Annotated in this window: 114 protein-coding genes and 1 tRNA gene (1 of these 115 only partly in view); 70 read left to right on the top strand and 45 right to left on the bottom strand. The window is 64.1% G+C overall.

Annotated elements, in window-relative coordinates:
* From HZB49_RS29175 to HZB49_RS29100, 16 genes are all read left to right on the top strand, one after another.
* Window positions 1-326 carry the 3' portion of a carbon monoxide dehydrogenase subunit G gene (locus tag HZB49_RS29175; RefSeq protein WP_291617607.1) on the top strand. The gene continues 121 nt to the left of window position 1, outside the view, so 326 of the gene's 447 nt are visible here — the last part of the coding sequence; its start codon lies beyond the left edge, outside the window; it ends in the stop codon at window positions 324-326.
* Window positions 327-480: 154 nt separating this feature from the next.
* Entirely contained in the window at window positions 481-966 is a 486-nt protein-coding gene (locus tag HZB49_RS29170; RefSeq protein WP_291617606.1) for a (2Fe-2S)-binding protein, read from the top strand.
* A gap of 33 nt (window positions 967-999) precedes the next feature.
* Window positions 1,000-1,806 (top strand): xanthine dehydrogenase family protein subunit M, encoded by an 807-nt coding sequence (locus tag HZB49_RS29165; protein WP_291617605.1) that lies wholly within the window; start codon window positions 1,000-1,002, stop codon window positions 1,804-1,806.
* Between the two features lie 33 nt (window positions 1,807-1,839).
* A complete protein-coding gene (locus tag HZB49_RS29160; RefSeq protein WP_291617604.1) occupies window positions 1,840-2,748 on the top strand; it encodes a MoxR family ATPase in 909 nt (302 codons plus the stop codon).
* Window positions 2,749-2,859: 111 nt separating this feature from the next.
* A complete protein-coding gene (locus tag HZB49_RS29155; protein ID WP_291617603.1) occupies window positions 2,860-4,062 on the top strand; it encodes a VWA domain-containing protein in 1,203 nt (400 codons plus the stop codon).
* Window positions 4,063-4,075: 13 nt separating this feature from the next.
* Complete coding sequence (locus HZB49_RS29150; RefSeq protein WP_291617602.1) at window positions 4,076-4,399, top strand: XdhC family protein; 324 nt, start codon at window positions 4,076-4,078, stop codon at window positions 4,397-4,399.
* A 2-nt stretch (window positions 4,400-4,401) separates the two neighbouring features.
* The gene (locus HZB49_RS29145; protein ID WP_291617601.1) at window positions 4,402-5,103 is read left to right on the top strand and encodes an XdhC family protein; all 702 of its coding nucleotides are present in this window, start codon (window positions 4,402-4,404) and stop codon (window positions 5,101-5,103) included.
* Window positions 5,100-6,704, top strand: coding sequence for a molybdopterin-binding/glycosyltransferase family 2 protein (locus tag HZB49_RS29140; RefSeq protein ID WP_291617600.1), 1,605 nt, complete (start codon window positions 5,100-5,102; stop codon window positions 6,702-6,704). Before HZB49_RS29145 ends, HZB49_RS29140 begins: the two co-directional genes overlap by 4 nt.
* A 92-nt stretch (window positions 6,705-6,796) precedes the next feature.
* Window positions 6,797-7,189: a DUF4189 domain-containing protein gene (locus tag HZB49_RS29135; RefSeq protein WP_291617599.1), complete on the top strand. Its 393-nt coding sequence runs from the start codon at window positions 6,797-6,799 to the stop codon at window positions 7,187-7,189.
* A gap of 98 nt (window positions 7,190-7,287) precedes the next feature.
* A complete protein-coding gene (locus HZB49_RS29130) occupies window positions 7,288-7,698 on the top strand; it encodes a DUF2000 family protein (protein WP_291617598.1) in 411 nt (136 codons plus the stop codon).
* A gap of 135 nt (window positions 7,699-7,833) precedes the next feature.
* Window positions 7,834-8,556 carry a TetR/AcrR family transcriptional regulator gene (locus HZB49_RS29125; protein ID WP_291617597.1) on the top strand — a complete coding sequence of 241 codons (723 nt, stop codon included), beginning with the start codon at window positions 7,834-7,836 and terminating at the stop codon, window positions 8,554-8,556.
* Window positions 8,553-9,341 (top strand): efflux RND transporter periplasmic adaptor subunit, encoded by a 789-nt coding sequence (locus HZB49_RS29120; RefSeq protein ID WP_291617596.1) that lies wholly within the window; start codon window positions 8,553-8,555, stop codon window positions 9,339-9,341. The genes HZB49_RS29125 and HZB49_RS29120 overlap by 4 nt, the downstream gene beginning before the upstream one ends.
* Complete coding sequence (locus HZB49_RS29115; protein WP_291617595.1) at window positions 9,338-10,279, top strand: ABC transporter ATP-binding protein; 942 nt, start codon at window positions 9,338-9,340, stop codon at window positions 10,277-10,279. The genes HZB49_RS29120 and HZB49_RS29115 overlap by 4 nt, the downstream gene beginning before the upstream one ends.
* Complete coding sequence (locus tag HZB49_RS29110) at window positions 10,276-11,439, top strand: ABC transporter permease (protein ID WP_291617594.1); 1,164 nt, start codon at window positions 10,276-10,278, stop codon at window positions 11,437-11,439. Before HZB49_RS29115 ends, HZB49_RS29110 begins: the two co-directional genes overlap by 4 nt.
* 60 nt (window positions 11,440-11,499) lie before the next feature.
* Window positions 11,500-12,798: an adenylate/guanylate cyclase domain-containing protein gene (locus tag HZB49_RS29105; protein WP_291617593.1), complete on the top strand. Its 1,299-nt coding sequence runs from the start codon at window positions 11,500-11,502 to the stop codon at window positions 12,796-12,798.
* 12 nt (window positions 12,799-12,810) lie between these two features.
* The gene (locus HZB49_RS29100; protein ID WP_291617592.1) at window positions 12,811-13,713 is read left to right on the top strand and encodes a PhzF family phenazine biosynthesis protein; all 903 of its coding nucleotides are present in this window, start codon (window positions 12,811-12,813) and stop codon (window positions 13,711-13,713) included.
* A 155-nt stretch (window positions 13,714-13,868) separates the two neighbouring features.
* Here HZB49_RS29100 and HZB49_RS29095 read toward each other — a convergent pair whose 3' ends face one another.
* Window positions 13,869-14,330, bottom strand: coding sequence for a DUF488 domain-containing protein (locus HZB49_RS29095; protein ID WP_291617591.1), 462 nt, complete (start codon window positions 14,328-14,330; stop codon window positions 13,869-13,871).
* A 175-nt stretch (window positions 14,331-14,505) separates the two neighbouring features.
* On the opposite strand from HZB49_RS29095, the gene HZB49_RS29090 reads away from it, so the two are divergent.
* Window positions 14,506-15,471: a tripartite tricarboxylate transporter substrate binding protein gene (locus HZB49_RS29090; RefSeq protein WP_291617590.1), complete on the top strand. Its 966-nt coding sequence runs from the start codon at window positions 14,506-14,508 to the stop codon at window positions 15,469-15,471.
* An 86-nt stretch (window positions 15,472-15,557) separates the two neighbouring features.
* Window positions 15,558-16,535, top strand: a complete 978-nt coding sequence (locus HZB49_RS29085) for a tripartite tricarboxylate transporter substrate binding protein (RefSeq protein ID WP_291617680.1) — start codon at window positions 15,558-15,560, stop codon at window positions 16,533-16,535.
* 189 nt (window positions 16,536-16,724) lie between these two features.
* On the opposite strand, the gene HZB49_RS29080 is transcribed toward HZB49_RS29085, so the two are convergent.
* The 4 genes from HZB49_RS29080 to HZB49_RS29065 all read right to left on the bottom strand — a co-directional run bounded on the left by HZB49_RS29080 (window position 16,725) and on the right by HZB49_RS29065 (window position 20,781).
* On the bottom strand, window positions 16,725-17,630 hold the full coding sequence (locus HZB49_RS29080; protein ID WP_291617589.1) for a zinc ribbon domain-containing protein: 906 nt from the start codon (window positions 17,628-17,630) through the stop codon (window positions 16,725-16,727).
* Window positions 17,631-17,860: 230 nt separating this feature from the next.
* Window positions 17,861-18,682, bottom strand: a complete 822-nt coding sequence (locus HZB49_RS29075; protein WP_291617588.1) for a DUF72 domain-containing protein — start codon at window positions 18,680-18,682, stop codon at window positions 17,861-17,863.
* A gap of 266 nt (window positions 18,683-18,948) precedes the next feature.
* Window positions 18,949-19,611 (bottom strand): hypothetical protein, encoded by a 663-nt coding sequence (locus HZB49_RS29070; protein ID WP_291617587.1) that lies wholly within the window; start codon window positions 19,609-19,611, stop codon window positions 18,949-18,951.
* Between the two features lie 576 nt (window positions 19,612-20,187).
* Window positions 20,188-20,781, bottom strand: coding sequence for a phasin family protein (locus tag HZB49_RS29065; RefSeq protein ID WP_291617586.1), 594 nt, complete (start codon window positions 20,779-20,781; stop codon window positions 20,188-20,190).
* Between the two features lie 233 nt (window positions 20,782-21,014).
* On the opposite strand from HZB49_RS29065, the gene HZB49_RS29060 reads away from it, so the two are divergent.
* The 3 genes from HZB49_RS29060 (at window position 21,015) to HZB49_RS29050 (ending at window position 25,050) form a co-directional block, all read left to right on the top strand.
* On the top strand, window positions 21,015-22,148 hold the full coding sequence (locus HZB49_RS29060) for a glycosyltransferase family 2 protein (RefSeq protein ID WP_291617585.1): 1,134 nt from the start codon (window positions 21,015-21,017) through the stop codon (window positions 22,146-22,148).
* A gap of 49 nt (window positions 22,149-22,197) precedes the next feature.
* Window positions 22,198-23,718, top strand: coding sequence for a glycosyltransferase family 39 protein (locus tag HZB49_RS29055; protein ID WP_291617584.1), 1,521 nt, complete (start codon window positions 22,198-22,200; stop codon window positions 23,716-23,718).
* Window positions 23,719-24,063: 345 nt separating this feature from the next.
* Window positions 24,064-25,050, top strand: coding sequence for a DUF2778 domain-containing protein (locus tag HZB49_RS29050; RefSeq protein ID WP_291617583.1), 987 nt, complete (start codon window positions 24,064-24,066; stop codon window positions 25,048-25,050).
* Between the two features lie 21 nt (window positions 25,051-25,071).
* On the opposite strand, the gene HZB49_RS29045 is transcribed toward HZB49_RS29050, so the two are convergent.
* On the bottom strand, window positions 25,072-26,415 hold the full coding sequence (locus HZB49_RS29045) for a caspase family protein (protein WP_291617582.1): 1,344 nt from the start codon (window positions 26,413-26,415) through the stop codon (window positions 25,072-25,074).
* A 189-nt stretch (window positions 26,416-26,604) separates the two neighbouring features.
* Between HZB49_RS29045 and HZB49_RS29040 the strand changes: the two genes are divergently transcribed.
* Window positions 26,605-27,156, top strand: coding sequence for a GNAT family N-acetyltransferase (locus HZB49_RS29040; protein WP_291617581.1), 552 nt, complete (start codon window positions 26,605-26,607; stop codon window positions 27,154-27,156).
* A gap of 203 nt (window positions 27,157-27,359) precedes the next feature.
* The gene (locus tag HZB49_RS29035; RefSeq protein ID WP_291617580.1) at window positions 27,360-28,169 is read left to right on the top strand and encodes an outer membrane beta-barrel protein; all 810 of its coding nucleotides are present in this window, start codon (window positions 27,360-27,362) and stop codon (window positions 28,167-28,169) included.
* 204 nt (window positions 28,170-28,373) lie between these two features.
* Here the strand turns inward: HZB49_RS29035 and groL are convergent, their stop codons facing one another.
* Entirely contained in the window at window positions 28,374-30,014 is a 1,641-nt protein-coding gene (gene groL, locus HZB49_RS29030; protein WP_291617579.1) for a chaperonin GroEL, read from the bottom strand.
* 141 nt (window positions 30,015-30,155) lie between these two features.
* Window positions 30,156-30,473, bottom strand: a complete 318-nt coding sequence (gene groES, locus HZB49_RS29025) for a co-chaperone GroES (protein WP_291617578.1) — start codon at window positions 30,471-30,473, stop codon at window positions 30,156-30,158.
* Window positions 30,474-30,851: 378 nt separating this feature from the next.
* Here groES and HZB49_RS29020 point away from each other — a divergent pair, with 378 nt between their 5' ends.
* Entirely contained in the window at window positions 30,852-31,139 is a 288-nt protein-coding gene (locus tag HZB49_RS29020; protein ID WP_291617577.1) for an usg protein, read from the top strand.
* Window positions 31,140-31,292: 153 nt separating this feature from the next.
* Entirely contained in the window at window positions 31,293-31,829 is a 537-nt protein-coding gene (locus HZB49_RS29015) for a cupin domain-containing protein (protein WP_291617576.1), read from the top strand.
* Between the two features lie 111 nt (window positions 31,830-31,940).
* Here HZB49_RS29015 and HZB49_RS29010 read toward each other — a convergent pair whose 3' ends face one another.
* Window positions 31,941-33,191 carry a nucleoside transporter C-terminal domain-containing protein gene (locus HZB49_RS29010; protein ID WP_291617575.1) on the bottom strand — a complete coding sequence of 417 codons (1,251 nt, stop codon included), beginning with the start codon at window positions 33,189-33,191 and terminating at the stop codon, window positions 31,941-31,943.
* A gap of 108 nt (window positions 33,192-33,299) precedes the next feature.
* Between HZB49_RS29010 and HZB49_RS29005 the strand changes: the two genes are divergently transcribed.
* A complete protein-coding gene (locus HZB49_RS29005; RefSeq protein WP_291617574.1) occupies window positions 33,300-34,523 on the top strand; it encodes an MFS transporter in 1,224 nt (407 codons plus the stop codon).
* A 58-nt stretch (window positions 34,524-34,581) separates the two neighbouring features.
* Here HZB49_RS29005 and HZB49_RS29000 read toward each other — a convergent pair whose 3' ends face one another.
* Both HZB49_RS29000 and HZB49_RS28995 read right to left on the bottom strand, forming a co-directional pair.
* Window positions 34,582-35,346 (bottom strand): SDR family oxidoreductase, encoded by a 765-nt coding sequence (locus HZB49_RS29000; protein WP_291617573.1) that lies wholly within the window; start codon window positions 35,344-35,346, stop codon window positions 34,582-34,584.
* 13 nt (window positions 35,347-35,359) lie between these two features.
* Entirely contained in the window at window positions 35,360-36,118 is a 759-nt protein-coding gene (locus HZB49_RS28995; protein ID WP_291617572.1) for a peptidase, read from the bottom strand.
* A gap of 170 nt (window positions 36,119-36,288) precedes the next feature.
* On the opposite strand from HZB49_RS28995, the gene HZB49_RS28990 reads away from it, so the two are divergent.
* The 3 genes from HZB49_RS28990 to HZB49_RS28980 all read left to right on the top strand — a co-directional run bounded on the left by HZB49_RS28990 (window position 36,289) and on the right by HZB49_RS28980 (window position 39,141).
* Entirely contained in the window at window positions 36,289-36,675 is a 387-nt protein-coding gene (locus HZB49_RS28990) for a hypothetical protein (protein ID WP_291617571.1), read from the top strand.
* 62 nt (window positions 36,676-36,737) lie between these two features.
* Complete coding sequence (locus HZB49_RS28985; protein ID WP_291617570.1) at window positions 36,738-38,351, top strand: ABC transporter substrate-binding protein; 1,614 nt, start codon at window positions 36,738-36,740, stop codon at window positions 38,349-38,351.
* Window positions 38,352-38,619: 268 nt separating this feature from the next.
* Window positions 38,620-39,141: a hypothetical protein gene (locus tag HZB49_RS28980; protein WP_291617569.1), complete on the top strand. Its 522-nt coding sequence runs from the start codon at window positions 38,620-38,622 to the stop codon at window positions 39,139-39,141.
* 28 nt (window positions 39,142-39,169) lie between these two features.
* Here the strand turns inward: HZB49_RS28980 and HZB49_RS28975 are convergent, their stop codons facing one another.
* The 3 genes from HZB49_RS28975 to HZB49_RS28965 all read right to left on the bottom strand — a co-directional run bounded on the left by HZB49_RS28975 (window position 39,170) and on the right by HZB49_RS28965 (window position 42,483).
* Complete coding sequence (locus HZB49_RS28975; RefSeq protein WP_291617568.1) at window positions 39,170-40,006, bottom strand: transglutaminase family protein; 837 nt, start codon at window positions 40,004-40,006, stop codon at window positions 39,170-39,172.
* A 111-nt stretch (window positions 40,007-40,117) separates the two neighbouring features.
* A complete protein-coding gene (locus tag HZB49_RS28970) occupies window positions 40,118-41,062 on the bottom strand; it encodes an alpha-E domain-containing protein (RefSeq protein WP_291617567.1) in 945 nt (314 codons plus the stop codon).
* A gap of 2 nt (window positions 41,063-41,064) precedes the next feature.
* Window positions 41,065-42,483, bottom strand: a complete 1,419-nt coding sequence (locus tag HZB49_RS28965) for a circularly permuted type 2 ATP-grasp protein (protein ID WP_291617566.1) — start codon at window positions 42,481-42,483, stop codon at window positions 41,065-41,067.
* 237 nt (window positions 42,484-42,720) lie between these two features.
* Between HZB49_RS28965 and HZB49_RS28960 the strand changes: the two genes are divergently transcribed.
* The 5 genes from HZB49_RS28960 (at window position 42,721) to HZB49_RS28940 (ending at window position 46,381) form a co-directional block, all read left to right on the top strand.
* The gene (locus HZB49_RS28960) at window positions 42,721-43,467 is read left to right on the top strand and encodes a molybdopterin-binding protein (protein WP_291617565.1); all 747 of its coding nucleotides are present in this window, start codon (window positions 42,721-42,723) and stop codon (window positions 43,465-43,467) included.
* 13 nt (window positions 43,468-43,480) lie between these two features.
* Window positions 43,481-43,984, top strand: a complete 504-nt coding sequence (gene gpt, locus HZB49_RS28955) for a xanthine phosphoribosyltransferase (protein WP_291617564.1) — start codon at window positions 43,481-43,483, stop codon at window positions 43,982-43,984.
* A 161-nt stretch (window positions 43,985-44,145) separates the two neighbouring features.
* Window positions 44,146-44,760, top strand: coding sequence for a hypothetical protein (locus tag HZB49_RS28950; RefSeq protein ID WP_291617563.1), 615 nt, complete (start codon window positions 44,146-44,148; stop codon window positions 44,758-44,760).
* 64 nt (window positions 44,761-44,824) lie between these two features.
* Complete coding sequence (locus tag HZB49_RS28945) at window positions 44,825-45,439, top strand: TetR/AcrR family transcriptional regulator (protein WP_291617562.1); 615 nt, start codon at window positions 44,825-44,827, stop codon at window positions 45,437-45,439.
* Between the two features lie 81 nt (window positions 45,440-45,520).
* Complete coding sequence (locus tag HZB49_RS28940; RefSeq protein WP_291617561.1) at window positions 45,521-46,381, top strand: EamA family transporter; 861 nt, start codon at window positions 45,521-45,523, stop codon at window positions 46,379-46,381.
* A 9-nt stretch (window positions 46,382-46,390) separates the two neighbouring features.
* On the opposite strand, the gene HZB49_RS28935 is transcribed toward HZB49_RS28940, so the two are convergent.
* On the bottom strand, window positions 46,391-46,624 hold the full coding sequence (locus HZB49_RS28935) for a hypothetical protein (protein ID WP_291617560.1): 234 nt from the start codon (window positions 46,622-46,624) through the stop codon (window positions 46,391-46,393).
* On the bottom strand, window positions 46,624-47,646 hold the full coding sequence (locus HZB49_RS28930; RefSeq protein WP_291617559.1) for a methionine synthase: 1,023 nt from the start codon (window positions 47,644-47,646) through the stop codon (window positions 46,624-46,626). Before HZB49_RS28930 ends, HZB49_RS28935 begins: the two co-directional genes overlap by 1 nt.
* A gap of 107 nt (window positions 47,647-47,753) precedes the next feature.
* Between HZB49_RS28930 and HZB49_RS28925 the strand changes: the two genes are divergently transcribed.
* The 3 genes from HZB49_RS28925 to HZB49_RS28915 all read left to right on the top strand — a co-directional run bounded on the left by HZB49_RS28925 (window position 47,754) and on the right by HZB49_RS28915 (window position 50,182).
* Complete coding sequence (locus tag HZB49_RS28925; protein WP_291617558.1) at window positions 47,754-48,458, top strand: glutathione binding-like protein; 705 nt, start codon at window positions 47,754-47,756, stop codon at window positions 48,456-48,458.
* Between the two features lie 135 nt (window positions 48,459-48,593).
* Entirely contained in the window at window positions 48,594-49,205 is a 612-nt protein-coding gene (locus tag HZB49_RS28920; RefSeq protein ID WP_291617557.1) for a 2-hydroxychromene-2-carboxylate isomerase, read from the top strand.
* A complete protein-coding gene (locus tag HZB49_RS28915) occupies window positions 49,205-50,182 on the top strand; it encodes an NADPH:quinone oxidoreductase family protein (protein WP_291617556.1) in 978 nt (325 codons plus the stop codon). The genes HZB49_RS28920 and HZB49_RS28915 overlap by 1 nt, the downstream gene beginning before the upstream one ends.
* Window positions 50,183-50,300: 118 nt before the next feature.
* Here the strand turns inward: HZB49_RS28915 and HZB49_RS28910 are convergent, their stop codons facing one another.
* The 6 genes from HZB49_RS28910 to HZB49_RS28885 form a co-directional block, all read right to left on the bottom strand.
* Entirely contained in the window at window positions 50,301-51,191 is an 891-nt protein-coding gene (locus HZB49_RS28910) for a crotonase/enoyl-CoA hydratase family protein (RefSeq protein WP_291617555.1), read from the bottom strand.
* A gap of 161 nt (window positions 51,192-51,352) precedes the next feature.
* Entirely contained in the window at window positions 51,353-52,771 is a 1,419-nt protein-coding gene (locus tag HZB49_RS28905; RefSeq protein WP_291617554.1) for an amidase, read from the bottom strand.
* The gene (locus HZB49_RS28900) at window positions 52,764-53,936 is read right to left on the bottom strand and encodes a M20 aminoacylase family protein (protein WP_291617553.1); all 1,173 of its coding nucleotides are present in this window, start codon (window positions 53,934-53,936) and stop codon (window positions 52,764-52,766) included. Before HZB49_RS28900 ends, HZB49_RS28905 begins: the two co-directional genes overlap by 8 nt.
* Before the next feature lie 6 nt (window positions 53,937-53,942).
* On the bottom strand, window positions 53,943-55,466 hold the full coding sequence (locus tag HZB49_RS28895; RefSeq protein ID WP_291617552.1) for a M81 family metallopeptidase: 1,524 nt from the start codon (window positions 55,464-55,466) through the stop codon (window positions 53,943-53,945).
* 121 nt (window positions 55,467-55,587) lie between these two features.
* Window positions 55,588-56,274 carry a DNA-3-methyladenine glycosylase I gene (locus HZB49_RS28890; protein WP_291617551.1) on the bottom strand — a complete coding sequence of 229 codons (687 nt, stop codon included), beginning with the start codon at window positions 56,272-56,274 and terminating at the stop codon, window positions 55,588-55,590.
* Between the two features lie 9 nt (window positions 56,275-56,283).
* Window positions 56,284-57,414: a M20/M25/M40 family metallo-hydrolase gene (locus HZB49_RS28885; protein ID WP_291617550.1), complete on the bottom strand. Its 1,131-nt coding sequence runs from the start codon at window positions 57,412-57,414 to the stop codon at window positions 56,284-56,286.
* Between the two features lie 418 nt (window positions 57,415-57,832).
* Here HZB49_RS28885 and HZB49_RS28880 point away from each other — a divergent pair, with 418 nt between their 5' ends.
* The 4 genes from HZB49_RS28880 to HZB49_RS28865 all read left to right on the top strand — a co-directional run bounded on the left by HZB49_RS28880 (window position 57,833) and on the right by HZB49_RS28865 (window position 63,064).
* The gene (locus tag HZB49_RS28880; protein WP_291617549.1) at window positions 57,833-59,413 is read left to right on the top strand and encodes an ABC transporter substrate-binding protein; all 1,581 of its coding nucleotides are present in this window, start codon (window positions 57,833-57,835) and stop codon (window positions 59,411-59,413) included.
* A gap of 165 nt (window positions 59,414-59,578) precedes the next feature.
* Window positions 59,579-60,520, top strand: a complete 942-nt coding sequence (locus HZB49_RS28875; RefSeq protein WP_291617548.1) for an ABC transporter permease — start codon at window positions 59,579-59,581, stop codon at window positions 60,518-60,520.
* The gene (locus HZB49_RS28870; RefSeq protein ID WP_291617547.1) at window positions 60,520-61,443 is read left to right on the top strand and encodes an ABC transporter permease; all 924 of its coding nucleotides are present in this window, start codon (window positions 60,520-60,522) and stop codon (window positions 61,441-61,443) included. Before HZB49_RS28875 ends, HZB49_RS28870 begins: the two co-directional genes overlap by 1 nt.
* Window position 61,444: 1 nt before the next feature.
* Window positions 61,445-63,064 (top strand): ABC transporter ATP-binding protein, encoded by a 1,620-nt coding sequence (locus HZB49_RS28865; protein ID WP_291617546.1) that lies wholly within the window; start codon window positions 61,445-61,447, stop codon window positions 63,062-63,064.
* A gap of 43 nt (window positions 63,065-63,107) precedes the next feature.
* Here HZB49_RS28865 and HZB49_RS28860 read toward each other — a convergent pair whose 3' ends face one another.
* Window positions 63,108-63,965 (bottom strand): aspartate dehydrogenase, encoded by an 858-nt coding sequence (locus tag HZB49_RS28860; protein ID WP_291617545.1) that lies wholly within the window; start codon window positions 63,963-63,965, stop codon window positions 63,108-63,110.
* 178 nt (window positions 63,966-64,143) lie between these two features.
* On the opposite strand from HZB49_RS28860, the gene HZB49_RS28855 reads away from it, so the two are divergent.
* Entirely contained in the window at window positions 64,144-64,665 is a 522-nt protein-coding gene (locus HZB49_RS28855) for a DUF1993 domain-containing protein (RefSeq protein WP_291617544.1), read from the top strand.
* A gap of 15 nt (window positions 64,666-64,680) precedes the next feature.
* Here HZB49_RS28855 and HZB49_RS28850 read toward each other — a convergent pair whose 3' ends face one another.
* The 3 genes from HZB49_RS28850 to HZB49_RS28840 all read right to left on the bottom strand — a co-directional run bounded on the left by HZB49_RS28850 (window position 64,681) and on the right by HZB49_RS28840 (window position 65,668).
* On the bottom strand, window positions 64,681-65,268 hold the full coding sequence (locus tag HZB49_RS28850) for a Fic family protein (RefSeq protein WP_291617543.1): 588 nt from the start codon (window positions 65,266-65,268) through the stop codon (window positions 64,681-64,683).
* A gap of 8 nt (window positions 65,269-65,276) precedes the next feature.
* Window positions 65,277-65,477 carry a hypothetical protein gene (locus HZB49_RS28845; RefSeq protein WP_291617542.1) on the bottom strand — a complete coding sequence of 67 codons (201 nt, stop codon included), beginning with the start codon at window positions 65,475-65,477 and terminating at the stop codon, window positions 65,277-65,279.
* 104 nt (window positions 65,478-65,581) lie between these two features.
* Window positions 65,582-65,668 (bottom strand) — tRNA-Leu (locus tag HZB49_RS28840).
* 214 nt (window positions 65,669-65,882) lie between these two features.
* Here HZB49_RS28840 and HZB49_RS28835 point away from each other — a divergent pair.
* Window positions 65,883-66,308: a twin-arginine translocation pathway signal gene (locus HZB49_RS28835; RefSeq protein WP_291617541.1), complete on the top strand. Its 426-nt coding sequence runs from the start codon at window positions 65,883-65,885 to the stop codon at window positions 66,306-66,308.
* 25 nt (window positions 66,309-66,333) lie between these two features.
* On the opposite strand, the gene HZB49_RS28830 is transcribed toward HZB49_RS28835, so the two are convergent.
* Window positions 66,334-67,536: an FAD-dependent monooxygenase gene (locus HZB49_RS28830; RefSeq protein WP_291617540.1), complete on the bottom strand. Its 1,203-nt coding sequence runs from the start codon at window positions 67,534-67,536 to the stop codon at window positions 66,334-66,336.
* Window positions 67,537-67,543: 7 nt separating this feature from the next.
* Complete coding sequence (locus HZB49_RS28825) at window positions 67,544-67,789, bottom strand: zinc-finger domain-containing protein (RefSeq protein ID WP_291617539.1); 246 nt, start codon at window positions 67,787-67,789, stop codon at window positions 67,544-67,546.
* Between the two features lie 241 nt (window positions 67,790-68,030).
* Between HZB49_RS28825 and HZB49_RS28820 the strand changes: the two genes are divergently transcribed.
* Window positions 68,031-69,167, top strand: a complete 1,137-nt coding sequence (locus tag HZB49_RS28820; RefSeq protein WP_291617538.1) for a hypothetical protein — start codon at window positions 68,031-68,033, stop codon at window positions 69,165-69,167.
* Window positions 69,168-69,221: 54 nt separating this feature from the next.
* Window positions 69,222-69,974, top strand: a complete 753-nt coding sequence (locus HZB49_RS28815) for an alpha/beta fold hydrolase (RefSeq protein ID WP_291617537.1) — start codon at window positions 69,222-69,224, stop codon at window positions 69,972-69,974.
* Here the strand turns inward: HZB49_RS28815 and HZB49_RS28810 are convergent.
* Window positions 69,960-71,297 (bottom strand): hypothetical protein, encoded by a 1,338-nt coding sequence (locus tag HZB49_RS28810; protein WP_291617536.1) that lies wholly within the window; start codon window positions 71,295-71,297, stop codon window positions 69,960-69,962. The genes HZB49_RS28815 and HZB49_RS28810 overlap by 15 nt on opposite strands.
* Window positions 71,298-71,559: 262 nt before the next feature.
* On the opposite strand from HZB49_RS28810, the gene cysE reads away from it, so the two are divergent.
* Together cysE and HZB49_RS28800 are read left to right on the top strand one after the other, a co-directional pair.
* Window positions 71,560-72,387, top strand: coding sequence for a serine O-acetyltransferase (gene cysE, locus HZB49_RS28805; RefSeq protein WP_291617535.1), 828 nt, complete (start codon window positions 71,560-71,562; stop codon window positions 72,385-72,387).
* 134 nt (window positions 72,388-72,521) lie between these two features.
* Window positions 72,522-72,734, top strand: a complete 213-nt coding sequence (locus HZB49_RS28800) for a DUF3126 family protein (RefSeq protein ID WP_291617534.1) — start codon at window positions 72,522-72,524, stop codon at window positions 72,732-72,734.
* A 141-nt stretch (window positions 72,735-72,875) separates the two neighbouring features.
* On the opposite strand, the gene HZB49_RS28795 is transcribed toward HZB49_RS28800, so the two are convergent.
* The gene (locus HZB49_RS28795; RefSeq protein ID WP_291617533.1) at window positions 72,876-73,586 is read right to left on the bottom strand and encodes a hypothetical protein; all 711 of its coding nucleotides are present in this window, start codon (window positions 73,584-73,586) and stop codon (window positions 72,876-72,878) included.
* 209 nt (window positions 73,587-73,795) lie between these two features.
* Between HZB49_RS28795 and HZB49_RS28790 the strand changes: the two genes are divergently transcribed.
* Both HZB49_RS28790 and HZB49_RS28785 read left to right on the top strand, forming a co-directional pair.
* The gene (locus HZB49_RS28790) at window positions 73,796-74,125 is read left to right on the top strand and encodes a hypothetical protein (protein ID WP_291617532.1); all 330 of its coding nucleotides are present in this window, start codon (window positions 73,796-73,798) and stop codon (window positions 74,123-74,125) included.
* A 126-nt stretch (window positions 74,126-74,251) separates the two neighbouring features.
* Complete coding sequence (locus tag HZB49_RS28785) at window positions 74,252-74,782, top strand: gamma carbonic anhydrase family protein (RefSeq protein WP_291617531.1); 531 nt, start codon at window positions 74,252-74,254, stop codon at window positions 74,780-74,782.
* Between the two features lie 10 nt (window positions 74,783-74,792).
* Here HZB49_RS28785 and HZB49_RS28780 read toward each other — a convergent pair whose 3' ends face one another.
* Window positions 74,793-75,020, bottom strand: a complete 228-nt coding sequence (locus tag HZB49_RS28780; protein WP_291617530.1) for a hypothetical protein — start codon at window positions 75,018-75,020, stop codon at window positions 74,793-74,795.
* A 399-nt stretch (window positions 75,021-75,419) separates the two neighbouring features.
* On the opposite strand from HZB49_RS28780, the gene HZB49_RS28775 reads away from it, so the two are divergent.
* Complete coding sequence (locus tag HZB49_RS28775; RefSeq protein ID WP_291617529.1) at window positions 75,420-75,560, top strand: hypothetical protein; 141 nt, start codon at window positions 75,420-75,422, stop codon at window positions 75,558-75,560.
* Between the two features lie 232 nt (window positions 75,561-75,792).
* On the top strand, window positions 75,793-76,779 hold the full coding sequence (locus tag HZB49_RS28770; protein ID WP_291617528.1) for a tripartite tricarboxylate transporter substrate binding protein: 987 nt from the start codon (window positions 75,793-75,795) through the stop codon (window positions 76,777-76,779).
* Between the two features lie 27 nt (window positions 76,780-76,806).
* On the opposite strand, the gene HZB49_RS28765 is transcribed toward HZB49_RS28770, so the two are convergent.
* The 4 genes from HZB49_RS28765 to HZB49_RS28750 form a co-directional block, all read right to left on the bottom strand.
* Entirely contained in the window at window positions 76,807-78,681 is a 1,875-nt protein-coding gene (locus tag HZB49_RS28765; protein WP_291617527.1) for a tetratricopeptide repeat protein, read from the bottom strand.
* Window positions 78,682-79,043: 362 nt separating this feature from the next.
* Window positions 79,044-79,550, bottom strand: coding sequence for a hypothetical protein (locus HZB49_RS28760; RefSeq protein WP_291617526.1), 507 nt, complete (start codon window positions 79,548-79,550; stop codon window positions 79,044-79,046).
* A gap of 174 nt (window positions 79,551-79,724) precedes the next feature.
* Entirely contained in the window at window positions 79,725-80,609 is an 885-nt protein-coding gene (locus HZB49_RS28755; protein WP_291617525.1) for an alpha/beta hydrolase, read from the bottom strand.
* A 12-nt stretch (window positions 80,610-80,621) separates the two neighbouring features.
* A complete protein-coding gene (locus HZB49_RS28750; protein ID WP_291617524.1) occupies window positions 80,622-81,086 on the bottom strand; it encodes a GNAT family N-acetyltransferase in 465 nt (154 codons plus the stop codon).
* Between the two features lie 172 nt (window positions 81,087-81,258).
* Here HZB49_RS28750 and HZB49_RS28745 point away from each other — a divergent pair, with 172 nt between their 5' ends.
* The gene (locus HZB49_RS28745; RefSeq protein WP_291617523.1) at window positions 81,259-82,326 is read left to right on the top strand and encodes a hypothetical protein; all 1,068 of its coding nucleotides are present in this window, start codon (window positions 81,259-81,261) and stop codon (window positions 82,324-82,326) included.
* 15 nt (window positions 82,327-82,341) lie between these two features.
* Here the strand turns inward: HZB49_RS28745 and HZB49_RS28740 are convergent, their stop codons facing one another.
* Entirely contained in the window at window positions 82,342-83,622 is a 1,281-nt protein-coding gene (locus HZB49_RS28740; RefSeq protein ID WP_291617522.1) for a glycosyltransferase family 87 protein, read from the bottom strand.
* 157 nt (window positions 83,623-83,779) lie between these two features.
* The gene (locus tag HZB49_RS28735) at window positions 83,780-84,646 is read right to left on the bottom strand and encodes a formate/nitrite transporter family protein (RefSeq protein WP_291617521.1); all 867 of its coding nucleotides are present in this window, start codon (window positions 84,644-84,646) and stop codon (window positions 83,780-83,782) included.
* A gap of 201 nt (window positions 84,647-84,847) precedes the next feature.
* Here HZB49_RS28735 and HZB49_RS28730 point away from each other — a divergent pair, with 201 nt between their 5' ends.
* Entirely contained in the window at window positions 84,848-86,122 is a 1,275-nt protein-coding gene (locus tag HZB49_RS28730) for a DUF4010 domain-containing protein (RefSeq protein WP_291617520.1), read from the top strand.
* A 125-nt stretch (window positions 86,123-86,247) separates the two neighbouring features.
* On the opposite strand, the gene HZB49_RS28725 is transcribed toward HZB49_RS28730, so the two are convergent.
* Window positions 86,248-86,865, bottom strand: a complete 618-nt coding sequence (locus tag HZB49_RS28725; RefSeq protein ID WP_291617519.1) for a transglutaminase-like cysteine peptidase — start codon at window positions 86,863-86,865, stop codon at window positions 86,248-86,250.
* 331 nt (window positions 86,866-87,196) lie between these two features.
* A complete protein-coding gene (locus HZB49_RS28720) occupies window positions 87,197-87,811 on the bottom strand; it encodes a PilZ domain-containing protein (RefSeq protein WP_291617518.1) in 615 nt (204 codons plus the stop codon).
* 168 nt (window positions 87,812-87,979) lie between these two features.
* Between HZB49_RS28720 and HZB49_RS28715 the strand changes: the two genes are divergently transcribed.
* Window positions 87,980-88,774 (top strand): enoyl-CoA hydratase-related protein, encoded by a 795-nt coding sequence (locus tag HZB49_RS28715; RefSeq protein WP_291617517.1) that lies wholly within the window; start codon window positions 87,980-87,982, stop codon window positions 88,772-88,774.
* Between the two features lie 38 nt (window positions 88,775-88,812).
* Complete coding sequence (locus HZB49_RS28710; RefSeq protein ID WP_291617516.1) at window positions 88,813-89,790, top strand: tripartite tricarboxylate transporter substrate-binding protein; 978 nt, start codon at window positions 88,813-88,815, stop codon at window positions 89,788-89,790.
* 3 nt (window positions 89,791-89,793) lie between these two features.
* Here HZB49_RS28710 and HZB49_RS28705 read toward each other — a convergent pair whose 3' ends face one another.
* The gene (locus tag HZB49_RS28705; protein WP_291617515.1) at window positions 89,794-90,180 is read right to left on the bottom strand and encodes a Rid family hydrolase; all 387 of its coding nucleotides are present in this window, start codon (window positions 90,178-90,180) and stop codon (window positions 89,794-89,796) included.
* 283 nt (window positions 90,181-90,463) lie between these two features.
* Between HZB49_RS28705 and HZB49_RS28700 the strand changes: the two genes are divergently transcribed.
* From HZB49_RS28700 to HZB49_RS28685, 4 genes are read left to right on the top strand one after another with little or no spacing between them, the layout of a single operon-like run.
* Window positions 90,464-91,324 (top strand): xanthine dehydrogenase family protein subunit M, encoded by an 861-nt coding sequence (locus HZB49_RS28700; RefSeq protein WP_291617679.1) that lies wholly within the window; start codon window positions 90,464-90,466, stop codon window positions 91,322-91,324.
* Between the two features lie 5 nt (window positions 91,325-91,329).
* Window positions 91,330-91,824, top strand: a complete 495-nt coding sequence (locus HZB49_RS28695; RefSeq protein WP_291617514.1) for a (2Fe-2S)-binding protein — start codon at window positions 91,330-91,332, stop codon at window positions 91,822-91,824.
* Window positions 91,821-94,094 (top strand): xanthine dehydrogenase family protein molybdopterin-binding subunit, encoded by a 2,274-nt coding sequence (locus HZB49_RS28690; protein WP_291617513.1) that lies wholly within the window; start codon window positions 91,821-91,823, stop codon window positions 94,092-94,094. Before HZB49_RS28695 ends, HZB49_RS28690 begins: the two co-directional genes overlap by 4 nt.
* A gap of 3 nt (window positions 94,095-94,097) precedes the next feature.
* Window positions 94,098-94,493, top strand: a complete 396-nt coding sequence (locus tag HZB49_RS28685) for a hypothetical protein (protein WP_291617512.1) — start codon at window positions 94,098-94,100, stop codon at window positions 94,491-94,493.
* Window positions 94,494-94,574: 81 nt separating this feature from the next.
* Here HZB49_RS28685 and HZB49_RS28680 read toward each other — a convergent pair whose 3' ends face one another.
* The gene (locus HZB49_RS28680; protein WP_291617511.1) at window positions 94,575-94,946 is read right to left on the bottom strand and encodes a signal transduction histidine kinase; all 372 of its coding nucleotides are present in this window, start codon (window positions 94,944-94,946) and stop codon (window positions 94,575-94,577) included.
* 613 nt (window positions 94,947-95,559) lie between these two features.
* On the opposite strand from HZB49_RS28680, the gene HZB49_RS28675 reads away from it, so the two are divergent.
* From HZB49_RS28675 to HZB49_RS28650, 6 genes are all read left to right on the top strand, one after another.
* Window positions 95,560-96,489 (top strand): class I mannose-6-phosphate isomerase, encoded by a 930-nt coding sequence (locus tag HZB49_RS28675; protein WP_291617510.1) that lies wholly within the window; start codon window positions 95,560-95,562, stop codon window positions 96,487-96,489.
* Window positions 96,486-98,765 (top strand): glycosyltransferase family 4 protein, encoded by a 2,280-nt coding sequence (locus HZB49_RS28670; protein WP_291617509.1) that lies wholly within the window; start codon window positions 96,486-96,488, stop codon window positions 98,763-98,765. Before HZB49_RS28675 ends, HZB49_RS28670 begins: the two co-directional genes overlap by 4 nt.
* A gap of 36 nt (window positions 98,766-98,801) precedes the next feature.
* Window positions 98,802-100,094 (top strand): glycoside hydrolase family 130 protein, encoded by a 1,293-nt coding sequence (locus HZB49_RS28665; protein ID WP_291617508.1) that lies wholly within the window; start codon window positions 98,802-98,804, stop codon window positions 100,092-100,094.
* A 45-nt stretch (window positions 100,095-100,139) separates the two neighbouring features.
* Window positions 100,140-100,382: a hypothetical protein gene (locus HZB49_RS28660; protein WP_291617507.1), complete on the top strand. Its 243-nt coding sequence runs from the start codon at window positions 100,140-100,142 to the stop codon at window positions 100,380-100,382.
* Between the two features lie 44 nt (window positions 100,383-100,426).
* Entirely contained in the window at window positions 100,427-100,627 is a 201-nt protein-coding gene (locus HZB49_RS28655; protein WP_291617506.1) for a hypothetical protein, read from the top strand.
* 66 nt (window positions 100,628-100,693) lie between these two features.
* A complete protein-coding gene (locus HZB49_RS28650) occupies window positions 100,694-100,900 on the top strand; it encodes a hypothetical protein (protein ID WP_291617505.1) in 207 nt (68 codons plus the stop codon).
* 192 nt (window positions 100,901-101,092) lie between these two features.
* On the opposite strand, the gene HZB49_RS28645 is transcribed toward HZB49_RS28650, so the two are convergent.
* The 3 genes from HZB49_RS28645 to HZB49_RS30115 all read right to left on the bottom strand — a co-directional run bounded on the left by HZB49_RS28645 (window position 101,093) and on the right by HZB49_RS30115 (window position 102,690).
* Window positions 101,093-101,566, bottom strand: coding sequence for a peptidoglycan-binding domain-containing protein (locus HZB49_RS28645; RefSeq protein ID WP_291617504.1), 474 nt, complete (start codon window positions 101,564-101,566; stop codon window positions 101,093-101,095).
* 158 nt (window positions 101,567-101,724) lie between these two features.
* Window positions 101,725-101,934, bottom strand: coding sequence for a hypothetical protein (locus HZB49_RS28640; RefSeq protein WP_291617503.1), 210 nt, complete (start codon window positions 101,932-101,934; stop codon window positions 101,725-101,727).
* A gap of 144 nt (window positions 101,935-102,078) precedes the next feature.
* Window positions 102,079-102,690, bottom strand: coding sequence for a septal ring lytic transglycosylase RlpA family protein (locus HZB49_RS30115; protein ID WP_365859605.1), 612 nt, complete (start codon window positions 102,688-102,690; stop codon window positions 102,079-102,081).
* On the opposite strand from HZB49_RS30115, the gene HZB49_RS28630 reads away from it, so the two are divergent.
* The 3 genes from HZB49_RS28630 (at window position 102,619) to HZB49_RS28620 (ending at window position 104,808) form a co-directional block, all read left to right on the top strand.
* Complete coding sequence (locus HZB49_RS28630) at window positions 102,619-102,921, top strand: GlsB/YeaQ/YmgE family stress response membrane protein (protein ID WP_291617501.1); 303 nt, start codon at window positions 102,619-102,621, stop codon at window positions 102,919-102,921. The two genes, HZB49_RS30115 and HZB49_RS28630, sit on opposite strands and share 72 nt — an antisense overlap.
* A gap of 549 nt (window positions 102,922-103,470) precedes the next feature.
* Complete coding sequence (locus HZB49_RS28625) at window positions 103,471-104,172, top strand: VIT family protein (protein WP_291617500.1); 702 nt, start codon at window positions 103,471-103,473, stop codon at window positions 104,170-104,172.
* 105 nt (window positions 104,173-104,277) lie between these two features.
* Complete coding sequence (locus HZB49_RS28620; RefSeq protein ID WP_291617499.1) at window positions 104,278-104,808, top strand: DUF1003 domain-containing protein; 531 nt, start codon at window positions 104,278-104,280, stop codon at window positions 104,806-104,808.
* A 734-nt stretch (window positions 104,809-105,542) separates the two neighbouring features.
* On the opposite strand, the gene HZB49_RS28615 is transcribed toward HZB49_RS28620, so the two are convergent.
* Window positions 105,543-105,842 (bottom strand): hypothetical protein, encoded by a 300-nt coding sequence (locus tag HZB49_RS28615; protein WP_291617498.1) that lies wholly within the window; start codon window positions 105,840-105,842, stop codon window positions 105,543-105,545.
* Window positions 105,843-106,246: 404 nt separating this feature from the next.
* Here HZB49_RS28615 and HZB49_RS28610 point away from each other — a divergent pair, with 404 nt between their 5' ends.
* Both HZB49_RS28610 and HZB49_RS28605 read left to right on the top strand, forming a co-directional pair.
* On the top strand, window positions 106,247-106,945 hold the full coding sequence (locus HZB49_RS28610) for a Crp/Fnr family transcriptional regulator (RefSeq protein WP_291617497.1): 699 nt from the start codon (window positions 106,247-106,249) through the stop codon (window positions 106,943-106,945).
* A 296-nt stretch (window positions 106,946-107,241) separates the two neighbouring features.
* Window positions 107,242-108,789, top strand: a complete 1,548-nt coding sequence (locus HZB49_RS28605) for a GDSL-type esterase/lipase family protein (protein WP_291617496.1) — start codon at window positions 107,242-107,244, stop codon at window positions 108,787-108,789.
* Window positions 108,790-108,987 lie beyond the last annotated feature (198 nt).

The raw sequence follows: 108,987 nt of genomic DNA, 5'->3' as shown, positions 1-108,987 counted from the left end.
CCGACGAGCATGGCTTCCGTGCCACCGCCAAGATGAAGGTTGGCCCGGTGTCGGCGCGCTTCAAGGGCAAGGTCACGCTCAGCGATCTCGACCCGCCCAACGGCTACAGGATCTCGGGCGAAGGCGAGGGCGGCGTGGCCGGCTTTGCCAAGGGGGGCGCCACCGTGGCGCTCGCCGACAAGGATGGCGGCACGCTGCTGAGCTACAACGTCGAGGCCCAGATCGGCGGCAAACTGGCGCAGCTGGGCCAGCGCCTGATCAACGGCGCCGCCAAGAAACTGGCTGACGAGTTCTTCGCCAATTTCGCCAAGGCGGTGCAAGGCTAGCCCCGCCTGACGGCTACCAAAGTCATATCAAGCCATGTCCCAGATGGGTGGCTCCAAAGGTTGCCCATTGCCGGACTGGCCCATATTATCCGCCCCGAAATGCCCTAAACCGCCTGTTTTGCCGCGCTGCGGCAGGACAGATTAGAGAGTACTGATGGCCAAAATCTCCCTCATCGTGAACGGCAATCCCGTCAACGCCAACGTCGACCCCCGGACCTTGCTGGTCCAGTTCCTCCGCGAGAACCTGCGGCTGACCGGTACCCATGTCGGCTGCGACACCTCGCAGTGCGGCGCCTGCGTCGTGCATCTCGACGGCAAGGCGGTAAAATCCTGCACCACGCTCGCCGTGATGGCCGACGGCCACGAGGTCAGGACCATCGAGGGGCTGGCGGCCGACGGCGCGCCGCTGCATCCGATGCAGGAGGCCTTCCGCGAGCACCACGGCCTGCAGTGCGGCTTCTGCACGCCCGGCATGATCATGACCGCGGTGGACATCGTTCATCGCAAGGGCCATGACCTCTCCGACGAGGTCATCCGCGAGGAGCTGGAAGGCAATCTCTGCCGCTGCACCGGCTATCAGAACATCGTCGTGTCGATCGCCGCGGGCGCCAAGGCGATGGCGAAATCGGACCGCGCTTAAGTTTTCATCGCGACTGCGATCGGGAAGTTCCTCATGTACGAATTCAAATATCATCGTCCGGGCACTGTTCGTCAGGCCGCCAATTTGCTGGCCAAGAACGAGGACGCCAAGGTCATCGCCGGCGGCCACACGCTGGTGCCCGTCATGAAGCAGCGGCTGGCGAGCCCGCCGCATCTGGTCGACATTTCCCACGTCGAAGGACTGGATGCGATCGAGATGAAGGGCCGTTCGCTGGTGATCGGAGCTACCGCCAGGCATGCCGACGTCGCGGCCTCCGCGACCGTGCGCGAGGCGATCCCGGCGCTGGCCGAGCTTGCCGGCATGATCGGCGACCCCGCCGTGCGTCACAAGGGCACCATCGGCGGCTCGCTCGCCAACAACGATCCGACCGCCGATTATCCGGCCGCCGTGATGGCGCTCGATGCCACCATCGTCACCAACAAGCGCCGCCTGAAACCGGAAGAATTCTTCCAGGGCCTGTTCACGACGGCGCTCGAGGCCGACGAGATCATCACGAAAGTGATGTTCCCGCTGCCGAAGAAGGCGGCCTACATCAAGTTCCGTAACCAGGCCTCGCGCTATGCGCTGGTCGGAGTGTTCGCGGCCAAGCGCCCCTCCGATGTGCGCGTCGCCGTCACCGGCGCCGGCTCCAACGGCGTGTTCCGCCTGACCGCGTTCGAGGAAGCCCTGAAAAAGCGTTTCTCGCACAAGGTGCTCGACGGGCTGACGGTATCGGCCGAGGGCCTGAACAGCGACCTGCATGGCAGCGCCGAATATCGTGCGCACCTGATCGGCGTGTTGGCGCGCCGCGCAGTGCAGGCGGCGACCGACCGCGAGTGACGACGTACCTGTTTCTGTGAGATTGGCGGTCCCATGAATGCATCGGCGCTCCCCAAATCCGTCGATGCGATGCTGGAGCTACTGACATCGCGCGGCTATTTTGCCGAACGGTCGCTGGCGACGGTGGCCTTTCTTTCGCTGCGCATGGGCCGTCCGCTGTTCCTGGAAGGCGAGGCCGGCGTCGGCAAGACCGAAATCGCGAAAGTGCTGGCGGCGGCGCTCGGCCGCAATCTGATCCGCTTGCAGTGCTACGAAGGCCTCGACGTCTCCTCCGCGGTCTATGAGTGGAACAGCGCCGCGCAGATGATCGCGATCCGGCTGTCGGAAGCCACCGGCGAGACCGACCGCGACCAATTGTCGTCGGACATCTTTGCCGAACGCTATCTGATCAAGCGGCCGTTGCTGCAGGCGCTGGAGCCGGATGTGGCAGGCAGTCCCGTGCTCCTGATCGACGAACTCGACCGCGCCGACGAGGCGTTCGAGGCCTATCTCCTCGAAATCCTCTCCGACTTCCAGGTCACCATTCCCGAATTCGGCACCGTGAAGGCGCCGCATCCGCCGATCGTCGTCATCACCTCCAACCGCACCCGCGAAATCCACGACGCGCTGAAGCGGCGCTGCCTCTATCACTGGGTCGATTATCCCTCCGCCGAGCGCGAGCTTGCGATCATCAAGAGCCGCGTGCCCGGCATCTCGGCAAAATTGTCGCAGCAGGTGGTGCGTTTCGTGCAGGCGCTGCGCGACCAGGATTTCTACAAGTCGCCCGGCGTCGCCGAGACCATCGACTGGGCTACCGCGCTGACCGAGCTCGATGCCCGCTCGCTGACCCCGCAGGTGGTCGGCGACACCCTTGGCGCGCTCCTGAAGTACCAGGACGACATCGCGCGCATGCAGGGCGAGGGGCTGAACAAGGTTTTGAAGGAAGCGACCAGCGAGAATTGACCGCAGGTCATTCCGGGGCACGCGAAGCGTGATCCCGGAATCTCGCGCCGCAATCTCGAGATTCCGGGTTCGATGCTGCGCATCGCCCCGGAATGACGGAAGTGGACATCTATGGCCATCGATCACCTCAATCCGCCCACCGGGCAAATGGCCGACAATGTCGTCGGCTTTGCCCGCGCGCTGCGCGCGGCGGGCCTGCCGGTCGGGCCGGGCTCTGTCATCGACGCCATGAACGCGCTGCAGGTGATAGACATCGGCAAGCGCGGCGATGTCTACACCACGCTTGAATCGATCTTCGTCAAGCGCCACGAGCACGCGCTGATTTTCGCGCAGGCCTTCGACCTGTTCTTCCGTGCCGCCGACGAGTGGAAGCACATGCTGGATTCGGTGCCGCTGCCGGATCACGCCAAGAAGAAGCCGCCGCCGGCCGCGCGCCGCGTGCAGGAGGCGATGGCGCAGCCCGCGATGCGCGAGGAGATGCCGCAGACGCAGGAGCAGGAATTGCGGCTCTCGGTTTCCGACCAGGAGATCCTGCAGAAAAAGGATTTTGCGCAGATGAGCGCGGCCGAGATCGCGCAGGTGATCCGGGCCATCGCGAAGATGAACCTGCCGCAGGCCGAGCTCGTCACCCGCCGGCATCGCCCCGATCCGCGCGGGCTCCGCCTCGACATGCGCCGCACCCTCCGCCGCAGCCTGCGCACCTCGGGCGAGATCATCGACATCCGCAAACTCGGTCGGATCGAGAAGCCGGCGCCGATCGTGGCCTTGCTCGACATCTCCGGCTCGATGAGCGAATACACGCGCCTGTTCCTGCATTTCCTCCACGCCATCACCGATCACCGCAAGCGCGTCTCGGTGTTCCTGTTCGGCACGCGGCTGACCAATGTGACGCGGGCGCTGCGCGCCAAGGACCCCGACGAGGCGCTGGCAAGCTGCTCGCAGACGGTCGAGGACTGGGCCGGCGGCACCCGCATCGCCACCTCCCTGCACAGCTTCAACAAGCTGTGGGCGCGCCGCGTGCTCGGGCAGGGCGCCCTCGTGCTCCTGATCTCCGACGGGCTGGAGCGCGAGGCCGACGACAAGCTCGCCTTCGAGATGGACCGGCTGCACCGCTCCTGCCGGCGGCTGATCTGGCTCAATCCGCTCCTGCGCTACAGCGGCTTCGAGGCCAAGGCGCAGGGCATCAAAATGATGCTGCCGCACGTTGACGAATTCCGCCCGGTGCATAATTTGAGTTCGATCGAAGGGCTGGTCGAGGCGCTATCGGCGCCACCTCCGCCGCACCACCGCAGCCTGATCCGCTCCGTAGCCTGAACGAGGTCTTGCCATGCTCAACCGCGACGAGGACATCCTGAAGGCCGCCGAAGACTGGCAGAAGGCCGGCCACGGCGTAGCGCTCGCCACCGTGGTCGAGACCTGGGGCTCGGCGCCGCGCCCGGCGGGATCGAGTCTTGTCATCAACGATGACGGCACTTTCCTTGGTTCCGTCTCCGGCGGCTGCGTCGAGGGCGCCGTCGTCACCGAGGCGCTGGATGTGATCGCCAGCGGCAAGCCAAAAATGCTGGAGTTCGGCGTCGCCGACGAGACCGCCTGGAACGTCGGCCTGTCCTGCGGCGGCACCATTCGCGTCTTTGTCGAGAAGGTTGGGTAGCCGTGAAGATCGAGATCCTCAGGGAGTTGAACGCCGAGCGCGCCGCGCGCCGGCCGGTCATAATTGTCACCGACACCGCCACGGGCGAGCAGCGCCTGGTCAAGGCAAGAGATATTGCCGCCGATCCGCTGCGCGCCGAACTGGCCAAGCAGTTGCGCATGGGCAAGAGCGGCAATGTCGAGGCCGGCGGCAAGAAGTTGTTCCTCAACGTCTACGCGCCGACGGCGAAGCTCGTGATCATTGGCGCGGTTCACATCAGCCAGGCGCTGGCGCCGCTGGCGCGTTCGCTGGACTATGACGTCACCATCGTCGATCCGCGCACGGCCTTTGCCAGCCCCGAGCGCTTCCCCGACGTGCCGCTGATTGCCGAATGGCCCGACACGGCGCTGCCGCCGCTCAACGTCGATCACTACACCGCCTTCGTCGCGGTAACGCATGATCCAAAAATCGACGATCCGGCGTTGCTGCATGCGTTTGCCAGGGATTGCTTCTATATCGGCGCGCTCGGCTCGCGGAAGACGCATGCCAAGCGTGCGGAACGGCTGAGGGCGCAGGGCGCGTCCGAAGCCGACATCGCGCGCATCCACGCGCCGATCGGGCTCGATATCGGGGCGGTATCGCCGTCGGAGATCGCGGTCTCCATCATGGCCGAGATCACCGCGCAGCTCCGCTTGCCGCCCAAGGAAAAAGAACAGGCGGCATGAAGTTCGGTCCGGCCAGTCCCAAGGAGGCGATCGGCGGCGTGACGGTGCACACGCTGCGGCAGGGCGCGCTGGTGCTGAAGAAGGGCACGACCATCGGCGCTGCCGAGGCCGCGGCGCTGGAGAAAGCCGGCGTCAAGGAAATCGTCGTCGTGAGGCTCGAACAGGGCGACGTCTCCGAGGACGTCGCGGCTGCCGGCATCGCGCAGGCCGTGGCCGGCGACGGCGTCAATGTCGAGCGCGCCTTCACCGGACGATCCAATCTGTTCGCAGGCCGCGCCGGCGTGCTGGTGGTCGATCGCGCCGCGGTGGATCGCATCAACGGCGTCAATGAGGCGATCACGCTGGCGACCTTGCCGGCCTTCAAGCCGGTCGTCGAAGGCGAGATGATCGCGACCGTGAAGCTGATCCCGTTCGGCGTGGAAGGGAAATTGCGGGATGCGGCCATTGCTGTCGCAGGCAAGGATACGCTCCGCGTCGCGCCCTACGTCATCAGGAAGGTCGGCGTGGTCTCGACGCTGCTGCCGGGCCTTGCGCCCAAGGTGATCGACAAGACACTGCGCGTCACCGCGGAGCGGCTGGCGCCGGCCGGCGCGGCCATCATTGCCGAGCGCCGTGTGGCGCATGACGAAACGCTGCTCGCGGCGTCGATCAAGGAATTGCTTGGGCTCGGAGCCGAGCTCGTCATCGTGTTCGGCGCTTCGGCAATCGCCGATCGCCGCGACGTCATTCCGGCCGCGATCACCGGCATCGGCGGCGCCATCGAGCATTTCGGCATGCCGGTCGACCCCGGCAATCTGCTGTTGATCGGCAGCGCCGGCGGCGTACCCGTGCTCGGCGCGCCCGGCTGCGCGCGCTCGCCGGTCGAGAACGGCTTTGACTGGGTGCTGACGCGGCTGCTCGCCGGCCTCGAGGTCACCCGCGCCGATCTCACCGGCATGGGCGTCGGCGGACTGCTGATGGAGATCGTGACGCGCGGCCAGCCGCGCAGCGTTCCCGACATCGAGGGCAATCGCAACGTTTCCGCCATCGTGCTCGCAGCCGGCCGCTCGACGCGGATGGGCGGGCCGAACAAGCTGCTGGCCGAGCTCAATGGCAGGAAGCTGGTGCGGATCGTCGCCGAGCAGGCGCTGGCTTCCAAGGCGACGGAGGTGATCGTCGTCACCGGCCACCAGGCCGAACTGGTCGAGCAGGCGCTCGAAGGACTGCCCGTGAAATTCGTGCGCAATCCCGAATTTGCCGGCGGGCTTGCAAGCTCGGTGAAGGCCGGCATCTCGGCCGTGGGCGAAAAAGCCGACGGCGCCATCGTCTGCCTCGGCGACATGCCGCTGATCGACGCGCAACTGATCGACCGGCTGATCGACGCGTTCGCGCCGGACCGCGGCCATCTCATCACGGTGCCGGTCGCGGAGGGACGCCGCGGCAATCCGGTGCTGTGGTCGCGCCGCTTCTTCAGGGAATTGATGACGCTCGACGGCGATACCGGTGCGCGGCACCTGATCGCCAAGCACACTGAGGCCGTCACCGAAGTCCCGGTCGAAGGCGACAGCGCCTTCCTCGACATCGATACCCCGCAGGGACTGGAGGCCGCGCGGCGCGGCTGAGCGCCCGCGGCCGCTCTTTTCAACCTCCCGTTCACCAAGTGGAAACGTCCCCGCCGTAGATTCGCCTCCGTATTGCCTCGGGGGAGGGGATTTTGATCGTTTCGACGGCAAAGGCTCAGCGGGGCGCGCTGCTCATTCTGGCGCTCACCTTGCTGCTGGCGGCCTCGCAGTTCATCACCAAGTCCTGGGCTGCCGGCGCGATTGCGGTCGGCAAATGCGGCGCCTACGGCCAGGCCTTCGACTATCCCGCCGAGGATGCGGCGCGCATCGCCGCGCTGAAGCAGTGCAAGGGCCAGTGCACCGCCGTCACCATGAAGCGCGCCTGCGCGGCACTGGCGATCGACCTGAAGAACCCCTGCGGCGCGCATGGCTATGCGGTGAAGCCCAAGATTTCCTCTTCGCTCAACGCCGCCACCCGCAAGTGCTACGAGTTCGGCGGCAAGGAATGCGTCATCCGCGCCTGGGCCTGCGACGCCAGGGGATGAATTTGTTACCGTCATTCCGGGGCGATGCGAAGCATCGAACCCGGAATCTCGAGATTCCGGGTTCGCTTCGCGCCCCGGAATGACAGCTTGGAGCTCCCATGCAATTCGACACCAAGATCGCGGTCGTGATCCGCGCCGATCTGGAAGCGTGGCAGAAGCTCAACGTCGCTTCCTTCCTCACCAGCGGCATTGCCGCGCAATTCCCCGAATGCATCGGCGAGCCCTATGAAGACGGCTCGGGCACGAAATACCTCTCGCTGATCGGCCAGCCGATCCTGATCTATGGCGCCGACCGCGCGGCGCTGTCGCGGGCGCTCGAGCGCGCACTGGCGCGCAATGTGACGCCCGCCGTCTATACCGAGGACATGTTCGCCACCACGCATGACGCCGCCAACCGCGAGGCGGTGAGGGCGGTCGCCCGCGCCGACCTCAACCTGGTCGGGCTCGCCATGCGCGCCGAGCGCAGGGTGATCGACAAGATCGTCGACGGCTTGAAGTTTCACACCTAGCTCGCCGCGAATGCCGGCTGGCCCGCGCGATGGGTCTCGGCAGGCGCCCCTACCTAAACACCACTCACCTCGATGTGACCTGCACCAGCTTGCTGCTGGATTGACTCTGACTGACCAGTCAGTCATATATGAGCCATGATTAAGCAGCGGTCCAAACCCCAAAGCCAATCCGCGCCTGCCCGGCGCCGTGCCGCCAGTCGGGCGGCGCGGGCCGGCGAGACCAAGGTGGTCTCTGGCCCGTTGCCGCTGCCAAAGCCCAACCGCGCCGAGCGAGCGGCGGAGCGGCGGCAGGCGATCATCGATGCGGCGATGGAGGAATTCATCTCGCGCGGCTTTGCCGCCACGCGGCTCGACGACATCGCCAAGAGGGCCGGCGTCGCCAAGGGCACGATCTACCTGCACTTCAAGGACAAGGAATCGATGTTCGAGGAACTGATCCGCACCGCGATCGTGCCGCTGGTCGGCCGCATGCAAGGGCCGCCGCCGGCGGGCGGGACGGTGCGGGACCTTGTCGAGGGCTTTGCGCTCAACTTCATCCGGGAAGTCGTGACCACGCGGCGCGGCGACCTCGTCCGGCTGATCGTGGCCGAAGGCCCGCGGTTTCCGTCGATTGCCGACTTCTACTACCGCGAGGTGGTCTCGAAGGGGCTCTCCGGCATGCGGGCGATGATCGAGCTCGGCATCGCGCGCGGCGAGATCAAGAACAGGAACCTCGCAAAATTTCCGCAAATTCTCGTGGCTCCCGCCATGATCGCGGTGATCTGGCAGAGCCTGTTCGCAAAACATGCGCCGCTCGACGCGATCGAGATGTTTCGCACTCATCTCGATCTCATCTTCGGCGAACGGAGGACGGCATGACCGCGTCGCAAATGACGACACGGCTTTTCGCGGCGCTGGCGCTGGCGATGACGCTCGCCGGCTGCAACGAAAAGCGCGATCCCGGCTTCCAGGGCTGGGTCGAGGCCGACATGATCTTCGTCAGCCCCGACGAGAGCGGGCGGGTGACGAAGCTCACCGTCCGCGAGGGTGACGAGGTAAAGGTCGGACAGCAGATCTATTCGGTCGACGACGACCTGCAGCAGGCCGACCTCAACCAGAACAAGGCGACGCTCGCCAACGCGCAGCAGACTTTCGACCGCGCTTCATCGCTGAGCAGGACCGGCTCGGGTACGCAGGCGAGCCTCGACTCCGCCATTTCCGCGCTGCGTGTGGCGGAAGCCCGCGTCAACACGTCGGAGACGCGGCTTGCACGTCGCAAGGGCTTTGCGCCGGTCGCGGGCACCATCCAGCAGATCTATTTCCGCGAGGGCGAGATGGTGCCGGCGCAGCGGCCGGCGCTGTCGATCATGCCGCCCGGCAACATGAAGATCCGATTCTTCGTGCCGGAGACCGAGTTGCCGAAGCTCGCCATCGGCGAGGAGGTGAAGGTGACCTGCGACAATTGCTCGGCCGATCTCACCGCGAGAATCTACTTCATCGCGACCACGGCGGAATACACCCCGCCGGTGATCTACAGCCTCGATGAGCGCAACAAGCTCGTCTACCTCCTTCAGGCGCGGCCCTCGCGGCCCGATGCGATGCGCGTCGGCCAGCCGATCAGCGTTTATCTCAACGCCCGCACTCCGGTGGCGGACAAGCGATGAACAGCGCCTCACCATCCGCCTCCGATATCGCCATCGATGTCGAGGGCCTGACAAAATCGTTCGGCGGCCGGACAGTGGTGCAGAACCTCTCGATGCAGGTCAAGCGCGGGTCGATCTACGGATTCCTCGGGCCCAACGGCTCGGGCAAGACTACGACCATCCGCATGCTCTGCGGTCTGCTGACGCCCGACAGCGGCACGGGAACGTGTCTCGGCTATGACATCCGCCGCGACGCCGACAAGATCAAGTTGCGCGTCGGCTACATGACGCAGCGTTTCTCGCTCTACCAGGATCTCTCCGTGCGCGAAAATCTTGAATTCGTCGCGCGGCTCTACGGCATCCCGAACCCGAGGGAAGCCGCGCGCGACATGGTCAACCGCCTCGGCCTCTCCGGCCGCGAGGAGCAGCTCGCCGGCGAACTTTCCGGCGGCTGGAAGCAGCGGCTAGCGCTCGGTGCCTGCACGCTGCCGAGCCCGCAACTGCTGTTGCTCGACGAGCCGACTGCCGGCGTTGATCCCAAGGCGCGGCGCGACTTCTGGAACGAGATCCACGCGCTCGCCGCAGAAGGGCTGACCGTGCTGGTCTCGACCCATTACATGGACGAGGCCGAGCGCTGTCACGAGATCGCCTACATCGCCTATGGCAATCTGCTGGCGCACGGCACGGTGGAGGAGGTGATCGCGAATTCCTCGCTCTCGACCTGGAACGTGACCGGCGACCTCAACGGGCTCGCCGCCGAACTCACCGGCAAGCCCGGCATCGACATGGTCGCCCCGTTCGGCACCTCGCTGCATGTCTCCGGCCGCGACCGGGCGGCGCTGGAAGCCAGCATCGCCCCCTATCGCGCGCAGGCCAGATGGCACTGGCAGCAGAGCGAGCCGTCGCTGGAGGACGTCTTCATCGACCTGATGAGCCGCTCCAGGGACAATTTCCAATGAGCGCCGCTGCATCATCCGGACGACCCCGCGAGGCCAGGGACATCTTTGGTTTCTGGCGGCGCAGCTATGCCATGCTGCTGAAGGAGTTCATCCAGCTCAGGCGCGACCGCGTGTCGTTCGCGATGATCGTGATGATCCCGGTGATGCAGCTCCTGCTGTTCGGCTATGCCATCAACACCACGCCGCGCCATCTGCCGAGCGCGGTGCTCTTGCAGGAAGACTCCGATCTCGGGCGCTCGATCCTGAAGGCGATGGAGAACACCTCCTATTTCCGCTTCACCCGCGAGGTGCACAGCGTCGAGGAATTCGACTATCTGCTGCAATCCGGCAAGGTGCTGTTCGGCGTCGAGATTCCGCGCGGCTTCGAGCGGGCGGTGCGGCGCGGCGACAAGCCCGCGCTGCTGGTGGCGGCCGATGCCACCGATCCGGTGGCGGCCGGCTCCGCGCTCGGCGCGCTTGGCACGCTGGTGCAGACGGCGCTGGCGCACGACCTCCACGCCGGCGATCCCCCCAACATGCCGTTCGAGATCAGGACGCATGCGCGCTACAACCCGGCGGCGTCGTCGCGGCTCAACATCGTTCCGGGCCTGGTCGGCACCATCCTGACCATGACCATGCTGATCTTCACCGCGCTGTCGGTGACGCGCGAAATCGAGCGCGGCACCATGGAGAGCCTGCTGTCGATGCCGATCAAGCCGGTCGAGGTGATGTTCGGCAAGATCGTGCCTTACGTGCTGGTCGGCTTCATCCAGGCCACCCTGATCATCGGCATCGGCGTGCTGCTGTTCGGTGTTCCCATCCTCGGCAGCGTCCTGATGCTGGCGGCGCTGTCGACGCTTTTCATCACCACTAATCTTTCCATCGGCTACACCTTCTCCACCATCGTGCAGAACCAGCTGCAGGCGATGCAGCTCTCGATGATGTTCTTCCTGCCGAGCATCCTGTTGTCCGGCTTCATGTTCCCCTTCGCGGGCATGCCGGTCTGGGCGCAGTATCTCGGCGAGGGCCTGCCGCTGACCCATTACATCCGCATCGTCCGCGCCATCATGCTGAAGGGCGCCACGATTTCGAACCTGCAATACGACACGATTGCACTCATTGCCCTGATGTTGCTGGCGATGACGATTGCGGTTACACGTTTCCGCCGCACGCTAGACTGAGGCGAAAACGCCCGGTGCAATCGGCGGCTCGTTCGGTGCAATTCGACCCGAGAAGCAACGATGGTTCTTCTGACGCCATGGGGAGGCAGGAAGCGCGAGGCGGTGTCCTCCGACTTCGACGCTGCGCTGACGCAGGAAATCCTCCGCACCGAGCTGATCCGGATCAAGGCGTTGATCGGGACCGCGGCGCTGCTCGGGGCCATCCTCTGGACCGTCTACCTGGTTGCGCCCGAGGCCGTGGGCCGGGTCTGGATGGGGCACCTCAAGCCCGTCTATCTCTATTCGATCCTGGTCCCGTTCATCCTGTTCGAGCTGTGGGTGCATGCCGTCATCAGCCGGCATCTCGCTCTCAATCGCGACCTTCCGGTGTTCCGCCGCTATCTCGGCGCCTTGATCGAGACCTCGCTGCCGACGTTGGCGCTGGCGCTGCATATCAACGCCATGGGCCCGGTGCAGGCGCTCGGCTTCGTGGTGCCGATGACCTATTTCATCTTCATCATCCTCTCGACGCTGCGGCTGGATTTCTGGCTGTCGACCTTCACCGGTTTCGTCGCTGCATGCGAGTTGTTGGCCATGGCGATGTTCTATCATCCGGATCCGCCGCCGGACCTGTTCTATAACGCCGCGCGCAGCCTGATCATCCTGGTCTGCGGGGTACTGGCGGGAGCGGTGGGTCACCAGCTGCGCCGGCAGTTCGAGGCCAGCATCAAGGCGGCCACCGCGCGCGACCGCATCACCAATCTGTTCGGCCAGCATGTCTCGCCGCAGGTAGTGGAGCGCCTGATGGCGGAAGGCACCAGCACCGAGAGCGATATCCGCCGCGTCGCCGTGATGTTCGTCGATTTCCGCAGTTTCACAGCAGGCGCCCGCGAGCGCTCGCCGCAGGAGGTTGTGGACCGCCTCGACGGCGCCTTCGCGGTGCTGGTCGACATCCTCGACCGCCACGGCGGCATCGTGAACAAGTTTCTCGGCGACGGTTTTCTCGCGCTGTTCGGCGCGCCGCTGGAGGCGCCGGACCCCGCCCACCGCGCAGTTGCGGCGGCGCGGGAAATGCTCGAGGCCAACGCGCGGGTCAACAAGGCGACGGCCTGGCCGCTGCGCATCGGCATCGGCGTCCATATCGGCGAGGTCGTTGCCGGCAGCATCGGCTCGCCGCGGCGCAAGGAATACACCGTGATCGGCGACACCGTGAACTTCGCGGCGCGGATCGAGGCGCTCAACAAGGATTTCAATTCGCAATTCCTGATCTCGCAGGCGGTGCGCGATGCGCTCGGCGAGGAGGCGAAGGATGCGGTCGCGCTCGGCGAGGTGCCGATCCGCGGATACGACCGCCCGATGGCGGTGTGGCAATTGGGTTAGGGAGTGAGTTGCATGCAGCGCCGTTACATCACCGTCGACGTCTTCACCGACCGCGCCTTCGGCGGCAACCCGCTTGCCGTGGTGCTCGACGCCGAAGGGCTTTCGACCGATCAGATGCAGGCGATCGCCACCGAGTTCAATTATTCGGAGACGACGTTCGTGCTGCCGCCGGCCGAGAAGGCCAACGATGCCAATGTGCGCATCTTCACCGTGCGCTCCGAACTTCCCTTCGCCGGCCACCCCAATGTCGGCACCGCCTTCGTGCTGGCGACGCAGGCGGCAACGCCTCCCGCGCGGCTGAAGTTCGAGGAGAAGGCGGGGCTGGTGCCGGTCGAGATCCTGACGGCGCAGGGCAGGGTCGTTGGCTCGGAGTTTGCCGCGCCGAAGCCGCTGTCGAAGGGAGCGACGGTCGACGCTCGGGAAGCGGCCGCCATCCTGTCGCTGTCGGCTGCCGATATCAGGACCGACCGTCATCCGCCGCAGATTGCCTCCGTCGGCCTGCCGTTCCTGATCGTGGAGGTCGCGTCGCGCGAGGCGCTGCGGCGCGCCAGGCCGGATGCGGCGGCATTCTGGAAGATTTTTCCCGCCGTCGGCGCCGATGCCGTCTACTTCTACACACGCGATGTGCCGGCATTCGAGCAGCCGCTCGACTTGCAGGCTCGCATGTTCCATCCGGGCGCCGCCGGCCTGTCCGAGGATCCCGCCACCGGCAGTGCCACCGGCGCCGCCGCGGCCTTCCTCGCCGGTCTCGACGCGATGCGCGACGGCGAGATGGCCTTGCGCATCGGCCAGGGCTTTGACATGGGCCGGCCGAGCCTCTTGCTGACGCGCGCGATCAAGCAGAACGGTGTGGTCGTCGCAACGCATGTCGGCGGCAATTGCGTGCAGATGATGGAAGGGGTGTTGCAGGTTTAGGCTGACGTGAGACCGTAGGGTGGGTTAGCGAAGCGTAACCCACCGTTCTTTGCGCGGCATCGGTGGGTTACGCCTTCTGCCTCGCGCGTTGAGCTTTCAGTGCACGTGGCCCGGCTAACCCACCCTACGAAACTTGTCCGGGGCGACAGCTCGGCCTAGACCTGCCGTCCCGCCAGGTTCTCCACCTTCACGCCGTTGCGTTCCTCGATGATCTCCGCGATCCATTGCCGGTGGCAATGGCTGTGGTCGCGCTCGTAGCAGAGCAGGCAGACGGGGCCGGCCTTCTTCACCAGCGCGGAAAGCTCGTCGAGCTCTTCCTTGGCATGCGGCGTCTTCAGGTGCTTCGAGAAGATCCGCTGCAGCAGATCGAAGTTGCCGCTGCGGGCGGCGAGGCGGCCTTCCCTGGGCGTGCCGAGCGCAGCGAGATGGACATAGCCGATGCCGCGCTCGTCGAGGCCCGCGGCAAGCTGGTTCTTGGAGAAGCCGGGGCGACGCGACGACGTCACCGCGCGCACGTCGACCAGGAGCTTGACGCCGGCTTCCTCAAGCTCGTCCAGCACCGCCTTGGGCGGCGTCTGCTCATAGCCGATGGTGAAGAGTTTTGCCTTGCGCGCCATAGTGTATTCCCGGGTCCCGGTCTTGCCTGAGAGAGAATTTATGCCGCCATTTTTCTGCGCGCCATAACCGGCGAGGTTATGTTGCCGATGGCATCGTGCATTGCCGCCACATGCAGGATGCCGCATTATTCTGCCAGGCACGAGCCGTCAAATCGGCCGCACAGGGGAGGGCAGGATGGTTTGGCTTCGCCGGTTGCTGGCAGCAATTGCCGTCACGTTCGCGTTCGGCCCGCCCGTGCAAGCGCAGGCCCCGTATCCGGAACGCCCGGTCAAGATCATCGTTCCGATCGGGCCCGGCGGCAGCTACGACCTGGTGGGGCGCGCGCTCGCCGATGCCTTGTCGAAACGCACGGGGCAATCCTTCTTCGTCGAGAACAAGCCGGGCGCGGGCACCGTGGTGGGAACGCAGGCCGCCGCGCAGAGCGAGCCGGACGGCTACACGCTCGTGGTCGGCGGCCTCTCCAACATGGCGTTCAATTCCGCGCTCTACTCCAAGCTCGGCTACGATCCGCAGCGGGACTTTGTGCCGGTCGCGATGGTCTATCGCTTCGGCTATGTCATGGTCGGCCGCAAGGATCTGCAGCAGGCGAGCGTGAAGGAGATCGTGGCCGCGGCGAAGGAAAAACCCGGCTCGATTTCGGTTGCCACCGCCGGCGTCGGCACCGGGCAGCATCTCGCCGCCGCCGCCTTCATGAAGGCGGCCGGCGTGAAGCTGCAGGAGGTGCCCTACAAGGGCTCGCCGCCGGCATTCACCGATTTGTTGGCCGGCCGCATCGACCTGTTCTTCGATTCCATCGCCGCCGGCCTGCCTTACGTGCAATCCGGGCAGGCGCGGGGCATCGCCGTGCTGTCGTCGAAACGCAGCCCGCTGGCGCCCGACGTTCCCACGCTGTCGGAAGCCGGCGTCAGCGGACTCGACGTCGATTCCTGGCTCGGCATCTTCGTGCCGGCAAAGACGCCGCGAGGCGTGATCGAAAAGCTGCGCAGCGATATCCGTGCGGTGCTGCCGGAACTGAAGGAACGGTTCGAGAAGACCGGCGGCGAGGTCTGGGACATGCCCGATGGGCTGGAGCCCTTCGTCGCGGCGGAGCATGCGAGCTGGACGAAACTGATCCGCGAGGCCGGGATCAAGCTGGACTAGAAGAGGCATCAGCGGAAGGCTTTGCCACACCGAGATGTCCTGTTGTAGGCTTTCCGTAGTGCCAGGAAACCTTCGTGAGACTCATCATGAAATTGTCGCGTCGTCGTTTGCTGCAGCTTGCGTCCGGTGCAATCGCGCTTCCCGCGTCCTCACGGCTGGCGCGCGCCCAGGCCTGGCCGAACCGGCCGGTACGTCTGATCATCGGTTATACGCCGGGCGGGTCGGCGGATCTCACGGCCCGTCTCATGGGCCAATGGCTGTCGGAAAAGCTGGGCCAATCGTTTGTCGTTGAGCACCGGCCGGGCGCGAGCACCAACATCGCCACCGAGGCCGTGCTTCGCTCGGCTCCGGATGGCTACACGCTGCTGCTCGTCGCGCCGGCCAACGCCATCAATGCGACGCTTTACGACAAGCTGAATTTCAACTTCATCAGGGAAGTGGAGCCGATCGCAGGGCTGATCCGCTTTCCCAATGTCGTGGTGGTCCATCCGTCGCTGCCGGTCAAAACCGTCCCCGAATTGATCGAATACGCCAAGGCCCATCCCGGCAAGCTCAACATGGCCTCTTCCGGCAATGGCTCGACCATCCATATGTCGGGCGAGCTGTTCAAGATGATGACCGGCATCAACATGGTCCACGTGCCCTATCGCGGCGGCGCACCGGCGCTGACCGATCTGATTGCCGGACAGGTGCAGGTGATGTTCGACAACCTGCCGACATGCGCCGAGCACGTGAAGTCAGGAAAGCTGCGCGGCCTGGCGGTGACCAGCACGGCGCGATCGGAGGTACTCCCCGATTTGCCCACAGTCGCCGATTTCCTGCCGGGCTATGAGGCGAGCGCCTGGTATGGAATCGGCGCACCGAAAGGCACGTCGCCTGAAATCGTCGACAGGCTGAACAAGGCCGTCAACGAGATCCTCGCCGACCCCAAGGTAAAGGCAAAGTTCTCGGAGTACGGCGCCATCCTGCTGCCGGGCTCGCCTGCCGATTTCGCCAAGCTCTTGGCCGACGAGACCGAAAAATGGGGCAAGGTGGTGAAGTTCGCCGGCGCCAAGGTCGATTAGCTCGCGGGCCCATAGTCGTGTCGGGCGAAGCTTGCCGAGTCTACCACGCACCGCTAGCGACCCGACCGCGCGCGTAAGCTGCGTTCTGTTGGCTCGCGGACCTGATTTGATGCGGAGCAGAAGGAATAAGATTGCGTGCTGTTGCAGGCGTCCGCAGGCTTCTATTGCAGAGCCTCGTCAATATCGGGACTACGTCGCCTCGCCGCGACCTCTGTCACGTGAGTCACTGTCAATGACACCGTGACTCCCATGAGGAAATATGCGAGGTGCCTTGGGTGGGCGTGGCATCATTTCTGTCAAGCTCCCCAACGACCCGACAATGGTCGAAAAGAGCATTGTTAACAATACCAGATTCAACAATATCTCGGACATTACAAGGAGGCGTGCCCAGGCTGACACTGGAGTCACTGCGCTAAGCCCGGTAAATGAAGCGACTACGACACTGAAGTAGAGGGCTTCAACAGACGACTTGAGAGATGGATCTGTAAAGGCTTGCTTCGGCTCAAGGGCAACTATGCCAAGGTAGAGAATCGCGTAGCACCCAATAAAATCCAAAAGATGAATAAATAGAAGTATCATTCGTCGGTCCACGGAGAGCAGGTGCCCGCCCCATTTGGCCGCATCCAGGTGTCGATCCAAGAACACAATTTTCAGTTCGTATGAAAGGATATCAAGCAATCGGTACGCAGCATAAGGCATGAGTGCAAACACAAAGACGTACGCGCCGAACAACTGGGACTCATTGAGCCACACGATCCCATACGTCAGGAACAGCCCGACAAGGTATGCCAATTCCTCACCGGCCCAGCCATCTTTCATTGTGCCAAGCCAACGCGTAGACGCCGCCATAAATAGATGGGTAAAGCCAATTCCTTTCTTCTGAAGACTACTTAGAATCCGTTTGGCGATCTCTTCGATGAAAGAGTCGTCCTCATATTCCGGTACATGGCGCAGTCCGCAGTTTTCGCAGAAGGCGCCATTGTTTCTCGGATGGTGACACTTTCTGCAATGCGCGGAGGTGGTGAGTGACCTTCCGCAGGCCGCACAGTAGCGGGCATTCTCGCTCACTTCGCTCTGGCACTTGGTGCATTGCATATGCATCCTCCCACATGGGCGTCGCAAATGCGCGGCTCGCCAGCATGTTGTGAATCGGCCATTTAGGGCCCATCGACGATACCATGAGCGAGGTCTCGAACGCATAAGCACGCCGGGCTGTCGGCGCGAAAGCAGGCTTCGCCTATCGCTTCACGGTCTTTCTCGACTTGAGGCAAATGTCCCCTCGTGGCGAATCGCTTCCCCAGCGGAATCATATGGCGTGATCGACGCTATTTCACCCGCTCGATCAGCTCCATCGCGCCGGCCGGCGCGCGCACCTTGCCCTCGTGGATGACGTAGGCGTAGACGTCGCGCGGCATCTTCTTCGGCTTGGTCTTTTCGACCTTCGGCAGATCGTCCGGCTCGCCGCCGGAGGCCCAGGCCTTGAAGCGCTCCGCCCAGGCATCGAGCTGTTTCGGCGGATAGCAGGTCTTCAATTCGTCATTGCCCTTCTGCAGGCGCGCATAGACGAAGTCGCTGGCGACGTCGGCGATCGCCGGATACTTGCCGTGCTCGGCGAACACCACCGGCGTCTCGAACTGGCGGATCAGGGCGATGAATTCGGGCACGCAAAAACTGTCGTGCCGGACTTCCACGACATGGCGCAGCGCGCGGCCGTCGAGCTTCTTCGGCAACAGCTCGAGGAACTTGCCGAAATCGGCGCCGTCGAACTTCTTGGTCGGCGCAAACTGCCAGAGCACAGGGCCGAGGCGGTCGCGCAGCTCCAGCACGCCGGAATCGTAGAAGCGCTTGATGGAGTCGCCGGCCTCCGCCAGCACGCGGCGGTTGGTGGCAAAGCGCGGGCCCTTCAGGGAGAACACGAAACCGTCCGGCACTTCGCTCGCCCATTTGCGAAAACTCTCCGGCTTCTGCGAGCCGTAATAGGTGCCGTTGATCTCGATCGAGGTCAGCTTCGAGGCGGCGTAGGACAGCTCCTTCGCCTGCGTCAGCTTCTCCGGATAGAACACGCCGCGCCACGGCTCGAAGGTCCAGCCGCCGATGCCGATATAGATGCTGCCGCTCCTGGCGGCGTCTTTGGGGGATTTGGTCAAGGGAAGCTCACTTGGACGCTCAAAACCGGAAATAGCCTAACCAAACAGATTGCCCATGGCCAGTTAGCTTGAGAATGCTGGCAGTGGCAGCAGCTAGAGGCGGGCCAACCCCTAGTACGGCAACTGCTTCGCAGAAGAGTTTCCAATGAGACCCAAATCTACAAATCGCGAGATGCCCTCGTTGTCTTGCAAGCAGGCGGAAAAAAATGGAAGCCACGATGCAGTCTCGTGACTTCCAAAACGCAAAGCTGGAGAGGATTAGAGTGTTACCTCACAACTTGCAGCACATACAGGTCAAACGCTCCTCCGTTCTCTACACTGACTTGCTTGATTTTGCCGCCGGAGTGATCCTCGCCCGGAATTAAGTTTATGAACTGCTCGCCATTTGGCTTTTTGCACTCAAGGCTGACTGTGCTGTTCGATGCTCTCGTTCGCTTGATGATAAATTGTCGGCCGACAACTAGTCGAAGATTGCTCTGTATGACTGACTCATCGGCAGAGGTGTTGACTTGAAACTGGCCGACTACGAGTTGTACAGCCACTCGTCCGGAATCCGTTGACATAGTCTGGGAGGCGGCTGTGTTGGAGGAAAAGACAACGGGCCCGTAGCGAACGAACGCACACGGATTATCCCCGCCGTCCGGCAATTTGAAGCACGCGTTGCGCGTATCGCCTCTGTCTAGAATGTAGTTCGGGGCCGTGGCTCCGACGTTGACTTGGCAAGATTTTTCTCCACCACCTCCGGTGTCGCAGCCCCCGCTTGCTTGAGCGGGAACTTTTGCAAGCGTTTCCTTGGTGATGACTTGCCGGACGTCACAAATGGCAAATTGCTCAGGCGATGATGTCTCCAAGGTAGATGCGCTCGTTTGAGCGTTGGCGGCGGTAGATATCAAGGCGGCAGTCGAAATAGCTAAGATCGAAGATTTCATCGAAAACACCCCATGGTAGAAGAGGTGCATCGTGCAATCGATCTGCAGAGTCCGCAAGAGGCCAAATGGTTAGGCTGGTTCTATTTGAGAGAAATAGGCCGAGGTCTGGATTTGGAGCAACGGCTCCGTTCGCCCCCTATGGTGGCCCAGACCTATTCCTCTGCCGTGCGCTTCCGTGATATCAATCCGCCACGAGCGAAGGGATTGTCTGGTTATGGATTCTCAGTCGTTTGCAGGCGTTTTTGGCGGCGTTATTGCGATAATCGTTTTGGTGGTGGCGTTTGCCTACGGGCCGACGGGGCCGTTCGGCAAGGCCACGAGTCCGGCCGCTGCGCCGGCCGCGCAGAAGGCTCCGGCGCCCGCCGCGCCGGGTCCGCGCGGGCCGGTGATCCGGGAAGTGCCGAACTAGCGCAGGAATCGGCCGTTACGGCCCCCTTGCGAAGTGAACCTGGCGTTCCTATTTAGGTTCTAATGGCGACGTCGAGCTTGCAAGAAGTTCCGGCGCCCTAGACGACCACGAAACGGCTGCGCCGGATGTACGCGCGCCTCATTTCGTGGTCGTTGTCATTTCCAGACCTAGCGCGACGTGCGGCCGGGCGGCCAGTTCGGCAGCCTGAACGCCTGCCAGAACAGCTCACGATGCAGTTCGCGGATCTTTTGCGAGTCGGCGGCGAAGGTCTCGCAGGCCTTTCTCGCGAATTCGGTCTGCGCCTCCATCGCCTTGTCCAGCGAGCGGGCGGCCGTGAGCTTTTCGGCAAACGACTGCGCGTCCTCGAGCGACTTCTTCGTGTAGTCCCGATAGGCGTTGGCGATCGCCTGGATGCCGTCGGCCGGGGCCGCGGCGGGCGAGGGGGCAGGCTGCGCGACGTCGGCCGGCTTGGCCGGCTCTGGCTTGGCCGGTTTGGCCGGAGCGGCATCCGCCGGCGGCATGGCTGCCGCCATGCGCTCCCTGAAGGAAGCCACGCGCTCCACGGGCTCGGCCGGCGCCGCTTCGACGGCGGCTATGCTCGCGACCGGCTCGGCTGACGCCATCGCAGCCGCCTCGATCGGCTCGCTCATGGCCTGCACCGGGTCCTGCGCGGAGTTCTGTTGCCGCTCGGCCTTCTTGTTGCGCTTCTGCTTGCGCCGGTCGGATTTTCCGCCCGGCTTTCGCTGGTCCAGATCAGTCATTTCCTCATGCCTCCACAGTTCGAATCGAGGCGAGACTCCGCGCCGTTTGCGCTGGTTTCGCGGTTTCGGGTTGTTGGTTGCGCGGCGCCGATGTGGAGAGATTTGGAATTTTGCAAAACGCCGTTCCACCGCCCCGCGGGAGGCCGGATTCGGCCCGTTTTCCGGGCATTTGCCGCCTTGTCGGGGGAACTGCGCCTTGGCAGCGCGGGGGCCGGCGGCTATACGACTGCCGCATGAACGAGGCCATCAATCCGGGCCCCGAAATCGCCCGGCAGGCAGCCGCCTTGCCGGAAATTTCGGTGGTCGTCCCGACCTTCAACGAGCGCGACAACGTCACCACGCTGTACCAGCGGCTGGAGGCGACGTTCGGCGCGACCCCGTGGGAGGTCGTGTTCGTCGACGACAATTCGCCCGACCACACCTGGCAGGTGGTGCGCGAGCTGTCGCGCCGCGACCCGCGCGTGCGCTGCATCCGCCGCATCGGACGGCGCGGCCTGTCCGGCGCCTGCATCGAGGGCATCCTGGCGTCCAGCGCGCCCTATGCCGCCGTGATCGACGCCGACCTGCAGCATGACGAGACGCAGCTGCCGAAGATGCTGGCGCTGCTCAGGAGCGGCGAGGCGGAGCTCGTGATCGGCAGCCGCTATGTCGAGGGCGGCAGCGCCGACAGCTTCGACAAGCAGCGCGCCGGCATCAGCGCCTTTGCGACCGAGGTCGCAAAGCGCACGCTCGGCGTCAAGGTCTCCGATCCCATGAGCGGATTCTTCGCGATCCGCCGCGACCGCTTCGAGAAGCTGGCGCCGGAGCTGTCGACGCAGGGCTTCAAGATCCTGCTCGACATCATCGCCACCGCCCGCGGCGAGCTGCGCACGAAGGAGGTGCCCTTCACCTTCGGCACGCGGCTGCATGGCGAGAGCAAGCTCGACTCCATGGTGGCGATGGATTTCCTCGGCCTGGTGCTGGCAAAGCTCACCGGCGACGTGATCTCGCTGCGCTTCATCCTGTTCGGGCTGGTCGGCACGTCCGGCCTCGTCGTGCACCTGACGACGCTGTTCATCGCGCTGCGGCTTCTCAGGCTGCCGTTCGCGGAAGCGCAGCTGATGGGCGCCGTCGTCGCCATGACCAGCAATTTCATCCTCAACAATTTCCTGACCTATCGCGACCAGCGGCTGACGGGTTTTGGCCTCGTGCGCGGCCTCTTGCTGTTCTACGTGGTGTGCAGCGTCGGCCTGTTTGCCAATGTCGGCGTCGCGTTCTCGGTCTACGACCAGGAGCCGATCTGGTGGCTGGCGGGCGCGGCCGGCGCGCTGATGGGCGTGGTCTGGAACTACGCGATGTCCGGACTGTTCGTCTGGCGCAAGCGATGAAACTCAAAGCATGATCCCGCAGGGTGGGGACCGGTTTTCGGAAAAGATCATGCTTCAAACCAAGAGTCCCGGCGACCGGCGGCTCATCACCAACACCATCCTGACCGTCGCAGCGCTGGTGGCGCTGCGCCTCGTCGCGGCCGCCTTCACGCCGCTCACCTTCGACGAAGCCTATTACTGGATGTGGTCGAAGAGTCTTGCGGGCGGCTATTACGACCATCCGCCGATGGTGGCCTTCGTGATCCGCGCCGGCACGATGATTGCCGGCGACACCGAATTCGGCGTACGGCTGGTTTCGGTCCTGCTGGCGCTGCCGATGAGCTTTGCGATCTGGCGCGCGACCGAAATCCTGTTCGGCGGCACGCGCGTCGCGGCATCCGCGACGATCCTGCTCAATGTCACCCTGGTGGCCGCCGTCGGTACGCTGATCGTGACGCCGGATGCGCCGCTGCTGGTGGCCTCGAGCTTCGTGCTGCTGTTCCTGGCGAAGGTGCTGGAGACCGGGCGCGGCGCATGGTGGCTTGCGGTCGGGGCCGCGGCGGGCTGTGCGCTGCTGTCGAAATACACGGCAATGTTCTTCGGACCTGCGATCCTGCTCTGGCTGGTCGCGGTGCCGAAACTGCGGCGCTGGCTGCTCTCGCCCTGGCTCTATGTCGGCGGCCTCGTCGCGCTCGTGCTGTTTGCGCCCGTCATCCTCTGGAACGCCGATCACCAGTGGGTGTCCTTCATCAAGCAGCTCGGCCGCGCGCGCATCGACGATTTCCGTCCAGGCTTCATTGCGGAGCTGGTGCCGACGCAGGTGGCGTTTGCAACGCCACTGGTGTTTATCCTCGGCGCCATGGGGCTGCATGCGATGGCATGGCGGAGTTCGGGCGCCTTTGCGGCGCGGATGCTGGTCAACACGATGTTCTGGACCATCGTGGCCTATTTCGTCTGGCACTCGCTGCACGCGCGCGTCGAGGCCAACTGGTTTGCGCCGGTCTATCCGGCGTTTGCGGTAGCCGCAGCGGTCGCCGCCAACCTCACGCCATGGGAGGGAAGGCGCAAACAGCTCGCCGATTTCTGCCGGCGTTGGGCGGCGCCGACAGGCATCGTGCTGTTCGCGGCGCTGATCGTGCAGGCCAATACCGGCATGTTGTCGGGCTATCGCCGCGACGCCACCGTGCGCAGCGTCGGCGTCGGCTGGCGCGAGATCGCGCGCGAGATCGAATCCGTGCGCGTGCGCGTCGGTGCGACATGCGTGCTGGCGCCCGATTACGGCACGACGGGATGGCTTGCGTTCTATATGCCCAAAGGCACCTGCGTGGCGCAGCAGAGCCAGCGCATCCGCTGGGTCAACATGCGCGAGCCCGATGCGGCGCTGCTCAGGGGCAAGCTGCTCTATGTCGACGATGCCTTGCCCACCGGCCGGCCGTTCCTGAAGAACTATTTTGCGCGCGTCGAGATGGTCGGCGAAGTCCAGCGCAAGCGCGGGCCGCTGGTGGTCGAGACCTATCTGCTGGAACTGCTGGAGCAGCCGAAGGGCGGCGATCCCCTCGATCGTTCGCCGCCGCCGGAACTGCAAAGGTAGTTTTTTGAGTGCGCCAAAACGGAACAGGCCCGCAAAAATACCCGCGGGAATTTGCGGGAACATATCGCGAATTCCCCTTGCCTAACAATGGCCTGCGTTTAATCCGCATTTAACTAAAAGTCGCCTTAATGACGCTCCGCGCCTCTGCGAGATGCGACGCGATTTTTGCGTGACGCGCATCGAGAGGGACGTTTTGGAATTGGTCTGGGCGAAGGGCGTATGAGTACGAGTAGCAGTGCGTTTGGCCTTCCGGCCCGGAAGCGTCGTCATTCTCGTCAAGCCAGGTTTACCGGATTTGCAGGCACTGCAGCCGTTGCGGGCCTTGTGATCGGCTGCGGCTGGACGGTGTACAGCAACATTCTCGGCGCCAGCATCTATCCGTCGATCCATGCGAGCGTCGAAGTGCCGGTGGCGAAACGGCAGATGAGCTCGATCGTGCGCAAGGCGCCGGCAGCGATCATCACCACCGTGTTCGGCGATCTGCCGCATGCGACCGCGGCGGTGCCGAAAACCGAGAGCGTCGCCGCGGTTCCTTCGGTTATGTTTAACGAACGGTTTGCGGCTTTCTCGGCCGACGGCGTGGCGCCGCAGCCGGCGCAGGGTCCGCAACTCGCTTCTCTAACGCCCTCGATCGAGGTCTCGCTGCCAGCGGAGCCCGCGAAGAAAACCAGCGCCTCCGCTTCGGTTCAGATCGCGATGGCCCCGCCCGCGACGAAGCCGGTCGAGCGCGTGAGCGGAAAGTCCGGCAAGTCGATCGGGGACATGGCGCAGCGCGCCAAGGCCGCGGTGATGTCGATCGGCCAGGAAAAGCCGTCGATGGTGGAAAAGCTGTGGGGCAAGGAGCCGTCGCACGGCGTGCTGCTCGCCTACGCTTCCGCCGATATCAGCGTCACCGGCAGCATCGTGCCGGCGGAACAGAACCCGATGCTCGGCGGCAAGCCGCCTTACGACAAGGAGACCGCGGTCTACGTCATCACCAACAAGACCGTGTATCTGCCCGACGGCACCCAGCTCGAGGCGCATTCCGGCCTCGGCTCCAGGATGGACGATCCGCGCTTCGCGCATGTGCGGATGAAGGGCGTGACGCCGCCGCACATCTACACGCTGAAGCCGCGCGAGGCGCTGTTCCACGGCGTGCCGGCGCTGCGGCTGACGCCGATCGGCGGCGAGGAAAAGATCTTCGGCCGCGACGGGTTGCTCGCGCACACCTACATGCTCGGTGGCAACGGCCAGTCCAACGGCTGCGTGTCCTTCAAGGACTATTACGCCTTCCTCGATGCCTACCGGAACAAGGGCATCCGCAAGATCGCGGTGCTCGCCAGTCTCGACTGAGCCGACGAGGAACGCGAAGCCTCAGCGCTTGACGAATTCGACCTTGCAAGGGCGCACCTCGTTGCGCTTGCCGCTGCCGCGGCTGCGCTCGAACTGCGCGTCGATCGTGTAAGAGTAGGGCGAGCCGGCCGCGCCGCCGCCGACGGTAAAGTCGCTGTTTCCGGTCAGGCCGCGCGCAGATAGCGTCGTCTTGCCGCTTGCAGGGATCGTGCCGTCGATAGCCAGCCAGTTCTTCTTGCCGGTTTCCCTGTCGTCGGCGCGAAGAAAACCATCCGTGACCGTGGCCGAAAGCATCCGCGAATAGCCGCGTGTTTTTCCGACGTCGGGGCAGTTGACCGTCACATCCCAGGAGCCGTCGAAATCCCTGGTCTTTCCGGCCGGCCCCGTGCGCGCGACCGCTGGCGGTGCCAGCGCCGTCTTCTGCTTCAGCCCCTCGATCTTCGTCTTGGCAAGGGTCGCAAAGGCGCAAGCCGGAAATCTGGCGACATGATCCTCATAGGCAGCAGTGGTGCCGATGGAGTCGGCGGCCTTCCAGTGCGCTTCTGCAAGCGTGCAGGGATCGGCAGGCGCTGCAGGTGCCGCAGGCGTTACGGTGACGGACACCGTTCCGTTCAGGTAGAACTTGCCGACGATGGATAGCGACAGCTCGGGGAGCTGCGCCTTGCCGCTGACCTCGTAGACGTCGCCGCTGATGTTGCGGAAGACTTCGCCGATCTCCTGCGGTTCTCCGATGTGCCTGAGGAACGCGGACGTGTAGGGGCTGTTGCGGCCGCGCCCGTCGTCGGCGGTTCGCCCCGCCTGGGTCGAGAACGAGATGATGGTGCCGAGCGGGGCCTCCATCTTGTTGAGCCCGCGGCCGATGGAAGCGCCGCGCGTCGGGCCGGCCGCGCGCTTCAAGCCTTCGGCCAGCGGATTGTCGCGGCAGGAATCCAGCACCAGGATCCGCAAGTTCTTCGCCTGCTGCAGGTCGTTCAGGATATCGTCGACGCGCGTGAAGCGCTTGAGGTCGGCCTCGTCGTCGAGCCTGGCGTCGACCGGCATCAGGTAGTTGACGCCGTTGTGCTGCATGGCGTGGCCGCTGTAGTAGAACATCGCGACATCAGCCCTACCGGCGGCGCGGGCGAAACGGATCGCCAGCTCCTGCATCTGCGCCTGGCCGAGATCGGTGCCGAGGATCACCTCGAAATTGCTCCTGCGCAGCGCTGCCGCCACGTCTTCGGCGTCGTTCGTCGGGTTGGGCAACACGGCCTTGTTGGCGTAGGCGCCGTTGCCGATCACGAGTGCGACCCGCGTTTCGGCCAAAGCTGCGCCGTGGCCCAGCCAGCAGGCGAACAGCGCAAGTCCAATTTTGAAAAATGTGCGCACGAATACCCCCGCAATATCGCGCCAGACTATCGCAGCCTGCGCGGACATCAAGATCGCCTCTGTGAAGGCGATTACATTGTGTTTTCTTGCGACCACTGTTGGCCGGCGGCGGAAGCCGCGCGACACCGGAGGGCAATCGGTGCAATGAATCGATGGGCGCATGCCCGGGCAGGCGATAGTTTCGCGTGCATGACCCAGCCCGATTTTCAGCCGACGCTGGTCGGCCCCACCGTCACCATCCGGCCAATGTCCGCGAGCGATTGGCGCCAGCTGTTCGTGGCAGCTTCCGATCCGGAGATATGGAAGGTGCATCCTGTGCCCGACCGCTACACCGAGCCGGTGTTCCGCAAGTTCTTCGATGGCGGTATCGAATCGAAAAAGGCTTTCGTGTTCATCGATCGCGCCAGCAACAGGCTGGTCGGCTCGAGCCGCTATCACGACCACAAGCCGGCGGATGGCGAGATCGAGATCGGCTGGACCTTTCTCGCCCGCAGCCATTGGGGCGGCGCCACCAACCGCGAGGTGAAGCGGCTGATGCTCGATCACGCCTTCGGCTTCGCCGACACCGTGGTGTTCTGGGTCGGCGAGAGGAATTTTCGCTCGCAGGGCGCGATGAAGAAGATCGGCGGCGTGCTGCGCGACGGGTTCTTCGAGCGCCCGGTATCCGACGGCACGCGCTATGTGATCTTCGAGATCACGAAGGACCACTATCAGAACGGCGGGCGCGCGCTGTTGGTGTGAACTGCCGCCGGCCTCGACGCGCCTCTGGTAGGCATAGCGCTTGACGTCGCGGCCGAAAGTTCCGCCGGTGTAGCAAGCGAGCAACAGTCGACAAGTCCGACCTAAGGTAAAGTTCCAGCCGGAAGCCGGAATCGATGCTGGAGGGGATAGTGAAAAGGTTGCTCGTTACGGCTGCTGCGCTCGCTCTCGTGAGCAGTGCAGGCATGGCCGCGGATATGGCCGTCAAGGCGAAGGCGCCACCCCCGGTCGTTGTCGCCTGGACCGGTTGTTATGTCGGCGCTAACGGCGGCGGAATGTGGGGCTATGATCGCTTCTCTTTCCGCCAGGGCGGCGACTTCCTGAATCCCGTCAACCTCTTCGCCAATCCAACCAACAACGCGCTGACGGCTCATAGCTACCGGCCGGACAACGCCACGGGCACCGGCGGCGTTCAGGTGGGCTGCAATTGGCAGGCGAGCAGCTGGGTTTTCGGCCTGGAGGCCGATATCAACGGCGCCGGCAGCCTGAACTCCACGACCAATTTCGGCCCGATCGGTCCGTTCGTGGGCGGTGGCGGCGGGCTGATGGCGCCGCATACCGAAGACGTCAGCAAGCAGCTCACCTGGTATTCGACCATCCGGGGCCGGATCGGCTTCACGCCCACCGCGAACTTGCTGCTGTATGCAACGGGCGGCGCGGCAATAGCGGATGTGAAGTCCTCGGCGACGCTCACTTTCGCCCCCGGCCAGTTTTTCCTGAGCGACACGCAGTACGTGGGATCGGCGAGAGAGACCCGGTTCGGTTACGCCGTCGGCGCCGGTGCGGAATGGAAGTTCGCGCCCAACTGGAGCGTCAAGGGCGAATACCTCTTCCTTGACCTCGGCGACATCAACTACAACGCGCGCTGCGTCAGCGGTGTCGGTTGTGGCCCAGGGACCAACTTCCTCTGGACCACTAACGTAAAGGTGCAGGAGCACGTTGGCCGGGTTGGCGTGAACTACCACTTCGGCGGCCCGGTCGTCGCGAAGTACTGAGCTTCAAGCCCGGGCATGGTCCGGTGGTCTTTCTTGCCGTCTGACAGCGCGACAGTAGGCTGCACAAGAGAGCAGAACTATCCTCGTCAATCCGGGGCGCGCGAAGCGCGAGCCCGAATGACGAGTGGAGAGAGTTGGCCATAACAAAAACCCCGGCATCGCTGCCGGGGTTTTGCATTTCGTGGATGGCTTGAAGTGCCGGACTTAGAAGTCCATGCCGCCCATGCCGCCGCCCGGGGGCATGGCGGGGCCGCCGGCGTTCTTCTTCGGCAGTTCGGCGACCATGGCTTCGGTCGTGATCAGCAGCGCCGCGACGGAAGCCGCGTTCTGGATCGCGATGCGGACCACCTTGGTCGGGTCGATGATGCCCTTGGTGACGAGGTTGCCGTATTCGCCGTTCTGCGAGTCGAAGCCGTAGGCGTACTGGTCCTTCTCGAGGATCTTGCCGACGATGACGGAGCCGTCTTCACCGGCGTTGATTGCGATCTGGCGGGCGGGCGCGGACAGCGCCTTGCGCACGATCTCGACGCCGGTCCTCTGGTCGTCGTTCGCGGTCTTGATGCGCTTGAGCTGCTCGGAGGCGCGCAGCAGGGCGACGCCGCCGCCCGGCACGATGCCTTCTTCCACAGCCGCACGGGTCGCATGCATCGCGTCATCAACGCGATCCTTGCGCTCCTTCACCTCGACCTCGGTCGCGCCGCCGACGCGGATCACCGCGACGCCGCCTGCGAGCTTGGCCAGGCGCTCCTGCAGCTTCTCACGGTCGTAGTCCGAGGTGGTTTCCTCGATCTGCGCCTTGATCTGCTGAACGCGCGCTTCGATGTCGGCTTTCTTGCCGGCGCCGTTGACGATGGTGGTGTTCTCCTTGTCGATCATCACCTTCTTGGCGCGGCCGAGCATCGAGAGGTTGACGTTCTCGAGCTTGATGCCGAGGTCTTCCGAGATCGCCTGGCCGCCGGTCAGGATCGCGATGTCCTGCAGCATGGCCTTGCGGCGATCGCCGAAGCCCGGCGCCTTGACGGCGGCGACCTTCAGGCCGCCACGGAGGCGGTTGACGACCAGGGTGGCGAGCGCTTCACCTTCGACGTCTTCAGCGACGATGACGAGCGGCTTGCCGGTCTGCACCACGGCTTCCAGCAGCGGCAGCAGTTCGTTCAGCGAGGAGAGCTTCTTCTCGTTGATCAGGATGTAGGCGTCATCCATCTCGACGCGCATCTTGTCGGCGTTGGTGACGAAGTAGGGCGAGATGTAGCCGCGGTCGAACTGCATGCCCTCGACGACGTCGAGTTCGGTCTCGAGCGACTTGGCTTCCTCGACCGTGATCACGCCCTCGTTGCCGACCTTCTTCATGGCGTCGGAGAGGAACTTGCCGATCTCGGCGTCGCCGTTGGCGGAGATGGTGCCGACCTGGGCGATCTCCTCGTTCGAGGTGACCTTCTTGGAGTTCTTGACGAGGTCGGCGACCACGGCGTCTACGGCGAGGTCGATACCGCGCTTCAGATCCATCGGGTTCATGCCGGCGGCAACCGACTTGGCACCTTCACGGACGATCGCAGCCGCGAGCACGGTGGCGGTGGTGGTGCCGTCGCCGGCCGCATCAGCCGCCTTGGAGGCGACTTCGCGCACCATCTGGGCGCCCATGTTCTCGAACTTGTCCTCGAGCTCGATCTCCTTGGCGACGGTGACGCCGTCCTTGGTGATGCGGGGAGCGCCGAACGACTTGTCGAGCACGACGTTGCGGCCCTTGGGACCGAGCGTCACCTTGACGGCGTTGGCAAGGATGTCGACGCCGCGCAGCATCTTGTCGCGGGCATCGACGCCGAATTTGACTTCTTTAGCTGACATCTGAATTTGTCCTTGAGTTGATCTCTATCCCCTCATCCTGAGGAGCGGACTTGTCCGCGTCTCGAAGGATGAGGCCAAATGAATTCACCCTTCGAGACGCCGGCTGCGCCGGCTCCTCAGGGTGAGGGCGAGCGAGCGGCCTTAAGCGGCCTTCTTCTTGGAAGCGGGAACGTCGGTGAGGACGCCCATGATGTCGCTTTCCTTCATGATCAGGAGATCCTGACCGTCGATCTTGACCTCGGTGCCGGACCACTTGCCGAACAGCACGCGGTCGCCGACCTTGATGTCGATCGGGATCAGCTTGCCGGCTTCGTCGCGGCCACCCGGGCCGACGGCGATGACTTCGCCCTGCGAGGGCTTTTCCTTGGCAGTGTCGGGAATGATGATGCCGCCTGCGGTCTTCTCTTCGGCGTCGATGCGCTTGACCACGACGCGGTCGTGAAGCGGACGGAATTTCATACAGTCCTCCTAAGTTATTGCAGAGTTTATTGAATTGGGGGTGCTAGCAGTCCACTCCAGCGAGTGCCAGAGCGGCTGAAGTGGATTTAGGCCACGGATGTGGGTTGGGCAAGGGCTTCTAGCAGAAAAATTGGCAATCGGAGCAGGGGCCTGCCAGATTCGTTCATCATTCTTAATTCGGCCCGCCGGGGCGGCGACCCCCGTATTAGCACGTGCGGTAAGCTGCTGCTAAAGCACGAATTTTAAACAACTCGTTAACCATTTGGGCTTGTGATGGAGAGGTCGCGTGCGTCACATTTCTCTCATGTGAGCGCATCTCCGCCGGGGTGGCTCGGCAGTCGGCCACCACGTGAATGCGCTCCTTCAATGGAGGTAGGCATGGTCTCGCGGGTTGGGATTGTTTCCGAAGACTTCCGGAAGCAAGTGCTGGGTTACGGTCTGACGACGGCGCAGATCCTGTATCGGTTGCCGGATCACCCGTCGCTGCTGCAGACATACGTCTGGCAGAATTACGATCTGTTCCCGAAATTCCCGGCGCTGCACGATTTCCTCGCCTTCTGGCAGGAAAAGCTCGAGGGACCGCTGTTCTCCGTCACCGTGGCGCATTCGCGGCTGATCAAGCCGGCCGAACTGCGCGCGGTGAACGGGGTGTTTCAGCTGCACTAGGAATGTGTAGGGTGGGCAAAGCGAAAGCGTGCCCACCTTTCCTGGATCGGCGCTGGTGAAGGTGGGCACGGCGCAAGCGCGCCTTTGCCCACCCTACAAAATCCAAACTATGCTAGCCTCTCCCGATCAACGAGAAACGGGAGGCTCAGGGAAATGGCCAGGCAAAAGGCGACTTCACGTGCGGCGGCGCGTCCTGCGGTGAAGAAGAAATGGACGGGCCTGCGGAGCGCGGCGAAGTCCTCGGCACGCAAGGCCATCAAGTCCAAGGGGCGCGGCGCCTCCTCCGCCAAGACGAAGGCGCGGCCGAAGCAGCGCATCGCCATCAGCCATCACCGCGAAGAGGATTTCAAGACCGACGGCCTGCGTGCCTACGCGAAATACCGCGACCTCGGCATCAAGGACGCCACGCATGGCCTCGCGCAGGCGCATGTCATCCGCCTGCAGGGCCCGTGCAACCCGCAGGAAGTCTCGAAGCTCCACTATCACGACGTCGAATTCCAGATGGTCTATGTCCTCAAGGGCTGGGTGAGGACCTACATGGATGGCCAGGGCGAAATGCTGATGAAGGAAGGCGGCTGCTGGACCCAGCCGCCGAAGATCCGGCACATGATTCTGGATTACTCCGACGACGTGGAGTTGCTGGAGATCATCCTGCCGGCGGATTTCAAGACGGTGGAGTTGTCGGCGTAGCACCTCGACTACGCTTTCTTCGTCATGGCCGGGCTTGTCCCGGCCATCCACGTCTTTGTGGCCGCCGTGCAAGTAAGACGTGGATGCCCGGGACAAGCCCGGGCATGACGATCATGAGAGAATTCCCACCACCGCCCCCATCAAACACGTCGTGATCGTGCCCGACACGATCGACTTCAGCCCGAGCGCGTTGATCTCCTCGCGCCGCTCGGGCGCCATGGTGCCGAGGCCGCCGATCATGATGCCGAGGCTGGCGAAGTTGGCGAAGCCGCACATCGCATAGAGCATGATCAGGCGCGAGCGCGGATCGAGCGCATCGCTGTCGAGCTTCGACAGTTCGACATAGGCGATCAGCTCGTTGAGAATCGTCTTGGTGCCCATCAGGCTGCCGGCGGTGACGGCTTGCGGCCAGGGCAGGCCCATCAGCCAGCATATCGGCGCCATCAGGTAGCCGAGCAGGCGCTGCAGCGAGATCCTTGCGCCGCCGACTTCCGGCAGAAGCCCGATGATGGCGTTGACGAGATAGACCAGCGCCACAAGCACCAGCAGCATGGCAATAATGTTGAGCAGCAGCTCGAGGCCGGCGGTGGTGCCCTTGACGATCGCATCCATGGTGCTCGACGCCTGCGCGTCCGGATTTTCCAGCCCGCCGCCGGTGCGCTTGCCGGATGTCTCCGGCACCATGATCAGGCTGACGAGAATGGCGGCGGGTGCGCCCAGCACCGAGGCGATGACGAAGTGCGCGGCTGCATCCGGCAGCACGGGAGCAAGCAGGGTGGCATAGAGCACCAGCACCGTGCCGGCGATCCCTGCCATGCCGCCGGTCATCACCAGGAACAGTTCGGCGCGGCTGAGTTGTGCCAGATAGGGGCGGATGAACAGCGGCGCTTCCACCATGCCGAGAAAGATGTTGGCGGCGGTGGACAGGCCCACCGCGCCGCCGACGCCGAGCGTGCGCTCCAGGAGCCAGGCCATGCCGCGCACGATCGGCGGCAGGATGCGCCAGTAGAACAGGAGCGTGGTCAGCACGCTCATCACGAGCACGATCGGCAGCGCCTGGAAAGCGAGGATGAAATCCGCACCGGGCACCTTCAGGTCGAACGGCAGCGTGCCGCCGCCGACATAGCCGAACACGAAGGAGGAGCCGGCGCGCGATGCAGCCGAGATCGCACCGACCGCGTCGTTGATGGCGCCGAAGGCGCGCGCCACCACTGGCAGCTTGAGCAGCAGGGCGGCGGTGGCAAGCGTCACGGCAAGGCCGATGGCTGCCTGCCGCAGCGAGACCGCGCGGCGATTCTCGCCCAGGGCCCACGCGATTGCGAGCAAGGCCGCGACGCCGAACGTCGATTGCAGCTGCAGCATGAATCCCCCGACACCCGCCAGCGATTATGCCAGCGCTGCGCAGCCGCGCAATGCCGTCTTGCCCCGGAAGAAGTTGACATTCCAGCTTCCCTCGGCCACCGGTCAGCCATGTCCTCGGCCATGCCCGTCGGCGCCCGCGAATTGCTGAGGGACGCCTCGTTCCTCAATTTCCTGCTGTCGCGCAGCCTGTCGCGCTTCTCCAGCCAGATCGCGGCGGTCGCGATCGGCTGGCAGATCTACGACATCACCGGCAGCGCCTTCGATCTCGGCATGGTCGGCCTGGTGCAATTCCTGCCGACCGCGCTGCTGGTCTTCGTCGCCGGCCACGCCGCCGACCGCTTCGAGCGCAAGCGCGTGGTGCAGCTCTGCCAGGTGGCGGAAGCGCTGACCGCGCTGTTTCTCGCCGTGAGCACTTATGCCGGCTGGCTCGACGCCGTGCAGATCTACATCGCCACCTTCGTGATCGGCATTGCCGGCGCCTTCGAGAGCCCGGCGACCGCCGCGCTGCTGCCGCTGATTGCGCCACAAGGTTCATTGCAGCGGGCGACCGCGGTCTCCAGCGGCGCGGCGCAGGTTGCGACCATCGCGGGGCCAGCCGTCGGCGGGCTGGCCTTTGTCTTCGCGCCCAGCCTGCCGTATCTGATCATCGTCGTGTTCTGGCTTGCGGGTGCGGTGCTGACCGGTTTTCTGCGGCCGGCACAGCAGGCGTCCTTGAAAGAGGATGGTGCGGCCGACGACATCTATGCCGGCGTGCGCTTCATCAGCAACAACCCGGCGATCCTCGGCACCATCTCGCTCGACCTGTTCGCCGTGCTGCTCGGCGGCGTCACCGCGCTATTGCCGATCTATGCCCGCGACATCCTGCAGACCGGGCCGCTCGGCCTCGGCATCCTGCGCGCGGCGCCCGCGGTCGGCGCGCTGTTCATGACCATCGTGCTGGCGCGCCACACCATCAACCGCCATGTCGGCCTGCGCATGTTCCAGGCGGTGATCGTCTTTGGCGCGGCGACGGTCGCCTTCGCGCTGTCGCAATGGATGTGGCTGTCGGTGCTGTCGCTGGCGATCCTGGGCGCCGCCGACACCGTGAGCGTGGTCATCCGCTTCTCGCTGGTGCAGCTGTCGACGCCGGACGAGATGCGCGGTCGCGTCGGCGCGGTGAATTTCCTGTTCATCAACGCCTCCAACCAGCTCGGCCAGTTCGAGAGCGGCGTCACCGCGGCGCTGTTTGGTGCGGTGCCCGCCGCCGTGCTCGGCGGCGTCGGCACCATCGCGGTTGCGCTGCTGTGGATGAAGCTGTTCCCGTCGCTGCGCAAGGTGGAGCGGCTGGAGTAGGGAACGCGGCATTTCAGCCGGTTCCCTACTGTGCATGGGGTTGTTTTGGACTTTTTGATCAGCCCCGGCCCACGAAGGGCATCTTGGTCGCCATGACCGTCATGAACAGCACGTTGGCGTCGAGGGGCAGGCCGGCCATGTAGGCCACGGCATCGCCGACCGCCTTCGCGTCCATGCGCGGTTCGTGCTTCATGGTGCCGTCGGGCTGCATGACGCCGGGACCGGCGACCATGCGGTCCGTCATCGGCGTGGCGGCATTGCCGATGTCGATCTGGCCCACCGCGATGTCGTATTTGCGGCCGTCGAGATTGCTGGACTTGGTGAGGCCGGTGATGGCGTGCTTGGTCGAGGTGTAGGCGGACGAATACGGCCGCGGGGCATGCGCCGAGATCGAGCCGTTATTGATGATGCGGCCGCCGCGCGGGTCCTGGTCCTTCATGATGCGGAACGCATGCTGCGTGCACAGGAACGGACCGGTGAGGTTGGTGTTCACCACCGCCTGCCATTGCTCCAGCGGAAGGTCCTCGAAATTGACGGGCGGGGCGCCCATGCCGGCATTGTTGAAGAGCACGTCGAGGCGGCCGTAGTTCTCCATCACCTTGGCGAACAGAGCGGCGATCGAGGCCGGGCTCGTCATGTCGGCGGAGACGCACAGGCTCTTGCCGATATTGTCGCCGAGCTTCTTGGTCTCCTCCAGCATCTCCATGCGCCTTCCGGCGAGCACGACGGTGTAGCCGGCATTCATCAGCGCCAGCGACGCGGCCCGGCCCACGCCGGTGCCGGCGCCGGTGACGACGGCGATCTTCTGTTTTGCCTCGGCCATTTCCTGTTCCCTTTTATTTGTTGGCTTCTGCTTCGGTCTTGTAAGGCGGTCGCGGGATGTTCTGGTGCGCCGCGCGCAGGGCCGCCGACCAGCGCGAACGTAGATCGTGGAAATAGGGCTCGCCCGCCTCGATGCGGTGGTTGAGGTCGGCTTCGCAGGCGTCGGTGCGCACCACCAGCACGTCGATCGGAAGACCGACGCCGAGATTGGATCGCATGGTGGAGTCCATCGAGATCAGGCCGGTCTTCAATGCTTCATAGAGTTCGACATCGTAATGCATGGCGCGGTCGAGCACGGGCTTGCCGTATTTGTGCTCTCCGATCTGCAAATAGGGCGTGTCGGTGGTGCATTCGATGAAATTGCCGGCGGTGTAGACCATGAACAGCCGCATCCGCGAGCCCTTGATCTGGCCGCCGAACAGGAAGGAGACGTCGAAGTTGACGTCCTCCGAGCGCAGTGCCGCGCCCTCGGTGGCGTGGACCAGGCGGATGGCGCGTCCGATGCGCTGCGCCGCCTGGAACATGGTCGGCGCGTTCATCAGGGTTTCCAGTTCGCCGGTGTCGGGATTCTGGATGCCCTCGGTCAGCGTGGACAGTACCGACTGGCTGACGGCGAGATTGCCGGCGCTGGCGATCGCCATGATGCGTTCGCCGGGGTTTGCGAAGACGTGCAGCTTGCGGAAGGTCGAGACGTTGTCGAGGCCCGCATTGGTTCGGGTGTCGGCGATCATGACGAGGCCGTCGCGCACCAGAATTCCACAACAATAGGTCATTCCCAGTCCCCAGGAGCCTGCTTAAAGAGTCTGCTTGAAGCGCCTTCTCGTCCGGCGGGGGCCACTGATAACGAATTTCACCCCTGCATCCAACCCCCGATTCCCCGTGGCGTGCCCTGCGCCGAACGGCTAGAAATCGCCCCGGTTCGAGCAGGTTCGGGGAAGGGCAGATGCGCAGGGTGTTGGGATTCGCTGGTATGGTCGCGATCATGCTGCTGAGCGGCGCGGCGGCGCTCGCAGGTCCCTGGGAAGACGGCATGGTCGCCTATAACCGCGGCGACTACCAGCCGGCGATAAAGCTGTTCCGGCCGTTGGCGCAGGCGGGCAACGCCAAGGCGCAGAACGTGATGGGCGTGATGTACCGCAAGGGCGAGGGCGTGGCGCGCAGTTCCGCCAAGGCCTTCATGTGGTTCAGCCTTGCCGCCAAAAAGGGCGATGCCACGGCGAAGGCGAACCTGCAGGAAATGGCAATGGAAATGACGCCGGCGGACCTGACGCATGCAAAGGAGATGATGGCCGCGTGCGAGGCGTCCGACTATCGCAATTGCGAGTATTGATTAGGCGACGGCTCTGGCGCACGCGGCCTTTCGAATGAGAACCAGGAATTTCGGGAGGCGAAATGCGCGCCAGAGGCACCTGCCTGTCCATCGCATTGCCGTCCATCGCAGCGGTTGCGGTCGCCGTTCTCGCGGCTTCACCCGCCGCCGCGCAGAAGAAAGGCGGCACGCTCCGCCTCTATCACAATGACAATCCACCCTCGACGTCGCTGCTGGAAGAATCCACCATCGCCTCGGTGATGCCGTTCGCGGCGGTGTTCAACAATCTCGTGGTGTTCGATCCCGCCAAGCCGCGTGAGAGTATCGACACGGTCATTCCCGATCTTGCCGAAAGCTGGTCCTGGGATTCCACCAACACGAAACTCACCTTCAAGCTCCGGCAGGGCGTGAAGTGGCATGACGGCCAGCCGTTCACGGCAAAGGACGTGCAGTGCACATGGCGGATGCTGATCGGCAAGGCCGAGACGCAGGACTTCAAGCGCAATCCGCGAAAGATCTGGTACACGAAGCTCAGGGACGTCAGCATCAACGGCGATCACGAGGCGACGTTCGAATTGAGCGAGCCGCAGCCGGGCCTGCCGGCGCTGTCGGCCAGCGCCTTCTCGGCGGTCTATCCCTGCCACGTGCCGCAGCAGGTGATGCGGACGAAGCCGGTCGGCACCGGGCCGTTCAAATTCGCCGAGTTCGAGCGCGGCAAGTCGATCCGTCTGGTGCGCAATCCCGATTATTTCAAGAAGGACCGGCCGTATCTCGACGAGATCGCGGTACGCACCATCGACAGCCGCGCCACGCGAATGCTGGCATTTTCGACCGGCGAGTTCGACATCACCTTTCCCTCCGACGTCAGCGTGCCCTTGCTGAAGGACATCAAGGCGCGCTCGCCGGACGCGGTGTGCGAGATGACGACCACGGGCACGCTGATCAACCTGCTGGTCAACCGCGTCAATCCGCCGTTCGACAATCCCGAGATCCGCAAGGCCATGTCGCTCGCGCTCGACCGCAAGCCCTTCAACACCATCCTGATGGAGGGGCACGCGCGGATGGGCGGCGCCATGCTGCCGCAGCCGGAAGGGCAATGGGGCATGGCGACGGATGCGCTGATGTCATTGCCGGGCTACGGAGGGGATGGCGGCAAGAACCTCGCGGAAGCGCAGGCCATCATGCAAAAGCTCGGCTACAGCGAAGCCAAGCCGCTGCAAATCAAGATCCAGACGCGCAACCTGCCGACCTATCGCGATCCGGCTGTCATCGTCTCGGATCAACTGAAGAAGATCTATATCGCCGGCGAGCTGGACATTCTCGACACCCCGCGCTGGTACTCGAAGCTCTCACGCAAGGAATACACCATCGGGCTCAACGTCACCGGCGTCAGCGTCGACGATCCCGACGGCAATCTGGTGGAGAATTACTCCTGCAACTCCGAGCGCAACTACACGCAATATTGCAACGCCGAGGTCGACAGGCTGCTGGCGGCGCAGTCGCGCGAACTCGACAAGGAGAAGCGGAAGAGGATCGTCTGGGACATCGAACGCATCCTGGTGGAGGACGCGGCGCGCCCGGTGATCCTGCACAGCGCCGCCGGCAATTGTTGGCAGCCCTATGTCAAGAATTTCAAGCCGCACGACAACAGCCAGTACAACAATTTGCGCTTTGAGGACGTCTGGCTGGACAAGTGACGGCGAACCGGGAAGGGCGAAGCGAAGGCCGCCGGCCGAGCCGCCAACGGCTTGGCGCAGCGCAACAATAATTACCAGAAATTGTCGCGCAGGAAGTTATCAATTGCACCTTGCTTCGCAGGGCGATCGAGATCCTCAAGACCAGGCCTCAGTCCGATTGCTTCTTGCAAGACGCTTCGGCATGCTGTGGCTTCCGGGGGCCGGCGACACCGCTTTCCGCGGTTCAATCCTGTACAGGTGCTGCGTCCCGTGGGCAGGGGAGAGACGTATGCATTTTGAAAAAGGGATATTTCGTTCCGGCCTGGTGACTACGGCCGTGGTGGCCGGCACTCTGCATCTGACGAGCGCGACGGCTCAGGCGCTGAACTTCAGCTTTCGATTTTCCGGGAACATGAGCTGCATGCGGCCGGTGCCGGTGAGCAACGCGCCGATCAGCGGAAGCGGCACCGGAGTCATGAACCCGGATGGCAGTGTCACGGCGGAAATCAGCCAGTCGCTTCTCGTGTTCTCGACGTCGCTGCGTTTCGACAGCAAGCTCGGCCCGAGCGTGACGGCCGTGCCGGGAGGCACGGGACAGGTGCGCGTCGCAGGCAAGCAAAGCCTGAAATTCATCTGGAACCTGCCCAACAACACGCTGATCGTGACGGTGAACGTCCGCGGACAGTCATGCACGGCGGCTTTCCAGGCCAACCTACTTGCCGGAAAGAGCGAGTACACCTTCTTCGACGGGTCGATGTACCACTATTGCGGGCGTCCGGTCATGACGGCCTCGTCCTGCGAGGTGCGTTAGCGGACGACAATCGGGCGCGTTTGACCGCCTACTGCTGGCTCTGCCACTGGCCGGGCCGGCCGGCTTGCTCGACCTTGACCGCGACCGTCAGCGTCTCGGTGCCTCCGCCGTAGCGGGTGCCGCGGATGGGGGCGGCGCCGAGATAGTCGAGGCCGACGGCGACGCGGGCATGGGCATCCGTGGTGCAGATGCCGTTGGCGGCATCGAAGCCGACCCAGCCGAGATCGGTCACATAGGCTTCCGCCCAGGCGTGCCCGGCCTGCTGGCTGGTGATGCCGTCGGAGCGCAGGAAGTGCCCGGAGACGAAGCGCGCCGGCACGCCGCCGGAGCGCGCGCAGGCGATGAAGATGTGCGCGTAGTCCTGGCAGACGCCGCGCTTGAGCGCGAAGGCTTCGGAGGCCGAGGTGCCGCTGTTGGTCGGATCCTCGTCGAAGGTCATGTGCTCGTAGATTTGCACCATCAGCGCATGCAGGAAGCCGAGCACGTCGTCGCCGGCCTCGGCACGCAGCTCGCGGGCGAACTGCGCCATCGCCGGGTTGACCTCCGTCAGCGCCGTCGAGCGCAGGAACAGGCTTTCCGGAAACCGCTCGTCGGTGCCGCGCAGCACGCCGCCGGTGTCCTGGGTCTCGATCAGGCCCTCGACATGGATGGTGAGTTCATCGAGCGGGCCGTGCGTCAGCACGTGGGTGACGTTGCCGAAGGCGTCCTCGTGCACGTCGAGGCGGGAGTCGGTGGAGACGTCGATCTGCCATTCCGCCACATACTGGCCGTCGTGGCTGCCGGGCGTCATCCGCAGGATCTGGATCACGCCGGTGGCCGCCGGCTCGTAGCGATAGCGGGTGGTATGGGCAATTCGCAGGCGCATGGGGTGTCTCTTGTTCCGCGCCGTCATTCCGGGATGGCGCGCAAGCGCCAGACCCGGAATCTCGCGATTCCGGGTTCGCGCTGACGCGCGCCCCGGAATGACGGTGTTTGTCTAGATCAAATACTGCCTGGTGATGATCTCGCCAAGCCGCGAATTGTCCGCGATGAATTCCTGGATGAATTCGTGAACGCCATGCTGGAAGATGTCGTCCATGTTGCTGTGCTCGAGGCGGTTGCGGATGCCGCGGGCATGGCGCTGCGAGGCGCCCTGGCGGCCATAGGCGACGCCTATCTGGTCGAGATTGCGCACGAGGTTGCCGTAGCAGCTCGCCAGCGAGCGCGGCAGCGTGTCGTTTAGTATCAGCAGGTCCGCGATCAGCCAGGGTTTGAGCGTCTCGCGATAGACCCAGTGATAGGCCGTCAGTGCCGAGACCGAACGCAGGATCGAGGTCCACTGGTAGTAGTCGAGCGGACCGCCGACGTGTTCCTCCTCGGGCAGCAGCACGTGATATTTCACGTCGAGGATGCGCGCGGTGTTGTCGGCGCGCTCCAGATGCAGGCCGAGCCGCGAGAACCAGAACGCGTCGTTGCGCAGCATGGTGCGGTAGGCCGAGCCGTCGAAGCGCAGCGAGGTCTCCTGCACGAAGCGCAGGAATTTCGCCAGCTCCTCGCGCGAGGAAGTGCCCTTGCTCCAGACTTCCTGCAGTTCGATCCAGGCGCTGTTGATGGTGTCCCACATCTCGCTCGTGAGCGCAGTGCGGACCGAGCGCGAGTTGAGCCGGGCGTTCTCGATGCAGTTCTTGATCGAGGAGGGATTGACCGGCGAGAACGATAGGTACTCGACGACATTGGCCTCGTTGGCTTCGTCGTAGGTATCGTAGAAGCTCGCGCTGACGCCGGCGGTCAGCAGCGCCGATTCCCATTCGTTGGTCTTGCCGATATAGGCGGCGGGCAGCGCGGTGACGCGCAGGGTGGCGTCGATGGTGCGCGCGATATATTCGGCGCGCTCGACAGAGCGGGCCAGCCAGTACAGGTTTTCGGCGGTGCGCGACAGCATTGCTACTCGTCCAGAATCCAGGTGTCCTTGGTGCCGCCGCCCTGGCTGGAATTCACCACGAGCGAGCCTTCCTTCAGCGCCACCCGCGTCAGCCCGCCGGGCACGATGGTGACGCGGTCCTTGCCGGTCAGCACGAACGGACGAAGATCGACGTGGCGCGGCGCCAGGCCGGATGCGGTGCAGGTCGGGCAGGTCGAGAGCGCCAGCGTCGGCTGGGCGATGAAACCTTCCGGCTCGCGCTTGAGCTTGTCGCGGAATGCCTCGATCGTGGCCTTGGTGGCGGCAGGCCCGATCAGCATTCCGTAGCCGCCGGAGCCATGGACTTCCTTGACGACGAGCTCGCCGAGATTGTCGAGCACGTAGGAGAGATCCTTCGGCTCGCGGCAGCGCCAGGTTTGCACGTTCTTCAGGATCGGCTCCTCGCCGAGATAGAATTTCACGATCTCCGGCATGTAGGAATAGACCGCCTTGTCGTCGGCGATGCCCGTGCCTACCGCATTGGCCAGCGTGATGTTGCCGGCCGCATAGGCCGACATCAGCCCGGGCACGCCGAGCACGGAATCGGGGCGGAAGGTGAGGGGATCGAGGAAATCGTCGTCGACGCGGCGGTAGATGACGTCGACCCGCTTCAGCCCCTCCGTGGTCCGCATGAACACCTCGTCGTTCTTGACGATGAGGTCGCGGCCCTCGACCAGCTCGATGCCGAGCTTGTCGGCAAGGAAGGAGTGCTCGTAATAGGCGGAGTTGTAGACGCCGGGCGTCAGCAGCGCCACCGTCGGCTCGGAGGAAGCGTTATTCGGCGCCACCGAGCGCAGCGCCGAGAGCAATTCGTCCGGATAGCGCTCCACCGGCGCGATACGATGGCGGGCAAACAGGTCCGGAAACAGCCGCATCATGATTTCGCGGTTTTCCAGCATGTAGGACACGCCCGAGGGCGTGCGCGCGTTGTCCTCCAGCACGATGAAATTTTCCGGATCCACCCGGACAATGTCGATGCCGGCGATGTGGACGTAGACGTCGTGCGGCACGGCCTGGCCGTTCATCTCGGGCCGGAACACTGGGTTCTGGAAGATCAGGTCGTCGGGCACGACGTTGGCGCGCAGCACTTCGCGCCCGTGATAGATGTCGCGCAGGAACATGTTCAGCGCGCGCACCCGCTGCTTCAGCCCCTTTTCCAGGATGGTCCATTCCTTCGCCGACATGATCCGGGGGATCACGTCGAAGGGGATCAGCCGCTCGGTGGCCTCGGCGTCGCCATAGACGGCGAAGGTGATGCCGATGCGGCGGAACAGCAGCTCGGCTTCCTGGCGCCGGTATTCCAGCGCGTCCGGCGGCGTCTCCTTCAGCCAGCGGGAGAGTTCCTGGTAGGCCGGGCGGACGTCGCCGCCGGGGCCATTCATTTCGTCGAACGCAACTGCCATAAACCCCTGACTGTCCTTCGGGTCATGCGCTCAGACTGCATGACTTCCTGGGATGGTAGCAAGGCCCGGGCCAGCGCGATATGCATTGGCTTGCGGCATTTGCTATGGGATGACTCGGGGGGTGCCTGAAAAACCGGCTACCGGTTGCTTATTTCGGCAGCAAAACCCCGTGACTTCAAGGCGTTGCCCCGGCAGTCTGTCGACCCCGAAGGCAACGGGGCAGGGTGAGGAAGAGACATGAGCGAGATCGTCACGGCGGGGATATTGGTGATCGGCGACGAGATCCTGTCCGGCCGGACCAAGGACAAGAACATCGGCTTCATTGCCGAGTATCTGACCAATATCGGCATCGACCTGAAGGAAGTCCGCGTCGTCGCCGACGACGAGGCCGACATCATCGCGGCGCTTGATGCACTGCGAAAGCGCTACAACTATGTCTTCACCACCGGCGGCATCGGCCCGACCCATGACGACATCACCGCCGACAGCGTGGCGAAAGCGTTCGGCGTCGGCATCGACCACCATCCGGAGGTGGTGGCGCGGTTTCGCGAGCGCTGGAGCGGGCAGGATCTGAACGAGGCGCGCCTGCGGATGGCGCGCATCCCCGACGGGGCCGAGCTGATCCAGAGCGCGACCATCCTGGCGCCCGGCTTCAAGATCGGCAATGTGATCGTGATGGCCGGCGTTCCCTCGATCATGCAGGCCATGATGGATATCGTTGCGCCCAAGCTGAAGAGCGGCGTGCGGATGCTGTCGGAATCGGTGCGAGCCAATGCGCGGGAAGGCGACGTCGGCGGTCCCCTGCGCGAGATCGCCAACACCCACACCGACACGATCATCGGGAGCTATCCGTTCCTGGACGAGGAGCAGAAGCCCAACACCAATCTCGTGGTCCGCTCGCGCGATCCGGAAAAACTCAACGCCGCGATGACGGCGGTGAAGGAGATGCTGGCGGCGCTGCACGCGGCCCGGAAATCGACCTGACGGCGGTATCAGTATGGCCGACAGCAATTCCGCGAAGGCGTTTCCGGTGTCCTGGGACCAGTTCCACCGGGATTGCCGGGCGCTGACCTGGCGGCTCAACGAGGTCGGCCCGTTCCACGCCATCGTCGCCATCACCCGCGGCGGCCTGGTGCCGGCCGCCATCGTCGCGCGCGAGCTTGGCCTACGCATCATCGATACCGTGTGCGTGGCGAGCTACGACCACGACAAGCAGGGCGATTTGCAGGTCCTCAAGGGCGTCTCGGATGCCGTGGCAAAGCTCGGCGGTGGCACCGGCAAGGGGTTGCTGATCGTCGACGACCTCGTCGACACCGGCAAGACCGGCCGGCTGGTGCGCGCGATGATGCCGGACGCGCACTTCGCGGCCGTCTACGCCAAGCCGAAAGGACGGCCGCTGGTGGATACGTTCATCACGGAAGTGTCGCAGGATACCTGGATCCATTTTCCGTGGGACACCGCGCTGTCGTATCAGCCGCCGATCCGCGACGGCCGAGCTTAGTTCTTCACCTCGCCCCGCTTGCGGGGAGAGGTCGGATCGCATCGAAGATGCGATCCGGGTGAGGGGGACTCTCCGCGAGTCCCGATGCCGAACGACCCCTCACCCCAACCCTCTCCCCGCAAGGGCGGGGCGAGGGAGCGCAATCTTCGGGTGGATGCAATATGCCCCTGCAAAACCGCGTCCTTCCGACTGGCGACATCGTCGCCGACCCGCACCGCGGCCTGTTCACCGGCAATCGCGGCATCATCCACGATCCCGCGACCAAGACGCTGTTGAACAGGCGCTGGTCGAATCCCGCCTGGCTGGTCTGCGTCTGCGAATTCGAGGGCCGGCGGCGCGAAGTGATGGGTGGACGCAGCTGGACCGAGCTGTTCTTTCTGGATGAGGCGACCGCCTTTGCCGCCGGGCATCGCCCGTGCTTCTTCTGTCGCCGCGACGACGCGGAACGGTTTCGCAATTACTGGGAAGAGGGCAACGGCGTCGGCCGGGTGCTGGCGCGCGACATCGACGCGGTGCTGCATCGCGAGCGGCTGGATCGCGGCAAGAAGCGGCTTTATCCGCTGACGGTGCCGCTCGCGGAATTGCCCGACGGCGCGATGCTGCAGGAGGGAACGCAAAGCCACCTCATATTGCAGGGCAGGGCGCTGGCGTGGTCGCCATCAGGCTATCGCGCGACGCAGAGCCCGATCTGGGGCGCGATGCTGCTGACGCCGCCCTCGACGCTGCGGGCGCTGGCGGCGGGATATCGGCCGGTGCTGCATCCGATCGCGGGTTAGGGCGGGACTTCCGACCCAAAGCGATCATTTGCAATATATAGACCAATTGGTCTATATATCAGCAATGAGCCGCCGAACCCCAGTACAGTCGCCTCGTGGCCGGCCCCGAAGTTTCGACGTGGAAGCCGCTGTCGAACGCGCGATGGGTGTGTTCTGGTCGTGCGGCTATCACGCCACGGCGCTCCCGGACCTTCTTCGTGCGACGAAGCTCTCGCGTGGCAGCCTTTATGCCGCTTTCGGTGACAAGCACTCGCTCTTCCTGCGTGCCCTTGATCGCTACATTGCCGATGCCCTGACGCGGATGGATATCGAACTCGACCTCTGCAGAGAGCCGGTCGACGGCCTGCGGGCCTACCTAGCCGGCTACGTTGAGCGCACGAGCGGTGCCGAGGGTCGGCGCGGATGCCTGCTGGTGGCGACTGCCATGGAGCTGGCAGGACAGGATGCTGAAGTTGGTCGCCGCGTCGCGGGCTTTTTCAGAGCAATGGAGGCCAGGGTGGCGGATGCACTTTCCCGTGCGAAGACGGCGGGCAAGCTGGCCGATGGTGTCGAGCCTTCAAGTGTCGCCCGAATTCTCGTCTGCTTCGTCGAGGGGTTGCGCGTGGTCGGCAAGACGGCGCCGGCACGGAACACGTCGCAAGCCACCGCGGACGCTCTTCTCGATCGTTTCGTCAGGTAGACAACGCAATTGGTAACCCTGGACGCCTCCGCCATTGGCGCATCGATATTTAGACCGATCGGTCGTGAAAGGAAAGATACCATGTCTGCCATCCAGATCGTCTGCGCAGTGGCCGTTCCCTTGCTCTGGGGTTATCAGTTCGTGGCCATCAAAGTGGGCGTTACGGAGTTTCCGCCTCTCTTCTTTCTCGCACTGCGATTCCTGGCCATCGCGCTGTTGCTTGTCCCGTTCGTCAAAAGGCCCGCGCGTCAACAGTTCGGCCCTGTCGCAACTATCTCGATTTTCCTCGGGGGACTGAACTTCGGGCTCTTCTATGTTGGCCTTGGGCTCGGCTCGGGAAGCATGTCGGCCGTCGCATACCAACTCGCCACGCCCTTTACCGTCCTGTTAGCCTGGCCGCTGCTCGCGGAGAGACCGTCTCTCACGACGTCCGCCGGCGTGGTGATTGCATTCGTCGGTGTGATCGTGTTGGCAGCGGGGCCTGGCCTGTCGGCAAACGCGCTTCCGCTGCTGCTTGTGGTCGGGGCAGCCTTCGCGTTCGCGGTGTCCAACGTCTTGACGAAACTCTACGGTCCTCTTGATCCCCTGATGTTGATGGGGTGGTCGTCGCTGCTCACGGTGCCGCAGGTCATGTCGATGTCGTTGCTCCTCGAGCATGGACAACTGGCGAGCCTTGTCACGGCGGATGAACGCGGTTGGCTGGCGCTCGCCTACACGATCTTCATCGGAGGAATTGTCGGGTTTGGCCTTTGGTTCTGGCTGATCGCCCGTTGCTCCATGGGCCGCGTTGCCCCCTTCGGTCTGCTGCTTCCGGTGTTCGCCTTGATTTCGAGCGTGCTGTTCCTCGGCGAGCGGATGACTCCAAAGCTGATTGCCGGTGGGCTGCTTGCGATCTCCGGCGTCGCCATTACACAGGTGAGACCGAGCGCTAGGCCAATTTGAAGGCGTAAGTCACCGCAGCTTCTTGCCGTCCTCTTCCACCAGCATGCGGGAATCGCGCAGCGTCCAGTCACGGACGACCTGGCGGCAGCGCGCGATGTCGGCCTCGCTGGGTTTCTCAGCGTTCGGCTGGTTCGGGCGCTCAAGCAACGCCTGACAGTTGCGCAGGACGTCGCGCGGGTCGGCCTGCGCAGGCGAAGTTAGCGCAACGAGCAGCGCGAAACAGAGCAGGGCACCCAGCCGCATCAGCTGAACCGCTGCCGCGCCAGTCTTGCCCCCGCGCCGAGCGCCATCAGCTTGGCCTCAGCGATATCACGCCGCATCGGCGCCATGCCGCAATTGGTGGTCGCGATGATGTCGCTGCGGGCGACAAATTTCGAGACGGCGTCAATCACCTTGCAGACATCCTCGGCGGTCTCGACCTCATCGCTGGCGACATCGATCACGCCGGCCTGGATCTTCTTGCCCTTGAGCAGTGCGAGCAGATCGAGCGGCACCTTCGAGTTCCGGCATTCGACCGCGACCTGCTGGATCGAGCTCTTGGCGATGGCCGGGAAAATCTCCTCGTACTGCCGCCACTCGCTGCCCAGAGTTTCCTTCCAGTCGACGTTGGCCTTGATGCCGTAGCCGTAGCAGATGTGCACGGCGGTGGCGCATTTCAGCCCTTGTGCCGCGCGCTCCAGCGCCTGGATGCCCCAGACCGGAACCTCATCCATGAAGACATTGAAAGCGGGCTCGTCGAACTGGATCATGTCGAGGCCGTCGGCTTCCAGCGCTTTTGCCTCCTCGTTCAACAGCTCGGCGAAGGCGAACGCCATCTTGACGCGGTCGCCGTAATGGTTGTCCGCTACCGTGTCGGCGATGGTCATCGGGCCGGGCAAGGTGAATTTCAGCTTTCGCGTGGTGTGGGTTCGGGCCACCCGCACTTCATCCGCATGCACGCGACCCCTGAGCTTCAGCGGCGCCACCACCTGCGGCACCATCGCCTTGTAGCGGTCCTTGCGGATTCCCATCTCGACCTTGTGGGCGAAGTCGATGCCGTCGACCTTCTCCAGGAAACCGTGCACGAAGTGCTGCCGCGCCTGCTCGCCCTCGGTGAGGATGTCGATGCCGGCGTCCTCCTGGATTTTCACCGCCAGCAGCGTGGCGTCGCGCTTGGCGCGGGCGAGCTCTTCGCCCTTGGCCTTCCACGGCGCCCACAGCATGTTCGGCTCGGCCAGCCATTCCGGCTTCGGCAGGGAGCCGGCGATCGTGGTTGGAAACAGCATGGGAGCCTCCCGGAGAGCGTTGTTTTGATATGATTGAGTGCCTCCATGCCATGTCTTATGGTCGAGGTACAGGACAACGAAAGTCCCACCGGACCACCAGGGGAGCCATGATCGACCTGCATTACGCGCCGACGCCGAACGGCTGGAAAATCTCGATCATGCTGGAGGAACTCGGGCTCCCCTATAAGGTCATCCCGGTCAATATCCGCGCCGGCGAGCAGTTCAGCCCGGAATTTCTGGCGATCAGCCCGAACAACCGCATTCCCGCCATCGTCGACCATGTGCCGGCCGATGGCGGGGGGCCGTTCTCGGTGTTCGAGACCGGCGCCATCCTGATCTATCTCGCCGACAAGACCGGGCGTTTCCTGCCCACCGAGATGCGCTCGCGCTCCAACGTCATCCAGTGGGTGATGTGGCAGATGAGTGGGCTGGGGCCCATGCTGGGCCAGCACGGCCACTTCGCGCTTTATGCGGCGGAGAAGATTCCCTATGCCATCGAGCGCTACCGCGACGAGACCGCGCGGCTCTATGGCGTGCTCGACCGCCAGCTCGGCAAGACCGGCGCGTTCATTGCGGGCGACGACTATTCGATCGCCGACATCGCCTGCTTCCCCTGGACCATGACCCACAAGGCGCAGGGCTTTTCGCTCGACGACTATCCGAACGTGAAGCGCTGGTATGCCGTGGTGCGCGCCCGGCCGCAGGTGCAGTCGGGGCTCGCGATCGGGAAATTTGTGAAAGAGCCATTCAACGAGGAGACGCGCAAGGTGATGTTCGGGCAGATGGCCAAGGAAGTGCTGGGGAGGAAGTGACGCTCTCACCCCTCATGGTGAGGAGGCGCGTAGCGCCGTCTCGAACCATGAGGCCACGGACGGGCGTGCATCCTTCGAGACGTGCGCGTCGCGCTCCTCTGGATGAGGATCAACAACAATCAAAAGGAAACACCCATGATCGAATTCTTCTTCGACTGCTCCAGTCCCTGGACCTATCTCGCCTGGCACAACATCCAGCCATTGGCGAAGGAGTTTGGCGCCGAGATCACCTGGCGGCCGATCCTGGTCGGCGGCATCTTCAATACCGTCAACCCCAGCGTCTATGCGCAGCGGGAAACGCCGGTGCCGCTGAAGGCGCGCTACGCGAAGAAGGATCTCGCCGATTGGGCACGCTCGGCCGGACTTGCGATCAAGATGCCGCCGACGGTGTTTCCGGTGAACAGCGTGAAGGCGATGCGCGGCTGCATCTGGCTGGGCAACAAGGACATGGTGCCGTTCGCGCGCGCCGTGTTCGAGGCCTATTGGGGCGGAGACAAGGACATATCGCAGGATGCGGTGCTGACCGACATCTGCAAGAGCGTGGGCATCGACCCTCAGAAGTTCTTCGCCGGGATCGGCGACCAGGCGATCAAGGACCAGCTCAAGGTGAACACGGAAGAAGTGGTGGCGCGCGGCGGCTTCGGCTCGCCCACCATCTTCGTCGACAAGACCGACATGTATTTCGGCAATGACCGCCTGCCGCTGATCCGCGAGGCGCTGCAGCGCCGGAAGGCGAGCGCCGCCTGATGCCGAAGATCGTCGTCTGCCGCGAGCTCGGTCCGCCCGAGCGGCTGCACCTGGAGGAGATCCCGTCCGCGGCCCTGAAGCCGGGCGAGGTGCGGATCGCCATCCGCGCCGCCGGCATCAATTTTCCCGACGTGCTGATGGTGGCCGGCGAATACCAGCTCAAGCCGCCGCTGCCGTTCACGCCGGGCGTGGAAGCGGCCGGCGATGTCGTCGAAGTCGATGCTGCAGCTCAAGGTGTTGCGGTCGACGACAAGGTCATCGTCAAGATGCGCCATGGCGCCTATTGCAGCGAGGCGGTGGTGACGCCGGCGCAGTTGACGCCGATGCCGTCGACCTTCGATTACGCGGAGGCCGCGACGTTTCTTGCCGGCCACGGCACCGCCTATCACGCGCTGATCGATCGCGGGCAGGTGAAGCCGGGCGAGGTGCTGCTGGTGCACGGCGCCGGCGGCGGCGTGGGACTCGCCGCCGTTGAGATGGGCAAGATGCTGGGCGCGGTAGTGATCGCAACCGCGTCGAGCGACGAAAAACTTGCGATTGCCAAATCGCGCGGCGCCGATCACCTCGTGCGCTACGACCGCGAGCCGTTCCGCGACGCCGTGAAACGGATCACCGACGGCCGCGGCGCCGACGTCGTGTTCGATCCCGTCGGTGGCGAGGTGTTCGAGAACTCGATGCGCTGCATAAACTGGGGCGCGCGGCTGCTCGTGGTCGGCTTCACCGGCGGCATTGGGCTCGCCAAAACCAATCTGCTGCTGATCAAGGGCGCGAGCGTGCTCGGCGTTCGTGCGGGCGAGGCGGTGCGGAGAGACCCGGCGCTCGGCAGGAAGCGGCTGAAGGAACTGCTGGCATGGGCAGAAGCGGGCAAGCTGCGCCCCAACGTCTCGCATCGCCTGCCGCTGGAGGAATACGCCAAGGCGATGCGGCTGTTGCTCGAACGCAAGGCGATCGGCCGCGTGGCGCTGATGATGGATTGATCCGAGTGTCATTCCGGGGCGATGCGAAGCATCGAACTATGGGGCGCCCTTGCGCCCCTGAGAATCTCGAGATTCCGGGTCTGGTCCTTCGGACCATCCCGGAATGACCGCTACGCGGTCACCTGTAATCCCGCTCGTCCCACCACGGGAAATAATCGGGCATGTCTGATGACACCTTGTCCTTGAACTGCGCCGGGCGCTTTTCCAGGAACGAGACCACGCCTTCCTTGACGTCGTCGGAGCGGCCGCGTGCGTAGATGCCGCGGCTGTCGACCTTGTGGGCTTCCATCGGATCGTCGGCGCCCATCATGCGCCACATCATCTGCCGGATCAGCGCCACCGACACCGGCGCGGTCTTGGCGGCGATTTCCTTTGCGAGCGCTCGCGCCGTGGGCAGCAGCTGGTCGGGCGGCACCACCTTGCTGACGAGGCGGCCGGCGAGGGCTTCCTGCGCCGGGAAGACGCGGCCGGTGTAGCACCACTCCAGCGCCTGGGCGATGCCGACGATGCGCGGCAGGAACCAGCTCGAGGCGGCCTCCGGCACGATGCCGCGCTGGGAGAACACGAAGCCGAAGCGCGCGGCTTCCGAGGCGATGCGGATGTCCATCGCGAGCTGCATGGTGACGCCGATGCCGACTGCCGCACCGTTCACCGCAGCGATCACAGGCTTGAGGCACTTGAAGATGCGCAGCGTCACCTGGCCGCCGCCGTCGCGCACCTGGGGGTCGCTGTAGTCGGTCGCGCCGCTGGCAAGTTTCTTCACCGGCCCACGCCTCGCGTCGCGGTCGAATGTGTTGGCGCCGGAGGAGAGATCGGCACCGGCGCAGAACGCGCGGCCTTCGCCGGTCACGATGATGGCGCGGACATTGTCATCCTTGTCGGCGGCATCGAAGGCGGCGATCAGCTCCTGCTGCATCTGGCCGGTGAAGGCGTTGAGCTTGTCCGGCCGATTCAGGGTGATGGTGAGGATCTGCTCGGAGACCTCGTATTTGATCGTCTCATACGCCATGGATGCGGTTTCCTCTCGGTGGCTCGTTTTCTTATTGGCTTCGTAGGATGGGTAGAGCGCAGCGAAACCCATCACGTATCGGCGCATGCGGTCGATGGGTTTCGCTGCGCTCTACCCATCCTACAAATGTCAAAGCCCGGCTGACGACTTGTGCCTAGACGCTACTTCTTCGGCGGCGACGGCCACGGTTTCTGCGGCCCGCGCAGGCCTTCGAACGCCTTGGCCATGCCGAGCACGCCAATGTCGTCGAAGCGGCGGCCGACGATCTGCAGGCCGATCGGGAAGCCGTGCCTGTCGTAGCCGGCATTGACGGACACGGCCGGGTTTTCCGACATGTTCCAGGGCAGGGTGTAGCCGATATGCTCGAACGGCCTTTGGGGATCGTTGAGGGGCGCTGCGAATTCCGCCGGGAAGTTCACTACCGGCGAGACCGGCGAGATCACATAGTCGAGCTCGCAAAACAGCTTTGCCGCAGCCGTGCGGATCGCCATGGTCTGGTTGAAGCCGCTGATGACATCGACGCCCGAAAGTTTGGCGCCTCGCTCCGCCCATTGCAGGATATAGGGCAGCGCCTTGGCGCGCTCCTTCTCGGGCAGCTTCGACAGATCGCCCCACATGCGCGCACGGAAGAAATTGTCGATACCGTCGAGCATCTCGCGCGTCAAAATGCCGTCGACCTCGGTGACCACGGCGCCGGCGGCTTCGAATGCCTTGGCGGCCTTCACCACGACGTCGCGGACCGGCTTTTCCAGCGCCTGGCCGGCGGCATCGAACATCAGGCCGAGGCGCAGCTTGCGCGGCGATTTGTCCAGCGCCTTCCAGTTGATGTCATGGGCGGGCAGGCTCATGCCATCGCGGCGGTCGGGCTTCGACAGCACGCTCATCATCAGCGCGGCGTCGTCCACCGTGCGCGTCATGGGACCTGCGACGCGGCCGACATAGGGCGGATCGATCGGCACGCGGCCGAGACTCGGCTTCAACGCGACCAGGCCGCACCAGGCCGCGGGCAGGCGGACCGAGCCGCCGATGTCGGTGCCGAGATGCAGCGGGCCATAGCCGGCCGCTGCCGCAGCACCCGCGCCGGCGGAAGAGCCGCCGGGGTTCTTGCCGAGATCCCAGGGATTGCGGGTGAGGGGATGGAAGCTCGAGAGTCCCGACGACAGCATGCCGTAATCGGGCATCGTGGTTTTCGAGAAGATCACCGCGCCGGCTTCGCGCAGGCGCGCGGCGGGCGGCGCGTCGCGTTCGGCCGCGACCAGCGGCACGCTCGCCGCACCGAGCGGAATCGGCTGGCCCTTGGTGGCGATGTTGTCCTTGATGGTGACCGGCACGCCGTCGAGCACGCCGGTCGGCTCGCCATTGTTCCAGCGGTCGGTCGAAGCCTTCGCCACCTTGCGCGCGCCGGCGGGATCGAACAGGTACAGCGCCTGGATATGCGGCTCCCAGCGCTCGACATGCGCGATCACGTCCTCCAGCACTTCGGAGGGCGAGAACTGCTTGGTCTTGTAGCCCGCGATCAGGTCGTGGGCGGAGAGGTCGTGGAGCGAGGTGAAAGTTTCTTCTTGTTTGGCTTTATGCATGGGCACCTGCCGGGAGACGGGTTTCGATGATGCGGGCGAACATGCTGGCGCCGATCGGCAGAATCTTGTCGTCCAGCACGTAGCCGGGATTGTGCACGGGCACCGAGCCGTCATGGCCAACCCAGAAATAGGCGCCGGGAATTTTCTGCATCATGTCGGCAAAGTCCTCGCTGCCCATCTTCGGCTGCGTGCGGGTAATGACCTTTGCCGGATCGACTACCGTGCGTGCGACTTCCTCGACCACCCTGGACTGCTCTTCCTGGTTTACCAGCACGCTGAAGATGTCGCGGATGTCGACGTCGATCTCGACCTGGAAGGCGGCCGCCATGCCGGCGCAGATCGTGCGCATGCGGTCGCGGATCAGCGCGCGGACTTCATCGGAGAAGGCGCGCACCGTGCCGCAGAGCTTTGCCTCGCCCGGAATGACGTTGTAGGCGGAGCCGGCATGAATCTGCGTGATCGACAGCACCGCCGAATGCAGGGGATCGACGTTGCGGCTGACGATGGTCTGCAACGCCTTGCCGACGGTCATGGCGATCACGACGGCGTCCTTGGAGCGTTCCGGCATCGCGCCGTGGGCGCCGTAGCCATTGATGACGATGTCGAAGAAGTCGGCGCCGGCCATCGCCGGGCCGGGGAGGATCGCGATCTCGCCATGGTTCAGGTCCGGCGCGTTGTGCAGGCCGTAGAGCTCGTCGCAGGGAAACTTCTCGAACAACCCGTCCTTGATCATGGCGCGCGCGCCGCCGAGACCCTCTTCGGCGGGCTGGAAGATGAAGTGCACGGTGCCGTCGAAATTGCGCGTCTCCGCCAGATAGCGCGCGGTGCCGAGCAGCATGGTGGTGTGGCCGTCATGGCCGCAGCCGTGGAAGCGGCCGGGAATGGTCGAACGCCAGCGCAGGTTGGTGTTCTCTTCCATCGGCAGCGCATCCATGTCGGCGCGCAGGCCGATTCGCTTGCTCCCGTTGCCCTTGCCCTTGAGCACGCCGATCACGCCGGTGCCGCCGAGGCCGCGATGCACCTCGATGCCCCAGCCCTTCAGCTTCTCCGCGACGATGCCCGACGTGCGCACCTCCTCGAACCCGATCTCGGGATGGGCATGCAGGTCCCGGCGGATGGCGGTGAGTTCGTCGGCGTAGCCGTCGATGCGTTCGATGGTGGGCATTTTCTGTTATCCCGTTGAGCGTGATTTTGTCGTTGGGTTGAAGGGAGCACCGTTCGGCTTGACGCGAATGCCGGGCTTCAGCCGCGTCCACGGCAGATCGGCGGTGTCGGCCGGCATCGCGCCGGGCGCGGCGCAGATCAGGAGTTTCGCGGCGATCGGCTCGAAATCGGCGCGGAAATGCACCGAGCTCTTGTTGACCAGTATCTTCTGTTCGGTCGGCTCGATCCCGACATAGCGGTACATCGCCTGGTCCGCGAGCTGCGATTTGTTCGAGGCGACCACCGCACGGACGTCGCCGATGCGCAGACACGCCGACGGCCCCATCTCCATCGCGCGCCCGCCAAAATAGGGGCCGGGGGCGATGAAGCTTCCATTCGAAAGCTTCTCGACGACGAAGCTCTCTCTATAAGGCGCTTCTCCGGGAATGCCTGACTTGCCGCCGAGCGCCAGCGTCACGGTCGCGCCTTCGCCTGCTTCGTGCGCGGCCCTGGCCGACTGCGGATCGTAGATCACGCCGGTGGCGGCGCGCTCCGCCTTGTTGCGGACTAGCGCGCGCAGCATGCCGGTGGTGTCGGAATCGCCGCCGGCACCGGGATTGTCCTGGGTGTCGGCGATGACCACCGGCCTTGTGGCGGTCCTGGCCAGTTCCATGGCGTGGCGGACGCCTTCGTCGGGCGAATAGATCTTGCCGTCGAAATCGTCCTCATGGCCTTCGACGATGGCGGCGATGGCATCCGCAGCGGCGTCGGCCTCGGCCTGCGTCCGGCCATAGGCAAACACGCTCGGGGCGCAATGGATGAAATCGGCGGCGGGAAAGCCCGGCGCGAACGACAGCGTCGGCACGGCAGCGCTCTGCAGCGCGACCAGCCTCTCATAGATGCTCTTGGTGGGTTGGTCTTTCGTGCATTGCCAGCTGATCGGGATCAGGAAGGGCAATTGCCGGAAGGCCTTTGCAAAACGCTGCTTGGTCTCCAGCAGCAGTTTGAGGTGCCTTGCACAGGCCCGGCCGGTCTCGGCCATGTCGACATGGGGGTAGGTGCGGTAGGCAATCAGTGCATCCGCATGTTCGACCATTTCCGGCGTGACATTGGCGTGTAGGTCGAGGCTTACGACGAGCGGCAGCTCGTTGCCGATCACCCTGCGTACCCGCGCCAGGATCTCGCCTTCGCCGTCATCGAGATGTTCCGTCACCATCGCACCGTGCAGGTCGAGATAGACGGCATCGAGCGGACCTGCCGCGGCAATGCCGTCGACGATGACCCTCGTGATCCGCTCGTAGGCATCCTCGGTGACGTGTGCGCAGGGGGTGGCCGCCGTGAAAATCGTCGGCACGAGCTCCCAGCGCTCGGCTTCGGCGGCTTCGATGAAACCCGCAAGCCCCACATTGATGCGCCGCAATGTCTTCAAGATGCCGGTGCCGGTCTCCATGCGCGGCCACCCGCCGCCATGCACGAAGGCATCGTAGGTCGCTTTCGTCGGTGCGAACGTGTTGGTTTCGTGCAGGAAGCCGCCGACGGCGATGCGGGTCATTGTTGTCTCGTTCTGGTCCTGGCGGCGAACGTTAGACTTGTCGTGCCAGCCGGCGCAAGCCGTGGAGCAATTCCGGATTTGCATGCCGCATGGGCGTGGGACGGGCTCGCTGTACCAAAGTCTATGGCTGGATATTTTCGCCGACCGAAAGGGCACAGATGCGCGAAAGATGGGCGTAAGGCAATTTCGTCTCCTCAGCCCAGGCATTGAAGGCCGCCTGCACCTTGGCGAGATCGCCCTTCGATTTCACTTCCTCCGCGATATCGATGCCGGCATCGCGCAGGCACGCCACCACATCCCTCGAGGTGACAAATCCGTCCCAGCCGACGAAGCGCAGGAACATCTGCCCGGTATTGCCGCCGAGGCGGCTGCCTTGTTTCGTCAGCAGATTGAGCAGGCCGATCTCGTCGGATGCCGGCCATTTGCTCAGGAACTTGCCAAAGCTGCCGTGTTCCCCGGCAATCGACTGCACGAATTGCGCATTCTCGCGCACCGACATGATCTTGGCGCCGTTGCGGACGATGCGCTTGTCATCCAGCAGCGCGTGCCAGAACTCGTCTGGCTGGAACGCGAGCTTTGCCGGCTTGAAGCCGAGAAAGGCCTTTTCGAAATCCGGCCATTTCTGCTCGATCACGCTCCAGGCAAACCCTGCGCAAAACACCCGCTTGGTCATCTCGGCGAGAATGCGATCGTCGGGCAGCTTGGCGAGCGCCTTTGCATCCGGCCTGGCGGGCAGGAGCTTTTCCAGCGCTTTCGGCCCGCCCTTGCGTTTTTCTGCCCTGGCCCGAATGGTCTTGAAGGAAATCATGCGCCGGCTCTATTCCAGCGTCGCCAGCAGTCCCGCCATCAGGCGGCCGCGCTCGGCGAGGCTGTCGACGATGATGTGCTCGTTCAGCGTATGCGCATCCGCGCCGCGCACGCCAAGCCCGTCCAGCGTGGGGATGCCCATGGCGCCGGTGAAGTTGCCGTCGGAGCCGCCGCCGGCGCTGCCATGCGGCAGCTCCTGGCCGAGGCTTTTGGCGATGCCCCTGGCCCTCTCATAGAGCGCCATGGTGCCGGCATCCGGCTCCCAGACCGGGCGGGTGACGCCGCGCGTCACCTTGAAGGCGACATCGTTGCTGGTACCCGACAGCGCCAGCATCCTTTCCACGCCCTTGTCGAGATCGGCCTGGCGCTTGGCCATGCTGAGCGCTTCGCCGGTACAGGTGGTGGCGACGCAATTGACCCATTGCCCGCCATGCACGATGCCGACCGAGAAGGTGCAGTCCGGCGTCGTCATGCCGTCGATCGCGAGGATCTGCCGGGCCATCTCGCGGATTGCGGAGCGCCCGGAGGAGAGGGTGGCGCCGGCATGGCTCGGCCTGCCCGTGGCTTCCAGGTTGAAACGCGCGATCGCATAGCGTCCGGTGACGACGCCGTTGTTCTCGCGTCCGGGCTCGGGCACCAGCACATACTTGTTGCGGGAGGCCTCCGCCTCGATGATGTCGCGGGCCGACGGGGTGCCGACTTCCTCGTCGGGCGTGAACAGCACCGTGATCGGCAGCGGCGTGGTGAAGGAGGCGCGTGCCAGTTGCCGGATCGCTTCCAGCGTCAGGTAATTGCCGCCCTTCATGTCGAAGATGCCTGGGCCGAAGCACTTGTCACCCTCGCGCCGCCATTGCAGCTTTTCGATGGTCCCGACCGGATGCACGGTGTCGAGATGGCCGGCAATCAGGATGCCGGGCTCGCCCTGTCTGGGATGGGGGAAGCGCGCCCGCACGCAGCCGGCAAATCCCTGGCGGCCCGCGATGCGCTCGATGGCCGCACCCATGATGGCCATTTCCCGCGCTGCAAGATCGAGCATGCGCTCGACCGCGGCGGCGTCCCAGGTCGGGCTTTCGCATTCCACCCAGTGACGCAGCCCCTGCAGCATGGCCTCGGAATCGAAGGGAAGATTGGCGGGGTTCATGGGGGAGCTCTCGGTTCTTGGATAAAGTGTTCTTGCGCGTATCTGGCGACAGCCCGCATACGAGAAGGAACAGCGCTCGAATTGTAAAGCGAAAACACGCCGGAGCATGAGGCTACAGGGAAAGGCACGTTCAGCATGCGCGCGGCGCGGTGCTCACCTTCCGGTTCACAATCCTCACCGGTCGAATTCTGGCACGCTTCTGGCTTGGTAATTTTGCCGCAGGGGCGACCGACAGTCGGGGGCCGGAGGAGGGGGCGCCGGACTTGGCCGGTGGGGGGTACTGTGCCAATCTTCCCCGATCAACGGCCCGGATCGGTCTTGCCGGGTCAGGGAGACGGATCGAGCCCTGACGGCAATGGATCGAGATCCCCGAGCGAGGAATTCGGGGGCCTTGAGACCAAAAATGGAGGTGAAGAAAATGAACGCGCTTAAGAGAGCCATTCTTGCTGCCGCATGTACGGCCGGCATCGCGGTTGCGGCAACGCCCGCGCTTGCCCAGACGACCTTGCGTACGGTGATGCATTCGGACCTGAAGATTCTCGATCCGATCTGGACCACCGCCTATATCGTGCGCAACCACGGCTACATGATCTACGACACGCTTCTCGCGCAGGACGAGAAGGGCGACGTCAAGCCGCAGATGGTCGAGAAGTACGAGACGAGCGCCGACAATAAGGCCTACACCTTCACGCTCCGCGAGGGCCTGCTGTGGCACGACGGCAAGCCGGTCACCTCGGAAGACTGTATCGCCTCGATCAAGCGCTGGGCCGTCAAGGACTCGCTCGGCCAGAAGATGATGACCTTCGTCGCCTCGATCGACGCGGTCGATGCCAAGACATTCACCATCAAGCTCAAGGAACCGACAGGCCTGGTGCTGCTCGGCCTGTCGAAGCCCTCGTCGAACGTGCCGTTCATGATGCCCAAGCGCGTCGCCGACACCGATCCCAACAAGCAGATCGAGGATTTCACCGGCTCCGGCCCCTTCGTCTTCGTCAAGGATGAATGGAAGCCCGGCGACAAGACCGTCTACGTCAAGTTCGACAAGTACAAGCCGCGCGCCGAGCCGGCGTCGGGTCTCGCCGGCGGCAAGCTCGCCAAGGTGGATCGCGTGGAGTGGCGCGCCATTTCCGACGCGCAGCAGGCGATCAACGCGCTATCGAAGGGCGAGATCGACTTCATCGAGCAGCCCAGCCATGATCTGCTCGGAACCCTGAAGAAGGATCCGAACGTCAACATCGTGATATCGCCGATGCTGAAGGCGCAGTACGTCTTCCGCCCCAACACGCTGCACAAGCCGTTCGACAATCCGAAGATTCGCCACGCGCTGTGGTACGCCTTCAATCAGGAAGACTTCCTGATGGCGACCATCGGCGACGAGAACTACATCAAGCCCTGCAAGGCGCTGTTCATCTGCGACACGCCGCTGGCCACCACCAAGGGCATGGACGGGCTCCTGACCTCGAACGCGAAGAAGGCGCAGGAATTGCTGAAGGAAGCAGGCTATGACGGCACGCCGGTGGTGCTGATGCAGTCCACCGACCTCAAGGTCCTGACCAACCTGGCGCCGGTGGCGAAATCGCTGATGGAGAAGGCGGGGTTCAAGGTCGACATGCAGTCGATGGACTGGCAGACGCTGGTCGCCCGGCGCTCCAAGAAGGATCCGCCGGACGCCGGCGGCTGGAACGCGTTCATGACGGCCTGGGTCATTGCCGACGTGATGAACCCGATCTCGACCGCCTATGTGAACGCAGCCTGCGAGAAGGCCTCGTTCGGCTGGCCCTGCGATGCGCAGCTCGAGAAGCTGCGTGACGACTTCGCGCGCGAGACCGACCCGGCCAAGCAGAAGGCGATCGCCGAGGCGGTGCAACTGCGCGTCATCGAGTTTACGCCGGAGATTCCGGTCGGCGAGTACGTCTCGCCGGTCGCGATGCGCAAGAACGTCAAGGGCTTCCTGACCGCGCCGGTGCCGGTGCTCTGGAACCTGGAAATCACGAAGTAAAGCTGACGACGACGGGCGGCGGTTCGCCGCCGCCCGTTGCTTTCCGGAGCGTTTTCAAGCGAAGTGGATACCGGTTCGCGTGAAGAAAACGCGTCAAAATCAAGAATCTAGAGTTTCGGTTCTGATTCGATCAGAACCGAAATTGCTCTAAGGATCGATCGTTCGATGTATGGCTACCTGTTCCGGCGACTGCTCGGCACGATCCCCGTGATGCTGGTGGTTGCCGTCTTCATCTTCCTGATGCTGCGCCTGACCCCCTCGGATCCGGCGGCGATCATCGCCGGCGACAATGCCACCACCGAACAGGTGGCGAAGATCCGCGGCCAGCTCGGCCTCGACCGCCCGATCGTCGAGCAGTTCGTGATCTGGTCGGGCAAGGTGCTGAGCGGCGATTTCGGCGAGAGCTTCTTCTTCAAGAAGACCGTTGCCCAGTTGATCGGCGAGCGCATCGAGCCGACGCTGTCGCTCGCCTTCTTCACGATCCTGATCGCGGTGTTCGTGGCCGTTCCGCTCGGCGTGCTGGCGGCGCACCGCCACGGCTCGTGGATCGACCGCATCGTGATGGGCTTTTCGGTGCTCGGCTTTTCCGTGCCGGTGTTCGTGATCGGCTATCTCCTGATCTATCTGTTCGCGGTCTATCTGGACTGGCTGCCGGTGCAGGGCTATCAGCGCATTTCGGAAGGAGTCGGCGGCTGGGTGCAGCGGCTGATCCTGCCGTCGGTGACCCTGTCGGTGATCTACATCGCCCTGATCGCGCGCATGACCCGCACCAGCCTGCTCGAAGTGCTGTCCGAGGATTACATCCGCACCGCGCGGGCGAAGGGGCAGATCGAGCGCAAGGTGCTGTTCCGCCATGCGCTGCGCAATGCGGCCGTGCCGATCGTCACCGTGATCGGTCTCGGCATTGCGCTTCTGATCGGTGGCGTCGTCGTCACCGAGAGCGTGTACACGATTCCGGGCCTCGGCCGGTTGACGGTCGATGCGGTGCTGGCGCGCGATTACCCGACGATCCAGGCGGTGATTCTGCTGTTCTCCTTCGTCTACGTCATGATCAACCTCGCGGTCGACATGGTCTACACGGTGCTCGACCCAAGGATTCGCTACTGATGGCCGACCTGAGCCTCGATACCCCGATCGCGGCGGCGCCGGTCAAACCGGCCGCGGCAATTCGCAAGCTGCTGCTCAATCCGGCGGTGTTGTTCGGCGGCGCCGTCATCACCGTCGTGGTGCTGACGGGGCTGCTGGCGCCGTGGCTCGGCACCATCGATCCCACCGCGATCAATCCGATTGCGCGGAACAAGGTCCCCGGCGCGGAATTCTTCATGCGGACCGACACCGGCGAGCGCATCAAGATGATCGCCCTGTTCGGAACGGACGGACTCGGCCGCGACGTCTATAGCCGCGTTGTCTATGGCGCGCGTGTCTCGCTGTTCGTCGGCGTCTCGGTGGCGCTGATCAGCGTCGCCTGCGGCCTGTTGATCGGCGTGCTCGCGGGTTTCTTCCGCCTGCTCGACGCCGTCATCATGCGCATCATGGACGGGTTGATGGCGATCCCCGCCATTCTGCTGGCGATCGCCATGGTCTCGCTGTTCCGCTCCAGCGTCTGGACCGTGATCATCGCCATCACGGTCCCGCAGGTCCCGGGCGTGGTCCGGCTGGTGCGCTCGATCGTGCTCAGCGTGCGCGAGGAGCCCTATGTCGAGGCAGCCGTGACGCTCGGCACCTCGACCCCGAAACTGCTGTGGCGGCATGTGCTGCCCAACACCATCGCCCCGATGATCGTGCAGGGCACCTTCATCTGCGCCTCCGCCATCCTGATCGAGGCCATCCTGTCCTTCCTCGGCATCGGCGTGCCGCCTGAGGTGCCGACCTGGGGCAACATCATGGCCGAGGGCAGGCAGGTGTTCAGCCTGTTCCCGCACAACATCATCTATCCCGGCGTGTTCCTCGCGATGACCATCCTCGCCGTCAATATCCTCGGCGACGGATTGCGCGACACGCTCGATCCCAAGATGGCGAAGCGAGTCTGAGATGAGCGCCCCCGTCCTCGAAGTCGCCAATCTTTCCGTCGCCATCAGGGGCGACGGCGACCGGCCGCATGCCGTGCGCGGAATCAGCCTTTCCGTCGGTGCCAACGAGATCGTCTGCGTGGTCGGCGAATCCGGCTCCGGCAAGTCGGTGACCGCGCAGGCGGTGATGGGGCTCTTGCCGAAGAATGCGATGTCGGTCGAGACCGGTTCGATCCGGCTCGAGGGCGAGGAACTCACCACCAAGTCCGACGCCGACCTGCGCGCGATCCGCGGCACCCGCATGGCCATGGTGTTCCAGGAGCCGATGACCGCGCTCAACCCGGTCGAGCGCGTCGGCGACCAGATCGGCGAGGTACTGGAGGTTCACACCGACCTCGACCCGCGGGAGCGGCGCAAGCGCGTGCTGGACATGATGCGTGCGGTGCATCTGCCTGATCCCGAGCAGATGATCGACGCCTATCCGCATCAGCTCTCCGGCGGCCAGCGCCAGCGCATCATGATCGCTGCAGCCCTCGTGCTCGATCCCGCATTGCTGATCGCGGACGAGCCGACCACGGCGCTCGATGTCACCACCCAGGCGCAGATCCTCAAGCTCGTGCGGGAGATGCAGGCGCGCAAGAAGACCGGCGTGCTGTTCATTACCCATGATTTCGGCGTGGTCTCGGAGATCGCCGACCGCGTCGTGGTGATGCAGCTCGGCCGCATCGTGGAGCAGGGCGCCGCCGAGGACGTGCTGCGCAACCCGCGCGAGGAATACACCAAGATGCTGCTCGCTTCCGTGCCGAGCATGACGCCGCCGAAGCGTGTGCCGGTGAGCGGGCCGGTGGTGCTGCAGACGGAAAAGCTGTTCAAGACCTATGGCAAGCGCTCGCTGTTCCAGCCCAAGGCGCGCATCGTCAATGCGGTGAAGGATGTTTCGCTCGAGGTGCGCCGCGGCGAGACGCTCGGCATCGTCGGCGAATCCGGTTCCGGCAAGTCGACGGTGGCGCGCTGCATCGCCCGGCTGGTCGACCCGACCAGCGGTGCGGTGCGGATCGACAACATCGACACTGCCGCGATGAAGGAAGCGCAATTCCGCCCGATGCGGCGGCGGATGCAGTTCATCTTCCAGGATCCCTACCGCTCGCTCAATCCGCGCCGCACCGTCGGCGAGGCGATCATCGAGGGACCGATGAATTTCGGCCTGTCGCGCAACGAAGCCCTGCAGCGCGCGCGCGACCTGATGGCGGTCGTGCATCTGTCGCCGGATGCAGTCGACCGCTATCCGCATCAGTTCTCCGGCGGGCAGCGCCAGCGCATCTGCATCGCGCGGGCGCTCGCGATGGAGCCGGAGCTTCTGATCGGCGACGAGCCGGTCTCGGCGCTGGACGTCTCGGTTCAGGCCCAGGTGCTGAAACTGCTCGACGAGGTGCGCCGCAGGTTCAATCTCGCGGTGCTCTTCATCACCCACGATCTGCGGGTTGCTGCGCAAGTTTGCGACCGCATTGCGGTGATGCAGCGCGGCGTCATCGTCGAGCAGGGCACGACCGCGGACGTCTTTGCGGCGCCCAAGCACGAATACACCAAGGCGCTGTTCGAGGCCGCGCCGGGGCGGCACCGGGAGTTTTTCGCGGGGGCGTGATCGTAGGAGCGGAGAATCCGGCTCTGAAATCCCTTCGTCGCGATCAGGACCCGACCCGCAGCGGCGCGCCGAGCTTGCGCAAATAGGAGATCACCGACAGCGCTGTGATGCGCCCGGTGCGCGGGTTTTCCGACGGCACGTTCTCGATCTGCATCGAGAAGCTCGCCGAGTCGGCCTCGACCTCGATCCGGTGCACGTTGCGCTCCAGCGATGGATCGGCCCAGATCTCGAGTGTAGTCCTGTCCGGCCCGATGCCGGCCAGCGACAGCGCCACCGCGACGTTGAGGTTAGCCGGAAAGCCGATCGCTGCCTCGCGCGGTGTGCCCTCGAAGATGCGCAGCGGCTCCGTGATGTCCTCGATGCGGATGTTGTGCTCGGCAAGATAGGGCGCACCCGCCAGCCCGCGCACCGGTTTGCGCGTCACCATGCGCACCGAACGGATTTTTCCTTCCGCGGCGGCTGCGACCGCGTCGAGGCCGAGCAGGGCGCCGGTGGGCACGACGATCTGGCCGCCATGCTCGCGCGCGAGCTCTATCAGGTGCTGGTTGACCAGGATGGCGCCGGCGCTGAGCACGAGCACGGTCTTGCCGGCGCGCAGGAACGGCTCGGCGATGGCGGGCAAGAGATTCGCCGGCGCGCATTCGATCACGAGATCGGCGAGCGGCTCGAGCGCATCGATCGCGACGACCGGCGGGGCGTGAGCCAGATGGGCGAGGCGCGCGGCGGCCTTGCCGCGGTCGTTGGCGGAAACCGCTGCCAGCGCACAGCCGGGAATGCCGCGGTCGAGCGCCTCGGCGATCTTCAGCCCGATGGCGCCGAGGCCCGCGATGGCGATCCGCAGCGGTGCGTTTTTCCCGTGGCGCGCGAAATCGTCGTGCTTGCCCGGCGCGAATGCCTTCATGGGGACTGCTCCCAACAGGATGCCGGCCGCCAGCATCGCGGAAGCGGGACGGTTGGGCAAGCCGGCCGCGCGCGGAAGTCAGGTTGATCTCGCGAACTGTTCGGGTACGATCGGACCGATCGCATCATAACCAACAACAAATGCCCCGCATTGCGGGCAGCCCAGGGGGAATCGCGCCATGGCCGTGTCGCTGTATGAGTTGACTGTGCCGACCTATTTGCAGACGCTCGGCGCGGTGTCGGGATTTCTCGAAAAAGGCCTCGCCCACTGCAAGGAGTGCAATGTCGATTCGGGCCAGGTGGTCGAGCACCGGCTGTTCGAGGACATGGCGCCGTTCAGCTTCCAGATCCGCTCGGTGGCGCATCATTCGGCCGGCGCCATGGAAGCGCTGAAGAGCGGCGTGTTCAATCCGCCCGGCAAGGCCGGCCCGCTCGACTATGCCGACCTGCAGGCGCTGCTGGTGGAGTCGAAGGGCAAGCTGGAAGCGCTGAAGCCGGACGAGGTCAACGCGCTCGAAGGCAAGGACGTCGCGTTCCAGTTCGGCGAGACCAAGATCCCCTTCGTCGCCGAAACCTTCGTGCTGTCTTTCTCGCTGCCGAACTTCCACTTCCACGCCACCACCGCCTACGACATCCTGCGCTCGCGCGGCGTGCCGATCGGGAAGCGGGATTACATGGGAAGGATGCGGATCAAGGGGTGAGGGGGCGGGTGGAGCTCAACCCGCCGATTCGCTGTCGATGAGTTGTTTGATAATGGCAGCCAGCGGCGCTTCATCGCCATCAAAGCTCGCGACCATTGCTGCAAGAAATGCGCCAGGGTCGAGTTCTTGCAAAGTGAGCGCGTAGCCGGCTTGATCGGCCAGGAGGAGAAAGAACGAGAGCTGAGTTCTTCCATTCCCTTCACGGAAGGCGTGGATCGCATTCAATACAGCAAGGAAGTGGGCGGATCGCTCAGCAAAATCTTTCAGGTCAAGACCTCTCAAGAAGCCGTTCCGTCTCAAACCCGTGAAGAGCTTTGTAGCTTCAGCTTCGATGTTCTCGGGAAAGCAAAACATGCTGCCTCCCTTGGAGATGCGAACTGTGCGTGGCTCACCTGCCCAATCGTAGACATCCTGAAAGAGGTGTCGGTGGATCGATTTGAAATGCTCGTAGTCCAGATTGCCAGCGGGTAGCTCTTCATCTGCCCGCGCATCGCTCACCTCAGCCTCGAACGCGGCGAGTTCTTCGGCACTCCGCAAGTCGAGCTTGTTCTTGAGAACCGTGGTGCCCGGATAACAATAATCGTCGGCGACGGCGTCATACATTCGCAGTGTCAGGTTTTTCGGTAGGCCCGGATAATGGCCTTGCGGCGCTCTTCAGGGGTTTCGGCCTTGCTCTTTGAAACGGCAGTGCTGCCCTTCATATCGGGTGTGTATTCAATCCCTTCGACCGCGCTGATTTTCTTGAACCGCGCGCTCCCGACAACAAAGCCGGTACCCTTCCGCTTCTTTGAGCTGTCCTTTTGCGATGCCATGATTCGAGAGTAGCACGGTTGGGACTGGCAGTCCGGCTCTGCGTTCACATGTGGACCCGACGGTCCAGTGTGGTGCGCCACGCGTATCGGGTTAGGGCGAAGCTTGGTGCGGGCGGTGGGACTCGAACCCACACGACGTTGCCATCGAGGGATTTTAAGTCCCTTGCGTCTACCAGTTCCGCCACGTCCGCATTTGCAGGAAGCCAGCAATATCTAGCGCGTTTGGCGGCGAAGTGGAAATGGGATATTTGGTGGAAAGCCCGCGCTTTCAATGAATTAGCAGGGCTCCTGCAAGAGCGGGTTGAGGCCGCAAAAAGGGGGCGGTCGCGAAACTTGGCTCAGCCTCAATCCCGACACGGGCGGCTGCTTTAGGCAATCTCAACGTCCAAGGTCTACCTAGTTCAGATGCTGTTCTCGCTACCCGCTCACCTGCCTCTCTCGCGCGCCCGCATCGCCGCCGTGCTGGCGCTTGCGCTGGCACTGCCGGGCTGCGCCGAGATGAGCGACAGCATGAGTCTGGCTTTCGCCGATCCTGCCAAATACGACCTCTACGACTGCAAGCAGCTCGAGGCTGAGCGCAAGCGGCTGGGCGATCGCACCGCGGAATTGCAGGGGCTGATGGCGAAGGCGGAGACCGGCGCCGGCGGCGCGGTCGTGGCCGAGGTTGCCTATCGCAACGAATATATCGCCACGCGCGGGCAGTCGAAGCTCGCCGAGCAGGCCTGGCAGAAGAACCGCTGCCGCGAGACCGTGCCGGGTGCGGCGATGCCGGTGGCGCCGCCCGCCGCTCTCCCAGCGCCGCCGTCGCGCGCGGGCCGCTCGGTGTATTGATGTTACGCCCGGCCGTGACCGCGAATCACGAGATCCGCCAGTCGTAGATCCAGTCCTGCCGCGACAGCATGCGTTTTCCGCCCATGGCGCGGACGAAGTGATCGCGTGCCGCGGCCATCGGTCCGGTCATGTGATAGATGCGGCCCTGGCGCCGCGCCAGCCGCTGCACCTTGGCGACACGGCCGCGGCGCTGCCGCGCGTATTTCTTCAAGGCCGCCGTCACACCGGCGGCATCGCTGCCGCCTTCGCTCAGGCATTTAGCCAGCACCGCGGCATCCTCGATCGCCATGCCGGCGCCTTGCGCGGCAAAGGGCAGCATCGCATGCGCGGCATCGCCGAGCAGCGCGATCTGGCCCTCATGCCATTCGCCGTCCTCGGGCACTGTGAACAGCGCCCAGCGCTTCCATTCGTCGACCGCGCTCGCCAGCATGCGCGCGGTCGCCGGCCAGCGGGCGGAGGCAAAGAATTGCTTGATCTCGTTGGCCTCGCCCGGCGAGGTCCAGCCGGGCCTGTTCCAGGTGCCGCCGACGATCGCCACCACGTTGATCTGCCGGCCGCCCGAAATGGGATAGGCGACCAGATGCGCGTTCGGCCCCATCCACAGCTGCACGCGGGGCGAGGTATATTCACGCGGCAGCGCGGTGGCCTCGAGCGTGCCGCGCCAGGCGATCAGGCCGGAAAATTGCGGCTGCACCTCCGGAAACAGATGGTGCCGCACCGACGACCAGATGCCGTCGGCGCCGATCAGGGCGTTGGCGACGTCCTGCTGCCGCGTCAGTCCCTGGCGCTGCACGATGGTGAGCCCGCGCGCATGTTTGGTGACGTCCTCGAACTGGCAGCCGAGACGCAACTCGACATCGGGCGTTACTTCCACCTGCGCCAGCAGCGCCGCCTGCAGGTCGGCGCGGTGCACCACCCAATAGGGCGCGCCGGCGCGGAAGGTGGCGGCCTCGCCCAGCGGCAGGCGGCAGATCTCGCCGCCGGCGCGCGCGCTCATGACGTTGATGGATTCCGGCACCACCGCGCGCCCCGCAAGGCGCGGCCCGAGCCCGAGTTCGACCAGGATGCGGCTGGCATTGGGGGAGAGCTGCAGGCCGGCGCCGGCCTCCTCCAGCTTCTCGGCTTTCTCCAGCACGACGGCGCGAAAGCCCTTCTTGGCCAGCGCCAGCGAGGTCGTCAGTCCCCCGATGCCGGCACCAGCCACAAAGATGGTGCGCGATGCGGCCACGGACGGATCAGGCGGCCTTGTCCTTCAGCACGCACTCCGGCGGCCGGGCTTCGCCCGCCTTGAGGTCGGCGGCAAAGCGGTACAGCGTCGAGCAATAGGGGCAGATTATCTCGTTGTCGTTGCCGAGATCGAGAAACACATGCGGATGGTCGAACGGCGGGTTGGCGCCGACGCACATGAATTCCTGCGATCCGATTTCGATCACCGCGACACCGGCATCGTTGTGGAAATGCGGAACGACGTGGTCGGCCATAACCTGTTCACCTTGGGTAGCGCTTGGGGCAAGCCGCAATCACAGCGACGCGGTGGCGCGAAATGTTGCCGCGCACCATAATGATGGGTGCGGATGATTCCTAGATGCCCCGGCGGCTGATTTACTCATCGAAATTCGACACAATCTTGTCGTCCCCGGAAAGCCCTTCTTTCGTCGGGGCAGTTGTGTCACGAAAATGGCATACCATCTTGAGGGCAGGAAAAGGACCGGTTTTTCGACCATGAAGCGGGCAAAGCTCAGTCTGGCCGTGGCAGGGATGGTGGTCAGCGCCGCCGTTGCTGCGGCGCTATGGCCGCATGCCCGCGATGCGTTTGCGCTGCTGGCAGCGCAGGACGACCCGGCCGAGCTCTCCAGCCTCCAGGTCAATTCTGCCCTGCGGAACAACCCCGGCCTGATCCGTGAAAATGTCGAGGCGGCGCTCGCGGCCGGCGATGCCGATCTTGCCGGCAGCTTTGCTGAGCTGGCGCTGGACCGCAACGTCGCGCTCGGCGAGGAACTGTCGAAGCGGGTGAGCGATGCCGTGACCGAGGACAATTCGTCGGCGCAATTCGCAAGACGGTTCGCCACCGGCCTCGTCACCGGCAATGCCGACGACATTGCGAGCCTTTCCGGCACGGTCGCCGGCGATCTCTTCGTGTGGGGCGACATCAGGGACGTCGTGCGCGAGGGCAAGCATCTGGCCATGGGCGAGGAAACCGACCATCTCATTCTCGGACTTGCCACGGTGGGCCTTGCGGTGACCGCGGCGACTTATGTCTCGGTCGGCGGCGCCGTGCCGCTGCGCGCCGGCCTCACGCTGGTCAAGGACACGCGCAAGGTCGGCCGCCTCAGCGAGGGCCTGGTGCAATTTGCCGGCCGCTCGGCGCGCGAAGTCGTTGATGCACCGGTGCTGCAGAGGGCGGTCGCCTCCGGATCGGTGCTGCGTCCGGGCGAGACGATCGGCGCCATGAAGGCCGCGTTCCGCGCCGAGAAGGCCGGCGTGCTGGTGCGGCTTGCCAAGGATGTCGGCCGGGTCGGCGAGAAGGCCGGCATCAAGGCAGCGCAGGACACGCTGAAGATCGCCGAGAGCCCGAAGGAGGTCGCACGCGCCGCGCGGCTGGCGGAGAAGAAGGGCGGGCAGACCCGCGCCATCCTCAAGACGCTCGGCCGTGGTGCGCTGCTCGGTCTATCCGGGCTGTGGACGCTTGCCAGCTGGATCTTCAGCGTGGCCATGGCGGTACTTGCCTTCCTCGCGTCGATCAAGGCGACCACTGAGCGGTTGACCTATGCCTGGCTGCGCCGCAAGAAGGCGGCCCGGGCGCGCCGGCTGATGGCCGCGCAGCAAGCTCCGCTGGCGGTGGCCCCCGCCGCGGTCTAGGACTGGCTGACATTTTCATCTGTACCGATCTTTCCATCCGTCACGGAATTGCCGATGCCGAGCTTTCATCACGGTGACGTCCAGATTGCCTATCTCGACGAAGGCGAGGGCGAACCGATCCTGCTCGTGCACGGCTTTGCCTCCACCAAGAACGTCAACTGGGCCTATCCCGGCTGGGTATCGGAGCTGAAGCGGCTGGGACGGCGCGTCATCGCGCTCGACAATCGCGGCCATGGCGAGTCTTCGAAGCTCTACGACTCCGCGCAGTATGAGATATCGATCATGGCGAGCGACGTGTTTGCGCTGATGGACCATCTCGGCATCGCGCGGGCCGACGTCATGGGCTATTCGCTGGGCGCGCGCATGACCGCGCTGCTGGCGCTGCAAGCGCCGCAGCGGCTGCGCTCGATCATACTCGGCGGCATCGGCATCGGCATGATCACCGGCGGCGGCCCCGGCGAGAACGTGGCCGAGGCGCTGGAGGCGCCGTCGCTGGACGACGTCAGCGATCCCGTCGGCCGCACCTTTCGCGCATTTGCGGATCAGACCCGCTCCGATCGACTCGCGCTCGTCGCATGTCTTCGCGGCTCGCGGCGGCTGATGACGCGCGAGGAGGCGGCCGCCATTTCCGTGCCGACGCTGATCGCGGTCGGCACCATGGACGAGATCGCCGGCTCCGCTCAGGCGCTCGGCGAGATCATTCCGGGCTCGAAGGTGCTGGATATTCCGGGCCGCGACCACATGCGCGCGGTCGGCGACAAGGTCTACAAGTCCGGCGTCGCCGAATTCCTCTCACAGCGCCCGTGAGCTGCGCTCGTCGTCGCCGGACAAGCTCCTGATCGCCGCGATCAGCACCACTGTGGTCGCGACCCATGCCAGCCGGGCGCCGTAACGGTCGTGCGGGCCCGATATGACCGCGCACACGAAGGCATTGCCGAGCACGGCAAGGCTGACGGTCGCCGCCAGCAGGGTGAGATCGTCGAACCCGCGCCACCACCAGCGCCAGCCGAAGATCGCCGCCAGCAGCAGCATGGAGGCCAGCCCTATCGGCACGTGGAGGTAATTGATCTCGGTGAAGTCGAACTGCCAGCGCTGCTGGTTTGCGGCGCGCATCGGCTTGACCTGGGAGGGGATGAAGCGCTCGATGATTCCATAGGTGTGCCCGATCCAGGCATTGGTGCCTTCACCGGTCGCGAGCATCGTCAATTGTCTTGCCGTCGCTACAAGTGCCGCCTTTGCCTGCCAGGCCGGATATTCGGCGAGCGAGCGCCGCACGATATGCTCCATCTCGTCGTTCAATCCCTTGAAGCGGCCGAGCGTGTCGAACATGCTGTGGCCCCACAGGAACTGGTCGGCGGTGGCCGGCAGCTCGTTGCGGTAGGGACAGAGCTTCAGTTTCTCGCGCGGGCAGTGATCGCGCAGATATTTGGTGACGATGCCGTCCTGCAGCATGCGCCCGAAGGTGACGCCGTAGCCGCCCGGCGTCCAGGCCAGCTCTCCCGACAGCGCGAGGTTCGCCGACAGCAGCATGCCGGCACCCGCGACGAGCGAGAGCCACGCCTGCAGCAATCCGGCCCCGGGGATGCGGTCGCGCAGGAAGAGCCAGGCGATCGAGCCGAGGGCGCACAGCCCGAGCAGCACCGCCAGCGTCGCGCTGTGGGTCGAGGCCGAAAAGGCGACGAAGGCGAACAGCGCGCATTTCTCGATCCCGGAAATGCGCTTGCCATGCAGCACCAGGATGTACAGCGCCAGCACCGAAAGCCCTGCGAAGATATCGGTGAGAAGCATGCTGGCGAGCCAGGGCAGGGACGTCGTCAGCACCAGCACGAGGCCGATCCCTAGCAGCCGCAGCGGCTCGCTCATGCCGAGCACGCGCAGCGTCAGCTGCAGGATCCAGAAAGTCGCGAGCGCCTGGATGCCGAGATTGATCCAGAACGAGGAGCCCTCGCCGAAATGCAAATAGAGCCCGAACACCGTCGACCGGCTCGGCACCAGATAGCCCTCGTACCAGCGCGCCAAATACCCGCCGGTATCGTACTGGAGCAGCGGATAGCCATTCCAGATCGCAGGCGCGACCAGCAAGATTGGAATGGCGATGGCGGCGGCCCAGATCAGGCCGGATTCGGCCATGCGGGCGCGCAAAATATGCGTATGGATGTGGCGTTCCCCCGTTTTCGACCCACCTTGGCCGGAATGTAGCCGGTTCCGAAATCCGCCAATAGTCGGGTTTACCCGGCTTGATTTCCCAAAATATCCGACCACTTGGAATAGACCGCCGGCCGGACCGGCCTCTTGAGGTGGTTTACTCTAAGGGGGGCCTGCCCGGGACAGCGGAACGCCTGCCGTGCTATAAGAACCAACCGACGAGCGAGAACGATCCGAGGATACTGGAATGGCCGTGCATCACGTCAATCCGCAGGGCGGCAAGCTGGCCGCGCTCGATCCGATCTGGGAGCGCATCCGCGGCGAGGCCGAGGACATTGTCCGCCGCGAGCCCGAGCTTGCCACTTTCATCTTCTCCACCGTGCTGCATCACGACCGGCTCGAACATTCGGTGGTGCACCGGCTGGCCGAACGGCTCGACCATGCCGCGCTCTCCGGCGACCTGATCCGCCAGACCTATGACGAGGCGCTGCGCGACGAACCCGATATCGGCAACGCCTTCCGCGCCGACCTCGTCGCCGTCTATGACCGCGACCCCGCGACGTCCCGCTTCATCGACCCGCTGCTCTACTTCAAGGGGTTCCACGCGCTGCAGACCCATCGTCTGGCGCACTGGCTTTACAAGAAGGGCCGCAAGGACTTCGCCTATTACCTCCAGAGCCGCTCGTCGGCGGTATTCCAGACCGACATCAATCCCGCGGCCCGCATCGGCCGCGGCATCTTCCTCGACCACGCCACCGGATTCGTCTGCGGCGAGACCGCGGTGATCGAGGACGACGTCTCGATCCTGCACGGCGTCACGCTCGGCGGCACCGGCAAGGAGAACGAGGATCGTCATCCCAAGATTCGCCACGGCGTGCTGATCGGCGCGGGTGCCAAAATTCTCGGCAATATCGAGGTCGGCCATTGCGCGCGCATCGCGGCGGGCTCGGTCGTGGTGAAGCCGGTGCCGCACAACGTCACGGTCGCGGGCGTGCCTGCCAAGATCGTGGGCGAGGCGGGCTGCGCCGAGCCGTCACGCACCATGGATCAGATGATCAACGCCATAGGTCTCTAGATTCGGGATCGCGACCTCTGGCTTTGATTTTCCACACGTTTTGAACCGTTGTTTTTTGCCTGAAACGGCTGGCGGTTGGCGTCGCGTCGTCCTAAAACCTCGCTCGGAAAACAAGATCCGATTGGAGAACTGCCGTGGACGTTCAGGAAGTCAGGAAGCTCGACGCCTATCTCAAGCGCGTGTTCGGCAATCCCAAGATCCGCGTCGTGCCGCGGCCGAAGAAGGACGATTCCGCCGAGGTCTATATCGGCGAGGAATTCATCGGCGTGCTGTTCGTCGACGACGAGGATGACGACCGCTCGTTCCAGTTCCAGATGGCGATCCTGGAAGAGGATCTGATGGAGTAAGGCTCGGCCCTCGCTGTCCTCCCGGCGAAAGCCGGGACCGATAATCACCGATGTTGATTGGTGGAAAGGGCTGGAACTCCAGCGTCGCCGAACTCCGAAAGCTGTGGTTATGGGCCCCGGCTTTCGCCGGGGCGACAACAACTACTTCCTTCCATACATCTGCACCGTCAGGCGCTCCATCGCGTTCGCGACGTCGCGCCATTGCGCGAGCCAGCTGCGCGGAAAGCGGAAGGTGAGGTCGGCGCCGTCGATGCGGCGCTCGCTCAGGCACATGCCGGGGGTCGCCGCATCGCGGGTGCAGCGCGCGGTCAGTGCCGGGTTGGTCGCGACGAACAGATCCTCGCTGCCATAGGGCGAGCCGTCCTTGAACGCGCGCAGGGTGAGCCCGTCCTCGACCGGCGTTGACGCCTGTTCGAGATAGCGCGGATATATCGTGCGTACGCGCATGTCGGGTGCGAGCGAGTCGCGGTGCGCCGAAATCGACACGAAGATGCGGTCGATCGGCTGCGGCTGCTCTTCCACGGTGTCGGCGCTGACATGTTTCGGCGCTTCGGGCGGCTCGAGCGAGGGGAACGTGAAGGAGAGATCGACGCGCTCCTGAGGCCCGGAATGGCGCTGGATCTTGCGCCGGATCGCCGCGGTCGGCACGTTGAACAGCGTGCCGCCGACGCTGACGGGAAGACGTCCGGGTCCGCGCGCCGGATCGGTGCCCCAGGTCGGCCACAACAGATAGGCCACCAGCGCGATCGCGCCCGCGGCAAGGGCGCCTCCGACGGCGATCGGAACGAGGTGCGCGCGCGGATTGCTTCGCGAGGAGCGGGCCAGGTGCTGGGCCGTCGAAAGCAGTGTCATGCGCGGGCCATCGTCGCAAAGGTTCGAATCACCTGATGAATATGCCATGCGCGGTCGCGATTCCGCACGGTTTCGCGAGGCAGCTCGCCTGCATTAGCCATGCGGGCGACATTGCGCTGTTAACCTTTCCTTAAGGATAGTGTGGCGCGGGCCGCCGGTTTTTGCGACATCAAACGCGCGTTTCCTGAAGTCAGCAGTGAGTTGCGTCGATGCCGCCCGAAGCGTTGAATTCCTTTCTCTCGCTCGCCATCGGCTTTGCCTTTGCCGGCGCGCTGGCCAGTGGTTACCAGGCGTTTGCGCGGCGGCCGGCCGGCTTCGGCCTGCTCAACGAGGGCGTCGTGCCGAAGGCTTTTGCAGCCGTGCCGTTTCTGGTGTTCGCCGCGCCCTTCATCATCATGCGCAATACGCTGATCGGAGCCAGGGTCGAGCGTCGCCGTTTCGAGTTCGTGATGATGGCAACCGTCATCGCCGGCTTCTGGAGCCTGATGTCCGGCACGTTTTTCCTGATGACCCTGCGCGCCGCCGGCCTGCTGGCCTGATCGGTCTCTTGGTAGACGCGTTTTCTTCACGCGAACCGGTCCCCATCCCGCATCAAGTGCGGGACAGGCTTCGCTTGAAAACGCTTTGATTGGCATGCTTATGTCTCCCGCCAACGGGAGACATTCATGGCGATCTACGAACTTGACGGGCAGGGGCCCGACCTTCCCTCGGACGGAAGCTATTACATTGCCGACACCGCGGTCGTGATCGGCAAGGTGCGGCTCTTGAAGTCCGCCTCGGTCTGGTTTGGCGCGGTGCTGCGCGGCGACAATGAGTGGATCGAGGTCGGCGAAGGCTCCAACATCCAGGACAATTCGACCTGCCACACCGACCCCGGCTTCCCGCTTGTGATCGGCAGCAACGTCACCGTCGGCCACAATGTGATCCTGCACGGCTGCACGCTGGAGGACGACTCGCTGGTCGGCATGGGATCGATCGTGATGAACGGGGCGAAGATCGGCCGCGGCGCCGTGGTCGGCGCCGGCTCCGTGATTACCGAGGGCAAGCAGTTCCCGGAATATTCGCTGATCATCGGTTCGCCCGCGCGCGTCATCCGCACGCTGACTCCGGAGCAGTCCACCGCGATGGGTCGCGCCGCGAAATCGTACCAGATCAGGGGCCCGCAATTCAAAAAGGGGCTGAAGAAGATCGGCTAAGCGGTCTCCACTATTTCCTTTTTCCGGCCTTGCCGGCAGCTCCGGCCTGCTTCGCGGGCGGCCCGGCGCCGGCCGCGCTCTTCTTCAAGGCATCCCTGAGATCAATGGGAATGCCGTGTTTCTTCAACAGGTCTGCGAAGGCCTCGTCCGCCAATTCCTGCAACGTCCCCATGCGGTCGCGTGCCAGCTGCTTCAGCTTGGCAAAGGTGTCGTCGTCGAATTCGATCAGTTTGCGCACAGGCTGGTCCTAACCTCTGTATCGCAACGGAAATCCATTGTTGCGAGCATCTGCCGGCGCGGCAGCTGCGACAAGTGGGCGATGGTCGCGCAGATGTGAGCGAAGCGGAACGCTGCCGCGGGCCGGGGCGACTACGACGGCAACTACATCCACAACGCCGGCGGCTATTGCGGTGACGGCGGGCGGCTGCACCATCGTCCAGCGGCGCATCCCGACGCCCTATGGCTGGGTGCTGCGGCCGGTTCAGGTCTGCAACTGATGCGTGAGACATCTTGGCGGGCTGATTTGCCACGCTCACCTACGACTTTAGTAGGAGTAGGCTGCCATGGTGTACTCGCGCGTTCGCGTGCCCCGGTCGGTACGCGGCTTGCATCGCTCAGCTAGCAATGTGAGGGGGGAATGCTGACCACGCTCTCAGCCCCAGCCCTGACCCTGCTGTTCCTTGGCGTCGTCACCGGCCTTGGCGCGGCACTCGTTTGGGCATTTTGGGAAATGGAACAGGCTTCGAAACCGCGTCGTCAGGGCAATCGCGCCGGCTGACCCGTCGCGCCAAATTTGCTCGATCCGATCTGTTTCGAAGCGGATTCGCCTGTGTCGGTCGGGACCCTGGCCCCGGCCGAAATCGCACGGCATTGAGAACGATCCCACCGTACCAAGGGCGATCGGCGCGTTGCCTTGACGGTCGGGCTCCGGCGGCCGGTCGACCCGGCTTCTGCTTCGCTTGAGACGGGCGATCCTGTATCGCTTCGATCTGCGCGCAGGGAGGAGCCGGATGCGGAGAACAGCAAACCTGATCGGAGTGGCGGTTGCGCTCGCCGGCATGTGCGCGCTCGCGGAAGCGCAGACGACCGATTGGCCCACCCGGCCGGTGACGCTGATCGTCCCCTTCACGGCCGGCGGCGGCATCGACGCCAACGCCCGGCTGCAGGCCCTCGTTCTCGGCGAAATTCTCGGGCAATCCGTCGTGGTGGAGAATGTCGGCGCGGCGTCCGGCACGGTTGGCAGCGCGCGGGTCGCCAAGGCCGCCCCCGATGGCTACACGCTGCTGATCGGCAATTCCGGAACGCACGCCTACAGCCAGTCCCTGTTCAAGAAGATTCCCTACAACGCCGTCGACGATTTTGCTCCGGTCGGCTTGGTTTCCGAATCCCCGCGCATCCTGATCGTGCGGAAGGACTTTCCCGCCGACAATCTCGGGCAGTTCATTGCCTATGTGAAGGCGAACCAGGCCCAGTTGAGGTTCGGGTCTGCCGGCATCGGCTCCGGCACTCATCTGCCCTGCGCGCGGCTCAATCTCGCGCTCGGCGTCGACGTTACGCACGTGCCTTATCGCGGTGCCGGCGGCGCGATGCAGGACCTGATCGGCGGCCGTATCGACTACATGTGCGACACGATTCAAACCGGCGCGGCGCAAGTGAAGGGTGGAAGCGTCAAGGCCATTGCTGTGATGGCAGCCAAGCGTGCGCCGAACATTCCGGATATTCCGACCACCGCCGAGCAGGGCCTTGCGGGAGTGGAAGCCACCGTCTGGAACGGCTTCTTCTTTCCCAGGGGGACGCCGCAGCCCATCGTTCAGAAGATGAACAGGGCGCTGCAGGAAATGCTCGAGCGGCCCGACATCCGGACGAAAATGCAAGCGCTTGGGCTGGAGGTCGTTCCGCCGGAGCAGCGCACGCCGGAATATCTCGCCGGCATGCTGCCCCGGGAAATTGCGCGCTGGGCAAAGGTCATCAAGGACGCCGGGATCAGCATGGACTGAGCGCAGGCCGCGCCGGTGCCGGCCCGGTTACGAGCCGGGCTTGAAGTAGAAGTCGCCGGTCAGCGAGGAATGGTCCCACGGCACCTGTTGCTCGTTGGTTGCCCGGATCACGTCGGCGCGCACGCGCGTCAGCATGGAGCGGATTTCCAGCCCCGGCGTGCGGATATATTTCAACATCGCCTGCGTGAACGGGCTGTTCCGTCCCGAGCCATCGAGCGCGATGGTGTCGGGACTGGTGGCGAAGGTGATCAGCGTGCCGATGCCGGCATTGACCTGCGCAAGGCCCTGGCCGACGGCGGTAGAGCGCGAGCCGCCGCCCATCGAGCGGGCGAGATTGCGCGACATCGGGTTGTCGCGGCAGGCGTCGAGGAAGACGAGGTTGATCCGCTTCTCGGCTTCCATGTCGGCGATGACCGCGCTCACCTCGATTGCCTCGGTCCCGAGCGCCGACGGGCGTTCGACCTTGGCATCGACGGGCACGAGATAGTTCTTGCCGGAGACCTGCATACCGTGGCCGGCATAATAGAACAGCGAGACGCCCGCGCCGGGCAATGCCGCGCCGAACTCGGCGATCTTGTTGCGCATGGTCGTGCTGGTGAGGTTGTAGCCCTCGATCACCTTGAAGCCGAGTTCGCGCAATGCGCCCGACATTTCCCGGGCATCGTTGACGGGATTGGCGAGCGAGGGGACGCCGGAATAGGCGGCGTTGCCGATGACGAGCGCCACGCGAGGGCCGCGCTCGACATTGTCGGCCGCACGTCCCGGGGTCGCGACGGGGGACTCGCTGCGCGGCGCCGGTGTGATCGCCGGCAGCGGCCCGCCGCCGGTCGCACCGGTTGCGCTTTCGAGCGCGGCCAGCCGCTCGCGCGCCCTGGCAATGGCTTCCGTTGCGGTGGCGAAATTGCCGGGCGTGCGGGTCAGCACGGTCGAGAAGTCGAAACTGGCCTGCTCGATGTCGCCCCTGGCCTCGAAGGCAAGGCCCCGGCTGACATAGGCCGGCGTTACCGCGGGATCGATGCGGATGGCTTCGGACAGGTCCATGATGGCGCGCTCGATGTCGCCGCGCTGGCGCCAGGCGTCGCCCCGGTTGGCGTAGGCGGTGGCGAATTTCGGCTTCAGCCTGATCGCCTCGTCGAGGTCGCGGATGGCGCGGTCATAGTCGCCGCGCTGCTTGTAAAGGAAGCCGCGGGAATTGAAGTATTCGCCGTTGTCGGATTTCAGCCTGATCGCCTCGTCGAGATCGGCGATGGCGCGGTTTGGGTCGCCCTTGTCGGCATAGAGCTGGCTGCGGCCGTAGATCGAGCCGGCATCGCGCGGATTGAGCCGGATCGCCTCGTCGAAATCGCGCAAACCGCGGTCGAGGTCACCCTTCATGCGGTAGGTGTTGCCGCGGTTGGCATAGAGCACGCCGTCGCGCGGCTGCAGGCGGATCGCATCGTCATAGCCCGAGATCGCCTTGTCGTACTCCTTCATGCGGAAATAGACATTGGCGCGGTCGTTGTGCGCCATCGCGTATTTTGGATGGATGCTGATCGCCTCCTCGTAGGAGCGGATCGCAGCCTCGTTGTCGCCCTTGTTGTAGAGCGCCATCCCGCGGTTGTGATAGAGCACGGGGTTGTTGGGCTTGGCCGATATCGCCTCGTCGAAGTCGCGGATGGCGCGGTCGAACTCGCCCTTGCTGAAATAGGCGATGCCGCGGTTGTTGAAGGCGCCGGCGCGCATGGCGGAGTTCCGGCCGCCGGCCTGGTCGATGATGCGGGTGCAGGCCGAGATGCGCGCATCGACGTCGCGGCCGTTGCAGTCGCGCCAGTCCGAGTTGCTGCGCGCCTGCGCGGGCAGGGTGCCGGCCAGCAGCGCCAGCGCGACCGCGGAAGACAGGAAGAGCGAAGTCAATTTGCACATCGAAGCCGCCCCAGCTGGATGCCAAATGCTTATCGAAGCTAGCTACCCGCCAGCTACGGTTCAATCGGTAACAAGGTTTGCCGGAGGCTCTGTGCGCTGCGTCACACTCGGGCGGCCATGAGGCATTCCCGCACAAAAAACAAGGCCGCCGGCGCAGTATGACGCCAACGGCCTTGCCAGCCCCGGATATTGAAATCGGCTAGAGCCACCAACTGGCGTACGCCATCCGGTGAACTATAGCTTGCCCCGGATTCGCACGGGCGAATGTGAAGCAGTTCACACAGTCCTGGGATTCTTTGGCGGGCATGAAAAAAGCCGGCCAGCCGGCCGGCTCGTAACGATTGATCGTTGGACGGTCGCGGTCAGCCTTTCGAGCTGCGCTTGCGCTGGGCGCTGCGGTAGACCTTCTTGCGGCTGGACTTGCGGACGGAGGGCGCGGGGTCATCGGCCCGCGCGCTGGCAAAGGACTGCCGCAGGCCGTCGATGGACTCGGTCAGGGTGGTGACCTGCTCCGACAGCCTCTTGGTGTCGGCCTGTTGCGCGGCGAGCAGGCGGCGCACCGTCTGCAACTGGTCCTGCACCACCTGGAGCTGGTCGATCGATTCCTGCTGCGTGGCTTCGATACCCTTGGTCTTTTCCACCAATTGCTCGGAGGCTTGCGTGGCGCGCGCCTGCAGCTGGCGCGTGACCACGACGCGGTCGAGCTCTGGCGAGGTGCCGGTATAGGCCCGCCATGCGGCGATCGCGCCGATGCCGACCACGATCGCCATCAGCGCGGCGGCACCGATGATGAAGGGCTGTCCGCCGAAGCGGGAAATGGGGGAGACTGGACTGCCGCTGGGATAATACCGGGGGGCGAGTTCGCGCATGGGACTGCGGGCCGGACCTGATTTGCTGGGTTGCGTGTGCTTAACATAACCTTAAGCGCACTCAAACCCGTGATTTACGGGAATCCGCCGCCAATTGATGTCGAAAAGCGCTGGAGAATCAGGATTGTGGGGCTGCAAAGGGTTAACACCGGGATCGCGGCCCCGGTTTGCGATTCAGGAAATCCGCGCGCGGATGAAGTCGCCGGCCGCGGCGATCGCGCGGCGGCCGTCCGCGAGGGCTGCGTTCCACACCGGCCATGCATGGATCATGTGCGGCCAGATTTCCAGCCGCACGTCGACGTCGGCCGTCCCGGCGGCCTCTGCAAGCCGGGTGGCGTCCGACAGCAGCGTTTCGGCCGAGCCAACCTGGATCAGGACAGGCGGAAAGCCGCGCAAATCGCCAAACAGCGGCGAGATCAGGGGATCGCGGCGGTCGAGCGGTGCCGGCGCATAGGCATCCGCGAGCTCTTCGAGATAGGCGGTGTGGATCAGCGGGTCGACCGCGTCCTTGCTCGCAAGCGTCGCGCCGGACATGGTCAGATCCGTCCAGGGCGAGACCAGCCACGCGCAGCCGGGCAGCGGCTCGTTCGCCGCGCGCAGGCGATTGATCAACGACAGCGAGAGATTGCCGCCGGCGCTGTCGCCGCCGACCGCGAGGCGTCCGGCTGCGATGCCTTGCCGGCGCAGGAAGCGCCAGGCGATGAGTGCATCGTCATGCTGGGCGGGGAAGGGATGTTCGGGCGCGCGGCGGTAGTCGATCGCCAGCGTCCGCATCCGCATTGCGCGGCCGGCCTCCGTCACCATGCGGCGATGACTCTTGATCGATCCCGAGCAATAGCCGCCGCCATGGAAGAACAGCAGCACCTTCGCCGCGTCGCTGCCCGGCGCGATCGACCATTCCCCGCGCACGCCGTCGCAATCGACGCTCTCGCATGAGATGTCATCGGCAACCGGCCAGACCGACCCGACCTCGTCGAGCCGCGCGCGCCGCTCGGCCCAGCCCACCGGCCGCGGCTTCGACGTCAGCAATTTGCGGATGGCGTCGATCTCGCTTGCCATGTCGGTTCCCACTCACAGCAGTCCGCGATAAATCCCGGGCTCGGAGCCCTCGATCGGCACCGCGCCGACGGCCTTTGTGTAGAACTCGGCAGGTCCGACGCCGCCGATGATGGCGTAGCCGTATCCCTGCTGCTTCATGGCTTCGAGGCAGTCGAACAGCAGCGCCTTGCCGATGCCGTGCTTTCGCTCGTTCGCATCCACGCCCGTGGGCCCGAAGAAATTGGGGCAGGTGGCGTCATGGCAGGCGAAGCCGAGCATGGTCTTCTGCCTGACGGCGATGAAGCAGGAGACGGGTTGACGGGCAAACGCCACCTCGGCCTCGCTGGCCCACGCTTCGCTGAAATGCTCGCGGACCCAGGCGATCACCTTGTGCTTTTCCGGAGCTAGCGCGCGCCGGGTCGTGATCCCGGCCGCAGCTGCGCGCTCACGGATGTCGCGGGAGTCGGGCAGCGCGTAGAGCTTGACCAGCATGTCCATTGATGGCGGTGTCCTTTCCAGGGAGTCGGCTTGGACATTATATCCGTCCCAGTCGATGCGGGTATGGCCATGGCCGTTTTCCGCTGGAAGGTGAATCATGGCAGGGGCGCCAGTCGACGGGGAGCCAGGTCTTGACGGGAGTGCTCTTGGGAATCAGACGGTGAGGAAGCTCTTGTCCAGGACTGCGTACGGGCTCGGGGTCACGCTGTTCGTCGCGCTTGGATTGGAATTATTGTTCCGGGCCGTTGCCTCCGATCCATTCTATTACTGGGAGTATCGTTTCCAGTACCTCTCGCCGAATTCGGTCGAGAATCGTGGGGAAGGAGTCTGGACATACCGGCCCAACGCCGCCATTCGCGAGGTCTCCGTCTATGGCTTGCCGTCGCTGGTCTCCACGGAGCCGACGCTGACGATCGAATTCGACTGCCCGATGCGATCGAACAATCTCGGACTGCTGCAGGACGACGATATCCCGCCGGGAACGCCGGTGACGCTCGTGCTTGGCGACAGCTTTACGTCAGGTCAGGGCGGCTGCCCCTGGTTTCACAAGCTGCAGGCGCGGCGGCCGCAGGACCGGTTGCTCAATGCGGGATTGCTGGGCACCGGCGTCGACCAATGGTGGCGCCTGCTCGAACATCTGAGAAAGCAGGGCGTGGTGGTCGAGCGCGTGCTGATGATTTCGATCAGCAATGATTTCAAGCGGCGAGTCTGGAATTGGACCGCCGCCGATCTCGATTGCATCAACCGCGGCGTCTGCGCGGTGGAGTGGCGCTATTCCTGGCAGGGGGTCCGCGCGGACGAGACGGCGGACGAACTGATGGCGCGCACGCGCGAGCGCTATGCACGGCGGTTTGCCAAGTACAACGCCGTGAGCATGTGGTTCTTCTCTCTCCTCAATCACTCACGGCTTCTGAAGTTCATTCACATCGCCGTCGAAAATACCGCCAACGCATTGAGGTCGGGATCGGGAGTCCTGCCCCAGGCCGAGACGGCGCTGCAATCATTCAAGGCGCTCGGCGTTCCCGTCAAGGTGCTGATGGTCAACCAGCGGAACGAGACCGGCATGTTGGGGAACGAAGCGGATGCAACGGCCGCAATTGCAAAACTCGATGCACGCGGCATTCCGCACGATTGGTGTCGCCTGGGCCATGACGACTTTCTGCGTATCGACGGCCATCCCACCGCGGCAGGTTACGACAAGCTCGTGGCGTGCGCGGACAAGGCGCTGGGCACGAACTGACCGGTACGTCCGGTCCTACGCGACGTCGCGGAGGGGGTGACCGGTGGGAGCCTCCTTGCGTGGCGAAGCAGCAGATGCCGACAGGAGCTCGCACCAGCGCCGCGGATTGATCATGAGGCCGAGCAGTCCGGCCCAGATCAAGACCATCCATCCCGGATACAGCCAGGCGCCGGCCCTCGTTCCGTTGCCCCAGCTGAACTGGACCAGGAATGCCAGCGCGAACCAGATCGAGCCGCGCCAGTCGGCAACGTTGCGCTGCAGATAGAGCATGGCCAAGGCGGCGATGCCGGGCGCGACGATGATAAACGAGACATTCTCCTGCCGCGGATTGAAAAGCCCGATGTAGCAGGTGGACAGGATCAGCAAGGCAAATGCCGTGGCGCGTGCCACGCCCATCGCGGCGATCCGCCAGGCAAGGACCAGCACGCCGATGGCTGCGCCAACCCGTATCGCCAGGCGGGCGGTCGAGCCGAGATCCAGCCCGAGGGTCTTGAGCAGCGTCGATATCTCCGTCTGCGCGTACCATTGGCCCGGTACCGCATTGGTGATCGTCGAGAGTTGCCCAACGTATTCGCGATACTGGGCCAGCAGGTAATTCCAGTCCTGAAATCCGAAGGGAGCGGCCAGCAGCACCGCGAATCCGACGGCAAACGGGATCCTGGTTTGCGGCACCGTCACGAAGGCGAGCATCGCCATGACGATGGCAAGCGGCTTGACGGCGCTTGCGAATACCAGCCACGCCGCCAGCGCCCGCCAGCGTCCCTCCATTCCAGCGACGGCGGCGCAGATCATCGCCGCGGTCATCGGGGTCTGCATCTGCAGCAGCACGACCGAATTGGTCGCGGCCACCACGCTTGCCAGCAGGATCGAGCCTGCAGCGCTGGCCGGATGCTTCGGCGCAACGGCTTCGGCGAGCCGGTAGACGCTGAATGCCAGAAAGCCGATCGACAGCAGGTCGAAAATCGTACCGGCCACGGGGATGCTGACCCAGCTCAGCGGAGTGCCGATGACCAGCATGATCGGCAGATAGTGGAAGCCGTGAAGACCGTTCAGGACATAGAGCGGCTTGCTCGACCAGAAGTTCTCGATGAACACCAGATATTCGCAGATGGCGACGCCGGTCTTTCCGCTGGCAACCCAGATGATCGTGTAGATGAGGCCGCCGGTCACCGCAGCCAGCCAGATGCCCCAGCTTGCAAAGGTCAGCCGTGCGCGAGACGGCTCATTGAGGTCCCAGACTTCCTGCCCTTCCGAATTGACGGATTTCTCCGTGTATTGCTTGAAATAATGCAGCAAATGGCCGTTCCTCTTCGAAGGCCCTTGCAGCCGGTCGGAACGCTCGAATGAGCAGGGATCGTCGATCGCTGGTCAGGGAATGATCAGGGCAACTGCAGAGGCCGATGCACCCTAGCCACCGAGTTTCCGGCCGGCAAGCCTGACGCCCTGCCAGTTGCTAACGCCGGCGCAAATACACGAACCAATAGACCGCACCGACCAGGAGGCTTCCGCCGATCAGATTGCCGATCGTAGCTACAACAACATTGTGAGCCACGTTGACTGTGGTGAGCGCCGCATAGTCCGTCGCGCTGCCGCCGATTGCCGTCCAGAATTCCGGCCCGGCCCAGAATTTGATCGCGAGCGCGTAGGGCAGGAGATAGAGGTTGGCGACACAGTGTTCCAGGCCTGCGGCGACAAAGGCCGCAATCGGCGGGACGATCACCATGACCTTGTCGGCGGCGCTTCGCGCGCCAAAGGACATCCAGACGGCGAGGCAGACCAGCACGTTGCAGAGCACGGCCAGAAAGAACAATTGACCCGTCGGCAGCCCTGCCTTGATCGAGGCGATTGCGAGCGCGGTTTTCCCGACGGCGCCGCCGGCAAATCCATGTTGCCCGGCCAGGAATACCAGGGCGGCGGTGCCGACCGCGCCGGCGATATTGCCGATATAGACCAGTAGCCAGGCGCGCAGCAGCGATCGCAGGGTGATACGCCGGCTCGCGAAGGCCACGATCATCAATGCGTCGCCGGTGAACAGCTCGGCGCCGCCGACGATCACCAGGACAAGGCCAAGCGAAAAGACGAGGCCGGCAAGAAGCCGTACCATGCCCCATGGCAGGTCGCCGGCTCCGGTTATCACGATCGTCATGAACATCGCGCCGAACGCGATGAAAGCGCCGGCGAGAACGCCGAGGATGAGGAGCGCCACGTCATCCCGCTTGGCTTTCGCAGCGCCGGCGGCCTCGCACGCAAGCGCCATTTCGGGCGGCAGCAGGGCGTCGACACGACCGGTGTCGGATAGCTTCTTGATCTCGTCGGTCATCACGTCAACAATGGCTGGAGCTGAACCCCGAGATCAACGGAAAAATGGCGAGCTGCGAATTGTGACGACGGGCGACGCCGCACCACACAGGCTAGCCGAGCCGACGCGGGATCGATTGCGCCAGATCAATACCCGGCAAGCGGCAAACCCTAGCGTCTCCGTGCGCGTGAAGTGCGCGGCCCCATCCGAGGACACCGGCGCTTGTCTCTGTTCGATCCCGCATCATTGAATCTCGATTCCGCGGTCGCAAGGATCGGGGTCGCGCTCGGGATCGGGCTTCTGGTCGGGCTGGAGCGCGAGCGCCGCAAGGGCGAGGGCGCCAAACGCGGGCCCGCAGGACTGCGCACCTTTGCGCTCGCGTCCCTTGCCGGCGCAATCGCCTCCATTGTCGGCGGCGAAACAATGCTCGCGCTCATCACGGCCGGAATCATCGGCCTGACCGCGATCGCCTATTATCGGTCAAGCAGCGACGATCCCGGCCTCACCTCCGAAGTCGCGCTCGTGCTGACGGCGCTGCTCGGCGGGCTCGCCATCCAGCGGCCGGGCCTGGCCGCCGGCGTCGCCGTTGCACTCACGGTTCTCTTGGCCGCGCGCACGAAGCTGCATGACTTCGTGCGCTCGGTGTTGACGGAAGACGAGGTCAGGGATGGCCTGATCTTCGCAAGCGCCACGCTGGTGGTCCTGCCCCTGCTTCCCGATCGGCCGGTCGGTCCCTACGATGCGTTCAATCCGCGCGCGGTCTGGATCATCGTCATCCTGGTGATGGCGATCGGCGCCGCCGGGCACATGGCGATACGTCTGCTCGGCGCGCAGGCCGGTCTTCCGATCGCCGGACTTGCCTCCGGATTTGTGTCCAGCACCGCCACGATCGGGGCGATGGGCGCCCGCGCGACCAAGACTCCCGCCTTGCTCGGCCCGGCTGTTGCCGGCGGTGTGCTGTCGACCGTCGCAACCGTCGGCCAGATGGCCGTAGTGCTCGCCGCGGTCAGCATTCCCGTGCTGAAGGCGATGCTGCTGCCGCTGATCGGCGGCGGCATGGCCGCCGTGGCCTACGGCGCCATCTTCACCATCAAGTCCGCACGCGAGACCAGCGATGCGGAGTTGAAGCCCGGCAGGGCCTTCAGCCCGCCTGCGGCGCTGCTGCTGGCGGCGGTGCTGTCCGGCGTTCTCTTGCTTTCCGCCGCCCTGCAGGACACCTTCGGCGAGCTCGGCCTCGTCATCGGCGCTGCGGTTGCGGGCCTCGCCGACACGCATGCACCGGCGGTCGCCATCGCTGCCGTTGCAGCTTCCGGAAAGATCGATGCCGCCGCCGCGGCCGTGCCCATTCTGGTGGCGATGTCAGCCAACACGCTCAGCAAGGCCGTCGTCGCCTGGATGAGCGGCGGGCCTTCCTACGCACTGCGGCTGATCCCCGGGCTTCTCGCCGTCATCGCCGCCGTGTGGGCCGGCGCGTTCGGCGCGTACTTGCTCAAGTAAACTTCCAGAGCTACCCCAAAAAAAGTTGCGGCCAGGCTTTGGGGGAAGCCTGGCCGCGCGCGAACCGGTCTGGGACGGGGAGGGGTGGGGATGTGACCGGGTCGCGTGTCCTCTAGTTCCTTTGTTCAGCGATCGCGGGCGCTGGCGGTGGAGACCGCAGGCCTGCTGTCACCGAGCGAGACCCAGACATTGGGATCGCCCTGCGACTGGCGTTTGACGAAGCGGTATCCGGTCTCGGTCCAGGCCAGGACGCTTTCGTTCTGGTTGTCGAGAACGAACTCGCCCTTGTCGGACTTCACCGTCAGCACCGCATGTCCCTCGCCCTTCTTGTCGCGCACGACGGTGATGAGCAGGGCCTCGCGCGGCCATCCGGCATCGATCAGCATCTTGCGCTTCAGCAGCACGTAATCTTCGCAGTCGCCGTAACCGTCCGTCGGCAGTGACCACTTCTCGATCACGCCCCAATGATCCATGTCGGTCAGGGGCTTGATCGACTCGTTGACCCATTTGTTGACGCGCACCAGGTCGCGCCATGCCGTCTGCGACATCACGATGTCGCGTGGTTGGCTCGCGCCGCCGCGGCAATCGCCCGGATTCTCGGCGCAGAATTCGACCCAGCCGATCGGCGAACGCGTGGTGTCGCCGAGGCTGGCATAGTGCACGTCGCCGGCTTTCGCCTGGACGCTCAGCCCCAGAAGGATGGCAAGTACAGCCAGCCCTTTCCCCTGTCCCTTGAACAACATTGTGGCCCCCGTTTTTCTTGTTGGGACCACGTTTCGCATAAAGGATTTGCGCCGCCGCTAAGTCGGCCAAGTAGATTTGAAGCGAATACAAGTAAAAGGCGCGGCGAATTCGAACTATACTTGAATCGAATTCGACTAAAATTTGAGACAACTGCAATTGATTCAAATTTTATGCATTAACCGCCGGTGTGCTGGCGCGATTGCGGAAATCGCCGCTGATGGCGCCGCGTTAACTGCGATCTGGCAGAACCGGAAATGCAAAGGGCGGTATCCGGAGATGCGGATACCGCCCTTTGGGTCGAAAATCGCGGGCTTTTGCGCCTGAAGCGCTTTACCGCATGCTAACGCTCTCTTCGAGAGTCTCCGCATCCTGCGCGTGGGTGAACTCCAGCGCGAAGCCTTCCTCGAGATTTCGCACCACCCGCGCCGGTACGCAGCCGAGGCGGACCATGGATTTCAGCGGCGGGCGGCTTTCGGCGGCCACCGCCGCGCCCGACAGCGACAGGTCGATGATGCGGCAGCTCATGCGCTGGCCGTCTTCCAGCGTCAGCACGGCGATCGGGTTGCGCGGCACGATGCGGTCGTGGCGGCGGTCTTCCGGCAGATTGAGGATGTCGCGGTTGGCCAGCCACGTCAGCTGGGCGGCGAGCTTGTCGCGCTTCCTGGCGGTAGCGCTCACCGTCATAGCAAAGCCGTTGTCGATGATGCGGGTGATCTTGCCCTCGACCCGGCCGATATGGTCGAGATAGGCGATCACGCGGTCGCCGACATTGCCGATGCCGGGCGCCAGCAGGGCGAGGCCCCCCGGCGACATATTGATGATCTGGCAGGGGAATTCGCGCCGGTCGGGCAGCATGTAGCGGCCGAGCAGGTGCACCTTGACGCGCTGGAAGCGTCGCCGCTCCTGCGCCGCCGGCAGGGATGATTTCTTGTGCGCAAACGACATCATGGCCACCCGACGCCGGATTTCGGCGCCTCCTCGACCCTAAGGCTGACAGGGTTAACGATGTGTTAGCGGCGGTTGCATCCGCGTCGACTTTACATAGGCTCGCCAACACCCAGGGAAGCGGGCAAGCATGCACGCCAGTCAACACATGAGCGGGGGGAAAATCCGATGCGCGCCGAGTTCGAGACCATCGCCCTGTCGCGGGTCGACGGCCATATCCTCACCGTCACGCTCAACCGGCCCGAGGTGTCCAACGCCCTCAACACCCAGATGGGGCTCGACCTCATGGAAGTGTTCGAGCAGTTCTCGATCGAGACGGAAGATTTGCGCGCAGTGGTTGTCACCGGCAGCGGCAACAGCGCGTTCTGCGCCGGCGGCGACCTCAAGGAGCGCAACGGCATGACAGATGCGGCCTGGCGCGCGCAGCACCTGATCTTCGAGCGGATGGCGCGGGCGATCCTGGGTTGCCCGATCCCGGTGCTTGCGGCCGTCAACGGAGCGGCCTATGGCGGCGGCTGCGAGATCGCCGCCGCCTGCGACTTCATCTATGCCGCGAACACGGCGCGCTTTGCGCTGACCGAGGTGACGCTCGGCATCATGCCCGGCGCCGGCGGCACGCAAAATCTCGCCCGCGCCGTCGGCGAGCGCCGCGCCAAGGAGTTGATCCTGTCCGGCCTGCCGTTCACCGCGGCTGCGGCGGAATCATGGGGCCTCGTCAATCGCGTGGTCGAACCCGGCGAACTGATGGAGGCGACGCTGACCATTGCCCGCCGCATCGCCGCCAACGGACCGCTGGCGGTGCGTCAGGCCAAGCAATCCATCCATCGCGGCCTGCAGATGTCGTTGTCGGACGGACTTGCCTTCGAGATCGAGGCCTATAACCGCCTCGTTTCCACCGAAGACCGCCGCGAGGGCGTCGCCGCCTTCAACGAGCGCCGCAAGCCGGTGTTCCGCGGCAGCTGACTTGCGCCAGACGCGAACGCCGAATGTGGAGGGACGACATGCAACTTGCACGCAGAACTTTCCTGCAACTCGCGGGCTTCGCAGCCATGCTGCCCGTCTGGCCGCGCGCGGCATCCGCGCTCGATTATCCGACGCGGCCGGTGCGTATCGTGGCGGGCTTTGCCGCGGGCGGCGGCGTCGATATCACCGCGCGGCTGATCGGGCAGTGGTTCACCGAGCGCCTTGGCCAATCCTTTGTCACCGAGAACCGCCCGGGCGCCGGCGGCAATATCGGCACCGAGACCGTGGTCAATGCGGCCCCCGACGGCTACACGCTGCTGCTTGCGACGCTGCCGAACGCCGTCAACGCCTCGCTGTACCCGAAACTGAATTTCAACTTCATCCGCGACATCGCGCCGATCGGCGGCATTATCCGCGTGCCCATGATCATCATGGTGCATCCGTCGCTGCCGGCGAACAGCGTTCCCGAACTGATCGCCTATGCGAAAGCAAATCCGGGCAAGATCACCATGGCTTCGGCCGGCAACGGCAGCGCGCCGCACATGGCGGGAGAGCTGTTCAAGATGATGGCCGGCGTCGACATGCTGCACGTGCCCTATCGCGGGCAGGGACCGGCGATGACGGATTTGCTGACCGGCCAGGTGCAGCTCTTATTCGCCACGGCGCCCGGCACCATCGACTATGTGAAGACCGGCAAGCTGCGTGCGCTGGCGGTGACGACGGCGGCGCGCGCGGAGGTGATGCCCGAGCTGCCTCCGGTGGCCGACTTCGTACCCGGCTATGACAGCAGCCAGTGGTACGGCCTGTGCGCGCCAAAGGCGGTGCCCGGGACCGTCGTCGCCACGCTCAACAAGGAAATCAACGCCGCCATATCGGATCCCGCGCTGAAGAAGCGGCTGGAGGCGCTGGGCGGCGAGCCGCTGCCGGGCTCGCCCGCCGATTTCGCAAAGCTGATCGCCGAGGATACGGAGCGGTGGGCCAAGGTCGTCGCCGCCGCAGGCTTGAAGCCGGAGTAGCGGTCAACCCTCCCGGGTCACCGCCGTCAGGTTCATCGTCAGCAGCACGTCCGGCTTCGGCAGGTCGCGCACGGCGAACGCCGTGCGGGCCGGCCGGTGCTCGCCCATCATCTCGGCATAGGCGGCGTTCATGGTGTCGAAATCCTTCATGTCGCGCAGGAACACGTTGACGTGCACGACGTGATCGAGGTCGGAACCGGCGGCCTCCAGCATGACCTTGAACGACTGCAGGATGCGCAGCGTCTGCGACCTTATGTCAGGGCCGGCCAATTGTCCGGTGGCGGGATCGAAGCCGGCCGTGCCGCCGATCGTGATGTGTTGTCCGACCTTGGCGATGTGGTTGTAGGGGCCGATCGGCTTTGGCGTGTTCGGCGGTGTCAGCGTTTCCACGCGGGTCTTCATCGGCGGGGCCCTTTTGGTTGTGTCATTTTCGCCTGCGTTAGGTGCGGTGCGGCCTTCTGTCAAACAAGTGAGGCGGAATGCTGCCCATTCGAGATGCAATCGCCGCTCTGCGCATGGGAAGCATGCCGATTGCACCGATCGTGGAGGCTGTTCCGATCCGCCGTCAGCGTGTAGGCTTAGAACCAATCAAAACAAAGGGTTCGAGCATGATCCCGAAAAAGCGGATCATGCTCGACCAGGTCAGGGGAGGCGTTCTGGTTCGATGGCGGATATCCGATACCTTGCTCCGCATACGCTCGATGAAGCGGTCGGGGCATTTGCGGCCGCGGGCAGCGCGGCGCGCATTCTCGCAGGCGGCACCGATCTCCTGGTGCAAATGCGTTCCGGCATCGTCAAGCCGGGCGTGATCGTCGACATCAAGAAGATCGCCGAGATGACCGCCATCGAGGAGACCGCCGATGGCGGCTTCCGGATTGGCGCGGCAACCTCGGGTATGGCGCTGCACGACCATCCCCGCTTCGGCAAGGTCTGGCCGGGCGTGCTGGAGGCCGTCAACCTGATCGGCTCCAAGCAGGTGCAGGGCCGGGCGTCTGCCGGCGGCAATCTCTGCAACGGCTCGCCCGCCGGCGACAGCGTGCCGGCGATGATCGCGGCCGGTGCCGTCGTCACGATCCAGGGCCCGAACGGCCGCCGTGAACTGAAGGTGGAAGAGGTGCCCGCCGGTCCCGGCCGCACCAATCTGAAGCCCGGCGAGATTCTGGTCAGCTTCAAGCTGCCGCCGCGTCCGCCCGGTTCGGGCGACGCTTATCTGCGCATGATTCCGCGCACCGAGATGGACATCGCCGTCGTTGGGCTGGGCGTCAGCCTGACCTTGAAGGACGGCGTCTGCACCGCCGCCCGCGTCGGTCTCGGCGCCGTCGCGCCGACCCCGCTGCTGGTCGAGGCTGCAGCCAAGGCGCTGGTCGGCTCGAAGCTTGACGCCGCTGCGCTGGAAAAAGCCGCGGAAGCCTGCCGCGCCGCCTGCCGTCCGATCGACGACAAGCGCGGCACCATCGCCTACCGCATCAAGACCGCGGGCGTGCTGCTCAAGCGCACGGCCGCCATCGCCGCCAAACGCGCGACAGGGAAATAGAGTTCATGGCCAAGATTCACGTCACCACCACCATCAACGGCGAGCCCGTGGAATATCTGTGCGAGCCGAACGACACCATGCTCGACGCGCTGCGCGGGCCGCTCGGGCTGACCGGCTCCAAGGAAGGCTGTTCATCCGGCGATTGCGGCGCCTGCAGCATCACCGTCGACGATCAGCTGATCTGCTCCTGCCTGATGCTCGCCGCCGAAGCCGAGGGCCACGAGATCCGGACCATCGAGGGCATGGCCGACGGCGAAAAGCTGCATCCGCTGCAGCAGAAATTCCTCGAACAGGCCGCGCTCCAGTGCGGCATCTGCACCTCGGGCATGCTGGTGGCTTCCGACGCGCTGCTGCGCAGGAACCCGAACCCGTCGGAGGAGGAAGTCCGCTTCTGGCTCGCCGGCAATCTCTGCCGGTGCACCGGCTACGACAAGATCGTGCGCGCGGTGCTGGAGACCGCGGCGGAAATGCGCGACGGAATCAAGGAGGCAGCCCAATGAACCTCGTCACCAACAACAAGTGGATCGGCCAGCGCACCATTCGCCCCGACGGCATGGACAAGGTCACCGGCCGCGCCCAGTTCGCCGCCGACATGACCATGCCCGGCCAGATCTGGGGCAAGGTCCTGCGCAGCCCGCATCCGCATGCGCGCATCCGTTCGATCGACACGTCGAAGGCGGAGAAGCTGCCCGGCGTGAAGGCCGTCGTCACCTCGAAGGACATCGTCGACTTCCCGATCGAGAAGGGCGCGGTCATGCTCGGCATCCAGGACATGCGCTGGATGTGCCGTAACGTGATGGCGCGCGACAAGGCGCTGTTTCCCGGACACCCCGTCGCGGCAGTCGCCGCCACCACGGAGGCGATCGCGGCTGAGGCCTGCAGCCTGATCGAGGTCGACTACGAGGTGCTGCCCTGGACGATCGAGATCGAGGACGCGATCAAGCCGGACGCGCCAGTTCTGCACGAGTTCAACAAGTGGGAAGGCAAGCCCTCCAACATCATGGGCCGCCTCGAGCACAAGAAGGGCGACATCGCCGAAGGCTTCAAGAAGGCCGACGTGGTCATCGAGCGCACCTTCACCACGCGCCCGGTGCACCAGGGCTATATCGAGCCGCATGCCTGCGTGATCTCGGTGGCGCCCGACGGCAAGACCACGATCTGGAGCTCCAGCCAGGGCCAGTTCATGGTCCGCGCGATGACGGCCTACCTGACCGGCATTCCCCAGAGCGACATCCGCGCCATTCCCGCCGAGATCGGCGGCGGTTTTGGCGGCAAGACCATCGTCTATCTCGAGCCGCTGGCGACCCTGCTCGCCAAGAAATCCGGGCGTCCCGTGAAGATGGTGATGACGCGCGAGGAAGTGATGCGCGCCACCGGGCCGACGTCGGGCTCGCGGAGCACGGTGAAGATCGGCGCGACGAAAGACGGCCGCATCACCGCCGCCCACGGCACCTTCTACCTGCAGGCCGGCGCCCTTCCGGGTTCGCCGATCCGCGGCGCCGCCGGTTGCAGCTTCACGCCTTACGACATCCCGAACCTTCTCTCCGAAGGTTTTGACGTCTGCTCCAACCGCTCCAAGGTCGCGGCCTATCGCGCACCCGGCGCGCCGATCGGCGCCTATGCCGTGGAATGCGTGATGGACGAAGTGGCGGAAGCCTTGAAGATGGACCCGCTCGACTTCCGTCTCAAGAACGGCGCCAAGGAAGGCACCAAGGCCGCGCACGGCCCGACCTTCCCGCGCATCGGCTATATCGAGACGGTGGAAGCCGCGAAGGCCTCGGCGCATTACGCCGCGCCGCTCGGCGACGGCCACGGCAAGCCGCGGGGCAGGGGCGTCGCGTCCGGCTTCTGGTTCAACGCCGGCGGCGAGTCTTCAGCGCAGGTCAACATCACCGAAGACGGCAACGTCGTCGTCACCACGGGACACCCCGACATCGGCGGCTCGCGCGCGGGCATTGCCAATATCTGCGCCGAGCTGCTCGGCATCGACTACAAGCGTGTGTCCGTCATCATCGGCGACACGCAAACCATCGGCTTCTCCAACCTGACCGGCGGCAGCCGCGTGCTGTTCGCCTCCGCGATGGTGGTGACGCAATCGACCGAGAAGGTGATCCAGACGCTGCGCGAGCGCGCCGCGAAGATCTGGAACATCGATCCCGAAGCGGTGAAATGGGACCAGGGCGCGGCGCATCCGGTCAGCCCGAATGCCGGTCAGTTCGAGCCGTTGACGCTGAAGGAACTCGCCGACAAGGCGCCCACCCAGGGCGGCCCGATCGGCGCCGGCGTGCAGCTCAACACCACGGGCGCCGACGGCGGCTTCGGCACGCATATCTGCGACGTCGAAGTCGACACCGAGCTCGGCATCGTGCGCGTGATCCGCTACACCGCGGTGCAGGACGTCGGCCGCGCCATCCACCCCGGCTATGTCGAAGGACAATTGCAGGGCGGTGTCGCGCAGGGCATCGGCTGGGCGCTGAACGAGGAGTACATCTACAACAAGGACGGCAAGGTCGATAACCCCGGCTTCCTCGACTACCGCATGCCCGTCTGCTCGGACCTGCCGATGCTCGACTGCATCATGGTCGAGGTGCCGAACCCGAAGCATCCACAGGGCGTCAAGGGCGTCGGCGAAGTGCCGCTGGTCCCCGTGATGGCCGCGGTGGCAAGCGCCATCTACAACGCGCTCGGCATCCGCTTCTACAGCCTGCCGATGTCGCCGCCCAAGGTGAGCGCTGCGCTGGATGCCGGCGTGAAGCAGGCGGCGGAGTAGGCGATGAGCGCGACGGGTCCGCAGGCGCATGACCCGTCGGCCAGCAACGACTCAGGCAGTCCGCGAAGGGTGCGCTTTCGTGGACTGCCTACCATTCTCGGCGTTCTGTTTGCGCCGCTGGCGTTGTACCTCGTCGTCCTCGCAGCCGGCGGCGGCCACGGCACTTACTACGCGGCGAAACTTCCGTTTCCCTGGACCATGATGTCGACGGCGGTCACCAAGTCGATCACGCAGCCCTCTGTCGTGCTGGGGATCGCGCAATATCCTCTCTACGGCATCATCCTCGACGTCGCCCGCAGCAAGGGTCGCCTCACACCGGCCGTGCTGACCCTGGTCGCCGTCCATCTCTGTGCGATCATGCTGGCGTTCGTGATTTCCAATCCCTCGTTCACGCCGTAAGACGGATAGCGAAACTATCCGCCCAAGCGTGCCCCGGTTGAACTCGACGGCTGGCTGCAAGGCACGACGCGCCGATCGGGCTCAACCGAGCCGGTGAAATGCCGGCGGCAAGGGCTCACGCACGAGTCCGCTCAGATCCAGCGCCTCGCCGCTTTCCGTGATGTCCGCGAACAAGACCTCGACGAACGGATGCTGACGGTTGAACGCGGCACCTCGCTGGTATTTCGTGCTCACAATTCTTCGAAGTGACTCGATGTTCGCCTTCCCGAGCGCGGTGTACTGTCGCCGGAACAGGCTTTGTCGTCCTCCATCGCGCTCGATGGAGCCGACCCAAACGTCCATCACCTTGCGGCTGATGAACGCCTCAACCGGCTGAGCGCCCTCCATGGCAAGGAGCCGCAAGCCGTCCATGTTGTGCGGTCCGTCATCGATGTCGAATTGGGAAACTGGCATCTGGGATGCTCCATTGGTGTATGGCGGACGCCGTCGCCGGCTCGACGACCCGCCGACAGCTCAAGCCGACGCAAACAAGCGAGTGCCGGTCTGTGCGGTGTCGCTGCCGTTCTATCGGGTGATGGTGGCGTTCACCATCGGATGATGACCGCGCCGGCGATGACCACACCGAAGAACAGCGGCAGCAGAATGGGCGGCACGAGCCACTCGCGCAGATCAAACTTCTGAATGTTGGGCATGTTGACCGCCTTGTTATGGCGGGAGCGCAAGCTCTCAGTCACCGGCAGATGCCAGGCACGAACGGTGATTGGAACAGGAGACGCTCATTCTGGGGCAATGTCGAGGGAAATCGCGACAAATGACCAGGAGCCCGATGTTTTCGTCGAGTCGGTCCGTCAGTGTTCATGACACGTCTGTGCGGCGTGTAAATGGACGGCGTTCGTCGCGCGGCGGTTGATATCGGGTACCGGAGTCTCCATATGCTTCAATGAGTGATCGACTCTCGCACAACCGCGCGACTCCCGAGCTCGACGCCTTCGCTATACAAATTCCGTGAATGATATCGCCCAACGGCACGTCGCTTCGACGTGCGCGTCCGGGGTCAGGACAACATATGCCCATCGAGCACGCCTCCGTCAGGGTCGTTCACAAACCCTGGGGTGCCTGCGACCTCCGTCCCTGGAGCAACATCGACGGCACCAATGACGCGGTGGGAGAGTTGTGGTTTGAGCGGGCCAGCGGGAGCGCTTCGGGTCCTGCCTTGCTGCTCAAGCTGCTGTTCACGAACGAACCGCTGTCGATCCAGGTTCATCCGGATGATACCTGCGCGCGCGCGATGGGTCTGCCGAACGGCAAGAGCGAGGCATGGTACATCCTGTCGGCGAAGCCGGATGCGAAGATCGGTGTCGGCCTGACGCATCGCGTCACTCCGCAGGAGTTGCGGGCGTCGATCAGGGACGGCTCGATCGTCGATCTGGTGCAATGGCGTCCGGTCGCGAAAGGCGATGTCGTCTTCATACCCGCCGGCACGATCCACGCGCTGGGCGCCGGCATCGTGCTGGCCGAAATCCAGCAGCACAGTGACGCGACGTTCCGGCTGTTCGACTACGGCAGAGGCCGCGAATTGAATGAGGACAATTGTGTCGCCGCCGCCGACGCCGGGCCGCTTCAGCCTGCCGGCAGTGCCAGCCGCCTTACGCGTGAACGGACCGTCCTTGTCGCGAGCCAGCATTTCGTTCTCGAGAAAATTGACCTGCCGGCGGGCTCGAGCTGGGCGCTGCTGGCTGAACCGGAAACCTGGATTCTCGCAGTCGACGGCCATGCGGCGGTCGGATTGACCGCAGTATCCGTCGGGGAGGCGATCTTCGTCAGCGGTGGCCGCACCAGCATCGAGGTCGGCGCCAACGGATTGACCGCCCTGGTCGCCTATCCCGCGGCGGCTCCCGTCGCTTCGTTGCTGCAGACGCTGGCTGAACCATCCGCCGGCCGCGTTCCACGCACCGCCGTTGCGGAATTGATCAGCCATTACGAGGCGCGGACATGACGCCGATTGGCAGGATTGCGTTGATCGGCAATTCGTTGCCCCGCCGTTGCGGGATCGCGACATTCACCACGGACCTGCAAAGCGCGCTGTCGAACTCGCCGACAAGCCCGGTGACTTCCATCGTGGCGATGACCGACCGCGGTCAGGCCTATGACTATCCCGGCGCGGTCGCCCTGCAGATCGAGGATGACGTCATCGAATCCTATGTGCGCGCCGCGGCGTTTCTCAACGCCGGCCGCTTCGACGTCGCTTGCCTGCAGCACGAATTCGGAATCTTCGGCGGCGAAGCCGGCTCCCACATCCTCGAATTGCTGTCGCGTCTGACCATGCCGGTGGTGACGACGCTGCATACGGTGCTGGCCAAGCCCACGGCGGCCCAGCACGCAGTCATGGATCGCATCGTCGAGATGTCCGCAAAGATCATCGTCATGGCCAACAAGGGACGCGAGCTGCTTCGCAGCGTCTATCGTGTGCCTGACGAAAAAATCGAGGTCATCGCCCATGGCATCCCCGACTTTCCGTTTGTCGAGCCTGACGCGGCAAAGGCCAGGCTCGGGTTCGACGGCCGTTCCGTCATCCTGACGTTCGGCTTGTTGTCTCCCAGCAAGGGCATCGAGGTCATGATCGATGCCATGCCGGCGATCCTGAAACAGCGCCCGGACGCGGTCTACGTCGTGCTCGGCGCGACCCACCCCAATCTGGTTCGGGACCAGGGTGAAGCCTATCGCGCGAGCCTGATTGCGCGCGTGCGGGACCTCGGCGTCGAGGACCACGTCGTATTCCTCGACCGCTTCGTCGACCAGGCGACGCTGCTCGAATTCATTTCGATGTGCGACGTCTATGTCACGCCCTATCTCAACGAGGCGCAGATGACGTCGGGCACGCTGGCTTACAGCTTTGGCCTTGGAAAGCCCGTGGTCTCGACGCCCTATTGGCACGCGCGCGAACTGCTGGCCGACGGACGCGGCACTCTCGTCTCCTTTGGCGACGCCCCGGAAACCGCCAATGCGATCGCGCAATTGCTGACCGACAAGCCGCGCCGGCAGGTCATGCGCGAGCGGGCCTACGCGACCAGTCGACCGATGACATGGCAGCGCACCGCCGAGCGTTACATGGCGGCTTTCGCGAACGCGCGGCAGGGCCACTGGTTGAAGGTGATCGCGCGCAGCGCCCCGGCTCCGGCGCAAACTGCCGCGGCGCCGGCCATGCAAACGGACCATTTCCTTTCGATGTGCGACGATACCGGACTGCTGCAGCACGCCGTGCACTCCGTGCCGGATCGTTTGCACGGCTATTGCGTAGATGACAATGCGCGCGCGCTGTTGCTGGCCTGCGCCCTCAACGCGCCCGGCGAGCAGCCGCTCGCGGAATTGCTGACAGCCCGCTTCGCCGCTTTTGTTCAGCATGCGTGGAATCCCGATACCGGTCGATTCCGCAATTTCATGGGTTACGACCGGACCTGGCTCGAGCAACAGGGCTCCGAGGACAGCCATGGGCGGACCTTGTGGGCGCTGGGTCAATGCGTGCGCAGAGACGCCAGCGGATCCCGGCGCCGATGGGCGGCCGCATTGTTCGACGCGGCACTGCCGATAACCAAATCGTTTCGTTCGCCCCGGGCTTCGGCGTTCACGCTGCTGGGCCTGGACGCCTATTGCGCCGAGATCCCGGACGACCGCCGTGCCCGCGATATGCGCCGGATTCTGGCCGACAGGCTGATGCTATGCCTTGAGTCGGTGGAGACGCCGGACTGGATATGGTTCGAGGAGGGCCTTGCCTATGACAATGCGCGGCTGCCCGAGGCCCTGATCGTCACGGGCATGGCGACGCGGAACCGCGGCTATATCGACGCCGGGTTGAGGTCGCTGCGCTGGCTGATGATACAGCAGACATCCCCGATGGGTCATTTCCGGCCGGTCGGTACCGCCGGTTTCGGCGAAAGCCGGCAACCTCCTTGCGCGTTCGATCAGCAGCCGGTGGAAGCGACCGCAACGATCGCCGCCTGCCTGAAAGCGTTGCGGGCGGAGGAGGATGCCGGATGGAAGAGCGAGGCGACCAGGGCTTTCTCCTGGTTCCTGGGCAGCAACGACCTCTCGGTTGCGCTCGTCGATAGCGGGACCGGCAGTTGCCGCGATGGACTGCATCCCGACCGAGCCAATGAAAATCGCGGGGGAGAGTCGGCGGTGTGCTATCTTCTGGGGCTTGCCGAGATTCGTCAGCTTGCCCGCGTGAGTGTCAACCCGGCAGATTCCGTGGCGCTTCGAGCCGTCCGGGCCTGATTTCAACATTCACTCCGGCCAACCGAGGGCACACTCTTGCACGCCACCTTTCTGAACCGGCAGGCGCTTCATTTGCGCCCCGACCCCGCGCGCGTCATCGTCCGCCCGTTCAAGCCGGCGACCGAACCGCGCGATCTCAACCCGACCGACAAGACCCGGGCCAATCACATCGTCGAGCGCGTCCTCGAACTGGATTCGAAGGAGGCGGAAAACCAGCTGGCGGATGTGCTGGAGAACTTCGAGGGCAGGCATCGCAACCTGCTGGAGACATTCGAGCGCCGTGCCGACGAGATGGAGGAAGCCCTCGCGGCGCATTGCAGCTTTTCCAGGGTCCAGCGTCAGCTCGTCGGCGCGTACTTCATGAACGAGTATTCGTTCGAAGCCTCGGCATTGTTCAATCCGAGCATCGTGCCGCACCCCGATCAGTCGGGGATTGCGGCCGGCAGCCTGCGCTTCATTCTCAGCCTGCGTGCCGTCGGCGAAGGACACGTGTCGTCACTGACGTTCCGCACGGGCACCGTCGCGGCTGACGGCGGCATTCATGTCGAGCCGACCGTGCGGCTCGCTTCAAGTCCCCGGATCCGGCATCTGATTCCAGGACCGATCGGTGACGAGGTGGAACTCGCCTTTTCGCCCGAGCAGGACATCAGCGAGCGCGTCATCTTTCCGGTCACCGAATCCCAGTCGCACGGCATCGAGGACGCTCGCTTCGTCGAATTCACGGATGACGGCCGGAAGACCTATTACGCGACCTACACCGCCTACATGGGCACGGCGATTCGATCGGAATTGATCGAGACCTCCGACTTTCTGTCGTTCCGGATGTCGCCCCTGCACGGCGCTGCCGCGCGCAACAAGGGCATGGCGCTCTTCCCGCGCAGGATCGACGGCAAGTACGCCATGATTGCGCGGCAGGACAACGAGAACCTCTATCTGGTCTATTCGGACGACCTGTACAGGTGGGAAGGCGGTCAGGCGATCCTGAAGCCGCGATTTCCCTGGGAGTTCGTCCAGATCGGCAACTGCGGATCGCCGATCGAACTGGAGGAGGGCTGGCTGCTGCTCACGCACGGCGTCGGGCCGGTTCGAAGATACTCGATCGGCGCAGCGCTGCTCGACAAGCGGGATCCGTCCAGGGTGCTGGCGCGTTCGAGCGAACCGTTGTTGCGGCCCGAGCCATCCCAGCGCGAAGGATACGTTCCCAATGTCGTCTACACCTGCGGGGCACTGGCGCATAAGGACCGGATCATCCTGCCCTACGCCGTGTCGGACACCTATTCGCATTTTGCGACCATGAAGGTCTCGGCGCTGCTGCAGGCCATGTCCTGAATGCAGCGTTGCGCGGTGCGACTTGTCTGTTCAAGGGAGAGTCCCATGGCCCGAGAAACATGCTATTTCGTTCAGGCATTCAACCTCGGCCGAGGCGAGGACCTGAAAGCCGACGCTCCGATCGCCTGCAAGACGGAAATCAGCGCGCTGCGGACCGCCGAGAGGCTCGCACCGAGCAAGCTGGGCGTCGTCGCCTTCTCATCCGCGGGAGATGCCGAAACGGGCGACTACGATGACGAGCCGACGGTCCTGTTCCGTAGCGGCCAGGTTCCTTCGGCTTTCGGCTGAGCCCGTCCCGGTCCTGGTTACGAAGATGAAAGAAAGGTGCATCAATGAGCGGACGACTCGATATACTGAAGAAGGCCCGCGAGCGCATGATCGAGGACAGGGACGCTCACGCCAAGGTGTTGGCGGCGCCCTTCGACCGGGATACGGCCGAGCGGGCACGCGGCAAGTTCGTCGAGCTGCAAGCGTTGATCGAAGCCCTGGATCGCGCGATAAGCGGCGAGGAGGGCGTCGCGGCAAGAATCTGAGCAGCGGAACGGGTCGCTTCGCCGTGCCTTTCGCGCTAGAGTGGCGGTAAATCCCGGGGTAGACACATGTCGCATGCCTTCAAGCCGAATGATGACGTCCAACACCAGCGCCAGGGTCCGCAGGGCCGCGCTGAGACCGATCCGCCAATGATTTATACGATTGTTCAGCGCATGCCCATCGAAGCGGACGGACGTCTCAGATATCGGATCAAGAGCAAGTCGGACAATATCGAGCGGATAGTCACGGAAGATCAGCTTTCGTACTGTCAGTGATTTGGCGCGCTCCCGGACTATCGCCTGCGGAAGTTTGTGACCAGCACTCTTGCGCCAGACGGCAAACCGCGAGCTAACGGCCCATTTGAGACATACTGGCCGTCCGCTCCATGGTCAGGGGCATGGCGCACATTGAAGAAGCTGCGCCCAACGAGCGCGGTTGCGTTCAGCAGCGGAAATTGCCTCGAGGTGTCATCGAAACATTCCGCCCACCACACCGCCGATCAGCCCGCCGGGGCCGCCTCGATGTTGGCGTGCGCTGTCCGTGCCGCGACCACGGGTCGTTTGCTCGGGTCTACTGTCAACGCTGGCTTGCGCCGCTGAGACGATTTCAGCCTGTAGCGCCGTATGCTGCACCGGGCTGAGGAAGCCAGTTTCGGGATAGCCGCGCGCAATCTGCCAACGGGAGATGGCAGCACGAGTCGGCTCGTCGAACTTGCCGTTCACCTTGCTGTCGAAGCCGAGGCGCGTCAGTCCGCGCTGAACGTAGCGGCGCTTTGCCTTGTCAAGCCTGATCTGATCTTCGGTTTCCTGCGTCGCGGCGGCGAGGGTGGCCGGATCGACAGATGCCAGCTGGTCGCGGACGATTGTGCTCGGACCTGCTTTGGCCGCGTCTGCGCCGACGAGAATTACCAGGAACAAAAACGCGAGAGTGAGGACACGCAAGGGTTCATTATTCCCTGATCTTGAAGTCGCTCGGTGATTTCGCCTCAGTAGCCGCGAGGTCCAAATCGAAAGCGCAACTCGGTGTGTGTGGATGGACAACTGTTACACCGGCCCGATGTTCCATGACGCGCGTCGATTGTTACGCCGCATTGTTTGACCTAGGTCGGCGCTCGCAGCTGGCCCATGAGCCAACCGTTGGTTTCCCGCGATTTCATTGGATCGAACGGCTCGACCGCAGTCTGATGGTCGTAACCGTACGCGGGGCACTTCAGTGTGCGGGCATCGAAGCCGGAGCGTCCGGGCGTCATCCGTGCCAGAATGGCCGCTGTTTGGCACTCTGGGCCCTGCGGCCGGTGAAACGTGATCATGACGCTCTCCAATCACCGGCAGTTGCCGTTAAGAGGCGCGCGGTGATAGAAGCAGTATGGAGCCGCCACTATCATGTGGTTGTGCTGTTTTGCTCACTTTCGAGAAGTTAACGAACTGGCTGTGGCGAGCGTCGGCTCGCCGGGCTATTGACGCACCACGCTGACATTTGCGGTTCCGCTGTCGATCATATCCAGTTCGACCGCAGCCGCACGGCTCAAATCAATAATGCGCCCATGACCGTATGGACCACGGTCGGTTATGCGCACGACCACGCTCCTGCCGTTGCTGACGTTTGTGACCAGCACTCTTGCTCCGAATGGCAGACTGCGATGAGCCGCGGTAAGGTCCGCGGGCCTGCTCACTTCGCCGCTTGCGGTGTCTCCGCCGCCATAAAACGAAGCCATCCCGTTTTCTGCCTGGGATGAACCACTCGCAACCGACGACAACAGGAGAGCCAATGACAATAGCTTTGAGGTGGACATCTGTTGTGAATGCCGGTCAACCTGTAAAGTTCCGTGGCAGCACCCCCACGCACGATGATTGCGAAGCAACTTCGGGAAACGCTCCACGCATGGAGCCGCGCAAAAAGCCCGACCGCGCGGCAAACTGGTCAAAATTATACAGACGAACATCGACGGGCCTGTGATGCTGTCCTTCCTTTTCGTCAGACCAGAGGTGGAGAAATGAACATGTCGAGCGAGAGCTTGTTGGTCGTCTTGTTCGTGGGTCTTGTCGCCGGCTGGCTGGCGGGTCAATTCGTGCAGGGAACCGGCTTCGGACTCATCGGCGACCTTGTCGTCGGACTCCTGGGTGCCTTGTTCGGAAGCTGGTTGCTGCCCCAGCTCGGGATCCATCTCGGGACCGGATTGGTCGGCGCAATCGTCAATGCCACCATAGGTGCCGTACTGCTTCTTCTCATCGTGCGCCTCGTTCGGGGTGGCGGTGGCGGCGGATGGGGGTGGCAGAGAAACTGGTGGCGTCGCTAGCTCGCGCCTGACTCGGTCTTGTCACACGGGGCCGCCATTGATCTCGATTTTTCCGGTATGGCTTGACCGGCCGAGCTCACGCAATCTGTTCTCGACTCGGGACGGATCACCTCTCCGCAGACGACGGCGCGACTTCGGCGAAAGAAACGGCCCCAGCGGGGGCGGGGGGCGCGCAAGCTGGGGCCGTCATTTCATCAGATCGCCACGGGGATGGCGTTCCGGTCGTCATTGCCAACCGATCTCCGATACAATCGTTCCTGGCAGAGTGACTTTATTTCCGATCCGATTGATGGCTCGCGCCGAGGAGGCTTGCCGGCGCCCGGCGCGCTCCGCTTGAATTCGCTGCCAAACTGAAGCCCCGGATATTGGCCGTCATCAGGAGTTCGATTCGAGTGTGTCAGGTGAGCAATTCGCCGACGGCAATTTGACCTGGATCAAAAGCAGATTGGACTGCGCAGCAAAAATGGGATTTGTGGTTCATTCGGAGGGTCCGAGATCGCACTGACAGTGGCGACCGCGATCGGTTCCAGGTTGTACTGAGGAGAATACATGAGCCGGCTTCACGCGCACCCGGAAAGCCATCTCGTCGGTCGGATTGGGTGGCTGAGGGCGGCTGTCCTTGGCGCAAACGATGGCATCATCTCGACGGCGAGCCTCATCGTTGGCGTTGCTGCAGCGGCCGCAACCCGAAACGATGTCCTGATCGCAGGTGTTGCGGGATTGGTCGCCGGAGCGATGTCGATGGCGGCTGGCGAGTATGTTTCCGTCAGTTCGCAGTCGGATACCGAGCAGGCTGATCTTGCGCGGGAACGCAAGGAGTTGAGCGAAAACCCCGCTTTTGAACTCGACGAACTTGCCGAAATCTACATCAAGCGGGGTGTCGACAAGCCCTTGGCGCGGCAGGTCGCCGAGCAGTTGATGGCGAAAGACGCGCTGACGGCTCATGCGCGCGACGAACTGGGAATCTCGGAAATAACTGCGGCCCGTCCCGTACAGGCCGCGCTCGCCTCGGCGGCGATGTTTGCGGTAGGCGCAGCCATGCCGTTGCTGATGGTGATCGTGTCGCCAGGCAACGCGCTGGTGCCGGTTGTGTCCGCAGCGTCGCTGGCCTTCCTGGCGGTCCTGGGTGCGATCGGCGCCACGGCGGGCGGCGCCAACATTCTGCGCGCGACCATCCGTGTAACTTTTTGGGGTGCGTTCGCCCTGTCCCTCACCGCCGGCATTGGAAAGCTGTTCGGGACAGTCGTTTGAAAGACAGGCTAACAGCCTGCGGCTGAAAGATCATTGCTGCAGCCATAAGAGTGTTGTTTCAATGCCAGCATGTTTGGACAGCTCCCTAACGATGGATGGCAACGAATGACCAGCGAGCAAAGCCATAAGGTGCACCTGAGTACTGAAGATCAGGAGCGGCTGCGAGAACTTCGGGCGCAGAAGCCCGCCCGCAACGCACCCAGGCTTGCACTGACGCCGGGCGCGATGCTGGCCGACCGGGTTGCCGAAACAGTTGGCTCCTGGCGCTTCATCATCATCCAAAGCGTGCTGCTCGGCATCTGGATCGTCCTCAACATGCTGGCGTTCATCAACCATTGGGACCCTTATCCCTTTATCCTGCTGAACCTGGTGCTTTCTTTCCAGGCGGCGTACGCGGCGCCCATCATCATGATGAGCCAGAATCGTCAATCCGACATCGACCGCAGGCACGCGGAACACGACTATCGAATAAACGTGAAGGCTGAACTCGAAATCGAATTGTTGCACAACAAGATTGACGCGCTGCGGGAGCAGGAAATCCTGCAGTTGCTCAACATCATTCAGCGCTTGTCTGCCCAGCTTGCGCCCGAGCTTGTCGCGTCCATCGAGGCCGGAGCGGTGCCGGGCGAAGCCTAACCCGCGGTCGTTGCCGCCGATCAAGTCTTCCGGTGGCTCGATGGCGCCAGCCAGGCCTCGGTTGTGGAGCTGTCCATCGAGTGCTGCTCACTCATGCTGCATTGCGGGCAGGCAAACGATCGCAAGTCCAGGCCCCACATGCTCGGCTCGATGGTCGTCAATCTCATGCGAGAGCTGCAAGTGGTGCACAGTGGGCCCTGGTTTTGTTTGTCGAGCATGAAGCGACCCCCTACGTTTGGCGCGGAGCGTAGCCAGGATCGATGCCAAACCGGCGCTCGCGATCCGGATCACGCCGGTGCTGTTGCGGGCGACGGCGCCGGGAGCATGGAACCTGCGAAGTTCCGCCGCTGTTCTGTATTGCTCACATTCCAGGAATTTGCTTGCCCTCGGCTGATGAGGGACACCGGCGGCGTCGATTCATCGATGCGGCCTCAAACGCGAAACCGCCAAGGCAAATCGAATCGGGGTCACAGAACAAATCCGGGGGCGAGTCGTTGTCTAGTAATGCGTCATCGAGAACAACAATCTATTGGTCCAATGAGCACCCAGCGTGCTCATGGCTTCGCGATTTGTCCGGCGCTACCTCTCATGCCGACGACGGCTGCAGGGCCTTCTGAAGTTCCAACCAGTCGAAAGCGACCGACAAGAGAGGATGCCGTGCGCATTGCGAAGGCGAAAATCAGCCGTCGACAATCGCTAAGAATGCAGAGGGAAGCACAAAAGGCCCGGATGGCTTACCTGCGAGAATCGATTTCGCGATAAAGGGCTTGCAGATATGACAAGCCTTCCACGGTCAAGCGGTGTTGGTCTCGCTCTCCATCGATATACCGCTTCATGAGGTGTTTCGACAGCCGCTCTCGCACACCTTTTGCCTCGGAGCGGTCGGCGAGAGCGCCATAAATGGTAAGCGCGCGATCGACTGGCAGCGTATTCATCGGTTTTCTCAATACGGTTGGTTGGTCAAGTCGCAGGACGCGCAATCGTTCCTCCGGGGTAAGTCGCGCGTGCGCTGCTGCCGTCATCGCTTCCGTCATTGCCAATCGTTTTCGAAGGCAGATCAGCAGATGAGGAAAGAGTCCATGCTGAACTCGCGTGTTTGCGGGGGCCTTCTCGGGGGAGGGGTCTGCGCCCAAACCAGACGCATAACCACACACTCAAAGGTGTCCTGAGACTGCAGGAGAATTATCCGAGGAGTGTGCAATTTTGCTCAGACTTCGGAGCGGCCACCGTGCCTAGCTGAAAGAGATCGGGTGGTCCCATTGCCCCCCAATGCCCGGTCAGGATCCCAGCTGAGCCAGAAGCCAGCTGGGGTCCCTTCCTGGCACAACATTCCAACATCTGACGTGTGCACTGCGCCCCACGTGGTGCTCGCCGAGCCTGCATGATATCAATTGTGATCCCGCAAGTGGTTCACTGAGCCAACCCGGGAGGAGCATTGATGCAGAAGCCGAGAATTTCAAGAAGAAAGAACGGCTCGAAATTTGACCCGGTGCTGTATTTCGGCACGTCGGCCAAGGGCCGTTCCATTGCCAAACATCGGCAAAAGCAGGTCATCTATGCACAAGGGAACGCCGCCGATGCCGTGTTTTACATCAAGAAGGGCAAGGTCAAGATGACCGTTGTCTCGAAGCAGGGCAAAGAGGCAGTCATCGCGATCCTGGGCGTAGGCGAGTTCTTTGGCGAGGGATGTTTGATCGGGCAGCCAAAGCGTCTGGCAACGGCGACTGCAATGACGGACTGCGAAGTCATGAGGGTGGAGATGGTTGAGATCCTCCGGGTTCTCCAGGATGAACCAGCGTTCTCCCGAATGTTCATTACGCATGTACTGGCGCGGTCAGCCCGCGTGGAGGCCGACCTGGTCGACCAGCTGTTCAATTCGACCGAGAAGCGTCTCGCCAGGATTCTGCTTCTATTGGCCAACTTCGGCAAGGAAGGGCGACCGGAGCCGATCATTGCAAAGATCAGCCAGGAAACCCTGGCCGAGATGATCGGCACAACCCGGTCGCGCGTCAGCCATTTCATGAACAAGTTTCGTGAATTGGGCTTTATCGATTACAACGGCCATCTTGAAATCCACAGCTCGCTCCTGAGCGTGGTTTTGAACGAGCAGCCAGGTGATGTGAAAACTTTGTCCTGACGTTTTCGCTGTGACGTTCATCCGGATATTTCCCGCTCTGAGCAATTTGAACGAATTTGGGCGTTCGCCAGCGCCGCTACTGAGCCTCCGAGACAGGGCGAGCAGACGAACAGGGCGGGGTTCGTTCACGACACCGCCAATATCCGCTCCACGCCCTTTAGTGGCTCAAACTCACGCAGGCAGGACACCCCCCGGGGGCCGGCGGCGGTGCCAACTCAAAGCGCGTCGCGGTGTCCTGACGATTGAATTCCCCGGCCGCCCGCACTAGCCTCACCCGGCTGGGGAGGACTATCTGAATGAGGCCGCGTGGTGACGGGCTCAAGCTATTCATCGCTATCCTGCTGCCTTTCGTCGTGATCTTCGGCGTGGCCGAGGTTGCCCTTCGCACGGCCAGGAGCGAGCTTGCCTTCTTCCGCTCGGTGGTGGGCGAGGTGCCGCCGCATGTGGCGGTGTTCCGCAATCCCGCCACCCGGATCAAGAAATTCCAGTTTCCGGTCAACCCGCACACCGCCGATCCCTTCCTCGCCTGGAGGAACCAGGCTGGCCTCAGGCAAGAGCCGTACCTCACGACGTCGCACGGCATCTACTCGCCGCATGAAATTCCATACGAACGCGACGGCAAGCGCTACCGCCTGCTCATTCTCGGCGATTCCTCCACTGCCGGCCTCGGCATCGACAAGCAGTCCGACACCTGGCCGCAGGTGCTGCAGCGCCTGCTCGGCGATGGGGTCGAGGTCATCAATGCCGCCGTGATCGGCTATTCCACCGAACAGGTGCGCGCAGCCCTGCTTCGCGAGTACTACAAGTACAAGCCCGACGGCGTCCTGTTCTACGTCGGCAACAATGACGGCTTCGGCTCCAGCGTGCCCGACCGCCGCCTGCTCGATGCCACGCAGGCCGGAAGGTCGTTCGCGAGCCGTGCCGAGAACTGGCTCGTCGAGCATTCGGCGACCTACGTGTTCCTGAAAGCGGGCGCGAAGTACCTCAACCAGATTGCCTTCGACACCGACCTCGGCGACGAGGCGCTCAAGCTGCCGCGCGTTCCCCTCGGCGAGTTCCGCGAGAACATGGATGCCATGATCCGCTGGGCGGAAGGGACGGGCGCCGACGTCTACCTCGTCATTCCCCCGGTGCCGCTGGAATACCCGCCGCGCATCCTCGAATATGATTTTCGCCGCGCCTACGAGCCGCAATTCGGCTGGAAGAAGGGATGCCTCGAGCCGGGCAAGCCGTTGAGCAATTTGCTGCCCGCGCTGCTCAATACGGACATCACGGCGCCGCGCTATCCCAAATACGATCTGCCGATCGGCAGATACGCCAACCAGGTGGTGCTCTGCTTCGACGGCCGTCTCGACGAGCAGCGCGAGCGGTTTTCGAAGCTTGTGGAGAGCGGTACCGGGGATCCGGACGTCTACAACAATTACGGCTACGTGCTGGCCCGGTCCGGCGACGCACAGGCTGCGCTCGCGGCCTTCCGCAAGGCAATCGAACTCGCGCCGAAGGTGCCGCACTTCCACTACAATGCGGGGCTGACGTATCGCCGGCTCGGTGACGAGCAGAAAGGCCTCGCGGAGCTGCAGGCCGCCATCGACCTCGATTTCACCTCGGCCCGCATCCAGTCACCCTATGTGGCCGAGCTGAAGAAGATCGCCGGCAGCGACGGCCGCATCGTCCTCATCGATGCAGCCGCGGTGTTCCGTGGCTGCGACAACGAATTGCTGTTTGCCGACCACGTGCATCCCAATGAAAAGGGCCAGGCGCTGGTGGCGCGCACCGTGGCGCGGACGGTGGCGGCGCGGCGGTCGAACGGCGCTCCGGAGGCGAAGGCGGCCTGCGGTGAATAGCGCCCTCAGATGGGTTGCTCCGGCGGAGTGTTGCAAATCCGACACGACGGTCAGATTGTTGTTCTGTTTTACGGAATCGTTGTCAAGTCCAGAAATGAAAAATATTCTGCTTTACGGAAACGGCAAATCAGGTGCATAACCCGCCCCAGCCCGCGCCACCATGAGGGGACGCTTCGCGGTCGTCACGAACGTTGGCGC

The sequence above is a fragment of the Bradyrhizobium sp. genome (assembly GCF_016219575.1).
Classification (GTDB): Bacteria; Pseudomonadota; Alphaproteobacteria; order Rhizobiales; family Xanthobacteraceae; genus Bradyrhizobium.
This window is presented reverse-complemented; position numbering and strand designations above follow the sequence as displayed.

What these genes read in the sequence shown, in the direction of transcription:
- HZB49_RS29170 (WP_291617606.1), top strand. Translation starts at nt 481, where the DNA reads ATGGCCAAAATCTCCCTCATCGTGAACGGCAATCCCGTCAACGCCAAC.
- HZB49_RS29165 (WP_291617605.1), top strand. Translation starts at nt 1,000, where the DNA reads ATGTACGAATTCAAATATCATCGTCCGGGCACTGTTCGTCAGGCCGCC.
- HZB49_RS29160 (WP_291617604.1), top strand. Translation starts at nt 1,840, where the DNA reads ATGAATGCATCGGCGCTCCCCAAATCCGTCGATGCGATGCTGGAGCTA.
- HZB49_RS29155 (WP_291617603.1), top strand. Translation starts at nt 2,860, where the DNA reads ATGGCCATCGATCACCTCAATCCGCCCACCGGGCAAATGGCCGACAAT.
- HZB49_RS29150 (WP_291617602.1), top strand. Translation starts at nt 4,076, where the DNA reads ATGCTCAACCGCGACGAGGACATCCTGAAGGCCGCCGAAGACTGGCAG.
- HZB49_RS29140 (WP_291617600.1), top strand. Translation starts at nt 5,100, where the DNA reads ATGAAGTTCGGTCCGGCCAGTCCCAAGGAGGCGATCGGCGGCGTGACG.
- HZB49_RS29130 (WP_291617598.1), top strand. Translation starts at nt 7,288, where the DNA reads ATGCAATTCGACACCAAGATCGCGGTCGTGATCCGCGCCGATCTGGAA.
- HZB49_RS29125 (WP_291617597.1), top strand. Translation starts at nt 7,834, where the DNA reads ATGATTAAGCAGCGGTCCAAACCCCAAAGCCAATCCGCGCCTGCCCGG.
- HZB49_RS29120 (WP_291617596.1), top strand. Translation starts at nt 8,553, where the DNA reads ATGACCGCGTCGCAAATGACGACACGGCTTTTCGCGGCGCTGGCGCTG.
- HZB49_RS29115 (WP_291617595.1), top strand. Translation starts at nt 9,338, where the DNA reads ATGAACAGCGCCTCACCATCCGCCTCCGATATCGCCATCGATGTCGAG.
- HZB49_RS29110 (WP_291617594.1), top strand. Translation starts at nt 10,276, where the DNA reads ATGAGCGCCGCTGCATCATCCGGACGACCCCGCGAGGCCAGGGACATC.
- HZB49_RS29105 (WP_291617593.1), top strand. Translation starts at nt 11,500, where the DNA reads ATGGTTCTTCTGACGCCATGGGGAGGCAGGAAGCGCGAGGCGGTGTCC.
- HZB49_RS29100 (WP_291617592.1), top strand. Translation starts at nt 12,811, where the DNA reads ATGCAGCGCCGTTACATCACCGTCGACGTCTTCACCGACCGCGCCTTC.
- HZB49_RS29095 (WP_291617591.1), bottom strand. Translation starts at nt 14,330, where the DNA reads ATGGCGCGCAAGGCAAAACTCTTCACCATCGGCTATGAGCAGACGCCG.
- HZB49_RS29090 (WP_291617590.1), top strand. Translation starts at nt 14,506, where the DNA reads ATGGTTTGGCTTCGCCGGTTGCTGGCAGCAATTGCCGTCACGTTCGCG.
- HZB49_RS29085 (WP_291617680.1), top strand. Translation starts at nt 15,558, where the DNA reads ATGAAATTGTCGCGTCGTCGTTTGCTGCAGCTTGCGTCCGGTGCAATC.
- HZB49_RS29080 (WP_291617589.1), bottom strand. Translation starts at nt 17,630, where the DNA reads ATGCAATGCACCAAGTGCCAGAGCGAAGTGAGCGAGAATGCCCGCTAC.
- HZB49_RS29070 (WP_291617587.1), bottom strand. Translation starts at nt 19,611, where the DNA reads ATGAAATCTTCGATCTTAGCTATTTCGACTGCCGCCTTGATATCTACC.
- HZB49_RS29065 (WP_291617586.1), bottom strand. Translation starts at nt 20,781, where the DNA reads ATGACTGATCTGGACCAGCGAAAGCCGGGCGGAAAATCCGACCGGCGC.
- HZB49_RS29060 (WP_291617585.1), top strand. Translation starts at nt 21,015, where the DNA reads ATGAACGAGGCCATCAATCCGGGCCCCGAAATCGCCCGGCAGGCAGCC.
- HZB49_RS29055 (WP_291617584.1), top strand. Translation starts at nt 22,198, where the DNA reads ATGCTTCAAACCAAGAGTCCCGGCGACCGGCGGCTCATCACCAACACC.
- HZB49_RS29040 (WP_291617581.1), top strand. Translation starts at nt 26,605, where the DNA reads ATGACCCAGCCCGATTTTCAGCCGACGCTGGTCGGCCCCACCGTCACC.
- HZB49_RS29035 (WP_291617580.1), top strand. Translation starts at nt 27,360, where the DNA reads ATGGCCGCGGATATGGCCGTCAAGGCGAAGGCGCCACCCCCGGTCGTT.
- groL (WP_291617579.1), bottom strand. Translation starts at nt 30,014, where the DNA reads ATGTCAGCTAAAGAAGTCAAATTCGGCGTCGATGCCCGCGACAAGATG.
- groES (WP_291617578.1), bottom strand. Translation starts at nt 30,473, where the DNA reads ATGAAATTCCGTCCGCTTCACGACCGCGTCGTGGTCAAGCGCATCGAC.
- HZB49_RS29020 (WP_291617577.1), top strand. Translation starts at nt 30,852, where the DNA reads ATGGTCTCGCGGGTTGGGATTGTTTCCGAAGACTTCCGGAAGCAAGTG.
- HZB49_RS29015 (WP_291617576.1), top strand. Translation starts at nt 31,293, where the DNA reads ATGGCCAGGCAAAAGGCGACTTCACGTGCGGCGGCGCGTCCTGCGGTG.
- HZB49_RS29010 (WP_291617575.1), bottom strand. Translation starts at nt 33,191, where the DNA reads ATGCTGCAGCTGCAATCGACGTTCGGCGTCGCGGCCTTGCTCGCAATC.
- HZB49_RS29005 (WP_291617574.1), top strand. Translation starts at nt 33,300, where the DNA reads ATGTCCTCGGCCATGCCCGTCGGCGCCCGCGAATTGCTGAGGGACGCC.
- HZB49_RS29000 (WP_291617573.1), bottom strand. Translation starts at nt 35,346, where the DNA reads ATGGCCGAGGCAAAACAGAAGATCGCCGTCGTCACCGGCGCCGGCACC.
- HZB49_RS28995 (WP_291617572.1), bottom strand. Translation starts at nt 36,118, where the DNA reads ATGACCTATTGTTGTGGAATTCTGGTGCGCGACGGCCTCGTCATGATC.
- HZB49_RS28990 (WP_291617571.1), top strand. Translation starts at nt 36,289, where the DNA reads ATGCGCAGGGTGTTGGGATTCGCTGGTATGGTCGCGATCATGCTGCTG.
- HZB49_RS28985 (WP_291617570.1), top strand. Translation starts at nt 36,738, where the DNA reads ATGCGCGCCAGAGGCACCTGCCTGTCCATCGCATTGCCGTCCATCGCA.
- HZB49_RS28980 (WP_291617569.1), top strand. Translation starts at nt 38,620, where the DNA reads ATGCATTTTGAAAAAGGGATATTTCGTTCCGGCCTGGTGACTACGGCC.
- HZB49_RS28975 (WP_291617568.1), bottom strand. Translation starts at nt 40,006, where the DNA reads ATGCGCCTGCGAATTGCCCATACCACCCGCTATCGCTACGAGCCGGCG.
- HZB49_RS28970 (WP_291617567.1), bottom strand. Translation starts at nt 41,062, where the DNA reads ATGCTGTCGCGCACCGCCGAAAACCTGTACTGGCTGGCCCGCTCTGTC.
- HZB49_RS28965 (WP_291617566.1), bottom strand. Translation starts at nt 42,483, where the DNA reads ATGGCAGTTGCGTTCGACGAAATGAATGGCCCCGGCGGCGACGTCCGC.
- HZB49_RS28960 (WP_291617565.1), top strand. Translation starts at nt 42,721, where the DNA reads ATGAGCGAGATCGTCACGGCGGGGATATTGGTGATCGGCGACGAGATC.
- gpt (WP_291617564.1), top strand. Translation starts at nt 43,481, where the DNA reads ATGGCCGACAGCAATTCCGCGAAGGCGTTTCCGGTGTCCTGGGACCAG.
- HZB49_RS28950 (WP_291617563.1), top strand. Translation starts at nt 44,146, where the DNA reads ATGCCCCTGCAAAACCGCGTCCTTCCGACTGGCGACATCGTCGCCGAC.
- HZB49_RS28945 (WP_291617562.1), top strand. Translation starts at nt 44,825, where the DNA reads ATGAGCCGCCGAACCCCAGTACAGTCGCCTCGTGGCCGGCCCCGAAGT.
- HZB49_RS28940 (WP_291617561.1), top strand. Translation starts at nt 45,521, where the DNA reads ATGTCTGCCATCCAGATCGTCTGCGCAGTGGCCGTTCCCTTGCTCTGG.
- HZB49_RS28935 (WP_291617560.1), bottom strand. Translation starts at nt 46,624, where the DNA reads ATGCGGCTGGGTGCCCTGCTCTGTTTCGCGCTGCTCGTTGCGCTAACT.
- HZB49_RS28930 (WP_291617559.1), bottom strand. Translation starts at nt 47,646, where the DNA reads ATGCTGTTTCCAACCACGATCGCCGGCTCCCTGCCGAAGCCGGAATGG.
- HZB49_RS28925 (WP_291617558.1), top strand. Translation starts at nt 47,754, where the DNA reads ATGATCGACCTGCATTACGCGCCGACGCCGAACGGCTGGAAAATCTCG.
- HZB49_RS28920 (WP_291617557.1), top strand. Translation starts at nt 48,594, where the DNA reads ATGATCGAATTCTTCTTCGACTGCTCCAGTCCCTGGACCTATCTCGCC.
- HZB49_RS28915 (WP_291617556.1), top strand. Translation starts at nt 49,205, where the DNA reads ATGCCGAAGATCGTCGTCTGCCGCGAGCTCGGTCCGCCCGAGCGGCTG.
- HZB49_RS28910 (WP_291617555.1), bottom strand. Translation starts at nt 51,191, where the DNA reads ATGGCGTATGAGACGATCAAATACGAGGTCTCCGAGCAGATCCTCACC.
- HZB49_RS28905 (WP_291617554.1), bottom strand. Translation starts at nt 52,771, where the DNA reads ATGCATAAAGCCAAACAAGAAGAAACTTTCACCTCGCTCCACGACCTC.
- HZB49_RS28900 (WP_291617553.1), bottom strand. Translation starts at nt 53,936, where the DNA reads ATGCCCACCATCGAACGCATCGACGGCTACGCCGACGAACTCACCGCC.
- HZB49_RS28895 (WP_291617552.1), bottom strand. Translation starts at nt 55,466, where the DNA reads ATGACCCGCATCGCCGTCGGCGGCTTCCTGCACGAAACCAACACGTTC.
- HZB49_RS28890 (WP_291617551.1), bottom strand. Translation starts at nt 56,274, where the DNA reads ATGATTTCCTTCAAGACCATTCGGGCCAGGGCAGAAAAACGCAAGGGC.
- HZB49_RS28885 (WP_291617550.1), bottom strand. Translation starts at nt 57,414, where the DNA reads ATGAACCCCGCCAATCTTCCCTTCGATTCCGAGGCCATGCTGCAGGGG.
- HZB49_RS28880 (WP_291617549.1), top strand. Translation starts at nt 57,833, where the DNA reads ATGAACGCGCTTAAGAGAGCCATTCTTGCTGCCGCATGTACGGCCGGC.
- HZB49_RS28875 (WP_291617548.1), top strand. Translation starts at nt 59,579, where the DNA reads ATGTATGGCTACCTGTTCCGGCGACTGCTCGGCACGATCCCCGTGATG.
- HZB49_RS28870 (WP_291617547.1), top strand. Translation starts at nt 60,520, where the DNA reads ATGGCCGACCTGAGCCTCGATACCCCGATCGCGGCGGCGCCGGTCAAA.
- HZB49_RS28865 (WP_291617546.1), top strand. Translation starts at nt 61,445, where the DNA reads ATGAGCGCCCCCGTCCTCGAAGTCGCCAATCTTTCCGTCGCCATCAGG.
- HZB49_RS28860 (WP_291617545.1), bottom strand. Translation starts at nt 63,965, where the DNA reads ATGAAGGCATTCGCGCCGGGCAAGCACGACGATTTCGCGCGCCACGGG.
- HZB49_RS28855 (WP_291617544.1), top strand. Translation starts at nt 64,144, where the DNA reads ATGGCCGTGTCGCTGTATGAGTTGACTGTGCCGACCTATTTGCAGACG.
- HZB49_RS28850 (WP_291617543.1), bottom strand. Translation starts at nt 65,268, where the DNA reads ATGTATGACGCCGTCGCCGACGATTATTGTTATCCGGGCACCACGGTT.
- HZB49_RS28845 (WP_291617542.1), bottom strand. Translation starts at nt 65,477, where the DNA reads ATGGCATCGCAAAAGGACAGCTCAAAGAAGCGGAAGGGTACCGGCTTT.
- HZB49_RS28835 (WP_291617541.1), top strand. Translation starts at nt 65,883, where the DNA reads ATGCTGTTCTCGCTACCCGCTCACCTGCCTCTCTCGCGCGCCCGCATC.
- HZB49_RS28825 (WP_291617539.1), bottom strand. Translation starts at nt 67,789, where the DNA reads ATGGCCGACCACGTCGTTCCGCATTTCCACAACGATGCCGGTGTCGCG.
- HZB49_RS28820 (WP_291617538.1), top strand. Translation starts at nt 68,031, where the DNA reads ATGAAGCGGGCAAAGCTCAGTCTGGCCGTGGCAGGGATGGTGGTCAGC.
- HZB49_RS28815 (WP_291617537.1), top strand. Translation starts at nt 69,222, where the DNA reads ATGCCGAGCTTTCATCACGGTGACGTCCAGATTGCCTATCTCGACGAA.
- HZB49_RS28810 (WP_291617536.1), bottom strand. Translation starts at nt 71,297, where the DNA reads ATGGCCGAATCCGGCCTGATCTGGGCCGCCGCCATCGCCATTCCAATC.
- cysE (WP_291617535.1), top strand. Translation starts at nt 71,560, where the DNA reads ATGGCCGTGCATCACGTCAATCCGCAGGGCGGCAAGCTGGCCGCGCTC.
- HZB49_RS28795 (WP_291617533.1), bottom strand. Translation starts at nt 73,586, where the DNA reads ATGACACTGCTTTCGACGGCCCAGCACCTGGCCCGCTCCTCGCGAAGC.
- HZB49_RS28790 (WP_291617532.1), top strand. Translation starts at nt 73,796, where the DNA reads ATGCCGCCCGAAGCGTTGAATTCCTTTCTCTCGCTCGCCATCGGCTTT.
- HZB49_RS28785 (WP_291617531.1), top strand. Translation starts at nt 74,252, where the DNA reads ATGGCGATCTACGAACTTGACGGGCAGGGGCCCGACCTTCCCTCGGAC.
- HZB49_RS28775 (WP_291617529.1), top strand. Translation starts at nt 75,420, where the DNA reads ATGCTGACCACGCTCTCAGCCCCAGCCCTGACCCTGCTGTTCCTTGGC.
- HZB49_RS28770 (WP_291617528.1), top strand. Translation starts at nt 75,793, where the DNA reads ATGCGGAGAACAGCAAACCTGATCGGAGTGGCGGTTGCGCTCGCCGGC.
- HZB49_RS28765 (WP_291617527.1), bottom strand. Translation starts at nt 78,681, where the DNA reads ATGTGCAAATTGACTTCGCTCTTCCTGTCTTCCGCGGTCGCGCTGGCG.
- HZB49_RS28760 (WP_291617526.1), bottom strand. Translation starts at nt 79,550, where the DNA reads ATGCGCGAACTCGCCCCCCGGTATTATCCCAGCGGCAGTCCAGTCTCC.
- HZB49_RS28755 (WP_291617525.1), bottom strand. Translation starts at nt 80,609, where the DNA reads ATGGCAAGCGAGATCGACGCCATCCGCAAATTGCTGACGTCGAAGCCG.
- HZB49_RS28750 (WP_291617524.1), bottom strand. Translation starts at nt 81,086, where the DNA reads ATGGACATGCTGGTCAAGCTCTACGCGCTGCCCGACTCCCGCGACATC.
- HZB49_RS28735 (WP_291617521.1), bottom strand. Translation starts at nt 84,646, where the DNA reads ATGACCGACGAGATCAAGAAGCTATCCGACACCGGTCGTGTCGACGCC.
- HZB49_RS28725 (WP_291617519.1), bottom strand. Translation starts at nt 86,865, where the DNA reads ATGTTGTTCAAGGGACAGGGGAAAGGGCTGGCTGTACTTGCCATCCTT.
- HZB49_RS28720 (WP_291617518.1), bottom strand. Translation starts at nt 87,811, where the DNA reads ATGTCGTTTGCGCACAAGAAATCATCCCTGCCGGCGGCGCAGGAGCGG.
- HZB49_RS28715 (WP_291617517.1), top strand. Translation starts at nt 87,980, where the DNA reads ATGCGCGCCGAGTTCGAGACCATCGCCCTGTCGCGGGTCGACGGCCAT.
- HZB49_RS28710 (WP_291617516.1), top strand. Translation starts at nt 88,813, where the DNA reads ATGCAACTTGCACGCAGAACTTTCCTGCAACTCGCGGGCTTCGCAGCC.
- HZB49_RS28695 (WP_291617514.1), top strand. Translation starts at nt 91,330, where the DNA reads ATGGCCAAGATTCACGTCACCACCACCATCAACGGCGAGCCCGTGGAA.
- HZB49_RS28690 (WP_291617513.1), top strand. Translation starts at nt 91,821, where the DNA reads ATGAACCTCGTCACCAACAACAAGTGGATCGGCCAGCGCACCATTCGC.
- HZB49_RS28685 (WP_291617512.1), top strand. Translation starts at nt 94,098, where the DNA reads ATGAGCGCGACGGGTCCGCAGGCGCATGACCCGTCGGCCAGCAACGAC.
- HZB49_RS28680 (WP_291617511.1), bottom strand. Translation starts at nt 94,946, where the DNA reads ATGCCAGTTTCCCAATTCGACATCGATGACGGACCGCACAACATGGAC.
- HZB49_RS28675 (WP_291617510.1), top strand. Translation starts at nt 95,560, where the DNA reads ATGCCCATCGAGCACGCCTCCGTCAGGGTCGTTCACAAACCCTGGGGT.
- HZB49_RS28670 (WP_291617509.1), top strand. Translation starts at nt 96,486, where the DNA reads ATGACGCCGATTGGCAGGATTGCGTTGATCGGCAATTCGTTGCCCCGC.
- HZB49_RS28660 (WP_291617507.1), top strand. Translation starts at nt 100,140, where the DNA reads ATGGCCCGAGAAACATGCTATTTCGTTCAGGCATTCAACCTCGGCCGA.
- HZB49_RS28655 (WP_291617506.1), top strand. Translation starts at nt 100,427, where the DNA reads ATGAGCGGACGACTCGATATACTGAAGAAGGCCCGCGAGCGCATGATC.
- HZB49_RS28650 (WP_291617505.1), top strand. Translation starts at nt 100,694, where the DNA reads ATGTCGCATGCCTTCAAGCCGAATGATGACGTCCAACACCAGCGCCAG.
- HZB49_RS28640 (WP_291617503.1), bottom strand. Translation starts at nt 101,934, where the DNA reads ATGATCACGTTTCACCGGCCGCAGGGCCCAGAGTGCCAAACAGCGGCC.
- HZB49_RS28630 (WP_291617501.1), top strand. Translation starts at nt 102,619, where the DNA reads ATGAACATGTCGAGCGAGAGCTTGTTGGTCGTCTTGTTCGTGGGTCTT.
- HZB49_RS28625 (WP_291617500.1), top strand. Translation starts at nt 103,471, where the DNA reads ATGAGCCGGCTTCACGCGCACCCGGAAAGCCATCTCGTCGGTCGGATT.
- HZB49_RS28620 (WP_291617499.1), top strand. Translation starts at nt 104,278, where the DNA reads ATGACCAGCGAGCAAAGCCATAAGGTGCACCTGAGTACTGAAGATCAG.
- HZB49_RS28615 (WP_291617498.1), bottom strand. Translation starts at nt 105,842, where the DNA reads ATGACGGAAGCGATGACGGCAGCAGCGCACGCGCGACTTACCCCGGAG.
- HZB49_RS28610 (WP_291617497.1), top strand. Translation starts at nt 106,247, where the DNA reads ATGCAGAAGCCGAGAATTTCAAGAAGAAAGAACGGCTCGAAATTTGAC.
- HZB49_RS28605 (WP_291617496.1), top strand. Translation starts at nt 107,242, where the DNA reads ATGAGGCCGCGTGGTGACGGGCTCAAGCTATTCATCGCTATCCTGCTG.